General features: G+C 70.4%; 73 protein-coding genes and 1 pseudogene. 40 read left to right on the forward strand and 34 right to left on the reverse strand.

Going from position 1 to position 87,416, the window contains the following annotated elements:
- The first annotated feature begins 124 nt into the window (after nt 1-124).
- Entirely contained in the window at nt 125-1,165 is a 1,041-nt protein-coding gene (locus tag AB0395_RS25055) for a LuxR C-terminal-related transcriptional regulator (RefSeq protein WP_366284409.1), read from the forward strand.
- 49 nt (nt 1,166-1,214) lie between these two features.
- On the opposite strand, the gene AB0395_RS25060 is transcribed toward AB0395_RS25055, so the two are convergent.
- Nucleotides 1,215-1,559 carry a 4Fe-4S binding protein gene (locus AB0395_RS25060; RefSeq protein WP_366284412.1) on the reverse strand — a complete coding sequence of 115 codons (345 nt, stop codon included), beginning with the start codon at nt 1,557-1,559 and terminating at the stop codon, nt 1,215-1,217.
- Nucleotides 1,560-1,605: 46 nt separating this feature from the next.
- A complete protein-coding gene (locus AB0395_RS25065) occupies nt 1,606-2,604 on the reverse strand; it encodes an NAD(P)/FAD-dependent oxidoreductase (protein WP_366284570.1) in 999 nt (332 codons plus the stop codon).
- 262 nt (nt 2,605-2,866) lie between these two features.
- Between AB0395_RS25065 and AB0395_RS25070 the strand changes: the two genes are divergently transcribed.
- The 4 genes from AB0395_RS25070 (at nt 2,867) to AB0395_RS25085 (ending at nt 7,128) form a co-directional block, all read left to right on the forward strand.
- Nucleotides 2,867-4,114, forward strand: a complete 1,248-nt coding sequence (locus AB0395_RS25070) for a Rieske 2Fe-2S domain-containing protein (protein ID WP_366284414.1) — start codon at nt 2,867-2,869, stop codon at nt 4,112-4,114.
- 33 nt (nt 4,115-4,147) lie between these two features.
- Nucleotides 4,148-5,116, forward strand: coding sequence for a hypothetical protein (locus tag AB0395_RS25075; protein ID WP_366284417.1), 969 nt, complete (start codon nt 4,148-4,150; stop codon nt 5,114-5,116).
- Complete coding sequence (locus AB0395_RS25080) at nt 5,113-5,991, forward strand: alpha/beta hydrolase (RefSeq protein WP_366284420.1); 879 nt, start codon at nt 5,113-5,115, stop codon at nt 5,989-5,991. The genes AB0395_RS25075 and AB0395_RS25080 overlap by 4 nt, the downstream gene beginning before the upstream one ends.
- 258 nt (nt 5,992-6,249) lie before the next feature.
- Nucleotides 6,250-7,128 (forward strand): alpha/beta fold hydrolase, encoded by an 879-nt coding sequence (locus tag AB0395_RS25085; RefSeq protein ID WP_366284423.1) that lies wholly within the window; start codon nt 6,250-6,252, stop codon nt 7,126-7,128.
- A 76-nt stretch (nt 7,129-7,204) separates the two neighbouring features.
- On the opposite strand, the gene AB0395_RS25090 is transcribed toward AB0395_RS25085, so the two are convergent.
- From AB0395_RS25090 to AB0395_RS25100, 3 genes are all read right to left on the reverse strand, one after another.
- Complete coding sequence (locus AB0395_RS25090) at nt 7,205-8,014, reverse strand: IclR family transcriptional regulator (protein ID WP_366284426.1); 810 nt, start codon at nt 8,012-8,014, stop codon at nt 7,205-7,207.
- A gap of 196 nt (nt 8,015-8,210) precedes the next feature.
- Entirely contained in the window at nt 8,211-9,542 is a 1,332-nt protein-coding gene (locus AB0395_RS25095; RefSeq protein WP_366284429.1) for a peptidase dimerization domain-containing protein, read from the reverse strand.
- Between the two features lie 262 nt (nt 9,543-9,804).
- Complete coding sequence (locus AB0395_RS25100) at nt 9,805-10,092, reverse strand: sigma factor (RefSeq protein WP_366284572.1); 288 nt, start codon at nt 10,090-10,092, stop codon at nt 9,805-9,807.
- 273 nt (nt 10,093-10,365) lie between these two features.
- On the opposite strand from AB0395_RS25100, the gene AB0395_RS25105 reads away from it, so the two are divergent.
- Nucleotides 10,366-10,626: a hypothetical protein gene (locus tag AB0395_RS25105; protein WP_366284431.1), complete on the forward strand. Its 261-nt coding sequence runs from the start codon at nt 10,366-10,368 to the stop codon at nt 10,624-10,626.
- 175 nt (nt 10,627-10,801) lie between these two features.
- Nucleotides 10,802-11,866, forward strand: coding sequence for a ferritin-like protein (locus AB0395_RS25110; RefSeq protein ID WP_366284434.1), 1,065 nt, complete (start codon nt 10,802-10,804; stop codon nt 11,864-11,866).
- Between the two features lie 122 nt (nt 11,867-11,988).
- Here AB0395_RS25110 and AB0395_RS25115 read toward each other — a convergent pair whose 3' ends face one another.
- On the reverse strand, nt 11,989-12,108 hold the full coding sequence (locus AB0395_RS25115) for a LuxR C-terminal-related transcriptional regulator (protein ID WP_366284575.1): 120 nt from the start codon (nt 12,106-12,108) through the stop codon (nt 11,989-11,991).
- Nucleotides 12,109-12,116: 8 nt separating this feature from the next.
- On the opposite strand from AB0395_RS25115, the pseudogene AB0395_RS25120 reads away from it, so the two are divergent.
- Nucleotides 12,117-12,212, forward strand: a pseudogene (locus AB0395_RS25120) (hypothetical protein); the annotation flags it as partial.
- A gap of 155 nt (nt 12,213-12,367) precedes the next feature.
- Here AB0395_RS25120 and AB0395_RS25125 read toward each other — a convergent pair.
- The 4 genes from AB0395_RS25125 to AB0395_RS25140 all read right to left on the reverse strand — a co-directional run bounded on the left by AB0395_RS25125 (nt 12,368) and on the right by AB0395_RS25140 (nt 18,187).
- On the reverse strand, nt 12,368-12,988 hold the full coding sequence (locus AB0395_RS25125; RefSeq protein WP_366284436.1) for an L-threonylcarbamoyladenylate synthase: 621 nt from the start codon (nt 12,986-12,988) through the stop codon (nt 12,368-12,370).
- 220 nt (nt 12,989-13,208) lie between these two features.
- Nucleotides 13,209-14,246, reverse strand: a complete 1,038-nt coding sequence (locus AB0395_RS25130) for a hypothetical protein (protein WP_366284439.1) — start codon at nt 14,244-14,246, stop codon at nt 13,209-13,211.
- Complete coding sequence (locus tag AB0395_RS25135; protein ID WP_366284441.1) at nt 14,243-15,610, reverse strand: MFS transporter; 1,368 nt, start codon at nt 15,608-15,610, stop codon at nt 14,243-14,245. Before AB0395_RS25135 ends, AB0395_RS25130 begins: the two co-directional genes overlap by 4 nt.
- 120 nt (nt 15,611-15,730) lie before the next feature.
- Nucleotides 15,731-18,187: a LamG domain-containing protein gene (locus AB0395_RS25140; RefSeq protein ID WP_366284444.1), complete on the reverse strand. Its 2,457-nt coding sequence runs from the start codon at nt 18,185-18,187 to the stop codon at nt 15,731-15,733.
- Between the two features lie 582 nt (nt 18,188-18,769).
- Here AB0395_RS25140 and AB0395_RS25145 point away from each other — a divergent pair.
- Both AB0395_RS25145 and AB0395_RS25150 read left to right on the forward strand, forming a co-directional pair.
- Nucleotides 18,770-19,045 (forward strand): hypothetical protein, encoded by a 276-nt coding sequence (locus AB0395_RS25145; protein ID WP_366284446.1) that lies wholly within the window; start codon nt 18,770-18,772, stop codon nt 19,043-19,045.
- Between the two features lie 156 nt (nt 19,046-19,201).
- Nucleotides 19,202-20,251, forward strand: a complete 1,050-nt coding sequence (locus tag AB0395_RS25150) for a transglycosylase SLT domain-containing protein (RefSeq protein ID WP_366284448.1) — start codon at nt 19,202-19,204, stop codon at nt 20,249-20,251.
- 76 nt (nt 20,252-20,327) lie between these two features.
- Here the strand turns inward: AB0395_RS25150 and AB0395_RS25155 are convergent, their stop codons facing one another.
- The 11 genes from AB0395_RS25155 to AB0395_RS25205 form a co-directional block, all read right to left on the reverse strand.
- Entirely contained in the window at nt 20,328-21,317 is a 990-nt protein-coding gene (locus AB0395_RS25155) for a hypothetical protein (protein WP_366284450.1), read from the reverse strand.
- The gene (locus tag AB0395_RS25160) at nt 21,314-22,522 is read right to left on the reverse strand and encodes an MFS transporter (RefSeq protein WP_366284452.1); all 1,209 of its coding nucleotides are present in this window, start codon (nt 22,520-22,522) and stop codon (nt 21,314-21,316) included. Before AB0395_RS25160 ends, AB0395_RS25155 begins: the two co-directional genes overlap by 4 nt.
- A gap of 4 nt (nt 22,523-22,526) precedes the next feature.
- The gene (locus AB0395_RS25165; protein ID WP_366284453.1) at nt 22,527-23,960 is read right to left on the reverse strand and encodes a DNRLRE domain-containing protein; all 1,434 of its coding nucleotides are present in this window, start codon (nt 23,958-23,960) and stop codon (nt 22,527-22,529) included.
- A 416-nt stretch (nt 23,961-24,376) separates the two neighbouring features.
- A complete protein-coding gene (locus tag AB0395_RS25170; protein ID WP_366284455.1) occupies nt 24,377-24,973 on the reverse strand; it encodes a dihydrofolate reductase family protein in 597 nt (198 codons plus the stop codon).
- Nucleotides 24,974-25,211: 238 nt separating this feature from the next.
- A complete protein-coding gene (fxlM, locus tag AB0395_RS25175; RefSeq protein ID WP_366284457.1) occupies nt 25,212-26,387 on the reverse strand; it encodes a methyltransferase, FxLD system in 1,176 nt (391 codons plus the stop codon).
- Nucleotides 26,388-26,414: 27 nt separating this feature from the next.
- Nucleotides 26,415-27,416 carry an NAD-dependent epimerase/dehydratase family protein gene (locus AB0395_RS25180; RefSeq protein ID WP_366284460.1) on the reverse strand — a complete coding sequence of 334 codons (1,002 nt, stop codon included), beginning with the start codon at nt 27,414-27,416 and terminating at the stop codon, nt 26,415-26,417.
- Nucleotides 27,417-27,484: 68 nt separating this feature from the next.
- Nucleotides 27,485-29,773 (reverse strand): SulP family inorganic anion transporter, encoded by a 2,289-nt coding sequence (locus tag AB0395_RS25185; protein ID WP_366284462.1) that lies wholly within the window; start codon nt 29,771-29,773, stop codon nt 27,485-27,487.
- A gap of 72 nt (nt 29,774-29,845) precedes the next feature.
- Nucleotides 29,846-31,408 carry a hypothetical protein gene (locus AB0395_RS25190; RefSeq protein ID WP_366284463.1) on the reverse strand — a complete coding sequence of 521 codons (1,563 nt, stop codon included), beginning with the start codon at nt 31,406-31,408 and terminating at the stop codon, nt 29,846-29,848.
- A gap of 183 nt (nt 31,409-31,591) precedes the next feature.
- Nucleotides 31,592-32,158 (reverse strand): YbhB/YbcL family Raf kinase inhibitor-like protein, encoded by a 567-nt coding sequence (locus AB0395_RS25195; RefSeq protein WP_366284466.1) that lies wholly within the window; start codon nt 32,156-32,158, stop codon nt 31,592-31,594.
- A gap of 495 nt (nt 32,159-32,653) precedes the next feature.
- Complete coding sequence (locus AB0395_RS25200) at nt 32,654-32,845, reverse strand: hypothetical protein (protein WP_366284469.1); 192 nt, start codon at nt 32,843-32,845, stop codon at nt 32,654-32,656.
- A gap of 25 nt (nt 32,846-32,870) precedes the next feature.
- Nucleotides 32,871-36,026, reverse strand: coding sequence for a DEAD/DEAH box helicase (locus tag AB0395_RS25205; RefSeq protein ID WP_366284472.1), 3,156 nt, complete (start codon nt 36,024-36,026; stop codon nt 32,871-32,873).
- Nucleotides 36,027-36,244: 218 nt separating this feature from the next.
- Between AB0395_RS25205 and AB0395_RS25210 the strand changes: the two genes are divergently transcribed.
- Together AB0395_RS25210 and AB0395_RS25215 are read left to right on the forward strand one after the other, a co-directional pair.
- Complete coding sequence (locus AB0395_RS25210; protein ID WP_366284474.1) at nt 36,245-36,844, forward strand: PH domain-containing protein; 600 nt, start codon at nt 36,245-36,247, stop codon at nt 36,842-36,844.
- A 128-nt stretch (nt 36,845-36,972) separates the two neighbouring features.
- Complete coding sequence (locus AB0395_RS25215; RefSeq protein ID WP_366284476.1) at nt 36,973-38,667, forward strand: PH domain-containing protein; 1,695 nt, start codon at nt 36,973-36,975, stop codon at nt 38,665-38,667.
- Nucleotides 38,668-38,918: 251 nt separating this feature from the next.
- Here AB0395_RS25215 and sepH read toward each other — a convergent pair whose 3' ends face one another.
- From sepH to AB0395_RS25230, 3 genes are all read right to left on the reverse strand, one after another.
- On the reverse strand, nt 38,919-40,601 hold the full coding sequence (gene sepH, locus AB0395_RS25220; protein ID WP_366284478.1) for a septation protein SepH: 1,683 nt from the start codon (nt 40,599-40,601) through the stop codon (nt 38,919-38,921).
- A gap of 660 nt (nt 40,602-41,261) precedes the next feature.
- Nucleotides 41,262-42,587, reverse strand: coding sequence for a D-arabinono-1,4-lactone oxidase (locus AB0395_RS25225; protein ID WP_366284480.1), 1,326 nt, complete (start codon nt 42,585-42,587; stop codon nt 41,262-41,264).
- 95 nt (nt 42,588-42,682) lie between these two features.
- Nucleotides 42,683-43,840: an MFS transporter gene (locus AB0395_RS25230; protein WP_366284482.1), complete on the reverse strand. Its 1,158-nt coding sequence runs from the start codon at nt 43,838-43,840 to the stop codon at nt 42,683-42,685.
- Between the two features lie 186 nt (nt 43,841-44,026).
- Between AB0395_RS25230 and AB0395_RS25235 the strand changes: the two genes are divergently transcribed.
- The gene (locus AB0395_RS25235) at nt 44,027-45,298 is read left to right on the forward strand and encodes a lytic transglycosylase domain-containing protein (RefSeq protein ID WP_366284577.1); all 1,272 of its coding nucleotides are present in this window, start codon (nt 44,027-44,029) and stop codon (nt 45,296-45,298) included.
- Here the strand turns inward: AB0395_RS25235 and AB0395_RS25240 are convergent.
- Nucleotides 45,289-46,251: a ferrochelatase gene (locus tag AB0395_RS25240; protein WP_366284485.1), complete on the reverse strand. Its 963-nt coding sequence runs from the start codon at nt 46,249-46,251 to the stop codon at nt 45,289-45,291. The genes AB0395_RS25235 and AB0395_RS25240 overlap by 10 nt on opposite strands.
- A 115-nt stretch (nt 46,252-46,366) precedes the next feature.
- Between AB0395_RS25240 and AB0395_RS25245 the strand changes: the two genes are divergently transcribed.
- Both AB0395_RS25245 and AB0395_RS25250 read left to right on the forward strand, forming a co-directional pair.
- On the forward strand, nt 46,367-48,343 hold the full coding sequence (locus AB0395_RS25245) for a prolyl oligopeptidase family serine peptidase (RefSeq protein ID WP_366284488.1): 1,977 nt from the start codon (nt 46,367-46,369) through the stop codon (nt 48,341-48,343).
- A gap of 85 nt (nt 48,344-48,428) precedes the next feature.
- Nucleotides 48,429-49,223, forward strand: a complete 795-nt coding sequence (locus AB0395_RS25250) for an inositol monophosphatase family protein (RefSeq protein WP_366284490.1) — start codon at nt 48,429-48,431, stop codon at nt 49,221-49,223.
- A 76-nt stretch (nt 49,224-49,299) separates the two neighbouring features.
- On the opposite strand, the gene AB0395_RS25255 is transcribed toward AB0395_RS25250, so the two are convergent.
- Nucleotides 49,300-49,464, reverse strand: a complete 165-nt coding sequence (locus AB0395_RS25255; RefSeq protein WP_366284493.1) for a hypothetical protein — start codon at nt 49,462-49,464, stop codon at nt 49,300-49,302.
- Between the two features lie 221 nt (nt 49,465-49,685).
- Here AB0395_RS25255 and AB0395_RS25260 point away from each other — a divergent pair, with 221 nt between their 5' ends.
- The 5 genes from AB0395_RS25260 to AB0395_RS25280 all read left to right on the forward strand — a co-directional run bounded on the left by AB0395_RS25260 (nt 49,686) and on the right by AB0395_RS25280 (nt 54,701).
- Nucleotides 49,686-50,339 (forward strand): response regulator transcription factor, encoded by a 654-nt coding sequence (locus tag AB0395_RS25260; protein ID WP_366284494.1) that lies wholly within the window; start codon nt 49,686-49,688, stop codon nt 50,337-50,339.
- Nucleotides 50,336-51,718, forward strand: a complete 1,383-nt coding sequence (locus AB0395_RS25265) for an ATP-binding protein (protein ID WP_366284497.1) — start codon at nt 50,336-50,338, stop codon at nt 51,716-51,718. Before AB0395_RS25260 ends, AB0395_RS25265 begins: the two co-directional genes overlap by 4 nt.
- A 290-nt stretch (nt 51,719-52,008) precedes the next feature.
- Nucleotides 52,009-52,308, forward strand: a complete 300-nt coding sequence (locus AB0395_RS25270; protein ID WP_271222331.1) for a DUF4193 domain-containing protein — start codon at nt 52,009-52,011, stop codon at nt 52,306-52,308.
- An 81-nt stretch (nt 52,309-52,389) separates the two neighbouring features.
- Entirely contained in the window at nt 52,390-53,274 is an 885-nt protein-coding gene (locus tag AB0395_RS25275; RefSeq protein ID WP_366284500.1) for a hypothetical protein, read from the forward strand.
- Nucleotides 53,275-53,327: 53 nt separating this feature from the next.
- The gene (locus AB0395_RS25280) at nt 53,328-54,701 is read left to right on the forward strand and encodes a trehalose-6-phosphate synthase (RefSeq protein ID WP_366284502.1); all 1,374 of its coding nucleotides are present in this window, start codon (nt 53,328-53,330) and stop codon (nt 54,699-54,701) included.
- 87 nt (nt 54,702-54,788) lie between these two features.
- Here the strand turns inward: AB0395_RS25280 and AB0395_RS25285 are convergent, their stop codons facing one another.
- Complete coding sequence (locus AB0395_RS25285) at nt 54,789-55,085, reverse strand: DUF4235 domain-containing protein (protein ID WP_366284505.1); 297 nt, start codon at nt 55,083-55,085, stop codon at nt 54,789-54,791.
- Between the two features lie 87 nt (nt 55,086-55,172).
- Here AB0395_RS25285 and valS point away from each other — a divergent pair, with 87 nt between their 5' ends.
- The 7 genes from valS to AB0395_RS25320 all read left to right on the forward strand — a co-directional run bounded on the left by valS (nt 55,173) and on the right by AB0395_RS25320 (nt 61,950).
- Nucleotides 55,173-57,734 (forward strand): valine--tRNA ligase, encoded by a 2,562-nt coding sequence (gene valS / locus AB0395_RS25290; protein WP_366284508.1) that lies wholly within the window; start codon nt 55,173-55,175, stop codon nt 57,732-57,734.
- 331 nt (nt 57,735-58,065) lie between these two features.
- Nucleotides 58,066-59,277 (forward strand): AI-2E family transporter, encoded by a 1,212-nt coding sequence (locus AB0395_RS25295; protein WP_366284510.1) that lies wholly within the window; start codon nt 58,066-58,068, stop codon nt 59,275-59,277.
- Between the two features lie 11 nt (nt 59,278-59,288).
- The gene (locus AB0395_RS25300; RefSeq protein ID WP_366284512.1) at nt 59,289-59,546 is read left to right on the forward strand and encodes a hypothetical protein; all 258 of its coding nucleotides are present in this window, start codon (nt 59,289-59,291) and stop codon (nt 59,544-59,546) included.
- Complete coding sequence (dut, locus tag AB0395_RS25305) at nt 59,543-59,986, forward strand: dUTP diphosphatase (protein WP_366284515.1); 444 nt, start codon at nt 59,543-59,545, stop codon at nt 59,984-59,986. Before AB0395_RS25300 ends, dut begins: the two co-directional genes overlap by 4 nt.
- 131 nt (nt 59,987-60,117) lie before the next feature.
- A complete protein-coding gene (locus AB0395_RS25310; RefSeq protein WP_366284518.1) occupies nt 60,118-60,813 on the forward strand; it encodes a DUF3710 domain-containing protein in 696 nt (231 codons plus the stop codon).
- 48 nt (nt 60,814-60,861) lie between these two features.
- Nucleotides 60,862-61,254, forward strand: a complete 393-nt coding sequence (locus tag AB0395_RS25315) for an OB-fold nucleic acid binding domain-containing protein (RefSeq protein ID WP_366284519.1) — start codon at nt 60,862-60,864, stop codon at nt 61,252-61,254.
- 33 nt (nt 61,255-61,287) lie between these two features.
- The gene (locus AB0395_RS25320; RefSeq protein ID WP_366284579.1) at nt 61,288-61,950 is read left to right on the forward strand and encodes a DUF3159 domain-containing protein; all 663 of its coding nucleotides are present in this window, start codon (nt 61,288-61,290) and stop codon (nt 61,948-61,950) included.
- Between the two features lie 114 nt (nt 61,951-62,064).
- On the opposite strand, the gene AB0395_RS25325 is transcribed toward AB0395_RS25320, so the two are convergent.
- On the reverse strand, nt 62,065-62,739 hold the full coding sequence (locus AB0395_RS25325) for a TrkA family potassium uptake protein (RefSeq protein WP_366284522.1): 675 nt from the start codon (nt 62,737-62,739) through the stop codon (nt 62,065-62,067).
- Nucleotides 62,739-63,404 (reverse strand): TrkA family potassium uptake protein, encoded by a 666-nt coding sequence (locus tag AB0395_RS25330; protein WP_366284525.1) that lies wholly within the window; start codon nt 63,402-63,404, stop codon nt 62,739-62,741. The genes AB0395_RS25325 and AB0395_RS25330 overlap by 1 nt, the downstream gene beginning before the upstream one ends.
- Nucleotides 63,405-63,519: 115 nt before the next feature.
- Between AB0395_RS25330 and AB0395_RS25335 the strand changes: the two genes are divergently transcribed.
- From AB0395_RS25335 to AB0395_RS25345, 3 genes are all read left to right on the forward strand, one after another.
- Nucleotides 63,520-65,577: an APC family permease gene (locus AB0395_RS25335; protein ID WP_366284528.1), complete on the forward strand. Its 2,058-nt coding sequence runs from the start codon at nt 63,520-63,522 to the stop codon at nt 65,575-65,577.
- Between the two features lie 63 nt (nt 65,578-65,640).
- Nucleotides 65,641-66,888: a class I SAM-dependent RNA methyltransferase gene (locus AB0395_RS25340; protein WP_366284529.1), complete on the forward strand. Its 1,248-nt coding sequence runs from the start codon at nt 65,641-65,643 to the stop codon at nt 66,886-66,888.
- A 676-nt stretch (nt 66,889-67,564) separates the two neighbouring features.
- Nucleotides 67,565-67,828: a hypothetical protein gene (locus AB0395_RS25345; protein WP_366284531.1), complete on the forward strand. Its 264-nt coding sequence runs from the start codon at nt 67,565-67,567 to the stop codon at nt 67,826-67,828.
- Nucleotides 67,829-67,977: 149 nt separating this feature from the next.
- Here the strand turns inward: AB0395_RS25345 and AB0395_RS25350 are convergent, their stop codons facing one another.
- The 3 genes from AB0395_RS25350 to AB0395_RS25360 form a co-directional block, all read right to left on the reverse strand.
- Complete coding sequence (locus AB0395_RS25350; RefSeq protein ID WP_366284534.1) at nt 67,978-68,457, reverse strand: hypothetical protein; 480 nt, start codon at nt 68,455-68,457, stop codon at nt 67,978-67,980.
- 198 nt (nt 68,458-68,655) lie between these two features.
- On the reverse strand, nt 68,656-69,411 hold the full coding sequence (locus tag AB0395_RS25355) for a Clp protease N-terminal domain-containing protein (RefSeq protein WP_366284536.1): 756 nt from the start codon (nt 69,409-69,411) through the stop codon (nt 68,656-68,658).
- A gap of 62 nt (nt 69,412-69,473) precedes the next feature.
- Nucleotides 69,474-70,538: a hypothetical protein gene (locus tag AB0395_RS25360; protein ID WP_366284538.1), complete on the reverse strand. Its 1,065-nt coding sequence runs from the start codon at nt 70,536-70,538 to the stop codon at nt 69,474-69,476.
- A 147-nt stretch (nt 70,539-70,685) separates the two neighbouring features.
- Here AB0395_RS25360 and AB0395_RS25365 point away from each other — a divergent pair, with 147 nt between their 5' ends.
- The 6 genes from AB0395_RS25365 (at nt 70,686) to mug (ending at nt 79,438) form a co-directional block, all read left to right on the forward strand.
- Nucleotides 70,686-71,612 carry an LLM class F420-dependent oxidoreductase gene (locus AB0395_RS25365; RefSeq protein WP_366284540.1) on the forward strand — a complete coding sequence of 309 codons (927 nt, stop codon included), beginning with the start codon at nt 70,686-70,688 and terminating at the stop codon, nt 71,610-71,612.
- Nucleotides 71,613-71,741: 129 nt separating this feature from the next.
- A complete protein-coding gene (locus AB0395_RS25370; RefSeq protein ID WP_366284543.1) occupies nt 71,742-73,268 on the forward strand; it encodes a 3' terminal RNA ribose 2'-O-methyltransferase Hen1 in 1,527 nt (508 codons plus the stop codon).
- The gene (locus AB0395_RS25375; protein ID WP_366284546.1) at nt 73,261-75,852 is read left to right on the forward strand and encodes a polynucleotide kinase-phosphatase; all 2,592 of its coding nucleotides are present in this window, start codon (nt 73,261-73,263) and stop codon (nt 75,850-75,852) included. Before AB0395_RS25370 ends, AB0395_RS25375 begins: the two co-directional genes overlap by 8 nt.
- 108 nt (nt 75,853-75,960) lie before the next feature.
- Nucleotides 75,961-77,133, forward strand: a complete 1,173-nt coding sequence (locus AB0395_RS25380; RefSeq protein WP_366284548.1) for a VLRF1 family aeRF1-type release factor — start codon at nt 75,961-75,963, stop codon at nt 77,131-77,133.
- 285 nt (nt 77,134-77,418) lie between these two features.
- On the forward strand, nt 77,419-78,828 hold the full coding sequence (locus AB0395_RS25385; RefSeq protein ID WP_366284550.1) for a sugar porter family MFS transporter: 1,410 nt from the start codon (nt 77,419-77,421) through the stop codon (nt 78,826-78,828).
- 61 nt (nt 78,829-78,889) lie between these two features.
- Complete coding sequence (gene mug, locus AB0395_RS25390) at nt 78,890-79,438, forward strand: G/U mismatch-specific DNA glycosylase (RefSeq protein WP_366284553.1); 549 nt, start codon at nt 78,890-78,892, stop codon at nt 79,436-79,438.
- A gap of 66 nt (nt 79,439-79,504) precedes the next feature.
- Here mug and AB0395_RS25395 read toward each other — a convergent pair whose 3' ends face one another.
- Entirely contained in the window at nt 79,505-80,092 is a 588-nt protein-coding gene (locus AB0395_RS25395; protein ID WP_366284556.1) for a DUF1707 domain-containing protein, read from the reverse strand.
- Between the two features lie 7 nt (nt 80,093-80,099).
- Nucleotides 80,100-80,912, reverse strand: coding sequence for a PadR family transcriptional regulator (locus AB0395_RS25400; RefSeq protein ID WP_366284559.1), 813 nt, complete (start codon nt 80,910-80,912; stop codon nt 80,100-80,102).
- A 155-nt stretch (nt 80,913-81,067) separates the two neighbouring features.
- Here AB0395_RS25400 and AB0395_RS25405 point away from each other — a divergent pair, with 155 nt between their 5' ends.
- From AB0395_RS25405 to acnA, 4 genes are all read left to right on the forward strand, one after another.
- Complete coding sequence (locus tag AB0395_RS25405) at nt 81,068-81,742, forward strand: MFS transporter (RefSeq protein WP_366284561.1); 675 nt, start codon at nt 81,068-81,070, stop codon at nt 81,740-81,742.
- Nucleotides 81,743-82,789: 1,047 nt separating this feature from the next.
- Nucleotides 82,790-83,089, forward strand: a complete 300-nt coding sequence (locus AB0395_RS25410; RefSeq protein ID WP_366284564.1) for a hypothetical protein — start codon at nt 82,790-82,792, stop codon at nt 83,087-83,089.
- Between the two features lie 477 nt (nt 83,090-83,566).
- On the forward strand, nt 83,567-84,295 hold the full coding sequence (locus AB0395_RS25415; protein ID WP_366284566.1) for a metal-dependent hydrolase: 729 nt from the start codon (nt 83,567-83,569) through the stop codon (nt 84,293-84,295).
- A 195-nt stretch (nt 84,296-84,490) separates the two neighbouring features.
- Complete coding sequence (gene acnA, locus AB0395_RS25420) at nt 84,491-87,262, forward strand: aconitate hydratase AcnA (protein ID WP_366284568.1); 2,772 nt, start codon at nt 84,491-84,493, stop codon at nt 87,260-87,262.
- The last annotated feature ends 154 nt before the right edge of the window (nt 87,263-87,416 follow it).

Raw genomic sequence — 87,416 nt, forward strand, 5'->3', positions numbered from 1 at the left:
CCGCTGAGCGGACCCGGCGGCCGGCGTGCGACGACGTCTTCCTGGAAGGTGGGGGCGGAGCTAGTCTGGGCGGACGCCTCGGTGCGGGACTGCCCAGCCGAGCGCATCCAGAGTGGAGCACGTCATGGGGAACCCCCTCATTGAGCCGGTCCGGCCGCTGCCGCCCACGCTTGTCGCGGAACTGGTCACCTCACCCTCTCTTGAACAGCTGCTGAACCGCTTCCTCGACGAGGCGCCGCGCTGCCTTGCCTCCTTCGCCGCCGGCGTCTACGTGCACGATCACGCGACCGGGCGTCCCGCCGCCGCGGAGGTGCGGGGCCTGGGCAACTACTACGTGCGCAGCTACGAACGTCACGGCCGGGACCGGGATCCCGTCGTGCAGAGCGCCCTGCGCGACCGCCGGGTCTGCGACAGTGACTCCCTGATGCCGCGGGAGGAGTGGCTGAAGCTCCCGGTCGTGCATGACGTGTTCGCGCCACACGCCATGGCGCGGGTGCTGTGCGCGCCGTTCGTCGTCGGCGCCGAGGTGGCCGGCACGTTGAACCTGGCCCGGCGGGACGGAGAGCCGGAGTTCACCGAGGCGGACCGTGACGCGGCCCGTGCGGCGGCCACGGTGCTGGGCATCGCCGTGTCCGCGGTACGTGAACGTGCCTCGGTCGAGCGCGAGCGCGTCCAGTTGACCGAGGCGTTGGACCGTTGCAGCACACCGGTGGTGCTGACCGACCTGGGGCTGGCGCGACGTCACCTCAACGCGCCCGCGGTCGCCTTGTTCAACCGGCTCGGGGACGCCCGCCCGGAGGTCGAGCGGCTGCTCGACTGCGACGACGACGAGAGGGCGATGGCCTCCTGGACCGCTGACGGCGGCCAGGAGGCCGGGCTGCACCTCACGATCACCTCACAGCGGCTGCCGAGCCAGCCGGACGTGATCGTGTCGGTCATCATCACGCGGAATGAGTCATCGCGTGCGATCGCGCCGGCCCGTCTGGCGTTGCTCACACCACGCGAGGTCGAGATCGCCACGCGCGCGCTCACCGGCCGTCGGGACGGCGAGATCGCAGCCGATCTGGTCATCAGCCAGCACACGGTCAAGCACCATCTCAAGTCGATCTACGCGAAACTCGGCGTGCACACGCGCGCGGAACTGCTCGACCGGCTGCTGTTCTGAAGCCGCCCTCAGGTCCGGGAGCCTGCCTCGAACGGCGGCTCCCCTCCCGTCATGGGGCGGGGTGGCCTGCGACCAGGGCGGTGTCGGCGCCCACCTCGCCGATCTTCCGCGCGCCACCCGGGTCGCCGAGGGGCAGTGCACGGCCCGGCAGCGGCTGCCCGAAGAAGAGGAGGGAATCCTCCAGATGGGCGTTCAACGTCTCGTCCCTGCGGGCGACACGATCCACGACGATCGCGGAGACAGGGCATTCGACCTCGCACGCGCCGCAGTCGATGCACTCGCCGGCGTTGATGTAGCTCTTCCGCTCGCCGACATAGATGCAGTCGACGGGACAGACCTCGACGCAGGAGCGGTCGAGGACGTCGATGCAGTCGGCACCGATCACGTAGCTCATGGATGTCCTTACCGGAGTGGAGGGGTGTTCGCCCCAGGGGGCGGGGTCAGGCGCCGTCGGTGGAATGGCCGGGGAACAGGGTGAGCCCTGGTTCGAGGTCGACGGCCACGTGGTTCATGGCGGTGGCGACCTCACCGAAGCCGACGGACATCAGTTTCACCTTGCCCTCGTAGTCGGTGAGGTCGCCGGCGGCGTACACGCGGGGCAGGTTGGTCCGCATCGACCGGTCGACGGCGACCGACCTCGCCCGGAGTTCGAGGCCCCAGTCCCGCAGCGGGCCCAGGTCGCTGATGAAACCGAGCGCGGCGATCACGTGGTCGGCCGCGAGTACCGTCTCGTCACCGGACCTCGACCGCAGCGTCACCTTCGCGAGGCGGCCCGCCGCCAGGTCTCCGTCAAGCGCGGTCACGTGAGTGTCGGTGTGAATCCGGGTCCGCCCGGCCCGGACGCGCTCAAGGGTGGCCGCGTGCCCGCGGAAGGCGGCCCGGCGGTGCACGAGGGTTACCGAGCGCGCGATCGGTTCGAGCGCGTCCGCCCAGTCCAGAGCACTGTCGCCGCCGCCCACGATGACCACGTCCCGGCCGGTGTGCGCCCGAGGGTCCACCACGAAGTACGACAGGCCCGTGCCGAGCCATTCCTCGCCGCACCCCAGAGGACGCGGGGTTGGAGTGCCGATGCCGGACGTCAGCACGACGGCGCGGGCGTGGACGACCGTGCCGTCGTCCAGCGTCACGACGGGCTCGCCGTCGCGGTGCTCAAGCGTCACCGCCTGCCGGCCCAGGAGGTATGTCGGGGTGAAGGCCGCCGCCTGCTCCAGGAGGGCGGCGACGAAGTCGCGGCCCCTGATCGCGGGTAGCGCGGCGACGTCGCGGATCTCCTTCTCCGGATACAGAGCCGTCACCTGGCCGCCGGCCTGCGGCAGGACGTCGACGACGACGGTGGCGAGGCCGCGGAACCCGGCGTAGTAGGCGCCGTACAGGCCCGTCGGTCCGGCACCGACGATGAGGACATCGGTCGACACGATCTCGGACACGGTCTCGGACATGGTCACCGAAGGCCTCCTGAGGATTAGGCGATGCGCTTCGCCGTCGAATGTAGGAACGGCGTCCCCGGTAGTCCTCCGAGCAGGACCGCTCACCGGACCGTCCGTGAGATTCCTCCGTCGCCCGCGCTGCCGGCCATCGCGGTCCGCTGGGCGAACCGGACTCGTTGTCCGCCCTTCCGGCCGGATGGTCTGCTCTCGGGACCGGCATACGGCGATCTCGATCGCACCTGGAGATGCCGCGGTGAAGACCCGTGGAGCAGACATGACCGAGACCGTGAACTCCCAGCCCGTGCCCGCCCAGGTGAGGCCCACTCCGGCCAAGCCGGTCCGGAGACACCGCGCGGGGATGTTGCCAGGCCGCCAGGACTGGTCGAGCTGGCCGCACTACCAGGGCGCCGGGGCCGGCTTCCGTGGCTACTGGTACCCCGTCTGCTTCTCCTCGCAGGTCGGAGACAAGCCCCGCGCCGTCACCCTGCTCGGTGAGCGCCTGTTCGTCATCCGCGACAGGGGCAAGATCTACGGCATGAAGGACCGGTGCCCCCACCGGGGGGTGCCGCTGAGCCACGGCGACAAGCAGTTCCCCGGTACGATCTCGTGCGTCTACCACGGCTGGACCTTCGACCTGGAGACCGGCGACCTCAAGGCCGCGATCACCGACGGCCCGCTGTCCCCGATCTGCGGCAAGGTCACCCAGCCGACCTACGACGTCGAGGAGCGCCTCGGCCTGGTCTGGGTGTACATCGGCGACGGCGAGAAGCCGCACCCGATCGACGAGCAGCTCCCCGAGGAACTGGTCGGCAACCCGGCGGTCGTGGGCCAGCGGATCCAGGCCCGCGCGGGCAACTGGCGGTTCGCCTGCGAGAACGGCTACGACGAGGGACACGCCAAGTACCTCCACCGCACGGCGCTGTGGCGGCTGTTCAAGCCGATGCCGGTCTGGAACACCACCAAGATCGTCAAGCGTGGCCGCTGGATCTACCGGGTGCAGCAGGAGCAGTACTGGGAGGCGGACTTCCCGGGGCTCGGCACCTGGTCGGGGACGGCCTGGTACAAGGCCCGTCGCCCGAAGGGGGTCCAGAACATCGGCAACACCGCTTCGCACCGCGAGGTCAACCCGACGATCGCGGCCCAGGAGTTCCCCGGCTTCGCCTCCGTCAGCATGCCGGGTGTCCTGCGGATCGCGTACCCGACCTTCATCCACTACGAGTTCTACGTGCCGGTGGACGCCGACAACCACCTGTACGTCGGCATGCTGGCCGACTTCAAGAAGGGCGTGAAGACGCTGCCGTTCTACGCGAAGTACCTCGGCGCGGTGCGGTGGCTCTTCCACGGTCAGTTCTCCGGACAGGACAAGTGGATGGTCGAGGTCACCGACGCGCCGCCGGAGAAGCTCTACCGCCCCGACGACTCGCTCCTGCAGTGGCGCAAGCTCGCCGAGGACACCACCGAGGAACGGCTGGAACGGCTGCGCGCCCAGGGCATCGAGCCCACCGACCCCACCGCGGGCTGAGCCGCGGCCCCACAGAGAAACGGAGCCAACCCGATGTCCGACATCGTGCTCGGGGTGGGGGCGTCCCACTCAACCCTGATGAACACCCACTGGGACCAGGTCGTGCACACCGACCGGGCCGAGGCCTTCCGCGGTGCCCTGGACACCGCCCGGCGGCGCGTCGCGGAGGCACGCCCGGACGTGGTGGTGATCGTCGGGTCGAACCACTTCCGTGGTTTCTGGCTCGACCTGATCCCCGCCTTCACCGTGGGCGTCGGCGAGGTCGTCGCGGCCGGCGAGGCGGGGACCCCCAAGGGCCGGCAGAAGACGGACCCCGGGTTCGCGCAGGCGCTGGCGGCCGACCTCGTCGAGGCCGGAACCGAGGTGGCGATCTCGGCCCGGCTGCAGATCGACCACGGGCAGTCGCACGCGATCCAGTACCTGCTCGACGGCCTGGACGTGCCGGTGGTGCCACTGGTCGTCAACGTCTTCGCCCGGCCGCTGCCCACGCTGGCGCGCTGCGTCCGGCTCGGCGAGAACCTCGCCGCGGCCGTCGGACGGATCGCCGGGGAGCGCCGCGTGGTCGTGATCGCCTCCGGCGGGCTGTCCCACAGGCTCCCGTGGCCGAGCGACTGGACGGATCCCCAGGGCGACGACGAGGCCTTTCTCGTGGACGCCTGGATCAACGGGCGAGGCGAGTGGGAGCGGTACGACAAACGGCGCCGGGAGATCATCGTGGCCGCCCGCCCGACGATCTCTCCCGAGTTCGACCGGGAGTTCCTCGACGACCTCGAGAACGGCCGCCTCCGCCGTTACGCGTCGATGACGACCGCCGAGGTGGAGTCCGCGGCAGGGAACGGCGGCCAGGAACTGCGCACCTGGCTGGTGATGGCGGCCGCCCTCGGCTTCACGCCGGGCACACCACTGGTCTACGCGCCCATGCCCGAGTGGCTCACCGGAATGGGCGTGGCCGTGCTCGATCCCGCCGCCGCCCCCGCCACGGCCTCAGGAGACCACCGATGACGCGCCTCCCCTCACCCCCGGCCGGCGCCGCACCTGAGAGCCGCTTCGCCGACGCCGGCGGCGTCACCTACCACTTCCACGAGCTCGGCGCGGGCCCGGATACGATCTTCCTGCACGGCGGCGGCCCCGGGTGCACCGGCTGGAGCGACTTCGGCCCGGTCACGCCGTACTTCTCCGCCGACCGGCACTGCCTGATCGTGGACATCCTCCAGTATGGCAAGTCCGACAAATGCCGCATCAGTGGCCCTATGTGGGACTTCCACGCCGCCAAGACCGTCGCGCTCATGGACACCCTCGGCCTGGAACGGGCCGACTTCATCTGCAACTCCTGGGGCGGCACCATCGCGCTGTGTCTCGCGGCCCGGTATCCCGGCCGCGTCCGCTCCCTCGTGGTGACCGGCAGCATGCCGGTCTTCTACGGACCGCTCGCGCCCCTGCCCGAACGCGGCCACCGCGGCCGCGCCGCCCGCGACATCTACTACGGCGGCGAGGGACCCACCCGCGAGAAGATGCGAAACCTGATCACCCGGCTGGAGTGGTACGACGCCGGCCGCCTGCCCGAGGAGACCGTCGACATGCGATGGCGGCAGAGCCTCGACCCGGGAGAGCGGGAGCTCGCCGCGATGTCGGACTCACCACGCGGAGACTGGCAGGACCTCACCGACGAGCTCGGGCGGATCGAGGCACCGGTGCTCTTCGTGTGGGGACGGGAGGACGCGTTTCTCACCCCGGACTACCCGCTCATGCTGTCGCGCATGGTCAAGCGCGGAAACCTGCACGTCATGGAGCACGTCTCCCACCACCTGCAGGAGGAACGGCCCGCCGCCTACCACGCGGTCGTCGACGGGTTCCTCCGCTCCGTCGACCACCCGTGACCCGGCCCGCCCGTCGGCCACCCGTGACCCGGTCCGTCCCGGGGGACCGCCCGTGATCCGGCCCGTCCCGGGGATCGTCCGTGACCCGGGCCGTCCCGGGGACCGCCCGTGCGCGAACCGCTGACCCTCTCCGCGGTGCCGGCCAGGGCCCGCGCGCCGCGGAGGACGCCCGCCCGGAGCGACACCCGGGTGCACCACGTCAACCGGCACCGCTGAGCGCCGGGAACCGCCCGACCCCCTCGACCACTGGAGCAACCCATGACTTCCAGCACCATCGTTCCCACCATCTGGACCGAACTGGCCGGTGTCGACTTCCGGGTCACCACCGTCGACGCCGGTGGGATTCCGACCCGCTCCCTCCAGGCGGGCACCGGCGAACCGGTGATCTTCCTCCACGGCACCAGCGGACACTTGGAGGCCTTCGCCCGCAACATCGGCGACCACGCCAGGCGGTACACCTGTCACGCCATCGACATGCTCGGTCACGGATACACCGGCAAGCCGGACTTCCCCTATGAGATTCCCCGCTACCGCGATCACCTGCTCGCCTACATGGACGCCAACGGAATCGAGTCCGCCCACATCGTGGGGGAGTCACTCGGCGGATGGGTCGGCGCCCGTACGGCGATCGACGCGCCGGAGCGAGTCGCCTCCCTCCAGTTGCTCTGCGCCGGAGGCACCGTGGCCAACCCGCAGATCATGGAGCGCATCCGCACCACCACCCGGGAGGCGGTCACCAGGGACGACGTCGAGCTGACCCGGGCGCGGATGCGGCTGCTGATGGCCGACGCCGAGGACGCGACCGAGGAACTGGTCGCGATCAGGCACACCATCTACCACCGGCCCGACTTCGTCGCCAGCATCGACAACCTCCTGTGCCTGCAGAACATGGAGACCCGGGTGCGGAACATCCTCCGCTCGGAACACCTCGCCCGGATCACCGCGCCCACCCTGATCGTGTGGGGCCGTGACAACCCCTTCGGCGAGGTACCCGAGGCCGCCGCGATGCACGAGGCCATCGCGGGCTCGGAGCTGGTGCTGTTCGACGAGTGCGGCCACTGGCCCCAGCACGAGCAGGCCGCGCGGTACAACGAGGTGAGCCTCGCCTTCCTCGCCAAGCATCCGGTCTCCAGGTGAGGAACCAGAGTTCTCGCGCGTACCGCTTTTCGCTGAGGCGGGCGCCGAGCAGGCGGGCGGCCGTCCTCCCGGTCGGTCAGCCCGTCGCCTGGAGCGTGCGGGAGATGCCGAGTGCGGCGGTGCGTAGCGCGGCCGTGAACCGGCCCTGGTTCATCCGGAAGGTGGGGGCCGTGATCGACAGCGCGCCGGCCAGCGTGCTGGCGTCCGCGAAGACGGGTACGGCCAAGCTCGTGTAGCCGAGCCTGGTCTCCTCGGCCTCGACCGCGAGACGTTCGGCCCGGATCTTGTCGAGCTGGGCCCGGAGCCGTCCGGGCTGGATGATCGTCTTGTGGGTCAGGGGAGTGAGGCCGTGCCGGACGACCTCGTGGAAGAGCACCGGGGGTGAGAAGGCGATGATCACCTTCCCGGTGGCGGTGCAGAACAGGGGGAGCCGCCCGGCGACCCGGGACTGCTTCCGCAGTCCCCGGTGCACCATGAGCTTCTCGACGTACAGCACGTCGAGGCCCTCATGGATGGCGAAGTGGACCGTCTCCTGGGTGGCGAGCAGCAGGTCCTCCATGTAGGGCAGGGCCGCCTCGCGCAGGATCCGCTGCCGGGGCACCCGCTGGCCGATTTCGAAGAGCCGCAGGCCGAGGCGGTAGCGGTTCCCCGCCCGCTCCAGCACCCCCCAGCCGAGCAGTTCCTGGGCGAGCCGGTGCACGCTGGCCTTCGCCACCCCGGTGCGCCGGACGAGCTCCGCGAGCGAGAGGGAATCGTCCTCCGCCGTGAAGGCTTCGATGATCAGGCGCGCCTTGCCCAGGACGGAGTTCATCGCCTCGGCGTCGCCGGTGCACGCCGGAGTGGTGACCGCCGCCGATCCGGGACGGGCGAACGGAAGCGTTGTCATGGCAGGGACCTCCCGGTTGCTTCGGAGACCTGCGAAGAGTTTGGCTCGTTCCATGGGAAACCGCCACCCCCGGCCGTCGTGACGGGGACCCGGGCGGACGCACCGGCGGTGGCGCGATCTCCGCATCCCCCCGGGCGGTGGGCGCGGACGGGCGTCAGGGTGCTGTCCGAGGGGTCCGCCCCGGGCACCGTCCCAGTCATACGCCCACCTCTGATCGGGACCGGGTGACCGTGGTGACGGCGGTGCGGATCAGATGCCGGGTGAGCCGTTCCATCTCCCGGACGTCGGCGGTGTTCATCCCCATGGAGAAGTCGATCTCGAACGGCGCATCGGTGACCTTGGGCATGCCGATGCGTACGGTCGGGATTCCCCGGTTCCGCAGGATGTTGGCGTCGGTCGCGCCGCTGTTGCCGCGGATCACCTCGTGCGGGCGTCCCTCCATGGCCTCCCAGGCGGCGGTGGCGCTGCGGACCACCCAGCTCCGCGGGTCGGAGGCGGTGCCGGGGATGGCGAGCACCATCTCGAACGTCACCACGGTGCCGGGCAGTTCGGCGCGGATCTTCTCGATCGCGGCACCGAACTCCCGCTTGGCCTCCATGGGAGTCGTGCGCGGGCTCAGGCGCAGGTCCACGAGCAGCCGGCAGGTGGCCGGGGTGACGGCCGCCATGTGCGGCCGGCCTCCCTCCACCGCGGCGACGATGCCCTGGGGGGCGACCGTCTCGCCGGTGTGCCGGTCGGTGTAGTCGGCGAACCACTCCTCGAGCCGTACGGCGACCTCACCCGCCCGGGCGATCGCGTTCTCGTACGGCAGGCGATGCCGTGAGCCGACATAGGTGTGCACACCGTGGACGGTGACCTCGAACCAGGCCAGCCCCACCTCCTCAGAGGAGACCGTCCAGCCGGGCTTGGCGATCACCGCGAAGTCCGCCCAGACTCCTTGTTCGAGGAGGAACGAACAGCCGACGCCCTGCCCGACGTTGCGCCGCCCGCCGCCGGGCGGCGCGTTGACGGGCATGCCGCCAGCCCCGAACGCGACCAGCAGGTCCCCGGTCAGCGGCAGCCCGGCGCGGTGGACGGCCTCGGCGGCCATCAGCACGCAGGCGGCGTGGCCCTTCGGGTTACCGGCGCCGAGCCCGATCACCAGGTCGCCCTCGACACGGGCGGCCGGTCGCATGTCGGGGCGCGCTCCGGGGCCGGTCCACGGAACGTCCTCGTCCTCGCGGCCGGTGGTCAGCGTGTCGAGCGGCGCGTACAGCATGAGGTCGGGGCCGCTGCCGTCGCCGCGCAGCCGCCCCCACGCGTTGGCCTGCCGGTCGTCGAGCGGCTGGGTCGCCGCCGTGATGCCGGCGGCCGTCAGGGTGTCCGTGATGTGCTCGGCGAGGCGGCGTTCGCCGCCGGTCGGGCTGGGGACGTTCACCAGGCCGCAGAGCAGTTCTCGCAGCCGGGCCGCGTTGACGTGCCGCCAGGCCGCCGCGACCTGGTCACGCCGGTGGCGATCGAGGCCGGCCAGTCCGTCCGGGACCTTCACTGGTTGATCCGGCGGACCTGGGTGTTGCTGGTCCGGGCGAACCAGCGCCAGAGCGCCGGTGCCGCCGCGAGGGCGCCGCAGACCAGCAGGATCAGCGGAATGCGTGGCATGGGATCTCCTCGGGGGGTCACGTCGTGCCGCTCGCGGCCCGCCTCTCGGCGGACTCCTGTCGCCTCGGCCATGTCGTGATGATCGGCCGAGCGGAAGGGCTTGCCCATGGAAACGTCTCGTTCAGCGGAACGAGGTCCGGACGTGGTCGCGTTCACGGGTGCGGTGTACGGGTGTTTCCCGGCTCGCACCATGCGCCTTCCCGGGACCTGCATGATCGAGCGGGCGGGCTGATGACGACCGAGCGGTCGGTGCGAGCCCATCGCAGCCACGTCTCCTGCACCACGTCCTCGGCCTCGCCCACGTCTTGCAGGACGCGCAGACCAATCGCGAAGAGCCGGGGCGCGGTGCTGACGAACGCCGAAACGGCTCCGTCCCATTTTCTGATCGACCGGTCATCGGTCTGCTCCGGATGGTCTCTGTGCGACTCCAACAGGTTCATGGTCACGATCTCGGCTCCGTTCGCACCCCAGCATCCGGCGATGCCGCTGTGATCACGGTCGTTTCTCGAGCCTCTCCATCGCGCCCTGGTCGATACCCTGGCCCGGGCCGCTGGGGCCCTGTGGTGGGTACCGGGGCGTAGCACGAGCCGCTTCGTTCGATCAGGTCCCCGGCGGCGCAAGACCGGCCCGCGCCGCTGAAACCGCCCGGCAACCCGACGCCGTGACCGCCGCTATCCTCGACGCCGCCGACCACGCGGAGGAGTGACACTCCCATGCCTGCGATTCTCACGGGCGAGGGGCTGGCGGAGGTGCTGGCCGGGGCGTCGACGGTGATCGATGTGTCGAATTCGCCGTCGTTCGCGCGGAAGGCGGTGGTGGAGTTCTTCCAGACTTCCACCGGCAACCTGCTGGCGGCGGAGGCGGTAGCGGGTGTGGGTCGTCATGTGGCGCTGTCGGTGGTGGGCACCGATGATGGCGCCGCCCTGGGCGAGATCCGCTACCGCGACTGGCTCAAGCAGAACACCACCCGGTAACAGCGGCTCCTCGCCACGCTCAAGCACATGTTTCGTCCCGGTGGACGACGGGAATTCGCCCATCGCCAGAACCGCGCCCCCGCCGCCCGCCCTGAGCGCGGCCGGCCATCAGAAAGAAGTCGCCGGCGATCACGTTGCGCGAAACACCCCTTCTGACAACGAAGGTAGGACTCTGATGACGAATCTGGAACCGCAGGGGACCGTCACCGTTCCCGGGCCGGCACGGATCGACACCCTCGACAGTCTGCGTGAGCACCTGCAGTGGGCGATCGAACTGGAACACGCAACATTGCCGCCATACCTGTGCGCGCTGTACTCCCTGGATCCGGAGCGCAACCCTGAGGCAACGGAGGTGGTGGGCGGCGTCTTCGTCGAGGAGATGCTGCACCTGGCGCTGGTCGCGAACCTGCTCAACGCCGTCGGCGGCCAACCGCGCCTCGACATGCCGGGGGTGTTGCCGCCCCATCCCCGGAGGCTGCCCCACAGCGATTTGGAACTGTCGCTGCTCCCGTTCGGCCCGGAGGCCCTGGAGATGTTCCTGCGCCTGGAACGGCCTGCGCCGCCCGGTGCCCCGGCGGAAGGCGACGGCTACGAGACGATCGGGCAGTTCTATGACGCGATCGAACAAGGACTGCGTGACCTGTGCGACCGGCTCGGCGAGCGGGAGGTTTTCTGCGGCGACCCCGCCCGCCAGGTGAGCGGCAGCCATTTCCGGCACACCGCGGGTTCGTTGTTCGCGGTGGAGGATCTGGAGTCGGCGCTGGGGGCGCTGGAGGAGATCGTTGAACAAGGTGAGGGCACGGCCCGGGGCGAGGTCTGGGACGGAAACCAGGACGTCTTCCACCCCGATCGGGACGAGGTCGCCCACTACTACCGCTTCCAGGAACTCAAACTCGGCCGGCGCTACCGGCGCGGCGACACCCCGCAGTCCGGGCCAACCGGCGAGCCGATCTCGATGAACCTGGCCGCCGTGCACCCGATGCGGCCCAACCCGCGGCTGTCCGATCACGCCCAGGGCAGCGCCATCCGTACCGCGCAGGAAGAGTTCAACCGCACCTACTGCACCCTGTTGAACCAGCTGGAGCAGGCCTTCAACGGCGACCCGAACCTGCTCGGGGTCGCCGTCGGCACCATGTACGCGATCAAGCCCCAGGCCAACGCCCTAATGCTGATGCCCGACGAGGACGGCACCACGGCCGGCCCTACCTTCGACTACGTGCCACCGGAGCGACGCTCATGAGCGTCGAGATCACCGCCTCCCCGCCGCGCACCACCCTCGACGACCTCGAAGGTGCGAGGGCGGCGCCCATTCGGATCTGAAGGGGCCGGTCAAGATTCCATCGTCGGTCCCGTGCCCGTGGGCTATCCGGTACCCGGCGCCGCCCGGTCGAGCGTGGCCTTCAGCTCGGCGCGCCCCCTGATGCCGAGCTTCATGAAGACCTTGCGCAGGTGGTACTCGGCGGTGCGCGCGCTGATGAACAGCCGCGCCGATGTCCCGGTTCGTGAGTCCTTCGCGCGAGGCGCGCCACGAGGAGCGGCTGCACGCCGCGCTGAACGACCGGCGGGTCAACAGGGTCAACCTGCGCCGAGAGTTTTTCCGTGCCACGTCCGCGGAGGTCAGGGATCTGCTGGAGCAGATCGTGGGTCGGTATCTGCTGGAGTACCGGGACGTTCCCGAAGCGCTGGAGTGGCGGCAGTCGGTTCACACGACGGCGGGAACGTCCTGGATGACACCGATCGCCTACTCGAAGAGGGATGGGTCTCCGGCGCCTCTGCGGAGAATCTCGGGTTCGTCCTGGGAGAAGTCGACGACCGTCGTCGGTACGGCGCCGCATTCGCCGGAGTCGATCACAGCGTCCACCACGTGGTCGAGTCTTTCCTTGATCTCCCATCCCTGGGTCATGGGCTCGGTCTCATCGGGCAGCAGCAGGGTGCTCGACAGCAGCGGTTCGCCGAGCTCGGTCAGCAACGCCTGCGTGACGACGTGATCGGGGATCCGAACGCCGACCGTCTTCTTCCTGGGATGCAGCAGCCGCCGTGGCACCTCCTTCGTCGCAGGCAGGATGAACGTGTAGCCGCCGGGAGTCGCCGCTTTGATCGAGCGGAACAAAGCATTGCTCATGTGGACGAACTGGCCAAACTGGGCGAAATTTCCGCACATCAGGGTGAAGTGATGGTCGTCACCGAGGTGGCGGATTTCCCTGATCCGGTCGATGCCCTCCTTGTTTCCCAGCCGGCACCCCAACGCGAAACATGAGTCCGTCGGGTATGCGATCAGCCCGTCCGCCTGGAGGAGATCGATCACCTGACCGATCATCCGAGGTTGCGGGTTGTCCGGATGCACGTCGAAGTACTTTGCCATGCATGTGAGCTTAGAGAGCGTTCGATGTTGTGAGTCCTGTCCGATCCTGGTTTTTAGGTTCCGCGCACGTTCGGGGGGTTTCGCTGGTGAGGTGACGAGGCACGGTGTCGGTCATCGCGAGGTGGATCATGGCTTCGGAGGTGGCGGGCACGGCCTCGTGGTGCCGGAGATGGGGCCGCGCGCCGCTGGAGTGGTCCGTGCGGAGGTTCGGCGGGCGGGGTCAGCGTAGTGGCCGGTCCGCGGCGGGGGCTCGGACGGTGGGTGAGTCGGCGTCCGGGATGAGCAGGCGCGGCGCGCCGCCGCGCAGGGACACGACCCAGACGTCGGCGTTACGGCCGCCCGCGCCGCCTTTGGGCACCGCGTACATCACGTGGTCGTCATCGAGCCACGCCGCCTGGTCGTCCACGCTTCGGGTCTCCGCGAGCGGGGTCTCGACGCCGGTCGCGAGGTTGAGGACATGGAAGCGCCAGACGTCGGAGTTGAGCCCGGTTCGCTTCTTGTAGGCCAGGCGCAGGCCGTCCGGGGACAGGGACGGGCACTCGACGTTGTCGCGCAGGGCGGTGAGGGTGCGCCGCCCGATGTCGCCCTCGACGAGGTATCTGCGGTCCTGGGTGGCCACGGTGGCGAAGAACCGCTCTCCGCCGGGGACGAACGTCACCCCCCACACGTTGCGGTCCGCGTTCTCGTTCGGCTGCCCGTTCAGCAGGAACGTGAACCGCTCGACGTCGCCGGCCGGGTCGCCGCCGACCCGGCCGATGACGGTCTCGGTGGAGAAGCCCTCGGAAAGGTAGGAGTGCCCCGTCACGAAGGCCGTCGTGGCGTAGTAGCGGCCGTCCTCGGAGATCCGGGCACGGCTCGGGATCCCGTTGAGCGGGATCTCCTCGCCGGGCCGGAGCCGATCGTCCAGAAGGGTGGCGGCGAACGGCTGGATCGGGTTGCGCGTCTGACGCAGGCAGAGACCGCCCGTGGGTGAGGCGGCCGTACGCTCGCAGCGGGTCGGGAGAACGACACGCTCGCGCCGTACATCGGCGGCAGGAAGCACGGCGATGTGGCCGAACGCGGGCCCGGGGCGTAGCGACCGGAACACGATCTGCCGCCCCTCGGGCAGCTCAACCGAGCCGCCGCCCCGCTCGCCGCCGGTCGCGCTCGCACGCAGCACCGAGGAGGCGACGCAGCTCGCGGCCACGGCGATGACGAGGACTGTGATCACCATCATGATCTTGCCGTCCCTGATCCCGCGCTGGCTGAGCCGGGTCATCGGGCCTCCGTCCTGCGGTTGCGGGCTCGTGTGATCATCGGTACGGCCGTGAGCAGGGCGGCCGTGAGGGCTGCGGCGAAGGTCCACACGGCGGCGTCGCCCTCGGCGGCCGTCCAGACCGCGCCGAAGACCACCGCGCCGAGCGCGCGCCCACCCGCCACCGCCGCCTGAACGACGGAGATCCCGGTCGCCGTCAGTTCGGCGGGAAGGAGCGGCGCGGCCGCCGCGGGCAGCACACCGTCGGTCGCCGCGTAGTAGGCGCCGAGGAACACCAGGCACAGAACGGCCCCGGCGACCCCGCCGGTGAGAACGGCGGTGAGGTACGCGCACAGCAGCAGGCCGTACCCGGCGCTGAAGACACCGTTCCTGCCGTATCGATCGGAGAGCCGGCCGAGTGGCAGGGCCAGGGTGAGGTAAATCAGGCTCGTGCAGACGAACAGCAGCGGGAACCAGCGGGTCGTGACCGACTCGTTGCGCAGCAGGACGAGGTAGAGGAAGCCGTCACCGATCGTCGCCGCCGACAGTACGGTCGCGGCGCAGAGCAGCCGCCGGAACCCGCCGATCCGCAGCAGCGCCGCGACGTCGCGAAGCGAGACCGGTCGCGCCCCGGAGTGCGAGACCGGCGCACCGGCCGTGCCCGCCACGGCCGGGCGCCTCGCGGACGCGTCGTGCTCCGGCACGCTGTGTTCTGGCACACCGTGTTCCCCCACGTGGTGTTCCGGCGTGTGGCGTTCCGGTCCACGGTGTCCCGGTGTGTGGTGTTCCGGTACGCGGTGGATGAACAGCAGTACGCCGAGGACGGCGGCGCAGAACGAGACGACGAAGATCATGTCGAAGTCGCCCGGCGCGAGCGCGAGCAGTCCGAACGCGACGACGGGGCCGAGCAGCGCGCCGGTCGCGTCGAGGGCCCGGTGTACGCCGAAGGACCTGCCGAGCCGGTCCCGCGGACTCGCCGTGGCGATGAGCAGGTCGCGCGGCGCGGTCCGCAGCCCCTTGCCCGCGCGGTCCACCGCCACCGCCGCCGACAGCGCCCCCGCGCCCGCCACGGGGAGCAGCATCAGCTTGGCGACGGCCCCGAGGGCGTACCCCGCGCCCGCCACGAGCTTGGGACGGCGCAGCCGGTCCGCGAAGAAGCCGCCGAGCAGCCGCACCAGGACGGTCGCGCCCTGGTAGAGGCCGTCCAGCAGCCCGTACGCCAGGGGAGTGAGCCCCAGGGCGAGGGTCGCGAACAGCGGCAGGACGGCCGTCACCATCTCGGTGGAGACGTCGGTGATCAGGCTCACCAGGCCGAGGACGACGACGACCCGGGGTACCCGGGCCGTTGATCTCGTGCCGTGCGGGATGTCGCGTACTGATACGTACACGTGGCCTCCGAGGGAAACCGGCGAACGAGGCCGGCTCAGAGCGGGCGAGAGTCGGCACAGGAGGTCGGGCAGGACGGACGGGGCGGCAGACGCCGCCCCGTCGGTCGGTGCGGAGCCGGGTCAGCCGGTGCCCGGGAGCGGCTTGCCGGAGGAGAAGGTGTCCAGGACGTTCCCGGTGATGGTGGCGATGTCGTTGTCGTAGTTGTTGTAGAACAGGCTGCCGGCCCAGGCGATGGAGCTGGCCGCGAAGACCGCGCCCCCCTTGGGGTAGTAGGTGAGGGCCACGTCGCCGCGGACCAGCCAGTTGACGGTGCCGCCCTCCATGAGGTTGGCGGTGTTGTTCTCTTCCTTGACGAACATGTACTCGTCGCCGAAGCCGGTGCCCGAGCCCAGGACGATGGTGTTGTCGGCGGTGCCCAGGGCGTAGTCGGCGCGGTCGAGCTCCTCGCCCATGGGGCCGCCTCGACTCTGCAGGGAATCGAAGTCGCCGATGGGGCCGGTGGCCTTGACGCCGTCGAAGACCCAGGCGGCTTTGGGGTCGTGGCTCTGGGGGGAGCGGTCCAGGGGGCGGTTGTACAGCCCGGTGCCCAGGCGGGAGCCGAAGCCCTGAGCGGTGAAGCCGACGCCGGCCAGTTGCTGCGGGGGACGGCCGCGGAAGCGCCACAGGCCGCCGAATTCGCCGGTGGTGTTGTGGTAGTACTCGCCGGGGGCGCCCTGCCAGGCCTCGGTGCCGTCGTGGCGGCGCAGCTCGGTGTAGGTGCCGGTGCGGTCGAGCGGGGTGACCCAGTAGAAGCCGTTGCCGCCCAGATACATGAGGCGGCCGCCGTCGTTCAGCCAGCCTTGCAGGGCGTCGAGCATGGGCGCCGAAGTGTACTCGGGGTGGCTGCCGGTGAGGACGACCTTGTAGTCGTCCAGCAGCTTCCTGCCTTCCCGGTGCAGGTCGTGATCGGTGATGTAGTCGACGGTGTGACCGGTGGACTCCAGCCAGTCGATGATGTGGGTGTCGGCCTCGAACTGCCACGGCCTGCCCTCACCCTTGAGGCCGGAGGCGTACGGCCGCAGGTTGGTGAGCGGGCGCAGGTGGGAGGAGTAGACCACGCCGCTGCCGTCGGTGTGCTGGGAGTACTGGCTCATCCCGCTCACGAAGTAGCCCGTCATGCCGTAGGCCAGGTAGCTGAACGTCGGCACCAGCAGGGCGATCTTCGAGGTGGGCCTGCCGTGCTTGGGCCGTACCACGAAGGTGGCGTGGTAGACGCGCCCGTCCGCCTCCAGCTTGGCCGCGTACACGCCGCTGCGGGCGTCGGCGGGCACCCGCCAGGTGAAGCTGGGCTCCCAGGTGGCGTCGCCCAGGTCGTCGTCGTGGAAGTACATCGCCCCGTACTGCTCGGGCACCTGTTTGAAGTCCTGCTCCTCGGCCTGCCAGTTATGGCCGGTGACGGCCCGGACCGGCAGGTTGACCGCGCGGCCGCGCAGATGGTTGCGGGAGGTGTCCACGACCTGGTCGGTGTCCATCTTCTGGGAGAAGTCGAAGGCTGCCACCGCCCGCCCGGCCGGTCCGCCGCGTCGCAGGGCCTGGATCTCCCGCTCGTCCAGTGCCCGGTCGTACACCCGCGGGGCGTCGATCTTGCCGTTGTAGAACCCGGTCGGCCGGTCCCGGTCGCCCTGGTAGGCGGCGATCAGCAGCGGGGCGGTGGCGTTCTTCAGCCCGCGGGCCTCGATCGTCCGGGTGACGACGGCCTGGGAGTCGTTGGGAAGACCGGTCAGCGGATACTGGTACAGCCCCACCTTGCCGGTCCCGGCGTCGTACGAGACCGCGGCGAAGTACCAGCCGGAGGAGTTCACATGCTGCGGCCGTACAGCGCCGCCGGGTTCGACGCCCCGCAGCGCCGGGGCCCATGGCTTCAGCTTCACGCCGGTACTCACCGTCTGGGTGCGCCCGGCCCGATCGGCCAGCCGCAGGCCCAGCCCGCCGTCCCGGTCCACGAACATGCCGTATCCGGCCTTTTCCGTCTCCGACCACTTGGTCACGATCCCCTGGACCGCTCCCGTGCCGACGGGGGTTCGCCGGTAGGCGATGGGGTTGAGCGTGGAACCGGGGACGGTGGTCGGCGCGATCCACGCCGTGATGGTGAAGCTTCCGTCCGGCCGCAGGTCGTCATCGTCGGGAACGGTCACGTACGAGCCCAGCGGCAGCGTCTGATACCGGCCGGGGTACTCCTTGTTGACGTCGGACTCGATGACCTGCTCCTTGATGCCCGGCCCGCGCGGATCCGCGTCACCGTGCACCACCCGCACCATCGTCGCCCGAAACGCCGGGCTTTTGGTGCTCACCATGAACTTCACGGACTCGCCCGGCTGGACACTCAGCCGGTCCGGATACCCGCTGATTCCGAGACCGTCCAGCGACTCCTGGGGCGTTACCGGATCGACGGGGAGCGGGGGCGGATCGACCTTCGGGGTCTGAGGCCACGTCGCCGCCGCTGCCCCAACCCCCATGGACAGGGGCCCGGATCCACCGATCACGGCGATCAACGCCGCGATCAGCAAAGCCGTCCCCACTCGTCTGCGCGCAATCACTCGATCACCTCTCTGCCGGCCCCGAACCTTGGCCACACGAGGACGACGAGCCGTCTCAACGACGCGGCGACGGTGCGACCGCTGTGCCGACGCGATCGAACGACGCGCGCTCCCATCACCTCGCGGAGAACGTGCGCTATCTCTTCTTGTCGCAGAATTGACTTCAAATTAGAACAAAAGGTAAGGGCGTACCAGAGAGTGCAACGTTGGTCACCTGGCCGATAGCGGCCACGGCTTGCCGTACGTGATCCCGTCATCTCGTCGGATCACCCCACATCGCCTCGGGCGATGAACCCGGGGCGGAGTGAGCCGTACCAGGTCTCGTGAAAGCCTGAGATTTCCTCTTCGGGACACCCGTGGCATCGGATCGTTCCACCGGCAAGTACCCGCGTGGGGCCGGGAGGGGGCCGGAGCCCCCAGGTTTTCGCGAGCCACGGTGGCGATCGACACCCGATGCCGAACGCCGCGGTAACGGGCCTGTGCCCTGCTCATCTTCTCCCGAGGGTGGGCGGGGCGCTTTCGGTTTGCCTGAGTGTGCGGTTTAGGATCGCCCGGAACGCACCACCCGGGGGAGATTCGCCGATGTCCGACTATGAGTTCCCAGCCGACCTGCTTGAGCTCCAGCGCGCCTACTGGGCGGCGGACGCCCGTGTGCTGGAGGTGACGGAGGCGTTGCCGCCGTCGCCGGCGATCGTGGCGGGGGAGGCGGAGATCTCCGAGGAGCAGCGGGCCGAGCTGGCCGAGGCGCGCGAACAGCGCCTACGGGCCCTGGAGGCGATGAACAACCACGCCTGGTGGGCAACGGTGCCCACCAGGTACGCGGCGTGGATGGCGCTGCAGAAAGCCGCCAAGGCCTGAAGGCACGCCGCTGCACCCGCCACAAAACAGATGTTCAGTGCCACGCGCGAGGCGAAATCGGCTGATCTGGCACGGCGGGCGCTCGCCGCCGTCACCCGGGGAAACGGTCTGAGAGATCACCGCTCGGGTACGTTGGGGCCGGTGGAGGATCAGCGCGTGAGGAGTGAAAGGCCGGGGCGTGGTCACCGGCCCGGCAGGCAGGCGGCGGCCGTGGAGGACGTAGCCGACAGCGGGCGGCCGGGCGGGCGCGCGGGCAGGCTGGTCGCCTCGCTCGTCGGGCTGGCCGTCGCGATCTCCGGCTGTGCCGCCTCGCAGGGCGCTGCCTCACCGGCGGCTTCCGGCCGTACGGCGACGCGGCCGGCCCAGGAGCGGTCGGAGATGCGGCCGGCTCAAGAGCAGTCGGCGACGCCTCCGGTGAAGGAGTCCGCACGTCAGGTGTACGTCCCGCCCGCCCCGGACGCGGCGATCCCCCATGACCCGTCACGGCTGGCCCGTTCCCTGAGCGAAACCATCGCGGAACTCCGGCGCGCAACGGACGACTGGGTGCGCGAGGGAGAGTCCGCCAAGGGGCATCCCCCTGAGCCGGTGGTGCTGCTGGCCCTGTACCAGCAGCGTGTCTACCGTTACCTGGCCCGCAATCCGAAGGTCGCCTCCGGTGTCTACGCCAGCTTGCCGAAGGCCCTGGTCGGGCGGGTGAAGGACAACGTGACGGCCATCCGGGATCTGCTCTCCCTCGTCCACCCCGTCCGCGACCCGGCGAAACTCCGCGTCGAGCCGCCCGAGCCCGCGGATGTCCTGCTCGGCCACTTCCGGCGTGCCGAGCGCCGGTTCGGCGTCGAGTGGGAGGTGCTGGCGGCGGTGATGTTCGTGGAGACCAAGTTCGGCCGCGTGCGGTCGCCAAGTTACGTGGGCGCCAAGGGACCCATGCAGTTCATGCCCGGGACCTGGGACGCCTACGGAATGGGCGGTGACATCGACGACACCGGGGACGCGCTCCTCGCGGCGGCGAACTACCTGCACGCCTCGGGGGCGCCGCGCGACTATCGGCGGGCACTGTACGCCTACAACCACTCCCAGGCGTACGTCGACGCTGTGCTGTTGCACGCGCGTCAGATGAAGCGGGACATCAGGGACTACTACGCGTACTACAACTGGCAGGTCTTCGTGGTCACCACTCACGGCGAGCGCCGTCTCACCGGCCCCTGACCTCTCGACGCCCTCGCCGGTTCGGCGATGCGGGCTTGTGGCGCCTCCGGCTTCCGGACAAGCCGGAGGCGCCGTGCTACCGGCCGGCCGCGAGGACCTCGGACGGGGCCGGTGAGTTGGCTCCCGGGACCAGAAGCCGAGGGGTGCCCGTGCCGTCGGCGGGGACGGACCAGGTGTTGTTGGTGCCGTCGCTGGTCTGCAGCGCGTAGGCGACGGTCTGGTCGTCCAGCCAGGCGGCCTGGTCGTCCACGCTGCGGGTCTCGGCCAGGGGCGTGATCCGTTGGGTGGCCAGGTCCAGGACGGACAGCCGCCAGCCCTTCTTCGGATCGGCGTCGATGGCGGACTTGTAGGCGATCCTGGTGCCGTCGGGGGACAGGGACGGGCATTCGACGTTGTCGCGCAGCGTTTTGACCGTCCTCGCCGCGAAGTCGCCCTCGACCAGGTGGCGACGGCCGTTCGTGGACATCGTCGCGTAGAAGCGGTTGTCGTCGGCGGTGAACGTGACGCCCCAGAAGTTGACGTCGGCGTTGCGGTACGGGTGGCCGTCCAGCGTGATCGTGAACTCCTCCAGGGACTTCACCAGACGTCCCGTGCGGGTGTCGAGGATGCCCGCCCTGGTGGAGAAGCCGGTCGTCGCGTACGAGTGCCCGTCGATGAACAGCGTCCAGGCGACCATCCTGCCCGTGGACGAGACACGCAGCCGGTTCGGGAAACCCGTCAGCGGCAGGGCCGAGCGCTCGCGCAGGGACGCGTCGAGGACGATCAGGCCGGTCGAGCTGAGCGGCCCGACGGGTTTCAGGCAGGCGACCGTTCCTCCGGCGGTGTAGGCGCGGTCACACTGCAGTTCGGTGACCTCGCGCGGACCGCCGGGGTCGGCGCGGGAGACCGTTGACAGGCGACCGTTGGTCAGCACCTGCAGGCGCGGGCCGCCGCCCACCGGGCTGGATCCCGTGGCGACGGGCGGCCGGTCCCTGGCCAGTGCCGTGTAGGCGACGGCGACCCCGGCGAGCAGCAGGGCGGCGAGGACGGTCACGAGGACGCGTATGCGCGGGCTGAGAGCGATCATGACTCCTTGGCGAGGAGGAACGCGGTCAGGGGCAGGGCGATCGCGGTCGCGGCGGCGGCGACCAGGCAGGCGGGTCCCGTTCCCCAGGCCTGCCAGGCGAGCCCGAACAGCACCGAGGAGACGGCGTAGGACAGGGCCTGGCCGCTCTGCACCAGGGCCATTCCGGTGGCGCGCAGCTCCGGCGGGAGCATCGACCCCGCCAGCGCCATCAGGATGCCGTCGGTCGCCGCGTAGAACGTCCCGTAGAGCGCCAGCACCAGGACGATCAACGGCCAGCCGCCGAGCGGGCCGTCCAGGAGCAGGTAGACGCCGATGAGCGTCGCGTTCCCGCAGATGAACACCTTCAGCCGTCCGATCCGGTCGGCCAGCCTGCCGAGCGGGGCGGCCAGCAGCAGGTAGACCAGGCTCGTGCCGACCGCCAGCATCGGGAACCAGCCGATGCCCAGCTCGACGCGCCGCTGCAGGACGAGGTAGACGAACCCGTCACCGATCGTGACGAGGCCCAGCAGGCACGCGGCCGGCAGCAGACGGCCGCGTCCGAGCCGGGCGACGGCCCGCCACGACACGGCGGACGGGTGGGGACGGGTCCCTTTGGCGTTCGGCACGAACAGCACGAGGATGAGTACGGCCAGCAGCGCGACGCAGAAGCTCGCCATGAAGACGGGCCCGAACGCCCCGCCCCCCAGCGCGAGCACACCGAGCGTGGCGATCGGCCCGAGGAAGGCGCCGACGGCGTCCATCGTCCGGTGCACCCCGAACGCCCTGCCGAGCCGTTCCTGCGGGGTGGCGAGGGTGATCAGCGCGTCCCGGGGAGCCGTGCGCAGGCCCTTCCCCGCCCGGTCCGCCGTGATCACCAGTCCGATGAGCGGTCCCGAGGTCCCGGCCGCGAGCAGCCCCAGCTTGGCGAACGCCGAGAGCCCGTAGCCGATCCCCGCGACGGTCTTGTGGCGGTTGATCCGGTCGGCGACGTATCCGCCGACCAGCCGCAGCAGCACGGTCGCGCCGGTGTACAGACCGTCGATGACGCCGTAGGCCGCCGGGCTGAACTGCAGCCCGACGACCAGGTACAGCGGCAGGATCGCGGTCACCATCTCGGCCGACACGTCCGTCACAAGACTGACCGTGCCGAGCGCGAGCACCGTGCCGCCGACGGCCCGTACGGGGCCGCCGGCGGCTCGACTCCTGTCGAGAGTGGAGAGGTACACGTCGTCAGTGGCAGGCGGTGGTGCCGCTGTCGGTGAACGTCTTACCGGCCTCCGGCACGAACTGCCAGCTGTAGCTGTTCGGGTGGAGGGTGACCTTCAGGACGCCGTAGGTGTCGCTGTTGCGGACCTCGCTGTTGGGCAGGATCGTCCCGAACGAGTAGTGGCTGGCCCCGCCGGACCCGACGACGAAGTGCCGGATGCCGCGCGTGTTGTCGAGCTGGTTGGACGGGTTGATCGGCGCGAACCGCTCGTACTGGTGGTTGTGGCCGGTCAGGATCAGGTCGGCGTTGTTGTCGTACAGCGCCTGCACGATCGGCGCGACCGAGGTGTCAGGCGAGTGGTTGGCGCCCGAGGTGTAGCGCGGGTGGTGCCACATCGCCACCGTGCACGGCTTGGTGTTGGCGGTCAGGTCGGCGCGCAGCCACGTCTCCTGGGCGGACCCGGCGTTACAGCCGCCGATGGCCGAGCAGTTGGAGTTGACCACGATGACGTGCCAGTTCGAGCCGATGTCGTAGGAGTAGTACCCCTTGGACGGGTCGCCCGCCGCCGCGCCGAAGTAGCCGTAGTAGCCCGTCGCACCGGAGGTGTTGTAGTCGTGGTTGCCCGGGACCGGCTTGGTGCGCGCCTTGTGACGTCCCCAGGTCGGGTTGTAGTAGGTGTTGAACTCGGAGGTGGTCCCGCTGTCGTAGACGTTGTCGCCGAGCGTGAAGACCGTGCCGGGGATGTTGTCGAGCAGCGCGGCGGTCGCGGTGTCACCGGAGCCCGAGTTGGAGATGTCGCCCGCGCCGACGAGCACCGGGTCGCCGGACGTCGCGGTGGGGGTGGGGGTCGGGGTGGGCGTCGGGGTCGGGGTCGAGCCCGCGTCGGTGGTCACCACGAGCTGGGGCGCGGTCGCGGCCCCGCTCTCCCGCGAGTCGTAGTCGGCGCCGTTCGTGCTGGAGGAGGTGACGCCGATGCTGTAGGTGCCGTTGCCGGTCACGTACGGCGTGACGTCGAGCTCATACCAGGAGTTCTGGGTGACCGCGCCGAGCGTGCCCAGCGTGGCCCCGTCGATGGACGGCTGGTTGTTCCACGTGGTGCCGGTCTCGGACCAGGTGGTGTTGCTCAGGCCCTTGAAGGTACCGCCGACACTGCTCTCCGCACCGGCCACGTCGTCGACGTGGACGCGCAGTTTGACGTTGCTGATCGTGCCGGTGATCCCGGTGACGGTGAACCGCAGGAACATCCGTTTGATCGGGGAGTTGTCGACGCCCAGCTGCCCGGACGTACCGTAGTTGGTGCTGGTGTGGCTGTTGTCCACATAGGTGTCCGCCACCGGGTTGAAGGTGGCCGTTGCGGCGTTCGCCACGCCTCCGGACAGGGTCACGGCCGCGAAAACGGCCGCGCTGCCGACGGCGGCGGTCGTGGACGCCACCGTCAGTTTCTTGCGTCGGAACATACGCTTGCTCCTCGTACGCGGGGGGTTGGGGGGGCAAGCAAGGACGCTAAGTCGCCCAGGACTCGATCCGATGAGCAGAAATGAATCAGACGGAGTCGAGAAGGTTAATGACCCACATATCAACCGGGAAAAGCATGGTGGGCGCATCCTGGTCATGACTGTCTGACTGCCGAGCATGGCGACATCTACCGGAATCTCTGGTGTTTCTACACCACATCGCCTGGAAGCTCAGGGGTGGGGATTTTTGCGGCATATCCCCCCGGGGAGGCGCTGTCGTATCTCGATCGGGGAGGCGCTGTCGTATCTCGATCGTTCCCGCGATCCGTACGGGAACTCCTGCCCGCACGGATCGCAGGCGGATCACTCGGACGCCCGCTTCGGGGCGCGGTGTCCTTCGGGACGCTCACCCGTCCGCCTCAGGACGCGGTGTCCTTCAGGACGCGGAAGCGAAGGTCCGTCAGCTGCCTCGGCCGCCCCCGGCCGATCTTCTCCAGGCTGGTGCGCCTGCCGCCCGGCCCTCCGAAGAGCCGGACGCCGTCCCCCAGCAGCACCGGCACGAGGTGGATGAGGATCTCGTCGACCAGCCCCTCCTCGACGCACTGCCGGGTGACGTCGGCACCGAACATGACGACGTTCTTTCCCCCGGCCGCGTGGAGGGCCGCGGCGACCGCGTCGCGGACGTCACCGGAGAGGAAGGTGACCGCGGGCTCCTCATCCCGGGCGGGGGAGGGGCGGTGCGTGAGGACGAACACGGGGCCGCTCCAGGCTCCGCCGTAGATCCCCTCAAGACCGCCGTGGATGCTCTTCGCCTCGTCGTACCATCGCCTGCCCGCCAGCACGGCGCCGGTGGTCCGGATCGTCTCCTCGGCCGCGGCCGACGGCTCGGAAGGGTGCTCGAAGACCCAGTCCATCGCGCCGCCCGGCCCCGAGATGAAACCGTCCAGCGACATCGTCACATGCCAGAGAACCTTTCCCTCAGGCCTGCCCCTGTCATCTCCGTCCAGGTCAACCATGTTCTTGCCTCCGTAAGTCCGCCGCTCGCGCGCCGAGCGGCCGTCGTCGCGTCAGGAGCGGCCGTGTTCTCCCACGTCATGGGGCGCACGGAGCGCGGTGCCCGGTGTTTCCTCGCGGGCCCGCGAACGCCTCGGAACCCGGTTAGGAACCCGGTTCGGAACCCGGTTCGGAATTCGGCCGTGCCGGCTCACATCTTGCCGAAGCCCACCGACAAAACGTCCGGGCGCGGGAGAGGGCTCAGCCGAGGTTCCATGACAGGACGAGGCTGGTGTGCCGTTTGCGGATGACCAGGCCGTCGCGGGGCGGGGCCCCGAGATGGGCATCGATGCGCAGGCCGGTCGTCATCGGCTGTCCGGCTCCGTACCATGCCTGGACATGGGCGGAGAGGTCGTCGGCGAGCCTGTTCCTTTCCGGCCCGTAGCCCCGTGCGACCAGGGTGCCGTCCGATCCCCACTCCAGCAGGCAGAGGCTGTCACCCTCGACGATTCCGATGGACGTTTTGAACCCCTCGAGATCGAGCGGACCCGCCGCCAGCCATCCTGGCCGGGTCTCCGACATCGTGCACCAGCGGGGCTCGTGCACGGCCAGCCACAGGTTCAGCCCGTCGAGGAGCTGCCCCCGGCCCGCGCCCACCCCGGTCGGCAGTTCGGTCACGGGGCCGTCGAGTGCCGTCAGGATGTCGCCGATCTCCTCCGCCTCCGGCAGCGAGATCGTCAGGTCGGTGTCCCAGTCCAGGACCAGGATCGTCTCAGGGCCGGCAAAGGGGCCCCGCATCCGCATGAACCCGCAGGGCACGGCCGACCGGCTCGTCCAGTGCCCGCCCGCCCGTTCGAACGCCACCGAGCGCTGCACCCCGCGCAGGTCCAGCGGCGCGACGAGGCGCCCGCCGGGCCCGAGCTGGTCCAGCCAGGCGGGGGCGAGATCCCACACGCCGACGGTGGCGATCACCCGGTCGTAGGGCGCCTCAGGGGCGAACCCCTCGACGCCGTCGCCGTACACCACCTCGACCTCGGGATATCCCGCCCGGGCCAGGTGCTCCCGAGCCCGTCGCACCAGGTCCGCGTCGATGTCGACGCTGACGACCCGCCCTCGCGGCCCCACCAGGTGCGCGAGCACCGCGGCGTTGTATCCCGTTCCCGCGCCGATCTCCAGCACCCGCTGGCCCGGCTCGACCCCGAGCTGGTCGAGCATGATGGCCATCATCGCGGGCTGTGAGGAGGAACTGATCGGCCTGCCGTGCGCGTCGCGCTTGGTCACGATGGCGTCGTCCTGGTACACGACCTCGACGGGGAGCTCGGGAAGGAACACGTGCCTGGGCACCGTGAGCAACGCCTCGGCGACGGCGTCGCTGATCCCGCGCTCGCACACCTCCGTCACCATGTCCTCCCGCAGCGCGCGCCATCCAGCAGCCATCGCCGACCTCCAAGCCGTTTACCGCTTCTATGCCCTTGTCCACTCCGCCAGGATCCTGGCCTCCTTCTCCTGATCGATGCCGTGCCTGCCGAAGGAACGCTCCGCCACGGGGACGTCGCGGAGCCAGGCCCAGGTGTCGCGGACGGTCTCGGCGACGGGACGGCAGCGCAGCCCCGCCGCATGGGCCTTCGCGGACGAGGCCAGCCAGACGCCGGCGAAGTCGGGACTCTCCGGCGCCCACAGCGGCAGCTCGGTCCAGGGCTGGACCTCCCGGTCGAGCAGGAAGTGATCCTTCACCCAGTCGAACTCTGCGTCCGAACCCGTCACTGTCCGGCACTCAGCCAGCCAGTCGCCGTAGGTGGTGTTACCCAGCACCCCGCCGGTGAAGAAGCGGTCGTTCACCCCCGCCTCCGCCTGGGAGAGGGTGAAGGCGGCAATGTCACGCGCATCGATGACCTGCATCGCCACCTCGGGACTGCCGGGGGCGAGGATCCGGCCGCCCGCGGCGACGCGGGTGAGCCACCAGGGCAGGCGGCCGACGTTCTCGTGCGGCCCGAGGATGAGCCCCGGCTCGATGATCAGGGCGTTGCCGTCGAAGCCCTGCTCGACCGCGCGCTCGCACCCCGCCTTGAGCGTGCCGTAGTCCCCATCCTCTGGACCGGCGTCGGGGGCGCACTCGAACCGGGGCGAGCCCTCGTCGGCGCCTGTCTCGGCGGGCCAGGCCGAGCAGGCCGAGATGCTGGAGACGAACGCGTAGGTGGCTGCCTTCCCGTTCAGCGCGCGCACCGACTCGCCGACCACCCGGGGGACGAACCCGCAGACGTCGACGACGGCGTCCCACTCCCGCCCCTCGGCCAGGCGCGCCAGATCCTCCGCGACCTCGCGGTCGCCCCTCACCGCTTCGACACCGGGCAGGTCCACGCCGCTCTTGCCCCGGTTGAACGTTGTGACCTCGTGCCCGCGCCGCAGCGCCTCCTCGACGATCGCCCGGCCGAGGAAGACCGAACCGCCGATGATCAGAGTTCTCATAGTGCCCAATGTTCGCTCAGTGCCGCGGTGAGATCACGGGCTTTCACCCCTGGCGCAAGCCGTACGGCTCAGAGTGGGCCCGAGAGGACCGGCGGCTGTTCGAGGATGTGGACTCTGGCCGTGGCGATGTCGAAGTAGAGGCCGACCAGCTCCAGATGCCCCTGCCTGACCAGCCGGTCCACCTCAGGATGGGTGCGCAGGTTCTCCAACTGCTGGAGCACGTTGATGCGGCACAGGCGGTCCAGCGGTCCGTCGTCCGTGCCGTCGCTCTCCGAGGAGACGAAACGCGCCAGGCTGTGGTTGCCGTGGTGCAGCCAGCGGCCGAGCGCGGGCAGCCCCGCGGCCTTCTCGCCCCCGCTGAGCAGCGCGGCCATCGCCCCGCAGCCCGAGTGGCCGCAGACCGTGACGGTCTTGACGCCGAGAGCGCCGGTGGCGTACTCGATCGCGGCGCCCACCGAGTCGTCCTGCGGCGCGCTGTCCCAGCGGGGGACCAGATTGCCGATGTTGCGGACGGTGAACAGGTCCCCGGGGCCGCTCGCGGTGATCAGATTCGGCACGATCCGGGAGTCGGCGCAGGTGATGAACAGGTGGGCCGGCTCTTGCTTGCGGGCCATCGCGTGCAGGAACGGCCGGACCAGCGGCGCTGTGCGGCGGTGGAACTCCCGTGCCCCGGCGAGCAGGTCGGGTGCGGGCGCCGGGAGGCCGCCCTCTCCTCGCGGGTGTCGGTCCGGCGCGGCGGGGACGGCCTCGTCAGAGGCGTGCCGGGCCCGCGGGTCCGCCTCCGCCCGCCAATCCCGCCGCCGGTGGGCCCAGGGCAGCCACCAGCGATCCGGCGCCCGCAGCGGGGACTTGACGGGAAAAACCCTGGCACCGCTGGCGGCCATGGCATACCACTCGTCGTGGATCTCGTCGATGTCCACGCTGCCGCCCCCGCGCTCGTGCTCCTGGCGCCAGGCGTGGATGGCCTCGAAGGCCGCGTTGTCCATGAAGTCGATGTTCAGGCCCAGCTCGACCGCCGCTCCCACGGGGATGGCGTGCAGCTCCGAGGTGATCCTGGGCACGCCGAGGAAGGTCAGCGAGCCGCCGATGAGCACGTGCCAGCGACCGTCCGGCTCCGGCCTGGCCCGTACGGTCACCGTGGTGAGGCGGCGCAGCGCCGACAACGCGGCGAGGCCGAGGCCGAGCAGGACGCCCTCGGGGAGGCCGAGCAGCACGACTCCCGACATGGTGGCGAAGTAGACCGGGATCTCACCGTGGCCACGCAGGTTGCGCAGATGCCCCATGTTGACCATCTGGACGCCGATGAAGATCAGCAGGGCCGCCAGTGCCTCCACCGGGATCAGTGTGATCGTCCATCCCAGGCAGACGGCGAACACCAGGATCCACAGGCCGTGCAGGACCGTCGACCAGCGGCTGCGGGCCCCGGCGCGCAGGTTGGCCGTGCTGCGCACGATGACCCCCGCGACGGGCAGGCCGCCCAGCGCACCGCTCACGATGTTGGCCACGCCCTGGGCGGTGAGCTCCCTGTCCAGGTCAGAGCGCCTGCCGCCGCGCTTCTTGTCGACGGCGACCGCGCAGAGCATCGACTCGACCCCCGCCAGCAGCGCGACGAGCAGCACCGCGCCGATGATCCCGTGCCAGTCGCCCCTCGGCCACACCGGCGTGGCCCACTCGCTTAGGCTCGCCGACAGGTCGATGCGGGTGACGTCCCAGCCGAATAGCAGGGCGGTCACCGAGGCGGCGGCCAGGGCGGCCAGCGGCGCGGGCACGACCCTGAGGCGTCGCGGCAGGCGGGTCCAGCCGAGCAGGACGCCGATGGTGAGCAGGCCGACGAAGACCGCGTGGCTGTGGTTGTTCGCGATCTGACCCGGCAGCTCGATCAGGTTCTCGACGGCGGAGCGCTGCGGCCTGCCGCCGAGGACCACGTGCAGCTGGGCGAGGGCGATGGCTGCGCCGACTCCGGCGAGCATGCCGTGCACCACGGCGGGGGAGACCGCCAGCGCCGCGCGGGCGACCTTGAACGTCCCCAGCAGCAGCTGCAGGCCGCCCGCCAGCAGGGTGATCATGCAGGTGGCCCGCCAGCCGTACGTGACGACCAGCTCGGCGACCACCAGCGACAGCCCTGCTGCGGGTCCGCTCACCTGGACGGTTGAGCCGCCCAGGAGACCCGCGACCACCCCGCCGGTCACGCCGGCGACCAGTCCCGCCACCGGTGGTGCCCCCGAGGCGACCGCGATGCCCAGCGAGAGGGGCACCGCCACCAGGAAGACCACCAGGGAGGCGGGCAGGTCGTACCGTACTACGGAGGCGAGGGTGCTCTTCGTGATCGCCTTGTAGCTCTTCGTGTCCGTCCCCATGAGGCAGACACTATGCGGTGGGCACCTCGTCGTTAAGCGATCAGCGTGGCCTTTTGCGGACGCCGGGAGGAATCAGCGGTAGTAGTCGGGGTAGTCCGGGTCCTGTGCCCGGTGGCGACTGCCGCGGGAGCCTCCATGCCCTTGCCCGTCGGGGGTCGTGGCGACCTCGGGGCCGGTCCCGTAGAGGTCACCGTAGCTCGGCCAGGCGGCGCCGGCCGTGCCGTCGGCGCCGCCGGAGACGGGCTCGGGCCACGCAGAGGGGGTGGCGGTGGGGGCCGGCTCGTAGCCGTAGCCCCCGGCGGGCCTGCCCGCGGTCCGTGCCTGGTCGTCGTAGGGGGTGACCGTCCTTGAGGGGCCGGTCGGGGTGGAGATCGCCGGGGTCGGCCCGGTGAGCGCGTCGTCGTCGATGGTGGCCCAGCCGGAGCTCACCTCGTACGAGGCGGCGGGTGGGGCGTTGTACACCGGGTTCTGGTACGAGGAGTACGACGGCGCGGGGTCGTCGAGTATGTCGGCGGTGTTCGCCGCGGGCCAGCCCCCTGAGGTGGGGGACGTGGCCCGTGCCCACGGGTTGTCCGAGATGGGCTTGGACGGCTCGGGCACGCTGCCTGCGCCGTACGACCCAGGCAGCGGGCTCGCGGCCTGGGCGGCGGCGCCCGGGGTCGCGGGGAAGCCACCGCTGGTGGTCGGGCCCATCGGGGGCATCGGGGGAAGCGGTCCTGTGCCGGGGCTCTGGGCAGTGGTTCCGCCGGTCCCGCCGGTCGTGCCGCGTCCGGGCGTCCCGGCGGAGGGCGCCTGACCCCGGCCGGGCGCGGGAGCGGCGCCGCGCGGATAGGAGCCGCCCAGCGGGTCGTTCAGCGGGTCGGGCCGCGTGGGAGCCGCGTTGCCGGAGGCCGCGGCGCTGTTGCCCGCGGCGGCGCCGCGTCCGCTGCCCCTGCGGGAGCGCGGGGTGCGGCCTTCTCCGAAGGCGCCGGGCGTCGGGGCCGCGAAGGTGACCGTCTTCTGCTCCGCGAGCGCGGCGGCGGTGGGAGCCGGGTTCGGCTGAACCGGCTCGACCAGATCGGCGAGGCCGGAGGGAAGTGAGGCGGAGGCGACCGCGGGGGCGGGCGGCGGCACCGGAGCCTGCGCGGGCCTGGGCGGCTGCTGCCTGTTCGGCAGGGGCGCCTGCACGGTCACCGCGTCGGCGTCGGCCACGGGGGACCTGGGGGACCTGGGGGGCACGGGAGGCTTGCCCTGGCCCTCGGGCATGGGACGGCTCGCGCCCATCCTGGCCGCCAAGGACCCTCCGAAACCGCCCTCGTCGGCCTGGAGCCTTGTCCAGTAGTCGTCGTCGTAGTCGTCGGCCTGGCCGAACTCGTTCACGCCGCGTTTGCCGCGCGAGCTCGCGGGGCGTGGCTGGCGGGGCGGCTTCGGCTCGTCGAACGGTGTCAGGTCGGGACTGAAGTGGTTCATCTTCGGTTCCCGCGTCGCGAAATCGTCGATGGACACGGAGGCCGTCTGAGCCTCCTTCTCCGCCATCTCGCGCAGGCGCTCCGCAGGCAGAGCGCTCTCCCTGCGGTTCATCGACCGCATTCCCAGTGCCACGACGACGAGCACGAGGAGCACGACGGCGACCAGGCTGACTACGACCGCGATCATTGCACCACCCTCAAGGCCATGGCCTTCCAGCGGCGCCGGTGAGGTCGCGCGGCCATCGACGCGACCTGCCCCCTTGCATCACCTGCGCACGGACATTGGATCTGATTGTGTCGGACCACTATGAGCGTTGTCACACCCTAAGTGAAGAATTGGTAACCATTACTACCTCCGGTGTTTGACCTGTCACTCGATGTGCGCCGTGGTGAGTCGTCCCCAGGCGATCGTCTTGCCCGCGATGCTCTTCAGGGTCTTCTCAAGGGCGGCACCCTTGACGAGATCGATCCTGGCGTTGAGCGCGTAGACGGTGAAACGATAGTTCTCCTGGGCACGGCAGGGAGGGGTGTATGCCACCTTGCCGCCGGTCACGCTTCCCTCCACGGCCCCAACGGGGACGCTGTTCTCGGCCACCTCATTGGTGCGCGGGTCGATGTCGAACACGACCCAGTTCACCTCTGCACCGGTGCGTGAGTTGTTGTCGACCACGATCGCGACCGACTTGGTACCGTTCGGGACCCCCGACCACCGCAACGGCGGATTGCCCGCCGACCCCTTGCACGAGTAGTCGGACGGCAGAGCCGCGCCGTCCCGCAGCTGGGGGCTCGAGACGCTGATCGGCTCCAGCTGCAGCCGGTCGGCGGACGCGGAGCCGCCTGCCAACCCGCAGCCCGAGGAAACGACGACGAGCGCCGCGGCCAGTGCCGTCGATACGGCCTGCCGCGGGCGGCGCGTAGACGTGTTCGGCTGCCCCATGCCCGATGATGCTACGCGGATCTGGAAGATGCGCAGACCGGATCGCGAGGTTCCATGGCGCGGAAATATTCGGGAATCGGACACAATCCGGGGATGAGAAGGGCGATCTTGGACACGGAGATCGGACTTTTCCTCACCCGTTTCCAGAGGGTTCACCCTCGCGACGCGGCAGGCAAGATCAATGCGCGGCCGCACGCACCCGCTCCGACCTGCCGCTACGTGCCGTCCCCCGGGTCCGGCCACTCGCCGGGCGCGATCCGGCTCCGGGAGGCCGGGGTCCCCCGCCGGTCCGCGGACCCCGCGGAACCCCGATCCGAGATCGGAGCCGATGTGTGACCGAACAGCGACGAGGATCACTCGGGACACCGTGACGGACATCCTGGCGGACAGCGTGACGGACAGCGCGGGGACGTCACCGGAGGATCACCGGGACGTAACCGGGACACCGCCGGGGAGACCGTGGGGGACACGTGGGGGACACGTGGGGCGGGGAGGCTACTCTCCGCCGCCCAGATCGCGGTACGGCCTCCTGAGCAGGTCGACCAGCGGTATGTGCCGGACCTTGACCGGCGGCGGCTCCAGCATCCGCAGCAGCAGGTCGGGAGGGGCGGCGTCCCGGCGCGGCCGGAGCCGGTTCAGCGAGACGCCGGGGGAGTAGAAGTCGGCCGTCCGCTCCTCGAACGGCACGTCCTCCGTCGTGTCAGCTTCCGTGTCAGCTCACCGCCCCGGGGCCGAGCCGGAACAACTCGCGGAGTTGCTCCGTCGACAGGTCCGCGATCCACTCCTCGCCGGTGCCGACCACGCTCTCCGCGAGTGACTTCTTCTTTTCGATCATCTCGTCGATCCGCTCCTCCAGTGTGTCCATGCAGATGAACTTCCTGACCTGGACGTTTTTCGTCTGGCCGATCCGGAAGGCCCGGTCGGTCGCCTGGTTCTCGACCGCGGGGTTCCACCAGCGGTCGACGTGTATCACGTGGCCTGCCGCGGTCAGGTTGAGACCGGTCCCCCCGGCCTTCAGCGACAGCAGGAACAGCATTGGCTCCTCGTCGCGCTGGAACCGGTCGACCAGCTCCTCGCGCCTGTTCTTCGACAGGCCGCCGTGCAGCCACAGCACGGGCCGGTCCAGGCAGGCAGCCAGGTAGGGCTGGAGAAGGGAGCCGAACTCGGCGTACTGGGTGAACACCAGGGCCTTCTCCCCCTCCGTGATGATCTCCCCGGCCAGTTCCTCGAGCCTGGCCAGCTTCCCCGAGCGCCCCGCCAGCCGCGAGCCGTCCTTGAGCAGGTGGGCGGGGTGGTTGCAGATCTGCTTCAGGCGGGTCATGGTGGCCATCACGTTGCCGCGCCGCTGGACGCCCTCTGAGCCGTCGATCCTGTGCAGCATGTCGTTGACCACGGCCTCGTACAGCTCCGCCTGCTCCGGGGTCAGTGTGCACCAGACCTTCATCTCCAGCTTCTCGGGAAGGTCGGAGATGATGGACCTGTCGGTCTTGAGCCGCCGCAGCACGAACGGTCCCGTCGCGCGCCTCAGCGCCCTCGTCGCGTCCTCGTCGCGCCGGGCCTCGATCGGCTCCTGGTAGCGCTTCCTGAACCGCACGGCGGGGCCGAGCAGCCCGGGATTGCAGAACTCCATGATGGACCAGAGCTCGGAGAGGCGGTTCTCCACGGGGGTGCCGGTCAGCGCGAGCCTGGTCCTGGCCGGGATGGACCGCACCGCCCTGGACTGCCGCGCGGCACTGTTCTTGATCGCCTGGGCCTCGTCGCAGACCACCCGGCCCCACTCGATCGCCGCCAGCGCTCCCAGGTCGCGTAGCGCGGTGCCGTACGTGGTGACGACCAGGTCCGCCTCCCGCACGGCCTCGGCCAGCTCCTCGTCCCGTTTGCGCCCGCCGCCGTGGTGGACATGGACCCGTAGCGAGGGGGCGAACCTGGTCGCCTCCCGCTGCCAGTTGCCGACCAGCGACATCGGGCAGATCAGCAACGTCGGTCCGGGCGTGCCGCCCTCGCGCTCGGACAGCAGGAGGGAGAGCGTGGAGACGGTCTTGCCCAGCCCCATGTCGTCGGCGAGGATGCCGCCCAGGCCGAGCCCGGACAGGAAGCTCAGCCAGGACAGGCCCCGCTCCTGGTAGGGGCGGAGCGTGCCGTTGAGGGCCGGGGGCACGCTGACCGGGGTGAGGCGGCGCTCCGCCTCACCGGACAGCAGGTCGCCCAGGAGGCCGTCGGCGTCGACCGAGACCAGGGGCAGCTCCTCGTCGCCGCCGCGCACGACCTCGCGGACCACCTCGTCCACGGTCGCCTCGCCGCCGCCGCGCCGCTCGACGACGGCCAGCGCGGCCTTGAGCTGGTGCTCGTCCAGCTCGATCCACCGCCCCCCGACCTGGACCAGGGGGATCCTGCGCTCGGCCAGCGCCGCCAGCTCCGCCGGGGTGATCGTGTGGTCGCCGACGGCCACGTCCAGCCGGAAGGCGACCCGTCCGCCCAGGCCGTGCTCCTCCTGGCCGGTGATCGCACGCGCGGTCAGCTTCAGGCCCAGCCCCTGGCGTCCCGTCCACGAGGGCAGCCGCACGTCGTATCCGGCAGCTCTGAGCGCGGGCGCGCCGTTGCGTAGGAAGGAGAACGCCCAGGCGGTCTCGACGGCCAGGCTCGACGGCTGGGGGTCGCCCAGGGCGCTGTGCAGGCCGGGGTGGAGCCGTACGGCCCGCGCCAGCTCGGTGCGCAGGAGCTCCAGTGGCCTCTCGGGCAGCCAGGGGGCCCGTTGCCCGGCCCGGATCCGCTCCGCGGACAGATAGTCGGTGACCGGCTCCTGGCCGCCCTCATGCGCCTGTGCGGCGGCGGGGTGGTCGGGAGCGGGGGCGAGGCCGAACTCCACCCGCCAGGGGCCGCCGTCCCCCACGGGCTCGATCAGCCGGAAACACGCCCTGACCGGTCCATCCAGCTCGTGGGCCGCGGCGGACCAGGCGTCCAGGGCGTCGCGGAGCGCCGCCGCCTCCGCGGGTCTGGCGGCGGGAAGCGAGGCGTCCTGCGCGGTCAGCGCGAACAGCCAGCGGTCCGGCAGGGGCGTCCTGAGCCCGGGCCGGTTCCCCAGGATGAGTCGCTCGGGCAGCGACAGCCGTACCGCACTGTCGACCAGGCCGTTCAGCGACTCCTTGAGCACCTCGGCGGCCGGCCGTTCCTCCGGCGCCGCCCTGCAGACCGGCGGCATCGCGGCCGCGACGTCCCGGAGCGCGGCCAGGTCGGCGCCGGTGAGCACGGGACGCCATCGGGCCGCGGGCTCGCCGTCCTCAACGACGAGCCGGGGCAGGATCCGGCCGCGGCGCACCAGGCTCAGCGCGTGCTCCGCGACCACGGCGAAATAACGCAGGGACAGGCCGGGCCCCCATCCGGTCGCGTCCCGATCCTCGGGGTCTGCGGGATCTTCCAGGCCGAGGTCCGCCGGGCCCGTCGTGCCCACGTCCTGATCCGCGAGGGAGCCGAGCAGGGACAGGGCGTCCGCGGGGGCGAGCAGCAGCGCGGGAACCAGCCAGGTGGAGATCCTCGGGCTCCGTACCGTGGCCGTCAGGCCGGACTCGGGCGAGGGCAGCGGCCCCCTGGCCGAGCCGGGCAGCCGGACGGTCAGCTCGCGCTGCCGCGCTCCGGCGGCCGGGGCCGCGAATCCCCCGGGGGCCTGGCCCGCTGACGAACCGGGCGGCAGGCCCGCGCCCGTGGCAGCCCCGCGGAGGGCACGGGTCAGCGAGGCCGCGGAGGCCGCGAACGGGTGAGGACGGATCGCCGCCCTTGAGATGGGCCCCTCGTTGAGAAACCCCGCGCCCGAGGCGTCCTCCGCCCAGACGGCCAGCCGCCCGTCCACCCATGCGCCATGGATCACCAGCACGCGACCACTCCCGTTCCCGTCTTCCCGCCACACATTCCCGCTGAGACGTCCTCGCGGTCCCCCACCGCCGGGGCGCCGTGGGCCCCGCCGTCCGGACGCGCCCGCCCGGACAGGTTAGATCGGCCGATTCTCCGCCGGGTCCGGCGCGGACGACGCGAGGTGGCACATCGCGGGCATGACGGTCAGCCCCCGGGGACAAGACCCTTTAGGCTGACAAGGTGAGCGACCAAGCCGACGAGCACGCAGACGGCGCGGGAGCGGCCGTGGCCGCGGCCCGTGCGGGCGGGCGGGCGCCCGGGGACGGTCGCGTTCCGTTACGCGCCCCGGCTAACCCGGTCTCCCGCAAAGCCATAGCGCTATGGCTACTGGAACAGCTGTTCTGGTGCGTCGTCCTGATCGGAGGCTCGTTCTTCCTCGCGCAGTGGATCGACGGCGATCGCTGGTCCTGGCTGCCGGACTGGGTGCTCGACCACATCTGGTGGCTGCCCGCGCTGACGGTGGTCGTCTTTCTTCCCGCCGCGATCGTCGAGCCGTTCTGGCGTTACGCCGTGCACCGCTGGGAGTTCAGCGGGGACGTGGTCTACGCGCGTTCCGGATGGATCAGCAGGGAGTGGGCTTTCGTCCCGGTGAGCCGGATCCAGACAGTCGACAAGGCGCAGGGCTGGTTCGAACGGCTCCTGGGTCTGGCCACGGTCGAGATCCGCACCGCGTCCCACGCCGGGTCGTCCACGATCAAGGGCCTCGACTACGAGGTCGCCGCAACCCTGGCCGAGGAGCTCGCCCAGCGGGCCGAGGAGCTGAGGGACGACGCGACGTGATCGGGCCGGCCGAGCCCTCACGTCCCTCGGGGGGACCGGGAGATTCCGCCGGGCAGGCGCCCGGTGAGGGTCTCCCGTGGCTGGATCGGCACGACGGGGGGTACGGCCTCCCGCAGGACGTGCCGCCTGTGCCCGATGGCCGGGATCCCGGCCCGTGGCCGGGCGGGCAGGTCGTTCCCGGCGGCCAGGAGCCCGGCCCGCCCGCGAGCCCGCCCCTGCGGCTCAGCCCCAAGGTCCTGCTGACCGACCCGATCCGGATGCTTCCCTCGCTCTTCCTGCCGCTGGCCGGTGTGCTGTTCCTGGGAGGCTTTTCACCCAGCTCGTTCGCGTGGGCGGCCTTCGGCGTCATCGGTTCGGTCGTCTACACCACGGTGCGCTGGGCCACCTTCACCTACCAGATCGTGGGTGACAGGCTCGAGCTCACCCGGGCGCTGGTCAGCAGGTCGGTGCGGACGATCCCGCTGGAGCGGATCCGCGGCGTCGACGTCAGCAACCCGCCGCTGCACCGTCTGCTCGGCATCGCCGTCCTCAGGATCGACACCGGCGCGGGCGGCGACGACAAGCAGGAGGGCGAGCTCGACGGGGTAACCGTCGCGGAGGCGGAACGCCTCAAGGCGGTGCTGCTCTGGCACGCTCGCGCCAGGATGGCGCGGCGTGCCCGGGAGCAGGGGGGCGTGCCGGTGGCCGGGGCGGACGGCGCCGAGGACGCCGAGGGTGCTGAGGGCGCGCTCACCGGTGATGCTGCGAGGCCCGGCGCGGTCCCGGCGGCGCACCGGAGCGCGGGCTCCCCGGTCACCCGCCACGAGGTCGGCGAGATGACCCCGGAGCGGGTGTTCTTCGTGGTGCCCCGCGGATGGCTCGCCTACGGCCCGCTGTCCGGCGCCTACCTGCTGACCCCGTTCGCGCTGGTCGCCGGTGCCGTGGGCCTGGCGTTCCAGTGGGGCAACGAGCTCAGGATCGACAGCCGGGTCGTGGTCGGCGCGGGGGAATGGCTCTGGGAACATCCCGCGTTCCTGGTCGCCGCCCTGGTGCTGCTGGTGCTCGCGATGCCGGTCGTCGGCGCGGTCATGTACGCCGTGTTCAACTGGAATTTCACCCTGCGCGCCAAGGAGGGCTACCTCGTCGCCGAGCGCGGCCTGATCACCCGCAGGAGCGTGTCGCTGGAGCGGCGCAGGGTGCGCGGGTTCGAGCTTGTCGAGGGCGTCGCCGAGCGCTGGGCCGGGGTCGCGAGGGCGTGGGCGATCGTGACCGGGCTCGGAGACTCGCAGACCCGGGGCCAGCTGTTGCCCGTGGTGCCGCACGCGACCGTGCTGGACGTGGTGGGCGAGGCGATCGGCCCGATCACCTCGGGTCTGCGGGCGCACCCGCCCGCGGCGCGCAGGCGCAGGTTGTTCAGGGCGGTCTTCCCGTGGCTGGTGGTCGCGGGCTGCGCGGTGGCTGCGGCCGTGGTGTGGTCGCCGCTCTGGTGGGCACTGGCGGGGCCCGCCCTGGTCCTCGCGGCGCTGGGGATCCCGCTCGGCCTCGACCGCTACCGGTCCCTCGGCCACGCCTACGACGGCTCCCGCCTCTCGGTCAGGTCGGGCTCCCTGCGCCGCTCCCAGGCCGTGGTCGAGGAGCGGGCCGTGGTCGGCTGGAAGCTGACCCAGACGTTGTTCCAGCGTCAGGCACGCCTGCTGACCGTGACCGCGGGTGTCGGCGCGGGCACCGGGGGCTACGCCGCGCTCGACGTCGGTGAGGCCGAGGGCGTGGCCTTCGCCGCCGAGGTCACACCTGCCTGGCTCACGCCGTTCCTCCTCACCGAGGCCGCCGACCCGGCGGAGTGATCCCTCACAGGCCGTGTCTCCATGGTGTCTCCGTGGTGTCTCCGTGGTGTCTCCATGGCGCTCGGCGGTGCGCGCGCGGTCGATGCGCGGTCACACGATTGTGGCCATATGGCGACACGTGACGTGCCCTGTCCGAGGAGGCCGTGCCCACGGCGGGACGGCTGGCCCCACCACCCGGCCCACACGGCTCGTACGGCGAAGGCGGGGGCGGCCGGTGAGGATCCCGGCAGCCCCCGCCTCGGGTGATGCGGTCAGTCCTGGCGCCTGGCGCCGAACATGATCTCGTCCCAGGTCGGCACGGAGGCGCGCCGCCCCCTGGCCTTCTTCGCCGGCCGCGCCGGGGCCGGCTTCTGCGGCTCGGCGGGCTTTTCCTGCACGGGCTTTTCGACCGGCTTCGCGGCCTGCTGCTCGGGCGGCGCGGTCGCCGCCGCCTCCTGCGCGGCCGCCTCCGCCTGAGCCCGCTCGTCCAGACTGAGGCGCGCGGCGGGCACCGCGACCGGGGGCTCCTGGGCGGGGGTGGCGTCGGCGGCGGGTGGTTCGGCCTCGACCGTCTCCTGGGCCCGCTGCTCGCGCTCCGGCTCGGGACCGGCACTGACCGGCCCCGGCACGACCTCCGCGGGGGCGGTCTCGATGGCGGAGAGGGGCTCCAGGAGCTTGGGAACCCGTGTGGCGGCCGGCGCGGGTTCGGCCTTCACCTCTGTGGTCGCTGCTGTGGCCGCCCGCTCCGCGACCGCTTCCTCACCCGGCCCGGCGACTGGCCCGGCGACTGGCCCGGCGACTGGCTCTGCCGCGCGTGCCACGATCGTGTCCAGCGGTCCCGCGATCCCGGCGGGCCGCAGGGGCTCGGAGGGTCGCAGGGGCTCGGCGGTCTCCGCCGGAGTGAGGGGCCCCGCGGCCACGAAGGGGGCGACCGGCTCGGGAACCTCGGCCTGCTCCCGTGCGGCGACCGGCCTGGGGGTCACCCGCCCAGGCCCATCCTCCTGCTCGGGCCGTACCCGGATGGCGGGCTCGGGCGCCCTGGCCGCTTCCGGGGTTCTGATCGGCTGCTCGTAGGAGACGGCGGAGTCGGGCGCGCGCAGCGGCGGCACCGTCGGCCTCGGCGGGTCGTACCCGGGAGGCAGCGGTGGCATCGGCGGCTGCGTGTAGGCGGCGGGAGGGTCAGGCCGTTCCTGAGCCGCGAGCGGCTCGGGCTGCGGGTAGGCGGCCCTGGTCGGGGCCGGCGGCTGCTCCTGACGCAGGACGGAGGGGAAGGAGACAGGGGGCTGGTTGAGCGGCTCCGGTGCCAGCGGAGGCACGGGCGCGAGCTTGGCGACCCGGGGCACGAACGGGGTGACCGTGGTGTCCTCGACCGGCTCGGCGTAGTCGCCCGCCGACAGGCGCATGGCCTCGTCGTCGTGCGGGGTGATGTGGCGCCGCCGCGGATCGAAGATCCACTCGGCCCTACGGGTGTGACCGTTCCAAACGAAACCGAGCTTGATCCGCCACAGGTTGTCGTCCCGCTTTGCTGAGTCCCAGTCGATCTCGTCGGGGTGCACGCCGCGACGGGTCAGCCGCTCGGCGACCAGGTCGCCGAGGGTGGGACCGGGAGCGGAGTCGCCCGGCAGTCGCACGGCGCAGCGCTGCGCCTGCTGAGCCATGTACTCACGTTCCTGGAGCACGGGGCCCTCGAACCATCGCACGCGCTCGACCGGGATGCCCGCCGTGGCGGCGATCTCCTCGGCGGTCTCGCCGGCACGGATCCGGGCCTGGATCTCCTTGGGGCGCAACGGACTCTCCACTTCGATCTCGTACTGGCCGAGACGGGAGAAGTTGCCGCGGACGGCAGCACGGAGCCGGTCGTCGACGGGCAGCGTGAACCGGGTGCCCCGGCCGGCCGTCGCCAGCACGAGGTAGGTCCCGTCCTCACTCACCGCGACGAGTCGGAGCTCCTGCATGCGAGTCCCTTCGTCGTCGTGCTCAATCTTCCCCCGGACCCATGAGTCTCTCGCGTGTGCCGGTTGCCTGCCAGCACCGTACCCGGCATGTCCGAACATCGCCTTCCTGGATGGGGCTCGCAGCGATGTGACGCCGGTCACATTTGCTCCATTCATCTACTTAACGGGCACCGTTGTGGAGCAGTACATTCGGAGTCCTCGACGGATTCTCCCCAATAACCGAGGGTGCCGTCGCGAACTTGGAGCAAGAGCCCGGGGGTGGCGACGGGGCCCGCCCGCCCGTCTCGGGGCGGGAGGCCGCCGTGGCGGTCTTGGGCGGTGGGCCTGGACGGCGGGAGAAGGTCATCTCCGGCGGACTCCCTCGGGGTCGAGCGGCGCGGGCGTCTGCGAATCTGCCCCCCACGCCCGCCGTGGTAACGGTGGGACACGCCGATGCGGCATTCCTCGAAGGAGGCTTTACGCACGCCTTTACCGGAACCTTGTGACAAGAGGCCGATTCGGGGAACGGGCGGCGAGCGCGGATTAGGCCGTCGGCGTCCCCAGCGTCCCCGGCGTCCCCGGCGTCCCGTGGATCGCGGGATGTGCCGCGCCGCGAAGGTCACCGCGGGCCCCTTGGGTACGGCGGGCCGGGCCGTACCCAAGGGGGCCGGCGCGGAGGTGTCAACCCAGCACGGTGTCCAGGTAGTCGTTGGCGAACACGCGCTCCGGATCGAGCCTGTCCCGCAGCCTCAGGAAGTCCGCGAAGCGCGGGTAGACCGTGGCCAGGTACGCGGCGTCGCGGGTGTGGAGCTTGCCCCAGTGCGGGCGGCCGCCGAACCTGGTCATGATCTCCTCGACACCCTCGAAGTAGGCCGGGTTCGGGGTCGGCCGGTAGACGTGGCAGGCGACGTAGGCCGAGTCGCGGCCGTACGCGGTCGACAGCCACGCGTCGCTGGGCGGGGTGACCCGCACCTCGATCGGGAAGGTGATCTTCCAGCCCTGTCGTTCGATCAGGTCGCGGGTCTCGTGCAGAGCCTGAGCGAGGTGCTCGCGCGGGATGGCGTACTCCATCTCGAGGAAACGCACGTCCCGCACGCTTGAGAAGACCTTGTAGGAGGTGTCGGTGCGCTCAGAGGCGGACAACGCCGCCGCCGAGATCGCGTTGATGCGCGGGATGGCCCCGGGGAACCGGACGCCGATCCCGCAGAGCGCGCCGAACACGGTGTTCTCCAGGAACGTGTTGTCCAGCCAGTTCCTGAACGGGCTGTGCGGGCTGGCCGGGCCCGCGCTCCGGTTGTTGCGCTTGGTCAGGCAGGTGTCGGTGTGCGGCAGCCAGAAGAAGTCCAGGTGCTCGTTGTTCGAGGTGAGCGCGTCGAGCGAGCCGAGGATGTCGGTCAGCCTCATCGGCTGCCTGACGCTGTGCAGCAGAAACGACGGCTCGATCCTGAAGGTCAGCGCGGTCACCACGCCGAGCGCGCCCAGGCCGACCCTGGCCGCGTCGAACAGGTCCCGCTCGCTCACTCCGTCGCGGATCCTTCCCTCGCCACCTGCGGAGACCGTGACGACCTCGCCGTCCGCGAGCACCAGCTCCAGCGCGAGTATCTGGTCGGCGAGGCCGCCGGTCCGCCTTCCCGTGCCGTGGGTGCCGGTCTGCACGGCCCCCGCCAGGGTCTGGACGGTGATGTCGCCCATGTTGGCCAGGGCGAGGCCCATCCGGCCGAGCTCCTCGTTGAGCGCGTTGAGCGGGGTTCCCGCGGCCGCCCGCACCCAGCCGTCGCCGACCTCCAGGACGCCGGTCAGCGCGTCCGGCCGTAGGAGCAGGCCGCCGGTCAGCGCGATCCCGGTGAAGGAGTGTCCGGTCCCGACCATGCGCACCCGCCGTCCCGTCGCGACGGCGTCTCGCACGGCCAGTGCGACCTCCTCGGTGGAGGAGGGGGCGCGGACCTCGGCCGGGGTGACGGACTGGTTGCCCGCCCAGTTGCGGAAGGTGAGGGAGGCCTCGCTCATGATCGCTCCTAGACCGGGGGGGTGTCGCGGAGCGCGCATGGTTCACACCGTGTGTGCCGGTTCACATCCGCTTCGTCCGCGAATGTGAACAATACTCATGATTGCTGCTGTGGAACAGGGGTGCGCAGCCACGCCGAGCCGCCGACGCCGACGGTCACGGCCACCAGCGCGAAACCGAGGGGAAGTAGGTAGGCGTTGGAGGCGCCGAACGTGTCGGTGAGCCGCCCGGCCGTCCACGAGCCGAGCGCCACGCCGAAGCCGATCGCGGTGGACAGCCACGACATTCCCTCGGTGAGCAGGCGGGCGGGGACCAACTGCTCGATCAGCGTGTAGCTTGTAATGATCGTCGGAGAGATGGCCAGCCCGGCGAGGAACATGAACGGGACCATGACTCCGAGGTCGTCGATCAGGGTGAACGGGGACACCCCCAGGACGAACACCCCCAGGGCGCGGACGAACCGGCTGCGGAGCGAGGCCTTCCACTGCCGCGCGCCGTACCAGAGCCCGGAGATCAGGCTCCCGCACGCGATCACCGACAGCAGCAGCCCGGAGGTGGCCGTGGAGCCCTGCTCCTCGGCGAAGGCCACCGTGATCAGGTCGAACGAGCCGAAGACCGACCCCATCGCCAGGAAGACGCACGACAGCAGCGCCACGCCGGGGATGGTGATCGGACTGCCCGAGCGGCCACCGTCCTGCGTGACCGGGGGCTCGGTGCCGCGCTGCATGGCGAAGGCGATGGTGCCGATCACCGTGGAGACCAGGGCGACGATCAGCCCGGCGTACGGGCTGACCATGGTGGCCAGCGCGGTCACCAGCGCGGGTCCGGCGACGAAGATGACCTCGTCCGCGATCGACTCGAACGAGAACGCCACGTGCAGGTCGGCCGATCCCCCCAGCAGATACGACCAGCGGGCCCGCACGAGTGAGCCGAGCGAGACCGCGCTGCCCCCGACCAGGACGCCGGTGGCGAACAGGGTCCACACCGGTGCCCCGAGTTCTCCGCAGAGCATCAGGCTCGTCAGTGCGGCGCCGTGCGTCAGGACGAGGGGGACGGCTACCCTTGCCTGGCCGAACCTGTCAACCAGTCGCCCGGTCAGGGGACCCGCGACGGCGAAGGCGACGTTGACGGTGGCCGCGACCGCGCCCGCCATGGCGTAGGAGTCGGTGAGCGCCTCGATGAGCAACACGATGCCGATACCCAGCATCGACATCGGCATCCGTCCGAAGAAGCCCGCGATGACGAACCCCTTCACGCCGGGCCTGCTGAACAATCTCCGGTACGGCCCGACCACAAATGCCCCTTTCACGCGTTCCAGGCGTCGATCGTACCGACCGTTTCTGACCAAACCATTGCGCGGTACCCCATTTTCCCCGCAATGGCACGTATTACGGATGCTTGGGCTAACGTGAGGGCAGTGTCGCATCATCCCAGGTTGGGAGTGTTGGTCGCGGTACTCACCGTGATCGCCCTCGCGGCCGTCGGCGGCGCGGTGCTGCTCGTCCTGCGCCCCACCGGCTCCTCGACGGCCGCCGCCGACTCGGCGGGCTCGGCGGCCTCCCCGGCCTCCTCCGGTCAGGAAACCGTCATCCGCGACCTGGCGAGACTCGCCCCGCGGGCCGACCTCCGGCAGGCGAGTCCCTCGCCGGTCAGCCCGGCCCCGGTGGCCCCGGTGGCCGCGGCCACCGGCGGGCCGGGAGTCACCCTCACCCCGCCCCGGCTGTTCGTGATCTCCCAGTCGACGCTGCCCGAGCGGACCAAGGAGGACATCTCCCGGCTCAAGCACGTCCAGAAGGTCGACTCCTTCGACGGGGGAGCGGTGAAGGTGTCCGGCACGGGGCTCAACCTGCTCGCGGTCGACCCGGCCCGCTTCCGCGCCTGGGCGCCCAAGGCCGTCGCCGAGCAGCCGCGGGTCTGGGACGCGCTGGCCAGGGGGGAACTCGTCGCGGACAGCTCGGCGATGCGCCGTTTTGGACTGGCCCTCGGTGCCCGCTACCAGGTCGACGCGGGCCCGGTGTTGCGGGTCGCGGCGTCCGCCTCCTTCGGTCTGCCCGGCGTCGACGGCCTGGTCGGCGCCGAGACGGGGCGGCGGCTCGGCCTGCTGCCGGGGGTCGCGCTGCTGGTGCACGGCCCGGAGAACGCGGCGCAGGCCCTGAACGCCGGGGTGCGCAAGCTGCTCGGCTCAGGTGCCCAGGTGCTCACCGTCGGCGCGGGCCGTACGGCTCGGGTCTCGGCCGACGGCGCAGGGAAGGGCACGGGGACGACCGGAGGGAAGGAAGCCGTGACGGCAACGGAGAGCAAGTCGCGCCCCGCGACCCGCGCGACGGTCGGCCGTCCCGGCAGCTATCTGGAGCTCTACCGTAAGTCGGCCGTCGTCTGCCCCGGACTCTCCTGGACGGTGCTGGCCGCGATCGGCCAGGTGGAGAGCTCGCACGGACGCAACAACGGCCCGTCCTCCGCGGGGGCCCAGGGCCCGATGCAGTTCATGCCCGCCACCTGGAAGGTCTACGGCGTCGACGGCGACGGCGACGGCGTCTCCGACATCTGGAGCCCCTACGACGCCGTTCCCGGCGCGGCCAACTACCTGTGCGCGAACGGCGCGGGACAGGGCGGCAAGAAGCTGGAGAAGGCCGTGTGGTTCTACAACCACTCCTGGGCCTACGTCAGCAAGGTCCTGTCCATCGCGCAGGCCTACGCCCGCACCTACCCGTGACGCCGGGGCGGGGCGGGACAGCAGGTGGCCGCGCACGGGAGCGGCTCCGGCTCGGCGAGCAACTCGCCGATCATCGCGACGAACCGGGGATGCGTGCCCGGGGTCGCCGCCCTGGCCAGTGGGAGGCCGATCTCTGCGGCCAGGCCCGCGGCCTCGACGTCGAGGTCGTAGACGACCTCCATATGGTCGGAGACGAAACCGATCGGCACCAGGACGACCGCGGGGGCGTCGATCTCCCGCAGGTGGTCGCAGACGTCCGGCTCGAGCCACGGCACGTGCGGGGGGCCGCTGCGGCTCTGCCACACCAGGTCCCACTCGCGCCCGCCGCCCAGCCCCGCGGTGACCGCGGCGGCGGCCTGCCGCAGCTGCGCCTCGTAACCCCCGCCGTGCGGCCCGGCCGTGCTCGCCATCGAGATCGGGATGCTGTGCGCGGTGAAGACCAGGCGCGCGGCGTCCCTGTGCTCGGCGGGCAGTCGCTCCAGGGCCTCGCGGGTGTGGTCGACCATGGCCGCGACGAAGCCGGGATGGTCGGAGTAGTGCCTGAGCTTGACGACCTCGGGAGCGCCCTCGACCGCCACCCTGGCCAGCGCGATGTCGTCGATGTACTGCCTGCAGGCCGAGTAGGAGCTGTAGGCGGAGGTGACGAAGGCGGCGGCCCTGCGCACACCGTCCTCGGCCATCCGGCGCAGCGTGTCCTCGAGGTAGGGGTGCCAGTTGCGGTTGCCCCAGTAGACCGGCAGGTCGATGGTCGGCTCAACGGCGGCGATCAGGTCGCGGCACTGTTGGTTGATCGGGCTGTGCCCGCCGAAGCGGTGATAGTGCGCCTCGACCTCGAGAAGCCGTTCACGGGGGATGCCCCTGCCCCGCACCACGTTCTCCAGAAACGGCATCACGTCGTCCGGCTTCTCCGGTCCCCCGAACGAGACGACGAGCAGCGCGTCGTAAGTCCCCATGGCATTCATCAAACCGCATGCCGGGAGGTCCTTTCACACCGTAGCCCCGGGTGGTACGGAAAGTGGTCTCCTCTCAGAGCGTGATCGGAGAAGAAGGGCAGGGTAAGTTCCAGGCGTGACCCCATTTAGCGACATCCGCGATTATGTCGGCGTACCGCGGGTGACATCCCTGCGGCTCTCTCCCGACGGAACCCGCCTGGTGAGCGTGGTCCAGGCCCTCAACCCTGATGGCAAGTCCTACGGCACGTCCCTGTGGGAGATCCCCCTGGACGGGCGTAAGCCGTACCGGCTGACCAGATCTGTAAAAGGTGAGGCAGGAGCGGAATTCACGGCTGACGGCGACCTGATTTTCGGGTCCCGGCGTCCCGATCCGACGGTCAAGGAGGCGAACGAGGAGGTTCCCGCGCTCTGGCTGCTGCCCGCCGCGGGCGGCGAGGCGAGGCAGATCGCCGCGCGGCCCGGCGGTGTGGCGGGATTCGCTGCCGGCGGGCCGAGCGTGGTCTTCGGCTCGGACGTGCTGCCCGGCGACGAGGCGACCGAGGCGGAGCGGCGCAAGGCACGCAAGGACAATGGGGTCAGCGCGATCCTGCACGAGGACTCCCTGGTACGCCACTGGGACCATGACCTCGGCCCCGGTGAGGTGAGGCTGTTCGCCGGAACCCTCGGGGACGACCGGCTGACCGGGATCAGGGACCTCACCCCGCAGCCGGGCAAGGGGCTGGCCTTCTCCTCGTGGGACGTCACGCCGGACGGCGCGACCGTCGTCACGGACTGGACGGTTCACCTGCCGGGCGGTGAGTTCGGCTCGCGGCTCGTGGCCATCGAAACGGCGGACGGCGGGGCCCAGCGGATCCTGGCAGAGGAGGACGGCCACGACTTCGAGGGGCCGGTCGTCTCCCCCGACGGGAGGCTGGTCGCCTGCGTCCGCACCGGCCACGCCACCGCCGACCGGATCCCGGAGAGCGTCCTGTGGATCGTCGACCTGGCCACCGGCGAGGGGCACCCCGCGGGTGACGGGCTCTGGCCGGTCGATTTCGTCTGGGCCCCCGACTCTCGGTCGTTGCGCGTGGCCGCCGACCACCGGGGGCGCCGCCCGATCTTCCAGGTGCCCGCCGACGGCTCCGAGCCGGTACGGCTCACCTCGGACGACGGCGCCTACCTGTCGCTCCAGGCCGCGCCGGACGGCTCCGTATACGCGCTGCGCGGTGCTCTTGACCATCCTCCCGCTCCGGTCCGCGTCACCGCGGAGGGCACGGTCGAAGAGCTGGTTTCCCCGGCCCCCGAGCTCGAGCTTCCCGGGACCCTGACCGAGGTCACCGCGACCGCCGACGACGGCGAGACGGTGAGGGCCTGGCTGGTGCTGCCCGAGGGTGCCTCGGCGCAGAGCCCGGCGCCGCTCCTGCTGTGGATACACGGCGGCCCGCTGTCGAGCTGGAACGACTGGTCGTGGCGGTGGAATCCGTGGATCATGGCCCAGAACGGCTACGCCGTGCTGCTGCCCGACCCGTGCCTGTCCACCGGCTACGGGCCCGGGATGATCCGGCGGGGCTGGCGGAACTGGGGGCCGCGCACCCTCGCCGACCTGACGGCGGTCACCGACAAGGCACTCGAACTGCCCGAGCTCGACGCCTCGAGGACCGCCGCCATGGGCGGCTCCTTCGGCGGCTACATGGCCAACTGGATCGCCGGGCACACCGACCGGTTCAAGGCGATCGTCACCCACGCCTCACTCTGGCACCTGGACCAGTTCGCGGGCACGACCGACGCGGCCATGTACTGGCAGCGGGAGTTCGGGCCCGTGGGCAGCGAGCTGTACCGCACGCTCTCGCCGCACCTGTCGCTGGAGCGCGTCTCCACACCCATGCTGGTCATCCACGGCGACAAGGACTACCGGGTGCCGATCGGCGAGGCCCTGCGCCTGTGGTGGGACCTGCGGCGCTCGGAGGTGGAGTCGAAGTTCCTGTACTTCCCCGACGAGAACCACTGGATCCTCAAACCGGGCAACGCCGTCGCCTGGTATGAGACGGTGCTCGCCTTCCTGGACCAGCACGTCCTCGGCAGGGAGTGGAAGCGGCCGGAGTCGCTGTCGTGACGCGGGGCGGGCCGTTCGCCGGCGAGTCGTGCCAGGTGGAGGCCGTCGCGCCCCTCACCTGGCGGGTGGGAGGGGGTGACCTCCGGTGGAGAGCGTCCTGACTTTCGCCCGGCTGGCCGAGGAGATCTCCAGGGAGGCGGGGGGGATGCTCCTGGTGAAACGGCCCGCCAGACCCGAGGTGCTGGCGACCAAGTCCAGCCCCACGGACGTGGTGACCGCGCTCGACCGGGCCTCAGAGGAGCTGATCCGCGCCAGGATCAGGGCGGTCAGGCCCGACGACGCGATCCTCGGCGAGGAGGGCGGCTCGACCGGCGCCGGCAGGGTCCGCTGGATCGTCGATCCGATCGACGGGACCGTCAACTTCCTGTACGGCCTGCCCGAATGGGCCGTCAGCATCGCGGTCGAGGTCGACGGCGAGGTCGTCGCCGGGGCGGTCAACGTCGCCCCAAGGGGCGAGGTCTTCACCGCGGCCAAGGGGCACGGTGCCTGGCTGGCCGGGGAGCGGCTGCGCTGCAACACCGGCGTGCCGCTCGACCGTGCCCTGATCGCCACCGGCTTCGGCTACGAGGCCGGGCGGCGCAGGGTCCAGGCGGAGGTGCTCGCCCGAGTGCTGCCGCGCGTGCGCGACATCCGCAGGGGCGGTTCCGCGGCCTCCGACCTGTGCTCGCTGGCCGCGGGGCGGGTCGACGGCTACTACGAGCGCGGCCCGCAGTACTGGGACTACGCGGCGGGTGGCCTGGTCGCCACCGAGGCTGGGGCCAGAATCGGCGGCCTGCGGGGCAGGCCGTACAACCCGGACCTCACGATCTGCGCGGCGCCCGGGTTGTTCGAGGAACTGCACGACCTGCTGGCGCCGCTGGATCCGGAACGCGACGCCTGACGCCGCACCCGTACGGCGCGGTGAGGCACCCGAGCCTGACACGAGGAAGCCCCCCGCGGCCGGGGGGCTTCCTCACTCAGCGCTGGATGGGAACGCCGTTGTCCGTTGCCAGACGGTGGAGATCCTCGATCTCGGCGGTGAAGGTGTCGGCGAGGTAGTCGTCGCCAGAGGACCTGGCTTCCTGCAGGTTCTTGTAGGCCTGGTCGAGGCGGTGTTCGATCGTGGTGGTGAACTCGCCCATCTCACCTTCTTTCTCACGGGGGCTGAAAGATCGGGCTGGTGGGGGACTGGCTCCGGGCTCTACCCACGGCGATGGGGCGGTTAAACCTATATGTGTCTTACATCACGCATTGTGCCTATGGTGGGACCAGCCTTACCCCCGTCTTACAGGGGGTATGGCGACAATGAATAACCGTTCCCGCGGGCTGTTTCGCGGATCTTTCACAGGAGGTACCAGAGGTCGTGCGCGTGCTTGTGGTTGAGGACGAGCGGGTGCTCGCTGACGCGATCGCGACGGGACTCCGGCGTGAGGCCATGGCCGTCGACGTCGCCTACGACGGCGCGGGTGCGCTCGAACGGACCGGGTACATCGACTACGACGTGATCGTCCTGGACCGGGACCTGCCCAAGGTTCACGGGGACGAGGTCTGCCGCCGCCTGGTGGCCGACAGGACCGCCTCCCGGATCCTGATGCTCACCGCCTCCGGCGATGTCGACGACAAGGTGGAGGGGCTGGGACTGGGCGCGGACGATTACCTGGCGAAGCCCTTCGTCTTCATCGAGCTCGTCGCGCGGGTCCGGGCGCTCGGCCGCCGCTCCGCCCCCGCGCTGCCTCCTGTGCTGGAGCGCTCCGGAGTCCGCTTGGATCCGGGCAAGCGGCTGGTCACCAGGGACGGCGAGGAGATCGCGCTCACGAAGAAGGAGTTCGCGGTCCTTGAGGAGCTGATGCGCGCTGAGGGCGCGGTCGTCAGCCAGGAGGACCTGCTGGACAAGGCGTGGGACGAGAACATCGACCCGTTCACCAACGTGGTGCGGGTCACCATGATGACCCTGAGGAAGAAGCTGGGCGAGCCTCAGGTGATCGAGACGGTGCCCGGGGTCGGATACAAGCTGTGAGTGTTCCAGGGGGCGAAGCGGAGGAGCGGGTCTCGAAGGCTCCGGCCGAGGAGTCGGGCCAGGGAGTGCCGACCCACCCGATGATCAGCCCGCACTCCGAGCGGAGCGTGAGGAACGGCGGGCGGCGGGTCACCGTCCTCCCGGCGGAGGTCCAGCCGCCGCCGCCGACGGGGCCGCCGGTGTGGGACGGCCCACCCCCGCCTGGCGAGACGTCGGTCTCGCCCACCCCCCTGGAACAACTGCACACGATGATCAGCCGGATCAGCATCCGCTGGCGGCTCACCATCACCTACGGCGTGCTGTTCTTCATGGCGGGAGCCCTGCTGCTGTTCGTCATCTACATGATGGTCGGCTGGGCGATCGAGACGGCGTTGCCGGTGCCCAACACGGACGACCTGCCACCGACTCTCGCGATCCAGGCCGAGCAGTGGTGGAACGCCTACCTGCGCCTGGCCATCACCGCGGCGCGCAAAACCCTGCTGACCCGGTCGCTTCTGGCCCTGACCGGGGTCGGCATCCTGGCGATCATCATCGGCTACCTGGTCGCCGACCGCGCGCTCAAGCCGGTTCAGCAGATGACCACGACCGCGCGTAAGCTCTCCGGCAGCACGCTGGCCCACGAGCGGATCGACCTCAAGGGGCCCGATGACGAGCTCAAGGAGCTGGCCGACACCTTCGACGCCATGCTGACCAGGCTCAACGTGGCCTTCGACACGCAGCGAAGATTCGTGGCCAACGCCTCTCACGAGCTGAGAACCCCGCTGACGATCAACCGGACCGTGCTGGAGATCGCGCTGGGCGACCCGCAGGCCTCCGAGGACCTCAAGGCGCTCGGCCGTACGCTCCTGGAGGTCAACGCCCGTAACGAGCGGCTCATCGAGGGACTGCTGCTGCTGGCGCGCAGTGAACGTGAGCTGAGCGTGCGCAAGCCGGTCGACATGAAGGACGTGGCCCAAACGGCCGTCGAGCAGCTCGCCCCGCGTGCCGAGGAGTCCGGGGTCACCATGACCACCGAGCTGCAGCGCGCCGAGACGGTCGGAGATCCGGTGCTCCTTGAGCGCTGCGTGGCCAACCTGGTCGAGAACGCCATCAAGCACAACCTCTCCGACGCGGGACGCCTGTGGGTGCGCACGGGAATGGTGGAGGGGGCTCTGATTGTTCAGGTGGCCAACACGGGGCCGCACGTGCCCGCGTACGAGGTGAACGGCCTGTTCGAGCCGTTCCGGCGGCTCAACGCCGAACGGGTCGACTCGTCCAAGGGGGCGGGGCTCGGGCTGTCCATCGTCCGCGCGGTCGTGCGCGCTCACGGGGGCAACGTGACCGCTGTTCCCAGGGACGGGGGAGGCCTTGTGGTGACGGTGAGACTTCAGTCGCGCTGATCCGGCGGGGGGCGTCTCGTTCACGCCGTACATGTGGTTGGATGTGCCGTCGAACACGGTGGTGCATGCCGCCAATGTTGTGGTTTACGCCATATTTGGCTAACCGCAGCCGTTGGCGGTAGGTCCTTCACGTGTAGGGAGGTTCGACGACCATTCCGACGGGGTACCGATGCAGGAATCTATCTGGCGGATCGGGCACAAGTTGAGCCTCTCGAACGTTACACACGCGCGAACGAGCGCAGACGAATTGACAAGCGCAGACAGATAGATGAGGGGGATGGAGCAGACCGATGGCTACCGACTACGACAGTCCACGCAAGACCGATGACGACCTCAACGAGGACAGTCTTCAGGAACTGCAGGCACGCCGTACCGACAAGTCCTCGGGCAGTATCGACATCGACGAGACCGACCTCGCCGAGTCACTCGAACTGCCGGGCGCGGACCTGTCCAACGAGGAGCTCTCGCTCAGAGTGATTCCTCGTCAGGCCGACGAGTTCACCTGCGCGCGGTGCTTCCTGGTGCACCACCGCAGCCAGCTCGCGGTTGAGAGGAACGGCCAGCAGATCTGCAAGGAGTGCGCGGCCTGACGATGTTCCGACGGCCTGTCCGATGTGTGTCCTTCCATCGACGGGTAGGGCTCCAGGACAGCCTTGAGGAGGTTCCGCGACATGACGTCAGAGAACAAACAGACCGGTGCTGAGCCGGACGACTCCACGGCCGGGGAGTCGGCCGGCGCACCTGCGGGCAGCGCAGGAACGGCGGACCGTGAGGCGCAGGCCGGGATGACCGGCGAGCCGGACCGGCACGCTGAAACCTCCGACCAGGAGGTGGCCGAGCTCGTCGGCAGGCTCACCGAACCGGGCGAGATCGATGGCGCCGAGCGGCGGCAGCTGCTCGGCCGCCTGACCGCCGTCCTGGCCAGGGGGTCCAGGAAGGCCAAGGAGAGCGGGGTCGGTCGAGGCCGATGGCTGGCCGACGTGTTCACCGCCGTCGCCCCCCGCATCCCCATCCGCGACCTGGCCACCCTTTCCAGGCATCATCACGGCCTCACCTCGGAGGCGCTGGCGGACGATCTCGTGCGAACCGCAGCCAAGGCCACCATGACGGTTGGCGCCATCGGCGGCGCCCTGGCCGCGGCGGAGTTCGTCACCCCGCCCCTGCTGCTGTCCGCCCCCGCCCAGCTCGTGGCCGAGACCCTGGTGGTCGCCGCGATCGAGGTCAAGCTCCTCGCCGAGCTCCACGAGGTCTACGGCGCCCATGTGGAGGGCACGGGAGCCCAGCGGGCCATGGTCTTCGTGGGCGCGTGGTCCAAGCAACGCGGCGTCGACCCCCTCTCTCCCGCAACGGTGAGCATCGCGCTCGGCGCGGCCACCAAGACGGCGCTGCGCAACCGGCTGATGCGTACCCTCGGCCGGCATCTGACCACCCTCGGCCCCTTCCTCACCGGCGCCGTCGCAGGTGGGGCCCTCAACCGGGCCGCCACAAGGAAGCTCGCTGCGGCGGTCAGGGCTGATCTAAGAATTAATCGGTCACTTCCACCCGGTAAGTCATAGAAACGTCCGAATTGGGTAGTTGTTAGGAGTAGTCCGACTACCTGGAGGATTTTGTGCAGGGCCGCAGCTCGTTTCTGATCGTCGCAAACCGCCTCCCCGTCGACCGCGCGGGTGACGACATGTGGCGGCGCAGCCCCGGTGGCCTGGTCACCGCCATCGCCCCCGTCCTCCAGCGCCGAGAGGGCGCGTGGATCGGCTGGCACGGCGCGTCCGGCGAGTATCTCGACCCGTTCCACCACGACGGCATGCACCTCATCCCCGTGCCGCTGTCGGAGTCGGAGGTCGAGCTCTACTACGAGGGCTTCTCCAACACCACGCTCTGGCCCCTCTACCACGACGTGGTCGCGACCCCGATCTACTCCCGCGTCACCTGGGAGGCCTACCGCGCCGTCAACGAGCGCTTCGCCAGGGCCGCGGCGGAGGAGGCGGCGGAGAACGCGGTCGTATGGATCCAGGACTACCAGCTCCAACTCGTCCCCGCCATGCTCCGCAGGCTCCGCCCCGACCTGCGCATCGGGTTCTTCCTGCACATCCCGTTCCCGCCGGTCGAGCTGTTCTCGCAGCTGCCGTGGCGCAGGGAGATCGTCGAGGGACTGCTCGGCGCCGACATGGTCGGCTTCCAGCGCCCCGGCGGTGCGTCGAACTTCATCAGGCTCTGCCGCCGCCTGCTCGGTCTCCAGCACCACAAGAACGAGATCTACGTGGAGGACCGCGTGGTGCGGGCCGCGGCGTTCCCCATCTCGGTCGACTTCGGGGAGCTCGACTCCCTGGTCCGCGAGCCGCACATCATCGAACGGGCCAAGGAGATCCGCGCCGAGCTGGGAGACCCCGAGTGCATGCTGCTCGGCGTCGACCGGCTCGACTACACCAAGGGCATCGGCCAGCGCCTCAAGGCGTTCGGCGAGCTGTTGTCCGAGGGCTCGATCAAGCCGGGGGAGGCGGCGTTCGTGCAGATCGCCACGCCGAGCAGGGAACGCGTCGAGGAGTACATGCGCCTTCGTGACTCGATCGAGCTGCAGGTCGGCCGGATCAACGGGGAGCAGGGCGAGTTCGGCCAGCAGCCGGTTCAGTACATGCACCAGTCCTACGGCCGCGAGGAACTGGCCGCGCTCTACCTGGCGGCGGACGTGATGGTGGTGACCCCGCTGCGCGACGGGATGAACCTGGTCGCGAAGGAGTACATCGCCTGCCGCAACGACCTGCGCGGCGCCCTGGTGCTCAGCGAGTTCGCCGGGGCGGCCGACGAACTGCGGCAGGCGTTCATGGTGAACCCCTACGACGTGGACGGGCTCAAGCGGACGATGCTGGCCGCGATGCGGGCCACGCCGCACGACCTGTCGCGCCGGATGCGCTCGCTGCGCAGGAGGGTCGCGACCTACGACGTGGACCGCTGGGCCAAGGAGTTCCTCGCCTCGCTGGAGGCCTGACCCGGGAGTCCTGGCCCGCGGTACGGCGCGGCGGGTACGGCCTGCCCCGTCCAGGGGCGCGGCGGGGCCCGCCGCCGGTGGGGGACGTCAGGCGGAGACCTCCTTCGCCGTGTCCCTCACCGCCTTCCACGCGTTGTAGCGCTTTTTGGCGGTACGGGCGACCACGATCTGCGCGACCTGCATGCCCACCCCCATCACCACGGCGTAGCCGATCGCCTCGCCGAGGCTGATGTCCAGCGACTCGTTGTCCACGGGAGGCTTCTTGCCGGTCGTCTTCTCCCAGGCGAACCCGATGGCCTTCCTCGCGGCCCAGGCCGTCACCAGCCCCGCCAGGCCGCCGATGGCCCGCCACGCCAGGTCCTGCTTCTCGGTTTTTTCGGCCATGTGGCTCCCTCCCCTTCTTTTTCGCTCTGGACAAGAACACTAGTCTCCTCCAGCGCGGCACCACGTGACGCCATACCATAGGGAGGCATGACACAACAGCGACTGCGCCATGCGCCCATGCCCGAGAAGCCCTCTCTCGACGGCCTGGAAGCTGTATGGGTAGCCCGCTGGGAGGCCGAGGGCACCTACCGCTTCGACAGGTCGCGCACCCGGGCGGAGATCTACTCCATCGACACCCCGCCGCCGACCGTCTCCGGATCCCTGCACGTCGGCCACGTCTTCTCCTACACCCACACCGACACGATCGCCCGTTTCCAGCGCATGCGCGGGCGCGAGGTCTTCTACCCCATGGGCTGGGACGACAACGGCCTGCCCACCGAGCGCAGGGTGCAGAATCACTTCGGCGTGCGCTGCGACCCCTCCATCCCCTATGACCCGGAGTTCGAACCGCCGGCGAAGCCCGACGCGAAACGCCAGGTCCCCGTCTCGCGCGGCAACTTCATCGAGCTGTGCGAGCGGCTCACTCTGGAGGACGAGAAGGCCTTCGAGGAGCTCTGGCGCCGTCTCGGCCTGTCGGTCGACTGGTCGCTGACCTACGCGACCGTCGAGGGGCGGGCACGCGCCGCCTCCCAGCGCGCGTTCCTGCGCAACCTCGCCCGCGGCGAGGCCTACCTGTCGCAGGCCCCGACGTTGTGGGACGTCACCTTCCGTACGGCCGTCGCCCAGGCCGAGCTTGAGGACAGGGAGTGGCCCGGCGCCTTCCACCGGCTCGGCTTCGCCCTGTCGCCCGAGCAGCGGGCCACGGGGTTCGGCGAGCGGGTCTGGATCGAGACGACGCGCCCCGAGCTGGTGCCCGCCTGTGTCGCGCTGGTCGCCCACCCCGACGACGAGCGCTACCGCCCGCTGTTCGGCACCACGGTCAGGACGCCGCTGTTCGGCGTCGAGGTGCCGGTGCTGGCCCACCGCCTTGCGGAGCCGGAGAAGGGCTCCGGCATCGCCATGATCTGCACCTTCGGCGACGTCACCGACGTCACCTGGTGGCGTGAGCTGGACCTCCCGACCCGCGCGGTCATCGGCAGGGACGGAAGGCTGCTGCCCGAGGCGCCGGAGGGCATCCCGGCGGAGCCGTACGCCGAGCTGGCGGGCAAGACCGTGCATGGAGCCCGGGAGCGGATCGTCGAGCTACTGCGCGAGTCCGGCGACATGGAGGGCGAGCCGCGCCCGATCAAGCGCCCGGTGAAGTTCTACGAGAAGGGCGACCGGCCCCTGGAGATCGTCACCACCCGCCAGTGGTATGTCCGCAACGGCGGCCGGGACCGCGCGCTCAGGGACGCGTTCCTGGCGCGCGGCGGCGAGCTGTCCTGGCACCCGCCGCACATGAGGGTCCGCTACGACAACTGGGTCGAGGGCCTGGCGGGCGACTGGCTGATCTCCCGGCAGCGGTTCTTCGGCGTGCCGATCCCGGTGTGGTACCCGCTGGACGAGGCCGGGGAGCCCAACCACTCCGCGCCGATCCTGCCGGAGGAGTCCACGCTGCCCATGGACCCCGCGACAGACGTGCCGCCGGGTTACACCGAGGAACAGCGCGGCAGGCCGGGGGGTTTCACCGGCGACCCGGACGTCATGGACACCTGGGCCACCTCCTCGCTGACCCCGCAGATCGCGGGCGGCTGGCAGTGGGATGAGGACCTGTTCGAGCGGGTCTTCCCGATGGACCTGCGCCCGCAGGCCCACGAGATCATCCGTACCTGGCTGTTCTCGACCGTGGTCAGGGCGCACCTGGAGGAGGGCACCCTGCCCTGGCGCAACGTCGCCATCTCCGGGTGGATCCTCGACCCCGACCGCAAGAAGATGTCCAAGTCGGTGGGGAACGTGGTCACCCCGCTCGGCCTGCTGGAGCAGTACGGCTCCGACGCGGTCCGCTACTGGGCGGCCAGTGGCCGTCCCGGAACAGACACCGCCTTCGACACGGGCCAGATCAAGATAGGCCGCAGGCTGGCGATCAAGATCCTGAACGCCTCCAGGTTCGTCCTGGGGCTCGGTGAGGACGGCGGTGAGGTCACCGAGCCGATCGACCTGTCGATGCTGGCCCGACTCGGCGAGGTGGTCCGCGACGCGACGGAGGCGTTCGAGGCCTACGACTACACCCGCGCTCTTGAGCGGACCGAGCGGTTCTTCTGGGAGTTCTGTGACGACTACCTGGAACTGGTCAAGGCGAGGGCCTACGAGGGCGGCGCCCCCGCGCGTTCGGCGCACGCCGCGCTGCGCCGGGCGCTGGACGTCATGCTCAGGTTGTTCGCCCCGTTCCTGCCGTTCGTCACCGAGGAGGTCTGGTCCTGGTGGCGCGAGGGCTCGGTGCACCGCGCGGCCTGGCCGGAGGCCGCCCGCCTCGGCGCCGGGTCCGACGGCGGGCCCGGGGGCGCGACCGAACTGCTCCCCGCGGTGGCGGCAGTGCTCGGCCACGTCCGCAGGGCCAAGTCGGACGCCAGGCTCTCGATGCGTGCCGAGGTCGCCCGGCTCACCGTGACCGGAGGCCTGGCCGACCTCGTACGGCAGGCGCAGGACGACCTGTGCGGCGCCGGCGCCGTGGAGGAGTTCGTGCTCCAGCCCGGCGACGGCGACCTGCTGGTCGAGGTCGCCCTCGCCTGACCGCAGCCTGACCGCACCTGACCCACAGCCCTGACCACGGCCTGGCCGCGCACACGAATCTGTCCTTTTCGTCCGGCGCCGCTGCCGTACGGTCGAGGCACGAGCAGGTGAGGAGGAGAGGATGATCCCAGGTTGCGGCAACTGCGACTGCTACCTCGACGACAGGGTGATCGCCCGGCCGCCTGAGGAGCGCTGATCCGCCCGGGCTGGGGGACCCGGCCACCCGAGCCGGGCGGGTCCCCCAGCCGCGCGTGCGCTCCTGGTGGCCGTGCTTTACATGTCCGGGCGATAACCATGCGCGTAACAGGCCGTGGCGTGACAGTCTGGAAGCGTGATCTCTGATCGGGAACGTCTGATGAACCTCGTGCCGCGCACGCTGCTCCGCGTGGCGGTCTGGTGCCTTTGCCTGATCGCCATCGGCTGGGCCGTGTTCTACTTCGCGCAGTTCATCGCGACGTTACACATCGTGGTCCTGCCGGTGGCCGTCGCGCTGCTGCTGACCGCGCTGCTGTTCCCGGTCACCCGCAGGCTCAAGGCGGTGGGCGTCCGGCCGATCTACGCCACCTGGATCACCCTGCTGGTGGCGTTCGCGGTAATAGGCGGAACGGGCTGGTTCATCGGGTTGCGGGCGAACGACGAGTTCCCCGGCCTGGTCGACCAGGTGAGGAAGACCTCCCAGACCGTCGAGCAGTGGCTCTACACCGGGCCGCTGCATCTGAAGCCGACCCAGCTCACCTCGTGGATCGACGAGATCACCACGCAGCTCACCGCGCAGCGCAACCAGATCACCCAGACCGTCCTCACCGGCGCCACGGTCGCGCTTGAGGTGCTTGCCTCCATCGTGCTGCTGCTCTTCGTCACCTTCTTCCTGCTCAAGGACGGCGACCGCATCTGGGAGTGGTTCCTGAAGGCGTTCGGCTCCGCCGCGCCTCGGATCGACAAGGCGGGGCGGGTCGCCTGGGTGACCCTCTCGCACTACGTGCAGGGCACCGTGGCGGTCGCCGCCGTGCACGGCGTGGTCATGGGCATCGTGCTCGCCGGGATGGGGGTTCCACTCTGGGCGCCGCTCGCCGTGCTGATCTTCCTGGCCAGCTTCATCCCCATCGTCGGCATCTTCTTCGCCGGAGGCGTCGCCACCCTGGTCACCCTCGGGGCGAAGGGCCCTATCTACGCCCTGATCTTCCTCGGCATCCTGATCGTCGAACAGCAGCTGGAGAACCATGTCCTGCAGCCGCTGATCGTCGGCAGGGCGCTGAACTTCCACCCGCTGGCGATCATCCTGGTGCTGGCCGTCGGTGGCATCGTCGCGGGCATCGCCGGGGCCGCGGTCGCGGTTCCGGTCGCCGCAGTGATCTACCGGGCGATCCCCGAACTCATGGCCGATCCACCGATCGCCCTGCCTCCCGTGCCCCCTTCGGCCCCGTCGTCGTCCGAGGCAGATGGGGGCGCCGTGGTGGCCGGTCCCGGCGGGCAGCCGGGGCAAGCCGGGCATGCCGGGCCGATCTTGCCCGCGGATGAGGAGTCCTCGCAGCACAGGGGGTAACGTTCTGCCCCGTGACCCGTTCCACCGTCCGTCTCGCGTCCGTCCAGGACGGCGCCACCCCGCGTCTGTGTTTTCGGCGCGCCTGGCGTCCCGCCGCGCCGGGGCGAAAGGCGTACCTTGAGGCTGAGGGGTGGATCGGCTCCCCGGACGGCCCGGCCGTCGTGCGCGCTGCCATGCCCCTCGCCGAGGTGGGCATGGAGCGCTTCGTCGACCACGGAGACGTCCAGGCAATCGTTGATGAGCACCACGATGACGAGGTGAACCCGTGACCGGCACAGTCGAGGTGTTGATCCACCGGCTCGACGCCGATCTGCCCATGCCGTCCTACGCCCACCCCGGTGACGCCGGCGCCGACCTCTACGCCGTCGAGGACGTCGAACTGCTCCCAGGGGAGCGGGTGATGGTCGGCACCGGCATGGCGATCGCCCTGCCCGACGGATACGCCGCGTTCGTCCATCCGCGTTCCGGACTCGCCGCCAGGCACGGCGTGACACTTGTGAACGCGCCCGGCACCGTGGACGCGGGATACCGGGGCGAGATCAGGGTGACGCTGCTCAATACGGACACCAAGAACGCGGCACAGCTGCGCAGGGGAGACCGCATCGCGCAACTCGTGGTCCAGCGGGTCGAGAAGGCCGTGTTCCATGAGGTGGACCGGTTGCCCGGTTCGGCGCGGGGCGCCAACGGGTTCGGGTCAACCGGCCGCTGACGAGGAGGCGAACCCCATGAGACCCGTCGAACGGCCGCGGCCCCCGCGGGAGCTGTCCTCCCGCGGGGCGGCCGGTCGTTGGGCGAGGACCGGAGGCGAGCCCCAGTGAACTTTCAAGGAGTGTGAGGGAAGTGTTCGGACGTCGCCGTCGCGAGGAGCCCGCGGCCCCGGCAGAGAAGGCCGGGCGGACCGAGCGGGAAGAGGCAGTGGAGGAGACCCAGACGCGCCGCTCCGGCCCGTGGGACTCCGGCGAGCCGTACCCGGAGCGTGAGCGAGTCGACCTCGGGGGCCTGCGCCTGCCGGTCGACCCGGGTTTCGAGGTGCAGCTCAACCTGGCTGGAGACCAGATCGTCGGTGCGGTGGTCGTGTTCGAGGAGAGCGCCCTGCAGGTGCACGCGTTCGCCGCGCCCAAGCGCAGCGGGATCTGGGACGAGGTTCGCGCCGATCTCGCGGAGGGCGTGCGGGGCGCGGGCGGCACGGCGCAGGAGCGGGAGGGGCCGTTCGGCGTCGAGCTGGCCGCCCAGGTCCCCACGGACGAGGCGGACCGGCAGCCGGTGCGTTACATCGGTGTTGACGGGCCGCGCTGGTTCCTCCGTGCCGTGATCAGCGGTCGTGCCGCGCTCGACGAGGAGGTCGCCGCGACCCTGGAGGGGGTCGTCCGCGACATCGTCGTGGTCCGTGGGGACGAGCCGATGGCCCCGAAGGAGGCGATCGAGCTGCGGCTTCCGCCCGAGGCCAGGCAGGCGGTCGAGCAGCACGCGGCCCAGGGGGACGTGCCCGATCTCAAGCCCTTCGAGCGCGGTCCCGAGATCGCGGAGATTCGCTGACGTGAGGGATCGCGTACGCTGATTCAACACGTATGTGAAGGAGAGGTCGTGGGTTCTCAGGAACCGCATAAACAGGGCGGATTTCGAGGCTTCTTCCGGCGGCTGACGACGAGCCAGGCAGAGCTGGAGGCCAGCGAACTCCAGCAGGACCTCGATCGTCACGGCGCGACGCCGATCGTCTCGTGCGGCGGGCGGCGCCGGTTCTGCGTAACCGGTACGCTACGGACCGTCACGCTGCGCCCCCGTGGAGGCGCGCCCGCCCTTGAGGCGGAGCTTTACGATGGTTCCGATGTGATCGACCTGGTCTGGCTCGGACGCAGGAGGATCGCCGGGATCGAGCCGGGCCGGATGGTGCTCGCCGAAGGGCTCGTCAGTCTTCAGGACGGGCGCAAGGTGATGTTCAATCCCAGATACGAGCTACGCCCGGCGAGCGGTGCGTGAGCGATTGACGACCACGGAGCGGTGAGCGAGAAGATGAGCACCACCGAGGAGAACACCGCGCACGTCACGGTCGAGGCGGCGATGCGCGGGCAACTCGCCAAGGCCTTCGGCGGCGTGCGCGGCATCATCGAGGCCGCCGTGCCCACGATCGCCTTCACATTGATGTGGATTGTCACCTCCGACCTGAGGATGTCGCTGATCGTCAGCGTCTCCACCGCGGTGGTGCTGCTGCTCGTGCGGGTGCTGCAACGTTCGACGCCGCAGTTCGTGCTCAACAGCCTGGTCGGCATCGGCATCGGCGCGTTCTTCGCCTCCCGCACCGGTGAGGCGAGGGACGTGTTCCTGCCCGGCATCCTCTACAACGCGGGCTACGCGGTGGCGATGCTGCTGTCGATCGTCGTCCGGTGGCCGGTGGTCGGCTTCCTGATCGGGTCCGTCACCGGCGATCCGACCGCCTGGCGCGCTGACCCGGCCGTCGTGCGCCTGTGCTCCAAGCTCACCTGGATGCTGATGATCCCCTGCATGGTGCGGGTTGCCGTGCAGCTTCCCGTCTATCTCATCGGCGGGAACGACGCGGTCGCCGAGCTGGGCATCCTCAAGATCGTGATGGGCTGGCCGTTGCAGGTCGCGGGCCTCGGCGCCATGGTCTGGCTGCTGGCCAGAGGCCGAACCCCGGTCAGGCCCGCCGTCTCATGAGCGCCGTCTCATGAGTGCCCCTGTTTCATGAGCGCCGGCTTCTGAAGGGCCGGTCCCGTACGGCCGTGCCGTACGGGACCGGTGCCCAGGGCGGAGTCCCGAGACCGGGGGAGATCAGCTCACCGAGCGGTGGTGCGGCGAGAGCAGCCGCCCCAGCTCCTCCTCGACCTCCTGGGTGGCCACGAACATCAGCTCGTCGCCCGCCTCAAGCGGGTCGTCGGCGCTGGGCACCAGCACCCGGCCCTCCCGCAGGATCGCGACCAGCGCGGTGTCGGCGGGCCACGGCACCGAACCGGCGCGGTGGCCGACGACCGGAGCGTCCTCCGGCAGGGTCAGCTCGACCAGGTTGGCCTGCCCCTGACGGAAGGTCATCAAGCGGACCAGATCACCGACGCTCACCGCCTCCTCGACCAGCGCGCTCAGCAGGCGCGGAGTCGAGACGGCCACGTCCACGCCCCACGACTCGTTGAACAGCCACTCGTTCTTGGGGTGGTTGATCCTGGCCACGACGCGCGGCACGCCGTACTCGGTCTTGGCGAGCAGCGACACGACGAGGTTGACCTTGTCATCGCCGCTGGCGGCGACGACCACGTGGCAGTCGGCCAGGCCCGCCTCGTCCAGGGAGGAGATCTCGCAGGCGTCGGCGAGCAGCCACTCCGCCCGCGGCACAGTGTCAATCTTGATGGCCTTCGGGTCGATGTCGATGAGTAGGACCTCGTGGCCGTTCTCCAGGAGCTCGGCGGCGATGGACCGCCCAACGGCTCCGGCACCCGCGATGGTGACACGCATCAGTGACCCTCCTCCGGAGCCCCGGAGAGCACCTTGTTGATGCGCTCCATGTCGTTCTCCGCCGCCATGACGTGCAGGAGGTCGCCCTCCTGCACCACGGAGTCGTTCCTGGGCAGCAGGGTCTCGCCCATCCTGTTGATGAACGCGACGCGGGTGGCGGCGGCCTCCTCCAGGTCCTTGCTTCTGGTGCCGATCCAGCCGGGGTGGTAGGCCACCTCGGCCAGCACGACGGAGCCGGTCGGGTCACGCCACAGCGGTTCCGCGCCCTCGGGGAGGACCCGGCGCAGGATCTGGTCGGCGGTCCAGCGCACCGTGGCGACGGTGGGGATGCCTAGGCGCTGGTAGACCTCGGCGCGCCGGGAGTCGTAGATGCGGGCGACCACGTTGTCCACGCCGAACGTCTCGCGGGCGACCCTGGCGGAGATGATGTTGGAGTTGTCCCCGCTGCTGACCGCCACGTAGGCTCCGGCGGACTCGATGCCCGCCTCTTCCAGGACGTCCCGGTCGAAGCCGATCCCGGTTACCCGGCGCCCCCGGAAACCGGCCCGCAGCCTGCGGAAGGCCTGCGGGTCCCGGTCGATGATCGCGACCGAGTGGCCGCTGTCCTCAAGAATGTGCGCCAGAGTCGAACCGACCCGGCCACACCCCATGATCACGATATGCATGCTCCCCCGCCGCTCGCGTTGAGGCGGATCTTGTCCCTGTGTACCTAGTCAGTATGGCCCGCTCTGGGAGTGCCGCGTCAGCGGGGCGTATGGATGGGGACTAGCATCGGCAGACGTGTCAAAGGTGACGGACCTCGTCAAGCGCCTTTTCATCGGGCGCGCGCTGCGCAGCACGCAGTTACATGAGCAATTGCTCTCCAAGCGCATCGCGCTGCCCGTTTTCGCGAGTGACGCGCTCTCCTCGGTCGCCTACGCGCCGCAGGAGATCCTGGTCATCCTCTCCATCGCCGGACTTTCGTTCTACCACTTCGCACCGTGGGTGGCCATCGCGGTCGTCCTGGTGATGCTCACGGTGGTCGCGTCCTACCGGCAGAACGTGCACGCCTACCCCAGCGGGGGCGGCGACTACGAGGTGGCGACGGTCAACCTGGGGCGCAACGCCGGTCTCACCGTCGCCAGCGCCCTCATGGTCGACTACGTGCTGACCGTCGCGGTCTCGGTGGCCAACGGTGTCGACTACGTGGGCGCGACCATCCCCTACGTCGCCGAGCACAAGCCACTGGTCGCGATCGCCATCGTCGTCCTGCTGACGCTGGTCAACCTGCGCGGCATCCGCGAGTCCGGCGCGGCGTTCGCGGTCCCCACGTATGCCTTCATGATCTCGGTCATCGGCCTGGTCGCCTGGGGCGCCTTCCGGCTGCTCGTCCTGGGCGACGAGCTGCGCGCGCCGACGGCCGACTACCAGATCGTGGCCGAGCAGACCGACCTGACCTCCCTGGCGGCGGCGTTCCTGATCCTGCGCGCCTTCTCCTCCGGCTGCGCCGCGCTGACCGGCGTCGAGGCGATCAGCAACGGCGTCCCGGCGTTCCGCAAGCCGAAGAGCAAGAACGCCGCGACCACACTGCTGATGATGGGCCTGATCGCGGTGACGATGTTCGCCGGCATCATCGCGCTCGGCCTGGCCTCCGGCGTCAAGCTCGCCGACCCGGCGAGCGTCGCCCACGACGTGCTCATCAACGGCAAGCCCGCCGGGCCCGACTACTACCAGCAGCCGATCATCGCCCAGGTCGCCGACGCGGTCTTCGGCAACGGGTCGCTGTTCTTCATCGCCATCGCCGCGGTCACCGCGCTGATCCTGTTCCTGGCGGCCAACACCGCCTTCAACGGCTTCCCCGTGCTCGGCTCCATCCTGGCCCAGGACCGTTTCCTGCCCAGGCAGCTGCACACCCGGGGCGACCGGCTGGCCTTCTCCAACGGCATCGTCATCCTGGCCGCCGGGGCCTGCCTGCTGCTGTGGGGTTTCCAGGCGGACGTCAGCCGTCTGCTCAACCTCTACATCGTCGGTGTCTTCGTCTCGTTCACGCTCAGCCAGACCGGCATGGTCAGGCACTGGACCCGGCACCTGAAGACCGAGACCGACCCGAAGGTCAGGGCGCAGATGCGGCGCTCGCGGGTCATCAACTTCTTCGGCGGCGTCATGACCGGCGTGGTGCTGGTGGTCGTGCTGCTGACCAAGTTCACCCACGGCGCGTGGATCGTCTGTGTCGCCATGCCGGTGCTGTTCCTGACCATGAAGGGCATCCACCGCCACTACGAGAACGTGGCGGCCGAGCTGGCCGTGGCCGAAGACCTCCAGGTGGACGAGTCGATGCTGCCCGCCCGCAACCACGCCGTGGTCCTGGTCTCCAAGATCCACAAGCCGACCCTGCGCGCCCTCAGCTACGCCCGCGCCACCCGGCCCTCCACGCTGGAGGCGGTGACCGTCGGCGTCGAGGGCGAGGAGGCGCGGGCGCTGCAAGAGGAGTGGGAGCGCAGGGGCATCCCGGTCCCGCTGAAGATGCTCGACTCGCCCTACCGCGAGATCACCCGGCCGATCCTGGAGTACGTCAAGTCACTGCGCCGCCGCTCTCCCCGCGACGTGGTGACCGTCTACATCCCGGAGTACGTCGTCGGCCGCTGGTGGGAGCACCTGCTGCACAACCAGAGCGCGCTGAGGCTCAAGGGCCGCCTGCTCTTCCAGCCCGGTGTGATGGTCACCAGCGTGCCCTGGCAGCTGCACTCCTCTGACCGCCTCAAGGGCCGTCCCGAGCCTTCCGCTCCCGGCGCGGTTCGCCGCCCCCGCCACGAGGCGGCCAGGAACGAGATGGCCCGGGACCAAGACGCCAAGGCATAACCTTTCGTATGTACTCCTGACCGCGGGGAGGCGTGACCGACGACGAAACCTGGGAGCATGGCGATGGCGATCGAACTGAATGTGGGACCCGTCGCGCACGGTGGCTGGTGCGTCGCTCGCCATGACAACCGGGTGATCTTCGTACGGCACGCGCTCCCCGGAGAGCGTGTGCTCGCCGAGATCACCGAGGAGACCTCCAGGTTCCTGCGGGCCGACGCGGTCGAGATCCTTGACCCCTCCCCGGACCGGGTGACCCCGCCGTGCCCGTTCGCGGGCCCCGGCCGCTGCGGGGGATGCGACTGGCAGCACGCCTCCCTTGACGCCCAGCGCCTGCTGAAGAGCGAGGTGGTCGCCGAGCAGCTGAGGCGGCTCGCCGGGATCGAGTGGAAGGGCATCGTGGAGGAGGTGCCCGGAGCCCCGGACGGCCTGGGCTGGCGTACCCGCGTCCAGTTCGCCGTCGACCGTGAGGGAGTCCTGGGCCTGCGGCGTCACCGCTCCCACGACGTCGAGCCGGTCGACGCCTGCCTGATCGCCCACCCCGAGGTGGAGAACGTCGGCGCCGAGGTCATGAACTGGCGTAACGCCTCCTCGGTCGAGGTCATCGTCTCGAACACGGGGGACCAGGCCGTCGTGGTCGCTCCCAAGCCGCGCCGTACGGTGGCCGTGCCCGACCTCGACACCAGCGTGGCCGTCTTCGTGGACGAGGGCAGGGGGCACACCCGGGTCGTCCACGGCCGCAACCACCTGGTCGAGCGCGTCGGTGAGCGCGACTTCCAGGTCACGGGAAGCGGCTTCTGGCAGGTTCACCCCGGTGCGGCGGCGACCCTGCTCGCCACGGTCATGGAGTTCGCCGCCCCACAGCCGGGGGAGTGGGCCCTCGACCTCTACTGTGGCGTCGGCCTGTTCGCCGCGGGCCTGGCCAAGGCGGTCGGCCCCGAGGGGGCGGTTTTCGGCATCGAGTCCGAGTCGGTGGCCGTGCGCGACGCGGAGCGAAACCTCCGCGACCTTCCCCAGGCCCGCTTCGCCCGGGGTCGCGTCGAGAACGCCCTCGACCACTTCGGCATCGAGCGCGCCGACCTGGTCGTCGTCGACCCGCCCCGCGCCGGTCTCGGCCGCGAGGTCGTCGACCGCCTCTCGGCCCTCGGCGCGAGCCGGATCGTCTACGTCTCCTGCGACCCCGCGACCCTGGCCCGCGACCTCGCCTGGTTCGGCGACCACGACTACCACCTCGCCGACCTGCGAGCCTTCGACGCCTTCCCGATGACCCACCACGTGGAGTGTGTGGCGCTCCTGGTCAGCGACTCGATCTAGCCTCTGACCGGGAGTTGTGCGACTCATCATGTGTCAGCGTGCTCGCGGACACGCGCATGGGAACGCTGTTGCGACCCCTGGCAGGGGCGATGAGACCGTTCGGCAGGCAGCTAGTTCCTGTACGGCCCGTACGGAGTCCGCCTTGCGGGTGATCGCCTTCGTCGCCGCCTTCACCGGAGGCGGAGCAGGAGCACGTTGAGTCTCGGCGATCGCGGCCAACTCCACCTTGAAGTCGATCGCTACGGCCGCTGTGAACGGACGCGACGTGAGGATCTCGCCACACAGTCTTTGTAGTTCATCGGCCCCACGGGCCTTAAGTAACTGCCGTCGCTCAGCAGAGGTGATCTCTGCGTACGCCCAAAGGCTCAAGGTGTTGGTGTGCCCATCCAGACACTCGAAAAGGTAGTACTTGCGGTGCTGTTCTACGCCAGGGAAACGCATACCCTGCCCAATCGCCCGCAGAGCTCCGGCCGGGGAGGGCGGGCTCTCGTAAGGAAGAACCCCCTGATGCGGGGCCTCTTCCGAGCCGGAGGGACGCGGGAAGAGGCGGACGTCGTTATGCGAGGCGAACAGGCGGACCATGCGGCCGAAATATGGGGAACCGAGAGGTCCTCAGACCTGGCAGACGATGATCCTCTGAAGGTGTTCTCCTCCCCAGCCGCAAGGAGCCACCCGCATGAGAATCCGCCGACTGTCCGCCGCGACCCTACTCATGACGGCGCTGGGCGCCACCGTCCTGACCGGCGCGACACCCGCCGTCGCCGCACCCCAGACCAGCACGCACGTCTTCGGTGAGTACTGGGTGGTCGTGTACGGCCCCTACCCCACCCTGGAAAAGTGCCAGGCGGAGCGGGACATCGTCATCCCGATCGGAGACCCGACCGGCCCCTGCTACGGCAACGCTACGGTCGGCTACCGCTTCAAGGTGTACATCAGCTGAAGGCGCAGCGAGCGGACGGGCATCCCGGGCCCGGGGCGCGGACGGGCTCCCGGACCCGGGGCCGCAGTCACCCCTTGGCGGCCTTCCGCGGCGCCGTCCACGCCGCGTGTACGGCCGATCAGTTGATCACGCGCGGGCGTTCGCGCGGATCAGGTGTCAAGCGGTGACGGGTGATCCTGGATCGCACGCGCCTCCTCGGCGAGGAGCCGCCCTCCTGCCGCGAGCTTCTCCAGGTTCTCCGGGGTGCACCTCGCGAGGTAGCGCTGCAGGTCCTCACGGTCGCCGACGTAGGCCATCCACAACGCCATCTTGATGGCATGCCTGTCGTGCTCTTCGGGATCCAGGGTGAGGATCACCTCTCGCATCGCCGCGTTGATCGCCTGCACCGTCTCGTCGGGCTCGCCGTCGATGACCTTCTCCAGCCATCCGGTGCCAACCCATTCGGCGCGGCCTTCGTCCCACTGCACGTGGATTGAGCAGCACACGCCGTCCCGATCGGTGTCATAGGGTCTCTCGGCGCCCGCCTTGTCGCTCTGGCCTGCGGTGACCGCACCGAGCCTGTCGTGGACCCAGTGCCGTACCCGGGTGCCGACGGGGAGATGTGCTTGCGCCTGCTCGATGGTGATCATCGAGGCTCCTCACGAGACCAACGCCAATGTGTTCCCGACACCGTACAGGGGCGGCCGAGCTCGGTCTCGCCCTTGGCGAGGATGCGTTTGCGGTTGGCGCGGCAGCGGGCCACGCCCGGGGCGATGAGAGCCGTACGGCGCGCGGGCGATCTCCGTGACGGTGCCGGGGACGCCGGGATTGGGACAGGTGACCCGATCTCAGGTCTCCCCGCCCGGGCCCAGCCGTTCCTCGAGCCGTTCCAGGCGCTGGAGGACGGGCCGCAGCTCCTGGCGGATGGCGGCCGACAGGGTCTCGTCCGAACCGCCGGGGGCCGGAGCCGTCGCGGTCCGGTCCTGTGCCCTGAGGTGGACGTAGCCCGCCAGCGCGGCGGTGACGGCGCGGCGGGTCAGCCTCGGTTCGGCACCGAGCCCCCTGAGGATGCGGCCCGCGGCCCCGTCCAGTTCGGAGATCAGGCCGAGGAGCAGGTGCTCACACCCGATGTAGTTATGCCCCAGGGCGATCGCGTCGGTGACGGTCAGTTCGAGCGCGGCCGCCGCGGACCCGCTGAAGCGCAGCGCAGGACCGCCGGGCGCGGCGCCTTCCCGGTCGAGGGCGTCCAGCTCGCGCCGTACCTGCCCGGGGTCGATCTCGACAGCGCGCAGGACGTGCAGGGCCAGGTTGGCACCCTCCGCCAGCAGGCCGCTGAGCAGGTGCTCCGTGCCGACCGCGGCGGTCGCCTCCGCGCGTGCCTCCTCGACCGCGAGCTTGATCACGGTGCGGGCGCGCGGTGTGAAGTTGGCGAAGCGGGCGCTCTGGTCGTCGAGGTCGGGGGCGCTCAGCCCGGTTTCCCTGATCGCGGTGATGCGCCGTACGGCTTGCTCCAGGGCGCGCTGGCAGACGGCGGAGACCGGCACCCCCGCCACCTTGACCGCCTCCGCCAGCTCGTCGGGCAGATACACGTTGATCTTCGGCATGTCTCCTCTGTGGGGTTATTAACGGTTTATAACCCACGTATAACCCCGTGGGGGGCGCCTGTCTAGCGCGCGAGGTTCGTCAGGAGGCGGGACACGCCGGAGGAGGGGGAGGCGCCCCTGGTGGAGAGCCAGGCCATCCCCTTGCGGGCGCTGAAGGCGACCAGCCTGCGCGCGTCGGCTGAGGTCAGATCGCCGGAACCGGCCAGGACGGGGGAGAGGGCGATCCGGTGCCAGGTGCCGGACCCGCCCAGTGATCTGGTGATCTGGGGATGGGCCGCCTGAACGGCCGAGGCGATCGGCCGCAGCCGGGACCGGCCCGCGTGGCCGCCCCGGATCGGGACGAGGAGGTTGACCGCCGAGATCTCGGCCCCGCGGTCCCGGGTGGTCCTGAGCATCTCCTGGTCGCCGTTGCTCAGGCCGCTCCCGTTCGCGGGCAGGGTGAAGCTCACGGTGAGGGGCCTGCTCGCCGCGGCGCCCTCGCGCTGGAGGGTCGCGATGGCGTCCGCGCGGCGCAGGACGGCCGCCTCGTCGCCCCGCTCCCTGATCTCGAAGTCGATGTAGCCCGCGCCGAAGGCGCCGACCACCCGCCGGTAGGCCTCGACGAGGCGTTTCTGGTCGGTGCAGGTCGTGGCCAGTTCGCGGCCAGAGGGGCCGCCGAAGGCGAGCCCCGCGTCGCCGCCCGCCGCGCGCAACCGGCCCAGACCGCTCGCGACGGGGGCTCCGTCCCGCTCTCCGTCCCGCTCTCCGTGACCGCTCCACCCCGGGGTGCAGCCGTCCGCTCCCGCGGTGAGGTGCCCCAGGGTGAACCAGCGGACGTGGTCACGCGAGACCGCCTCGGGCAGCGCGAAGGGCGGATCCCCCGCGGCGTCCACGAACGTCACGAAGCCGGAGGGGCGGGAGATCCGTCCGGGCGCGCCGGCGGCGGCGGGTCTGGCGCCGGGCGGGGGAGCGGCGGGAGCCGGATGCCAGGCCCGCGCAGGAGGTCCGGGGATGCCCGAGGGCAGCAGCCAGAGCGCGGCGCCGGTCCCGGCGACGAGCGCGAGGGACGCGAGCGCGACGAGGGAGCCCGGCGGGGTGCCGGGCTCGCGGACACGGCGCGCGGCAGGGCGTTCTGTCGCCACCGACATGGGATCCACCTCCTCGACGGCACAGAACGGTGGCGATGGGTGCCTGAACGGTCACTTTGCGCACCGGAGGTCTGAACGGTAGCAAGTGTTCCGCCACGCCGTTGGCTTTCTATGGATGCCGTCCGGAGTGCCCGGATAATGGTGTTCATGAAGTTGAGGATCATGACTGAGCCGCAAGAGGGCACCACCTACGACGAGCTCCTGAGCGTCGCCCAGGCCGCGGAACGGCTGGGCTTCGACGCCTTCTTCCGCTCCGACCACTACATGCGGATCCGCAAGGGCGACCCGGGGCCCGGCTCGAGCGACGCCTGGATAACCCTGGCGGGCCTGGCCAGGGACACCTCCACGATCAGGCTCGGCACTCTGGTCACCCCCGTCACCTTCCGGCTCCCGGGGCCGCTGGCGATCAGCGTGGCCCAGGTGGACCAGATGAGCGGCGGCCGGGTCGAGCTGGGCCTCGGCACCGGCTGGTTCGACGCGGAGCACGTTGCGTACGGGATCCCCTTCCCTCCGGTCAGCGAGCGCTTTGGCCGGTTCGAGGAGCAGTTGGAGATCCTGGTCGGGCTCTGGACCACGCCGGTGGGCAAGACGTTCTCCTTCGAGGGCGCCCACTACCGGCTGGCGGATTCGCCTGCCCTGCCCAAGCCCGTGCAGAGCCCCAGGCCGCCGATCATCATCGGTGGCTTCGGTGCCAAGCGCACCCCGCGCCTGGCCGCGCGGTTCGCCGACGAGTACAACCTGCCCTTCCATACCCTGGGGGACACCGGCGTGGCCTTCGACCGGGTCAGGAAGGCGTGTGAGGCGCAGGGGCGTGACCGGCCGATCGTGTTCTCCGCCGCGCAGGCCGTCGCCGTCGGCACCGGGGACGCCGAGCTTGCGCGCCGCGCGGAGGCGGCCGGGCAGGACCTCGCCGCCCTGCGGGCGAGCGGTCTCGCGGGCACCCCCGCCGAGGTGGTCGACAAGATCGGTAAGCTCGCCGAGCTTGGCGCGGAGCGGGTCTACCTGCAGGTGATGGACCTGTCGGACCTCGACCAGCTGGAGCTGATCGCCGCAGAGGTTCTTCCCCACGTGTGACCCGCCCCCTCTATAGCGGGATATAGCGGGGCATGACGGGGCGAGGTCTGATCGGGCAAATCCCCCTAAATTATGCAGGAAGTGATAATCCATGGCAGGGCGGATCGAGCATCGGGCACACTGAGCCGGGTGTTGCTCACGATCTCCACGACTCTGCGGCCCGCCACGGACCTCGGCTTCCTGTTGCACAAACATCCGGACCGGGTCCAGGAGTTCGGCCATTCGTACGGCGTGGCCCGGGTCTTCTATCCGGAGGCCGGCGAGGAACGTTGCACGGCGGCGCTGATGCTCGACGTCGACCCGGTCCGGCTGGTGCGCTCACGCGGCCGGTCGACGCCCGACTACGCGCTTGGTCAATACGTCAACGACCGCCCCTACGCCGCGTCCTCGCTGCTGGCAGTCGCGCTGGCGGACGTGTTCCGCACGGCGCGCACGGGGCGCTGCCGCAGCCGCCCTGAGCTGGCCGCGCGGCCGATTCCGCTGGAGATCGCACTGCCCGTGCTGCCCTGCCGGGGCGGCTCCGAGCTGGCGCACCGGTTGTTCGAGCCGCTCGGCTGGGAGGTCGAGGCGCTGGCCGTACCGCTGGACGAGGGGTTCCCCGAGTGGGGCGACTCCCGTTACGTCCGCCTCTCGTTGCGCGGCGAGGTGCGCCTGGCCGACGCGCTCAACCAGCTGTACGTGCTGCTTCCCGTGCTCGACGACGCCAAGCACTACTGGGTCGCCTCGGACGAGGTGGACAAGCTGATCAGGGCAGGCGAGTCCTGGCTGGCGGCCCACCCGGACAGGAACCTGATCGCCCGCCGCTACCTGGGCAGGCGCTGGGCCCTGACTCGCACCGCCTTCGCCCGCCTGGCCGAGATCGGCGACGACGTGGAGGAGGACCTCGAACCTCCCGTCGAGGAGGACTCCCCGGTGACCGGCCCCGACCCCGGCCTTCCCCCAGAGACGGAGACGGAGACCGAGCCCGGGCTGCTCCCCGCGCCCGAGCCGCCCTCCGCGCCCGCGCGGCCGCTGAACACGCTGCGCCGCGAGGCGGTGGTCGGCGTGCTGACCGAGCTCGGCGCACGCAAGGTCATCGACCTGGGGTGCGGCTCCGGGCAACTGCTCGGGGAACTACTGGGCAGGCCGGAGTTCGCCAGGGTGACCGGAGTCGACGTTTCCGCGCAGGCGCTGACGTTCGCGGCCAGGAGGCTGAAGCTCGACCGGATGCCGGAGCGGCAGCGGGAGCGGCTCGAACTGTTCCAGGGCGCGCTGACCTACACCGACGAGCGGTTCGCGGGCTACGACGCCGCGGTGCTGATGGAGGTCGTCGAGCACGTCGACCCACCCCGCCTCGGCGCGCTCGAACGGGTCGTCTTCGGCACCGCCAGGCCGGGGAACGTGATCGTGACGACGCCCAACGCCGAATACAACGTGCGTTACGACTTTCTGGACGGCATGCGCCATCCGGACCACCGCTTCGAGTGGACCCGGGCCGAGTTCAGGGCGTGGGCTGCGGGGGTCTGCGATGAGTACGGCTACCGCGTCACCTTCCGCCCGGTCGGCGACGACGATCCCGAGGTCGGCCCGCCGACCCAGATGGCCGTTTTCGCCGCGGAGAGCGCGGAGAGCGTGAAGAGCGTGGAGATCCTGCAGGGGGGAGCCGGAGATGACTGAGATCGCCGTGCCGGAGATGTCGCTGGTCGTGCTCGTCGGAGTCTCCGGCAGCGGGAAGTCGACCTTCGCCCGCAGGCACTTCACGCCGACCCAGGTGGTCTCCTCGGACTTCTGCCGCGGACTGGTCGCCGACGACGAGAACGACCAGTCCGCGACGCCCGACGCCTTCGACGTGCTCAACTACATCGTCGGCACCCGCCTGAGACGAGGCCTGCTGACGGTGGTCGACGCGACCAACGTCCAGTGGGAGGCGCGCAAGAAGCTGATCGACCTCGCCAAGTCCCACAACGTCCTGGTCGACGCGATCGTGCTGGACGTCCCCGAGGAGGTGGCGATCGAGCGCAATGCGGCCAGGCCGGATCGGGCCTTCGGGCCGCAGGTGGTCAGGCGCCAGCGCAAGGAACTGCGGCGGTCCATGGGGAAGATCTCCAGGGACGGCTTCCGCCGGGTCCATGTGCTGCGCGGCGTCGAGGAGGTCGAGGCCGCCGCGGTCGTCAGGGAGAGGGCTTGGACCGACAGGCGCGACCTGGCGGGCCCCTTCGACATCGTTGGCGACGTGCACGGCTGCCGCGCCGAGCTGGAGACGCTGCTGCGCGCGCTGGGCTGGGAGATCGCCCCCGGCGGCACCGGCGCGACCCACCCCGAGGGCAGGACGGCGGTGTTCGTCGGCGACCTCGTCGACCGGGGACCGGACTCGCCGGGCGTGCTCAGGCTCGTCATGGGCATGGTCGAGGCGGGGACCGCCCTGTGCGTCTCCGGCAACCACGAGCAGAAGCTGGCCCGCGCGCTCAACGGGCGCAAGGTGCGGGTCGCCCACGGGCTGCAGGAGTCGCTCGACCAGCTCGCCGCGGAACCCGAGGAGTTCCGCCAGGCCGCGCTGACCTTCATGGACGGCCTGATCAGCCACTACCAGCTCGACGGCGGCAGGCTCGTCGTCGCGCACGCCGGGCTCAAGGAGGCCTACCACGGCCGTGCCTCGGGGCGGGTGCGCTCCTTCGCGCTGTACGGCGAGACCACCGGCGAGACCGACGAGTACGGCCTGCCGGTGCGCTACCCGTGGGCGAGGGAGTACCGGGGCCGGGCGATGGTCGTCTACGGCCACACCCCGGTTCCCGAGACCGAGTGGGTCAACAACACCATCTGTCTCGACACCGGCGTCGTGTTCGGCGGGAAGCTGACCGCGTTGCGCTACCCGGAGAGGGAGACCGTCTCGGTTCCGGCGGAGCGGGTCTGGTACGAGTCGGTCAGGCCGTTCACCGCCCCGGGCCACCGCGAGCCGGGTGTGCTGTCCATCGAGGATGTCAGGGGCACCAAGCACATCGAGGTGCGGCACGGCGGCGGCCGTATCAAGGTCAGGGAGGAGAACTCGGCCGCGGCGCTGGAGATCATGAGCCGCTTCGCGGTCGATCCGCGCTGGCTGGTCTACCTGCCGCCGACGATGGCGCCGCCGGAGACCTCCGCGCTCGACGGTTACCTGGAGCACCCGGCTGAGGCGTTCGCCGAGTTCGCGGCGGCAGGGGTCACCCGGGTCGTGTGCGAGGAGAAGCACATGGGCTCGCGGGCGGTGGCCGTACTCGCCAGGAACCCGAAGGTCGCGGCGGCGCGGTTCGGCGTCACCGACGGTACGGCGGGGGCGGTGTACACCCGCACGGGAAGGCCCTTCTTCGACGACGGCACCGAGCTGACCGACCGGCTCGGACGGGTGTGCGAGCCGCTCATGGACGAGCTCGGCTCCGATTGGCTCGTGCTCGACTGCGAACTGCTGCCCTGGTCGGCCAAGGCGGAGGGGCTGATCCGCAGCCAGTACGCGTCGGTGGGAGCCGCCGCCCGCACCGCGCTGCCCGAGGCGGTCACCGTGCTGGAGGCGGCGGCCGGGCGCGGGTTGGATGTGGGCGATCTACTGGACCGCACCCGTCGCCGCCTCGTCAACGCTTCCCGGTTCAGGGACGCCTATGCGCGTTACTGCTGGCCGGTCTCAGGCCTGGACGGGATACGGCTGGCGCCGTTCCAGATCCTGGCCTGCGAGGGCAGGGCGACGGCGCTCGAGCCGCACTCCTGGCACCTGGAGAAGCTGTCCGGGCTCACCGATCCGCTCATCACCCAGACCCGGCACGTGTTCGTCGACCTGACTTCGCAGGAGTCCAGGGACGCGGCGACCGGCTGGTGGGAGGCGCTGACCGCGGAGGGCGGGGAGGGCATGGTGGTCAAGCCTCTCGATCCCCTCGATTTCCTGGTCGGCGGGCGGGAGGGCAGGGACCCGCGGGGACAGGACGGTACGGCGGGGCCGGGCGAACCCGAGGGCGGGGCCGGAGGCACGGCCGCGCGCTTCAGCCGCGTGCAGCCGGGGATCAAGGTGCGCGGCCGGGAGTACCTGCGGATCATCTACGGTCCCGACTACACCGAGAGTCTTGACGTCCTGCGCCGCCGCTTCCTGGGGCGCAAGCGCTCGCTCGCCCTGCGCGAGCACGCCCTCGGCCTCGAGGCGCTGTCGCGGCTGGCCGAGCGGGAGCCGCTGTGGCGGGTGCATGAGCCCGTCTTCGCGATCCTGGCCCTGGAGTCGGAGCCGGTTGACCCACGCCTGTGACCCGTGGGTAAAGACACGTGCAGAAGGAGGGCATATTACCCACCTCGCCAATAACCCCCTCCATATCGCTCCCTAGTGTGGTGAGAACTCGACCACCAGGGGGACGTCGTGGAATTCGAGCGATTCGATCGTGCCGCTCTGCGGGAGGTCGCCTCCATGAGCGACGAGCTGGGAGTGCTGTCGTTCTACGTGACGGCCTCCCCACAGGAGGAGTCGTCGACCCGGCCCGCGTGGCGGATCCGCTTCGGCAACGAGCTGTCCGGGCTGCGGGAACGGGTGACGGCCGACCCGGACAGGACACGGCGGATGGCCGTGCTCAAAAGACTCGAAGAGCTGGAACTGGACTTCCGGCAGCTTCTCGACCCGTCCGAGTCCGGCCTGGGGCGGGTCATGTTCGTGCCGGTCGGCGACGGCGAGGTGCGGTCCTTCTCCTTCCAGCTGCCGGTGGCCGACCAGACCGTGATGGAGTCGACGGCCTACGTGCGCCCGCTGGTCAACGCGGTCGAGACCGCGCCGCCCGCGGGCCTCGTCGTGCTCTCCCGCGATGGCCTGGGCATGATCGACTACCGGTACGGCCTGGCGGAGGACATCGGCAGGGCCTCCTTCGAGATCCCCGTCGAGGAGTGGAAGCAGATGCGCGGCCCCGCGACCTCGGAGATCGCCAGGTCGGCCGCGACGCACCGCGACAAGTTCGAGCGCCGCGTCGAGGAGAACCTCACCCGGCAGCTGCGCGCCGCGGGACCGGGGATAGCCGAGGAGGCCCAGCGGCGGGGCTGGCAGACGATCGTGCTCCTCGGCGACGTCCAGCTCACCGAGATCGTGGCCCCCTTGGTGGGCGGTGACGTCATCCAGGTCGACGCGGTGGTCGACTCGCTGCCCCCGTCGAAGCTGGCCGAGTACGTGGAGCCGCAGCTGCTGGCCGCCCGTACCCGCCACGGTGTCGAGCTGGTCGACCGGGCGAAGGACGCCGCCCTGTCCGGTGGGCCGGGCGCGCTGGGTCTGGAGGCGACGCTCGACGCGCTGAACGGCAGCCGGGTGGCGCAGCTGCTGCTGGACGAGTCCAGCGAGTGGAGCGGCTGCCGTACGGCCGACGGGCGGCTCTACCCGCAGGACGTGATCCCTGAGGGCGAGTCACCGGAGACGCTCGTGCCGGACGCCACGATGGGGGAGCGCATGATCGAGCGCGCTCTCGACATCGACGCCGAGGTGATCGTCCTGGACGGCGAGGCCGCGCGGGCCCTCGCCGAGTTCGACGGCGTGGCCGCGATCCTCCGCTGGTGACCGTCCGGCGCCCTTGGTGAGGGTGACCGTTCGGTGCCCCTCCTGAGGGTGACCGTCCGCCGCCCCTCGTGAGGGAGAGGGGAAAGCGCCGGAGCAGGGGGGAGGCGGTACGGCCTGTGGACGGTGAGCCACGGTGAGGTCACATTCGGGCACCGTGAGACACTCCAGGTAGGAGCAGGGGTGTGTTTCCGCAGTTCAGGGCAGATACCGACTTCATGATCGAGAACGGGGCGATCTCGCGGAGGCGGCCCAGTTATACACATGTGTTTCGGGGAAAGGACTGTCATGGTCGGCACCACCCCTTCGGGCACCTCCAAAGAGAACCTCGGGCATGTCGTCTTCATCACCGCCGCGGCGGCGATGGGCGGGTTCCTCTTCGGTTACGACAGCGCCGTCATCAACGGCGCGGTCACCGGCATCAGGAAACATTTCGCCGTCGGCCCGGTCCAGATCGGGTTCGTCGTCGCCATCGCGCTGCTCGGCTCGGCGCTCGGCGCGTGGATCGCCGGGCGCATCGCGGACCGCTGGGGGCGCACCAGGACGATGCAGGTGGCCGCGCTCCTGTTCGCCGTCAGCTCCGTCGGCCAGGCGCTGCCGTTCGCGATCTGGGACCTGGCCTTCTGGCGGGTGCTGGCCGGTGTCGGGATCGGCATGGCCTCGGTGATCGGTCCCGCCTACATCGCCGAGGTGGCGCCGCCCGCCTACCGGGGGCGCCTTGGCTCCTTCCAGCAGCTCGCGATCGTGCTGGGCATCGCGGTCTCCCAGCTGGTCAACTTCGCGATCGGCGAGCTGGCCGGGGGGGACGTCAACAACAAGCTGCTCGGCCTTGAGGCCTGGCAGTGGATGCTCGGCGCCTGCCTGGTGCCCGCGCTGCTCTACCTGCTCTTCTCGACGATCATCCCCGAGTCGCCGAGATTCCTCGTCGCGGTCGGCAAGACGGAGATGGCACGCCGGGTGCTCAGGGAGGTCGAGGGCGACAAGGTCGACCTGGACGAGCGGATGGCGGAGATCCAGAACTCGCTGCGCCTTGAGCACCGGCCGCGGCTGAGCGACCTGCGAGGCCCCTCGTTCGGGCTGCTGCCGATCGTCTGGATCGGCATCCTGCTGTCGGTCTTCCAGCAGTTCGTCGGCATCAACGTCATCTTCTACTACTCGGCATCGCTGTGGCAGTCGGTCGGCATCAACCAGAGCAACTCACTGCTCATCAGCTTCTCCACCTCGATCATCAACATCGTCGGCACGTTCATCGCGATCGCGCTGGTCGACCGGATCGGCCGCAGGCCGTTGCTGCTGATCGGCTCCACGGGCATGACGGCCGCGCTCGCCGTGGCCGCATGGGCGTTCAGCGCGGGCGTCCCCAGCGGCGAGACCGTGAGGCTGCCGTCGCTGCAGGGCACCGTCGCCCTGATTGCCGCGCACGTGTTCGTGCTGTTCTTCGCGCTGTCGTGGGGTGTTGTGGTCTGGGTGCTGCTGGGCGAGATGTTCCCCAACCGGATCAGGGCCGCCGCGCTGTCGGTGGCCGCCGCGGCCCAGTGGGTGGCCAACTGGCTGATCACCGTCTCGTTCCCGGCCCTGTCCAAGTGGAGCCTGTCGGGCGCGTACGTGGGATACGCCTTCTTCGCCGCGCTGTCCTTCTTCTTCGTGTGGTTCAAGGTGCGCGAGACCAAGGGGCGCAAGCTGGAGGAGATGGGCTAGGTTCACCCTTGTGCCCCCGGCTGAGCCAGAGTCTCCGGAAGACCACCGTTCCGCGCGTCCCGTGAGGCCCGCGCCGCCGACGAGGGCCGAGCTGGCCGCGGCGGGAAACCTGACCATCGACGACGTGCTCGGGCCCTCGCTCGACGTGCTGTTCTGCGGTATCAACCCCGGCCTGTACTCGGCCGCGACCGGGCACCACTTCGCCAGGCCCGGCAACCGCTTCTGGCCCGCGCTGCACCGCTCGGGCTTCACCCCCCGGCTGTTCGCCCCCGCGGAACAGTGGGAGTTGCCGTCGTACGGTCTCGGGATCACCAACGTGGTCGCGCGGGCGACCGCGCAGGCGGCCGAACTGTCCCCCGCGGAGTTTCGCGAGGGAGGCGTACGGCTGGCGAGGCTGGTCGCGGAGGCCGGGCCCCGGGTGCTCGCGGTGGCGGGAGTGACCGCGTACCGGACGGCGTTCGGGCAGCCCAAGGCCGCCGTCGGGCCCCAGGAGACCTGGATCGGCGAAACCGCCGTCTGGGTGCTGCCCAACCCCAGCGGGCTGAACGCCCACTGGACGCTGGACCGGATAGCGGGGGAGATGCGGCGGCTCAGGGAGTCTCTCACCTGAGCCGCGTCTCTCACCTGACCGTCACCCGGGTGCTTCCCGGCAGGGGTCAGAGAACGCCGGGGTGGTTCACCGGCGCATGTGGCCGTGGTGGTGCCAGCGCCTGTGGTGGAACATGCCCGCCACGGCCATCACCAGCCAGGCCAGAAACAGGAACTTCAGGGCGCCGAATCCGGTGATCGCCGTCACGACGATCATCACGAACAGCACCGCGACGGCCGGGTGCCCGCCCCTGCGCTCTCCCCGGTGGTGCCGTGCCGCGGCCCGCTGCCAGGCCGCGAACTGCTGCAACGTCGCGGGGTTCTGCCACGAGGCGGCATGGGGCGGCCATCCCGGGTGCCCATGCCGCTGGGCGTGCCTGAGCCTGTGCGCCTCGCGCCACTCCCTGCCCCGGCTCCTGTGGGCCCACGGGTGGTGTTCCCACTGCTCCCCGTACTCCCCACCGCCGTCCGCGACGGCGCCGTGGGGGCCGTACAGGTCGGGCAGCTCGGCGCCTGCGAGAGCCAGGTCGCGGCCGGTGCGCGCGGACAGGACCATGTCGAGGCGCTCGTCGAGCTCCTCGTGGGTCAGCCTGCCCTGCGCGTAGTGCTCGCGCAGGGCCTCCATGGCGGCGTCGCGTTCGGCGTCTCCGATGCGGAGATCGTCGGGAAACGTCATCGTGTGGTCACTCCTCGCCGGGGTCGCCGTCTGCCAAGATCTGGTAGAGCTTGCGGCGCGTCTCGATCATGATCTGCCTTGCCTGGCGGATCTGCGCCTCACTGCCAGTCTGCAACACCTGGAAGAGCGCGACGCCTGACTGGCGGGCCAGATCCATCAATTCCCAGCTGTTGTCGCCGATGTCGGGAGTCATCTCCTCCCATGGCGCGCGGAGTTCGTCCTGGTGCTCGGCGACGTAGGCCTGGCCCGCCTCGGTGAGGCGGAATGACTTGCGCCCGTCGGCCTCCTCGGACAGGACGAGACCCTCGTCGGTGAGCTGCTGCAGCGCCGGGTAGACCGCGCCGGGGCTGGGCTTCCACCCGCCCTGGCTGCGCTTGGCGATCTCCTGGATGATCTGGTACCCATTGCGCGGCTCCTCCGACAGCAGCGCGAGGATCGCGGCGCGGACGTCGCCCCGCTTCGCCTTGCGCCCGCGTCCGAACGGGCCGCCCCCGCCGAACGGCCCCCCGCGCCCGAACGGGCCGCCCCTGCCGAAGTCCCAGGGGAAGGGGCCGCCGGGGAACGGTCCGCCGCGCCGTCCTCCGCGCTCCCTGTGCCGGTGCTCACGGGGTCCGAAGTCGTGTGCCTCATGGTGGTGCGCGCCGTGCGCCTCGTGAGGGCTGTGGGGCCCTTGGGCCCCGCGCGGGCCGGGCCTGCCGTGCTGCCAGCCGACCGCCATGCTCCTGAAGGCCTCTCTGGCCGCGCGCCTCATCTCGCGCCTGAAATCGTGCGAGCCCATGCCCGCCGCCCAGGCGCCTCCCATTGCGTTCGCCGAAGTCATGTGACTACCTCTTCTCTCTTCGCGATCGTCTTTCGATCGCTCTCGATGCTTCAAAGATATATCGAGAGCGTTCTATCGACAACCCCTCACATCGATCGCGCCTCCCGGCGCCCGAACGGCTACGCCGTAACCGTCTAAAGTCTTTAGGTGGTTGCATGATGACCGCTCACCCGGAACAGGCGGTGCAAGCGATGCGGCGGAACGAGACGGTGCTCGTCGGGTTCACGGTGGCGACCAACCTCGCGGACGGGGTGGCCAAGATCGCGCTTCCCCTGCTCGCCGTCGGGCTGACCGACTCTCCGGGCCTGGTCGCCGGGGTCGGGCTGACCCTGACGCTGTCCTGGCTGCTCGCCTCGCTCCACGTGGGCGTGCTGGTTGACCGGAGCGACCGCAGACGCCTGGGCGCCCTGGCCAACCTGGTCAGGCTCGCGGTCGCGCTGGCCCTGCTGACGGCCGTCGCCGCGCAGGCGCTGTCCCTGCCGCTGCTCTATCTGGCGGGCCCCCTCATCGGCCTGGCCGAGGTGGTGGCGAACTCCGCGATCGGCGCCCTGGTTCCCGCCACGGTGCCAAGGGAACGGCTCGGCCGGGCCAACGCCTGGATCGCGGGTGCCGAGACCGTCGCGAACGAGTTCGCGGGCCCGGCCGTCGGCGGCCTGCTGACCGGGGTCGGCGCCGCCCTCACGCTCGGGGCCTCCGCCGGGGCCTTCGCTCACCACCCCGGCCAACCGGCTGCTGGGGCGGTACGGCGCCGCCTCACGCCTGCTGAGCTGGGGAACCCTCCCCTGTCGGCGCGGGTCTGGCCGGCCTGCTCGCCGAGATCGCGGGGCTGAGAGAGGCCTTCATGATCTTCGCTGTGCTGGCCGTTCTGCCGGTCACGCCCTTCTTATTGGCCGTCACGGAGAGTGACATCTCTGTCGCGCGACGAAAAAGTGAGCTAGATCACGTAATTCCTCGCCGAATTTGGAACAACTCCTGAGACCTGCACGTTACAAAGGACATAGACGGGATTCGTTCCGTGCGGGAAGGGCTGGGGGGTGCTTTCGGCGCGGAACGGTCCCGTCTGTCGTTCCTTGAGGAGGAGGGCGGTTCTCCGGAGATTCTCCGGCAGGACCGCCCTTTTTCGTGAAGCGCCCGGGATCGTGCCGCCGTGGGGTCACTGTGGGGTCCCGTGGGGTCACCGTGGGCGCGGGAGGGCCCGGCCGGGGGCCACCGGTGCCGGCCCGGGTGTCCCGCTGCGCCGTGAGCGACCCGGGTGACGTTCGTGTCCAGTCGTTAGCCGTCCGGTTGATCAGGGTAGAGAACCGTTTGTAGAGATCTGCCCCCTAAAGATCGAACAACGGGGGGAGAACTCGGATGAGCATGGTGAGGGCCGGTCTGCTGGCCGTACTCGTGGGAACCGCGGCGGTCGGGGCCATTCAGCACTCGAAGTCGGCGAACGACCGGCCCGCCGGATGGACCAGGCATTCGGGCACCTCGACCGGCAAACGGGCCGGCAACTGGACGATCGGGCGGTCGAACCCGGCGGGCAAACGCGACAGGGACCCGGTGTTCGGGCGGAGTGGGGAGCAGGGCGTCAGACGTTCCGACGGCTGGCGGGCCTGGTGGCCGGACTCAGGCGGACGGCGCGACAGGGCCCGGGGAGTCAGACGGTCCACGGGATCCGGTGTGCGGGGGGCCGACGGCCGAGCCGGTGTGAGAGGGGCCGACGGCCGGGCCGGTGTGCGGTCGAGAAGCCGGGTGTCCGGGCGATCGGGTCCCTGGGGCGCGGGGCGCGCAGGAAATCGGGGCTTCGAGTGGCCGGAGGACCGGGCGGCCGGGCGGCCGAGGGGGCGAAGGGCCGGACGGTCGGACGACTGGACCGGCAGGCGGTCCAGACGATGGACCTTCGGGCGCTCCGAGGACTGGAGCGACAGAGGTTCGAGGAGCCGGGGCTTCGAGGACTGGAGTGGCAGGGGTTCGAGGAGCCGGGGCTTCGAGGAGCCCTACGCCCGGGGTGGCGGGCGGTCCAGGAACCGGAGATACGAGCAGTCGGACGACCGGACCGGCAGGCGGTCTCCGAGGTGGAGGTCCGGGCCGTCGGACGACTGGACCGCGAGGCGGTCTCCGTGGGAGCGGGACGACGCCCGGTCGTTCGGACGGGGGAGAAACTGACGACGGGGGAGAAAACGACACGGTGACCGCATGGCCTCGCCGTGCCGGTTGTCCGTGCTTTCACCCTGCTTCTACGGTGCTTCTACGGTGCTTCTACCGTGCTTCTACCGTGCTGGTTGTCGTCCTGGCGCCGGTACGGCGAGCGGTTGGGCGAGCCCGTCCGGCGCCGGTGAGCGGCACGCTCCCCGGTGAACGTTTCCGGCTCCTCTGAGCCGTTTCGGTCGACGCGATCGGTGTGGCCAGTCGGCTGATGGTCACCTGAGCGCGCGGGCCTTTCGTGGCCTTTTCGCAGCCTTTTCGCGGGCCTGAGCCGGGAGTGTCCCGGAACCTCTTCGGCGGACCAGGCGCCTTGAGTACGTTTCACCCCGGGACTCCCTACGGCTGACTCACCCCGGGGCCTCTTACGGCCGACACGCCGATGGTGGAAAATGACGCGATCCTCCACTTGGGGTGGGCTTTGCCGTACAGTCGACCAACGTGATCTTGATGGGAGTGTTTGGCCGATGATGGGGCACACGCACGCGCTGACGGGAGCAGTGGCGTGGCTGGGGGTGGCGCCGACGCTGGCGGCCCTGCCGCTGCTCACGGAATCCTCCAGGTTCATAGAGACCGGCGTCATGGTGAACGCGCTCACCCCGGCCGAGTTCGTCGCCGGAACACTGGTCTGCGCCGGGGCCGCGATGCTGCCGGACCTGGACCATCCGAGCGCGACGATCGCCCAGACCTTCGGTCCGATCACCTGGGGACTCAGCAAGGCCGTCGCCTGGCTGAGCGGAGGCCACCGCCACGCCACCCACTCGCTGCTGTTCGCGATCGCCATCGGGTTCGGGGCCCACTACCTGGCCAACACCTATCCGATCGGCAGGGACATCCTCGTCGTGCTGCTCATCGGCCTGGCGCTGCGGGCGATCGGCATCGGCGTGCCGGGCAAGAAAGTCGCCTCGGCGATGGTCAACATCGGCCTGACGGCCGGGCTGTTCGTGGTCTTCCGCAGTGAGAACGTGGGCTACGCCTGGCTGGGGCTGGCCGTCGCGGTCGGCTGCCTGGTGCACGTCGTAGGAGACTGTTGCACGGAGCAGGGCTGTCCCGTGCTGTGGCCGATGCGGCAGCGCTGGCTGCTGCCGTGGAAGATCGGCATTAAGACGGGCCGTGCTTTCGAGCAGAAGTTTCTCGCCCCGGCACTTTCCGTCGTTGTTCTCGGGCTGCTGTACTTCCGGCTCGTCCAGGCCTGACCATACTGATAAGTAACTTGATGTCGAGATATATGCCGCGATATCTTGATGTCGAGACAACCGCTGCAACCTGTGGGTGATCCGCTGGTTAGGCATACCTAACCGACTGGGGCACTCCGACGGTGCGGCAGGATTCAGTTGCGCCCTTTTTGTGTGGGTGCGTCAGACAACCCAGGGTGATAAGGGAGGCGAACCGTGTCCGCGAACAGCTTCGGCAGCCGTGACACGCTCCGCGTCGGTGACGCGGGATACGAGATCTATCGGCTGGACGCCGTCGAGGGGTCGGGACGCCTCCCGTACAGCCTGAAGATCCTCTTGGAGAACCTGCTCCGTACCGAGGACGGCGCGAACATCACCGCCGACCACATCCGCGCCCTCGGCCAGTGGGACCCCACCGCCGCGCCCAGCGTGGAGATCCAGTTCACCCCGGCCCGCGTGATCATGCAGGACTTCACCGGCGTGCCCTGTGTCGTCGACCTGGCCACCATGCGCGAGGCCGTACGCGACCTCGGCGGCGACCCCGCCAGGATCAACCCGCTCGCGCCCGCGGAGATGGTCATCGACCACTCCGTGATCGTCGACTTCTTCGGCGGCGCCGACTCCTTCCAGCGCAACGTCGACAGGGAGTACGAGCGCAACCGCGAGCGCTACCAGTTCCTGCGCTGGGGCCAGACGGCCTTCGACGAGTTCAAGGTCGTCCCGCCGGGCACCGGCATCGTGCACCAGGTGAACATCGAGCACCTCGCCCGCGTCGTGATGATCCGCGACGGCAAGGCCTACCCGGACACCTGCGTCGGCACCGACTCTCACACCACCATGGAGAACGGCATCGGCGTCCTCGGCTGGGGCGTCGGCGGCATCGAGGCCGAGGCCGCGATGCTCGGTCAGCCGATCTCCATGCTGATCCCGCGCGTGGTCGGCTTCAAGCTGACCGGCAAGCTCCCCGCCGGGGCCACCGCGACCGACCTGGTGCTCGTGATCACCGAGATGCTGCGCAAGCACGGCGTCGTCGGCAAGTTCGTCGAGTTCTACGGCGAGGGCGTGTCCAGTGTGCCGCTGGCCAACCGGGCCACGATCGGCAACATGAGCCCCGAGTTCGGCTCGACCTGCGCCATCTTCCCGATCGACGGCCAGACCATCGACTACCTCACGCTGACCGGCCGCTCCGCGGAGCAGGTCGCGCTCGTCGAGGCCTACGCCAAGGCCCAGGGCCTCTGGCTGGACCCCTCCGCCGAGGAGCCGGTCTTCTCCGAGTACATCGAGCTGGACCTGGCCACGGTCGTCCCGTCCATCGCCGGTCCCAAGCGCCCGCAGGACCGCATCGCGCTGTCCGACGCCAAGCGGGCCTGGCGCGCGGCCGTCAAGGACTACGCCCCGGCCGTCCTGGGAGCGGTCGACGAGGCCTCTGACGAGTCGTTCCCCGCCTCCGACTCCCCGGCGGTCGACCACGAGACCAACGGCGACAAGCCGCACGCCGCCGGTCTCAACGGCGACCGTCCCCGCAGGCCGGTCCAGGTCACGCTGGCCGACGGCACGAGCTTCGAGATCGACCACGGCGTGGTGACGATCGCGGCCATCACCAGCTGCACCAACACCTCCAACCCCTACGTCATGATGGGCGCCGCCCTGCTGGCCAGGAACGCGGTGGAGAAGGGTCTGACCCGCAAGCCGTGGGTGAAGACCTCCCTCGCCCCCGGCTCGCAGGTCGTGACCGGCTACTTCGAGCGTTCCGGCCTCCAGCCGTACCTCGACAAGATCGGTTTCAACCTGGTCGGCTACGGCTGCACCACCTGTATCGGCAACTCGGGCCCGCTGCAGGAGGAGATCTCCGCCGCCATCCAGGCCAACGACCTCGCCGTCACCGCGGTGCTGTCCGGCAACCGTAACTTCGAGGGCCGGATCAACCCCGACGTCAAGATGAACTACCTGGCCTCCCCGCCGCTGGTCGTCGCCTACGCCCTCGCGGGCACCATGGACCTCGACCTGAACACCGAGCCGCTGGGCACCGGCACCGACGGCGAGCCGGTGTTCCTCGCCGACATCTGGCCCTCGCCGGAGGAGGTCTCCGCGGTCGTCGCGGCCTCGATCGACCAGGACATGTTCCTGCGCGACTACGCCGACGTGTTCAAGGGCGACGAGGCCTGGCAGTCGCTGCCGATCCCGACCGGCAACACCTTCGAGTGGGACCCGGCCTCGACCTACGTCCGCAAGGCCCCCTACTTCGACGGCATGCCGTCGGAGCCGACCCCCGTCACCGACATCACGGGCGCGCGGGTCCTGGCCAAGCTGGGCGACTCGGTCACCACCGACCACATCTCCCCGGCCGGCGCCATCAAGGTCGGCACCCCCGCCGCCGACTACCTCAAGGCGAACGGCGTCGAGGTCAAGGACTTCAACTCCTACGGCTCCCGCCGCGGCAACCACGAGGTGATGATCCGCGGCACCTTCGCCAACATCCGGCTGAGGAACCTGCTGCTCAACGGCGTCGAGGGCAGCTACACCCGCGACTTCACCCTTGAGGGCGGCCCGCAGTCCTTCATCTACGACGCCTCCGCCAACTACCAGGCCGCGGGCGTCCCGCTCGTCGTCCTGGCGGGCAAGGAGTACGGTTCCGGCTCCTCCCGTGACTGGGCGGCCAAGGGCACCGCGCTGCTCGGCGTCCGCGCCGTGATCGCCGGGTCCTACGAGCGCATCCACCGCTCCAACCTCATCGGCATGGGCGTGCTGCCGCTGCAGTTCCCCGAGGGCGAGACGGCCGAGTCGCTGGGCCTGACCGGCGAGGAGACCTTCGACATCACCGGTGTCGAGGAGCTCAACGCCGGAGGCATCCCGCGGACCGTCACGGTCAGCGCGGATGGCAAGGAGTTCCAGGCGGTCGTGCGCATCGACACCCCCGGAGAGGCCGACTACTACCGCCACGGCGGCATCATGCAGTACGTCCTGCGCTCCCTGCTCGCCAAGAGCTGAGCCGGATCGTGACAGCGGCCTGATCCGAGCCCACGCTCGGGCTCAGGCCGTGAACGGACGCAGGAAAGGAAGACGGGCGCGGAGAGGGTCAGGCCGACGGAGAGGGAGGCCTCGACGGCGCCGAGGCCTCCGGGGGTTGGCGCGGCCGAGCCGA

Source organism: Streptosporangium sp. NPDC051023, from assembly GCF_040689595.1.
Taxonomy (GTDB): domain Bacteria; phylum Actinomycetota; class Actinomycetes; order Streptosporangiales; family Streptosporangiaceae; genus Streptosporangium.

Coding starts and splice junctions, on each gene's coding strand:
- AB0395_RS25105 (WP_366284431.1), top strand. CDS start 10,366: ATGCCTGCGATTCTCACGGGCGAGGGGCTGGCGGAGGTGCTGGCCGGG.
- AB0395_RS25155 (WP_366284450.1), bottom strand. CDS start 21,317: ATGATCGCTCTCAGCCCGCGCATACGCGTCCTCGTGACCGTCCTCGCC.
- fxlM (WP_366284457.1), bottom strand. CDS start 26,387: ATGGCTGCTGGATGGCGCGCGCTGCGGGAGGACATGGTGACGGAGGTG.
- AB0395_RS25345 (WP_366284531.1), top strand. CDS start 67,565: ATGAGAATCCGCCGACTGTCCGCCGCGACCCTACTCATGACGGCGCTG.
- AB0395_RS25085 (WP_366284423.1), top strand. CDS start 6,250: ATGACTTCCAGCACCATCGTTCCCACCATCTGGACCGAACTGGCCGGT.
- AB0395_RS25415 (WP_366284566.1), top strand. CDS start 83,567: ATGATGGGGCACACGCACGCGCTGACGGGAGCAGTGGCGTGGCTGGGG.
- AB0395_RS25195 (WP_366284466.1), bottom strand. CDS start 32,158: ATGGGGCAGCCGAACACGTCTACGCGCCGCCCGCGGCAGGCCGTATCG.
- AB0395_RS25065 (WP_366284570.1), bottom strand. CDS start 2,604: ATGTCCGAGACCGTGTCCGAGATCGTGTCGACCGATGTCCTCATCGTC.
- AB0395_RS25185 (WP_366284462.1), bottom strand. CDS start 29,773: ATGGGGACGGACACGAAGAGCTACAAGGCGATCACGAAGAGCACCCTC.
- AB0395_RS25090 (WP_366284426.1), bottom strand. CDS start 8,014: ATGACAACGCTTCCGTTCGCCCGTCCCGGATCGGCGGCGGTCACCACT.
- AB0395_RS25070 (WP_366284414.1), top strand. CDS start 2,867: ATGACCGAGACCGTGAACTCCCAGCCCGTGCCCGCCCAGGTGAGGCCC.
- AB0395_RS25355 (WP_366284536.1), bottom strand. CDS start 69,411: ATGCCGAAGATCAACGTGTATCTGCCCGACGAGCTGGCGGAGGCGGTC.
- AB0395_RS25285 (WP_366284505.1), bottom strand. CDS start 55,085: ATGGCCGAAAAAACCGAGAAGCAGGACCTGGCGTGGCGGGCCATCGGC.
- AB0395_RS25060 (WP_366284412.1), bottom strand. CDS start 1,559: ATGAGCTACGTGATCGGTGCCGACTGCATCGACGTCCTCGACCGCTCC.
- AB0395_RS25350 (WP_366284534.1), bottom strand. CDS start 68,457: ATGATCACCATCGAGCAGGCGCAAGCACATCTCCCCGTCGGCACCCGG.
- AB0395_RS25170 (WP_366284455.1), bottom strand. CDS start 24,973: ATGGTTGACCTGGACGGAGATGACAGGGGCAGGCCTGAGGGAAAGGTT.
- AB0395_RS25100 (WP_366284572.1), bottom strand. CDS start 10,092: ATGAACCTGTTGGAGTCGCACAGAGACCATCCGGAGCAGACCGATGAC.
- AB0395_RS25190 (WP_366284463.1), bottom strand. CDS start 31,408: ATGATCGCGGTCGTAGTCAGCCTGGTCGCCGTCGTGCTCCTCGTGCTC.
- AB0395_RS25365 (WP_366284540.1), top strand. CDS start 70,686: ATGAAGTTGAGGATCATGACTGAGCCGCAAGAGGGCACCACCTACGAC.
- AB0395_RS25180 (WP_366284460.1), bottom strand. CDS start 27,416: ATGAGAACTCTGATCATCGGCGGTTCGGTCTTCCTCGGCCGGGCGATC.
- AB0395_RS25330 (WP_366284525.1), bottom strand. CDS start 63,404: ATGCATATCGTGATCATGGGGTGTGGCCGGGTCGGTTCGACTCTGGCG.
- AB0395_RS25320 (WP_366284579.1), top strand. CDS start 61,288: ATGAGCACCACCGAGGAGAACACCGCGCACGTCACGGTCGAGGCGGCG.
- AB0395_RS25340 (WP_366284529.1), top strand. CDS start 65,641: ATGGCGATCGAACTGAATGTGGGACCCGTCGCGCACGGTGGCTGGTGC.
- AB0395_RS25165 (WP_366284453.1), bottom strand. CDS start 23,960: ATGTTCCGACGCAAGAAACTGACGGTGGCGTCCACGACCGCCGCCGTC.
- AB0395_RS25075 (WP_366284417.1), top strand. CDS start 4,148: ATGTCCGACATCGTGCTCGGGGTGGGGGCGTCCCACTCAACCCTGATG.
- AB0395_RS25385 (WP_366284550.1), top strand. CDS start 77,419: ATGGTCGGCACCACCCCTTCGGGCACCTCCAAAGAGAACCTCGGGCAT.
- AB0395_RS25125 (WP_366284436.1), bottom strand. CDS start 12,988: ATGGCAAAGTACTTCGACGTGCATCCGGACAACCCGCAACCTCGGATG.
- AB0395_RS25130 (WP_366284439.1), bottom strand. CDS start 14,246: ATGACCCGGCTCAGCCAGCGCGGGATCAGGGACGGCAAGATCATGATG.
- AB0395_RS25255 (WP_366284493.1), bottom strand. CDS start 49,464: ATGGGCGAGTTCACCACCACGATCGAACACCGCCTCGACCAGGCCTAC.
- AB0395_RS25405 (WP_366284561.1), top strand. CDS start 81,068: ATGATGACCGCTCACCCGGAACAGGCGGTGCAAGCGATGCGGCGGAAC.
- AB0395_RS25240 (WP_366284485.1), bottom strand. CDS start 46,251: ATGGGGACTTACGACGCGCTGCTCGTCGTCTCGTTCGGGGGACCGGAG.
- AB0395_RS25375 (WP_366284546.1), top strand. CDS start 73,261: ATGACTGAGATCGCCGTGCCGGAGATGTCGCTGGTCGTGCTCGTCGGA.
- sepH (WP_366284478.1), bottom strand. CDS start 40,601: ATGCAGGAGCTCCGACTCGTCGCGGTGAGTGAGGACGGGACCTACCTC.
- AB0395_RS25410 (WP_366284564.1), top strand. CDS start 82,790: ATGGACCTTCGGGCGCTCCGAGGACTGGAGCGACAGAGGTTCGAGGAG.
- AB0395_RS25225 (WP_366284480.1), bottom strand. CDS start 42,587: ATGAGCGAGGCCTCCCTCACCTTCCGCAACTGGGCGGGCAACCAGTCC.
- AB0395_RS25395 (WP_366284556.1), bottom strand. CDS start 80,092: ATGACGTTTCCCGACGATCTCCGCATCGGAGACGCCGAACGCGACGCC.
- AB0395_RS25400 (WP_366284559.1), bottom strand. CDS start 80,912: ATGACTTCGGCGAACGCAATGGGAGGCGCCTGGGCGGCGGGCATGGGC.
- AB0395_RS25270 (WP_271222331.1), top strand. CDS start 52,009: ATGGCTACCGACTACGACAGTCCACGCAAGACCGATGACGACCTCAAC.
- AB0395_RS25055 (WP_366284409.1), top strand. CDS start 125: ATGGGGAACCCCCTCATTGAGCCGGTCCGGCCGCTGCCGCCCACGCTT.
- AB0395_RS25145 (WP_366284446.1), top strand. CDS start 18,770: ATGTCCGACTATGAGTTCCCAGCCGACCTGCTTGAGCTCCAGCGCGCC.
- AB0395_RS25275 (WP_366284500.1), top strand. CDS start 52,390: ATGACGTCAGAGAACAAACAGACCGGTGCTGAGCCGGACGACTCCACG.
- AB0395_RS25080 (WP_366284420.1), top strand. CDS start 5,113: ATGACGCGCCTCCCCTCACCCCCGGCCGGCGCCGCACCTGAGAGCCGC.
- valS (WP_366284508.1), top strand. CDS start 55,173: ATGACACAACAGCGACTGCGCCATGCGCCCATGCCCGAGAAGCCCTCT.
- AB0395_RS25110 (WP_366284434.1), top strand. CDS start 10,802: ATGACGAATCTGGAACCGCAGGGGACCGTCACCGTTCCCGGGCCGGCA.
- AB0395_RS25325 (WP_366284522.1), bottom strand. CDS start 62,739: ATGCGTGTCACCATCGCGGGTGCCGGAGCCGTTGGGCGGTCCATCGCC.
- AB0395_RS25360 (WP_366284538.1), bottom strand. CDS start 70,538: ATGTCGGTGGCGACAGAACGCCCTGCCGCGCGCCGTGTCCGCGAGCCC.